The sequence below is a fragment of the Microvirga arabica genome, assembly GCF_016811235.1.
Lineage (GTDB): Bacteria > Pseudomonadota > Alphaproteobacteria > Rhizobiales > Beijerinckiaceae > Microvirga > Microvirga arabica.
This window is the reverse complement of the sequence record NZ_JAFBID010000001.1, coordinates 1-113588: the sequence shown is the minus strand read 5'-3', so window position 1 is coordinate 113588 and position 113588 is coordinate 1. Positions and strand designations below refer to the sequence as shown.

The following is a 113588-nucleotide window of genomic DNA, read 5'->3' as shown; positions in this document are numbered from 1 at the left end:
GGGGCTGATCCTGATCAAGGGTTCTTCCGTGAGATCGGACCAACTCACGCTGGGCTGGGCAGCCAGGGGATGGCCCTCAGGACAGACGAGCGTAAAGGGGTCCTTGGTCAGCATCTCGATGTCGAAATCCCAGCGATGAGCAGCAACCAGGGTGATCCCGAAGGCGATTGTGCCCTCCTGCACCAAATTGCTGATCTCGGTAGCGGAGTTGTCGTAGATCCGCAGAACCACGTCCGGGTGGCGCTCCTGGAACCGCCGCAGGGCCGAGGGCAAGCGGCCGGATGCGATCGTGGGCAGGCAGCCGATGGACAGTGTTTCCTGACGGCTGCGCCCTTCATGACGGAGCTCATCCAGTGAGACCGACAAGCTTTCGATGGTGCCCTTCACCTTGGGCAGCAGGTTGAGGCCGGCTTGGGTGAGCGATACCTCCCGGGTTGTTCGGGACAGGAGCTTCACCCCAAGGTCTTCCTCGAGCTTTCGGATCCTATGACTGAGCGCCGTCTGTGACAAGTTGAGATGCGCCGCCGCCAGCTGGAAGCTGCCGCGCTCCGCGATGGCCAAGAAGGCATGAAGACCCAGAAAGTCGATGCGCATGAAGGCTCCGGGACAGGAAGTCTGCTATTATATATGAAGTATATTCATCAATCCCCAAAAACAAACCATTTGCTTCATTGTGGCCCTGTCGCGTCTCTTGAGATGCACAGATCCACGTGATGAGGGCCGATCCGCCGAATGACGTCAGTGCCGACGATCCCGCCGCCGCATCCTGACCCGCGGCTGCCCTCGTTCAAGCTTCCACCCGGAAGTTGCGACACGCATTGCCACATCTTCGGGCCTAACCACCTCTACCCGTATGTGCCGGAGCGGCCTTACACGCCGCCGGATGCGCCGCTGGAGATGTTCCGCGCCCTGCACGACCGTCTCGGCGTCGAGCGGGCGGTGATCGTTAATGCAACACCCCATGGGCGCGATAACCGGGTCGTCACCGATGCGATCGCGCAGAGCGGCAGTCGGTACAAAGGCATCGCCAATGTTGATGAAACATTCGACGACAGGCAGTTGAGAGATCTGGCGGAGGCTGGGATCGAGGGATGCCGGTTCACCTTCCTGCCGCGTCTCGGCAAGGTGCCGGACATGAGTGCGTTCGACCGGGTCGTCGAGCGCATTGCAGGTCTCGGCTGGCATGTGGATCTCTACCTGCCGGCGAACCTCATCCCCGAATTCCGGCCCCGGCTGATGAACCTCCCGGTTCCCTACGTGATCGATCACATGGGCGTGGTCGATGCGAGCCAAGGCCTCGGTCAGCCGGGCTTTAAAGCCATGCTCGATCTTCTGCGAGACGACGAGAAGTGCTGGGTGAAGGTCTCCTGCCCGGAGCGTATCTCACGCACAGGGCCGCCGTTCCACGATGTGGCGCCCTTCGGGCGCGCGTTGGTCGAGACGGCGCCGGACCGGGTTCTCTGGGGTACCGACTGGCCGCATCCGAACGTGCCGGTGATGCCGGACGATGGCGACTTGGTTGATCTCGTGCCGCTCTATGCGCCGGATCCCGCCATGCGGCAGAAGCTTCTCGTCGACAACCCGACGCGCCTGTTCCGCTTCGGGCAGTGAGAAAAGATCAAGAGCAGGGAGGACACACGAGCATGTTCGCGACGACCACCAGACGATCCATGCTGCTGGGGCTTGCGATGGCCGCGGGATTGACTCTATCCGGGGCGGCAGGGGCGCAGACGGAATATCCGACGCGTCCGGTCAAGATCATCGTGCCTTTCGGCGCCGGCGGCGTGGCCGATGTTACCATCCGGATCGTCGCGGAGAAGCTCAGCGACAAGATGGGGCAGCGCTTCATCGTCGAGAACATGCCGGGCGCCGGCGGCATCACGGCAGCGCGGGCGGCTCTGTCGAGCGCGCCCGACGGGCACACCCTGACGATGCTCACGAACGGGACGGCGGTGAGCGTACCGCTCTTCGCCAACCTGCCCTTCGATCCGCTCACCGATTTCGTGCCGATCTCTACTCTTGGCACATTCGACTTTCTCTTCGTGGTGAATGCGAATTCCGAGTACAAGTCCTTCAAGGCCCTGATCCAGGCAGCCAAGGACAAGCCGGGCGATCTGAACGTCGCGACCATCGCGGTCGGCAGTACCCAGCACCTCACGTCCGTTCTGTTCAAGGGCGAAGCAGGTGCCGATCTGCGGCACGTCCCGTTCCGCAACACGCCGGACGCGCTCGTGTCGCTGATCCGGAACGATACGCATCTCCTGATCGACTCTCAGGCTGCCTTGAAGTCCGCCTTGGAAGGCAATCAGGTGCGGGCGCTTGCCACTTCGGGGCCTCGCCGTTCGCCCGCAATGCCTGACGTGCCGACCGTTCAGGAGGCAGGCATCTCCGGGTTCGATGTGACGTCCTGGAATGCTCTCTTCGCACCGAAGGGAACTCCGGAGCCCGTCATCCAGAAACTGAACGCAGCCCTGAAGGAGATCCTTGCCATGCCCGATATAAAGGCGCGGCTGCTGGATCTAGGGATCGAGGCACGCAGCGAGACGCCGGCGGAACTGACCCAGCGCCTCCGGTCCGATATCGAAAAGTGGCGGGCGGTGATCGAGAAAGCTGGCATTCCGAAGCAGTGAGGAGAAGCCGTTGAACATGGTTCATTCAGCTGTCGTCTGAGGAGCGCGACAATGACCGCTGCAAGCGAACTTCCGACGATCCTTCTTCTGCCGGGGCTTCTGTGCGATGCGAGCGTTTGGAAGGCGCAGATCGAAGCCCTGCGCCCTCACGCGCATGTTCTTGTGGCTGACTTCTCGCAGCACGACTCCCTTGAGGCCATGGCCCGTTCGGCGCTGGCGATGGTGGAATGCCCGATCATCGCCATCGGGCATTCGATGGGTGCGCGAGTGGCTATGGAGATGGCGCATCTGGCGCCCGGACGCATCCGGAAGCTTGCCCTCATCGACACCGGGATCGACTCCCGTAAGGAAGGCGAGGAAGCCAAGCGGCAGGTGCTGGTGGACTTGGCCTATGCCGAGGGCATGGGAGCCCTTGCCGACCGCTGGCTCCCGCCCATGGTCCATATGGATCGGGTGGAGGATGTTGCGCTTCTTGCTCCTCTTAAGGAGATGGTGATGCGAGCGACGCCCGAGCAGCATCAGCGGCAGATCCGGGCGCTCCTCAATCGCCCGAACCTGGTGCCTCGTCTGGCGGACATCACATGCCCAACCTTGGTCATGGTCGGGCGCCAGGATCGATGGAGCCCGCTTGCGCAGCATGAGGAAATGGCTGCTCGAATTCCAAATGCGGAACTCGTGGTGATCGAGGACAGCGGCCATATGACTCTGCTTGAGCAGCCCGAGCAGGTGTCGAACGCCTTGTTGCACTGGCTGGGGTTTGAGAACAAGCTCGCGGGTACGCACGCCGCCGCAGGGATGGGGAGCTAACATCATGGAAGAGAAGCCAGGGCAGGATCGCATTCCCGACACGCCGCTCTTCGATCGCAAGCGTTCGCTCGGCGGCTATCGCATCAACAAGATGGCCATGGGCTTGAGCAGGCCGGAGAACCGCGAGGCTTTCAAGCAGGACGAGAGCACCTATCTCGACCGCTTCGGCCTGACACCGGAAGAGAAGGAGGCCGTCATGACGCGCAACTGGCGCGAGATGGTGCGGCTTGGCGGCAATCTCTTCTTCATCCTCAAGATCTCCGCCGTCGATCCGGTCCGCATCACCGAGATCGGTGCCCATCAGGCGGGCATGGAACACGACGATTTCCTGCGCAACCGTTTAGGGAAGAAAGTATAATGGCACAGCTCATCGGAGGATTGGGAACATCCCATGTTCCCTCGATCGGCGCAGCGATCGACAAAGGCCTGCGCGACACGCCGGACTGGAAGCCGTTCTTCGACGGGTACATTCCTGGGCAGGATTGGGTGAAGGCGCATAAGCCCGATGTGGCGGTCGTGATCTTCAACGATCACGGCAACTCGTTCTTCCTCGATAAGGTGCCGACCTTCGCGGTCGGTTGCGCCGAGGAATACCACCCGGTCGATGAGGGGTGGGGGCCGCGCGCGATCCCACCCTTCAAGGGTGCGGTCGATTTCTCCTGGCACTTCATCGACACCCTGATCGAGAACCGGTTCGACCCGATGATCTGTCAGGAGATCGAGGTGGATCACGGCATCCAGGTTCCGATGGAGCTGTTCTGGGACCGTCCTGCCGAGTGGCCGGTGCGGGTGGTGCCGATCTTCGTCAATGTGATCCAATATCCGATCCCGCTTCCGAGCCGCTGCTACGAGATGGGCCGCGTTCTGCGACAGGCCATCGAGAGCTACCCGACCGACGAGCGCTTCGTTGTTCTCGGCACAGGTGGCCTGTCGCATCAGCTTCAGGGCGCTCGTGCGGGTTTCGTGAACCCGCAGGCGGACCAAGCTTTCCTGAATGACATTGCTACTGATCCCGACAAGCTCGCTGGCATGTCGCGGGAGCAATATGTGGAGATGTTCGGCAGCGAGGGGGCGGAGCTGATGATGTGGCTCGTCATGCGCGGCGCCATGGATCGCGATGTGGTGGTCCGGCACAAGCACTACTTCGTTCCCGCTTCCATGACAGGCGCGGGAATGATCGTCATGGAGAACAAGGCGACGGCCTCTCCAGCCGTGGCGGCGTGATCGCATGCACTGGCTCATGATCTGCCGCCACAAGCCGGGCATGACTGAACTGCGCGAGCAGCACAGGGACGCGCATCGCCAGCACGTCGCTACGGGTGGGGGCGGCCTCGCCCGGGTTCTGATCGGCAGCGCCTTAACTGAGGACGATGCCGAGACGCCGGTGGGAAACTTCGGAATCCTTGAGGCGCCCACCCGGGAGGCCGCTCAGGCTTTTGCTGAAAACGATCCGTTCGCTCGTGCGGGTCTCGTTGAATCTATAGAGATTACGGCTTTGGCCTCACGGTTCCAGGCCCACCGGATCGATCCCATGACACGGTAGGAACGAAAACAGGAAATCGGGCCGTCCAAGAGCCCAGACCACAATAATCACCAGGAGGAAGCGAATGAAACGAAGGACATTTATATGCTCCGTGGGAGCAGCCGCGGTGACGCTGGCCTTGAGTGGGGCAGCGTTGGCGCAGGAGGCGGTGAAGATCGGTCTCATTCTGCCGATGACGGGACCGTTCGCCTCGACCGGCCGGCAGATCGAGGCTGCGGCCAAGCTGTACATGCAGCAGCAGGGCGACACGGTGGCGGGCAGGAAGATCCAGCTGATCGTGAAGGACGACACTGGCGTGGCGGACGTTACCAAGCGCCTGGCCCAGGAGCTGATCGTCAACGACAAGATCAGCGTTATGGCCGGCTTCGGCCTCACCCCGCTGGCGCTTGCTTCAGCGCCGCTGGCCACGCAAGGCAAGGTTCCTGCGGTAGTCATGGCGGCTGCAACCTCGACGATCACGGAGGTCTCGCCTTACATCGTGCGCACCAGTTTCACGGCAGCACAAGCTACCGTTCCTCTTGCTGACTGGGCCGCCAAGAACGGCCTCAAGAAGGTTGTGACACTTGTCTCAGACTATGGACCTGGCATCGACGTGGAAAAGGCTTTCACCGAGGTCTTTACCAAGGCGGGCGGCCAAGTGGAGAACCTGAGGGTGCCGCTGGCGAACCCCGACTTCTCGCCTTTCCTGCAGAAGGTTGCCGACGCCAAGCCCGATGCGCTTCTGGCCTTCGTGCCGTCAGGTGTCGGCGCGCAGTTCATGAAGCAGTTCGTGGAGCGCGGCCTCGATAAGAGCGGTATTCGTCTTCTCGCAGAAGGAAGCGTGACGGATGACGATCTGCTCAACAATATCGGGGATGTCGCTCTCGGTGCGATCACGTCTCACCATTATTCCGCGGCCCACGACAGTCCCGAGAACAAGGCGTTCGTGGAAGCCTTCAAGAAGGCCAACCCGAACATGCGGCCGAACTTCATGGCAGTGGGCGGCTATGACGGCATGCACCTGATCTACGAGGGCCTGAAGAAGACGGGCGGCCAGGGTGGTCAGGCGCTGATCGACGCCATGAAGGGCATGAGCTGGACCAGCCCGCGCGGGCCGGTCTCCATCGATCCGCAGACCCGCGACATCATCCAGAACATCTATGTGCGCAAGGTGGAGCGCCGGGACGGGGAGCTCTACAACGTGGAGTTTGCCACGATTCCGAACGTCAAGGATCCGGTCAAAGCCGCCAAGTCCAACTGATCACACACCATCCAGGAAGCGCCGCAGCGCCATGCGGCGCATCTCTCGTTGTATACATCGCCCTGTATATCTGTCTGTTTGTTGCTCTGCAGCAAAGGAATTTGGCCATAATAGCCCTTTGTATAATTGTTCTGAGCATTGACCTGTATACATTCTGCATCCGTGGAGGAAGACGATGACAGAAGCGCGCCCATTTCCACTGAACGCCTGGTACGCCGCAGCCTGGAGCCACGAGATCAAGCATGAGCTTGCGGCTCGGACGATCTGCAACAAGGACATGGTGCTCTACCGTCGCTCCGACGGCCAAGTAACGGCGCTTGAGGATGCATGCTGGCACCGGCTGCTGCCGCTCTCCATGGGTCATCTCAAGGGTGACGAGGTGGTGTGCGGCTATCATGGGCTCGTTTTCAATGCTGCTGGCCGCTGCACCTACATGCCGGCGCAGAAGACCATCAACCCGTCTGCCTGCGTGCGTGCCTATCCGGTGGCCGAACGCCACCGCCTCGTCTGGGTCTGGCCGGGCGATCCCGCGCTTGCCGACCCGAACAAGATCCCCGACTTCCACTGGAATGACGGCACCGACTGGGTCGGCGAAGGCGGAACCTTCTACAGCCTGAAGTGCGATTACCGCCTCGTGATCGACAACCTCATGGACCTGACGCATGAGACCTATGTCCATGCGGGCAGTATCGGCGACGAAGCGATCACCAGCGCGCCCTTCGACGTCACCCATACGGATCGCACGGCAACCGTGACCCGCTGGATGACCAATATCGAGCCGCCGCCGTTCTGGGCCAAGCAACTCAACAGGCCCGGCGAGCACGTGGACCGGTGGCAGATCATCTACTTCCAGGCGCCTTCAACCGTTGTCGGCGATGTGGGTGTGGCCGTGACCGGAACGGGTGCGCCGCAGGGTGACCGCTCGCAGGGCGTGAACGGCGCGTTCCTCGCTGCTATCACGCCGGAGACGGACAAGAGTTGCCACTATTTCTGGAACTTCGTGCGAACTTTTCGGACCGACGACGATCAGCTCACAAAGGAAATCAACAAGGCCCACGTCAACGAGGGCAAGGGCGTCTACGATCAGGACCACGTGGTGCTCGAAGCACAGCAGGTGGCCATCGACAAGAACCCGCGCCTGCCTTTCTACAACCTCAACATCGATGCGGGCGCGCTCTGGGCTCGCAAGCTGATCGACACGATGCTGGAAGCAGAGGGCGGGCATCCGGTTCACATTCCAAGCGAGGCGGCCGAGTAGGTTCGCCATGAGCAAGCAGGTCGAATGGCGCAAAGGAACTTTGCGCTCGGTGCGGGACCTCACCCCGGACATCCGGCTCTTCGAGATCGAGCCGGAGGGTGAGTTCGTGGCGCCGACCCCGGGAAGCCACATCAATGTAGGCGTGCAGATTGGGGAGCGGGCCGATGTCCGCTCCTACTCGGTCGTCGGTCCCTGCGCCGATGGACTTTACCGGATCGCCGTGAAGCGCTTGCCCGACAGCCGCGGCGGATCGCTCTATATGTGGAGCCTCTCGCCCGGAGCCAAGCTCAGCATCTCGACGCCGGGCAACCACTTCGATCTCAGCCTGGGCCGGCCGGAATATCTCCTGCTTGCCGGCGGCATCGGCATCACGCCGATCTACACCATGGCGCTTGCGCTGGCTCATGCCGGCGCAAACTTCCGTGTGCTCTATGCCTGTCGGAGCCGCCAGGATATGGCGCTGGCGGACGAGATGCGGGAGTACGTTGGCGAGCGGCTGCAGATGTTCCTCGACGAGGGGGGTGCTCGCGTGGATCTCGACACGGAGATCGCCCGGCTTGCACCCGGTGGCGAGCTCTATGTCTGCGGTCCCATCGGGATGCTGGAGGCGGCCAAGCGCGCTTGGCAGAGAAGCGGGCGGCCTGTGGATCAGCTACGCTTCGAGACCTTCGGCAACAGTGGCCGCTTCGCCACTGAAGCTTTCCATGTGAGGATCCCACGGCTTGGTATGGAGCTTGTGGTTCCGCCAAACAAGACCATGCTGGAGACCCTGGAGGCCGCTGGTGTTTCGATGATCTCCGACTGCCGCCGGGGCGAGTGCGGCCTCTGCGCTCTTTACATCATCGAAACGACCGGGACAGTCGATCACCGGGACGTGTTCTTCAGCGATGAAGAGAAAGCCGAGAACAGGAAGCTCTGCACCTGTGTGTCCAGGGTCGCCGGCGGGGATATCACCATCGATACGGCTGACAGGGCCGCATAAACGGCTTAGCTTGAGCGTAACGGGAAGGGGAGCATGATCAAGGCCGGGGAAAATGGCAACGACCGCTCGGTGACGCAGACCGTGAGGGCGCAGCTCGCCTTGCGAGATCTCGTCCTGCGGGGCGAGCTCAATCCCGGCGAGCGGGTTTCCGAACTTCAGATGGTCGAACGCCTCGGCGTCTCCCGGACGCCTGTTCGCTCAGCTCTTATCCGGCTGGAGGAAGAGGGGCTGCTGGAGGCAATCCCGTCCGGCGGCTTCTCCGTCAAGACCTTCTCCGAGAAGGAGGTGTTCGAGGCGATCGAGATCCGCGGCACCCTTGAGGGTCTCGCAGCACGTCTGGCCGCCGAGCGGGGCGTCAGCCGGGCGGAGATCCGGAATGCTGCCAACTGCCTTGAGGCCATCGATGAGCTCATGCGTCGCGATACGACGGATATCGATCTTTCGCGCTATGTAGAATTGAACGCTCACTTTCATGAGATTCTCGTCGGCATGGCTGACAGTCAGGCGCTCGCCCGGCAGCTAGAACGGGCCAGTGCGCTGCCCTTCGCCTCGCCGAGCGCCCTGGTTCCCGTGCAGTCACGCTCACCAGAAATGAACTATATCCTCAGCGTAGCCCAGGATCAGCATCACTGCGTTCTCGCGGCCATCGAACGGCGCGAGGGAGCGCGCGCGGAAGCCATCATGCGCGAGCATGCCCGCATCGCTCATCGCAATCTCGAACGTGCACTGACAAACCAGAGGGACATGGATCTCGTGCCGGGTTCGGTGCTCATCAAGCGGCGCATCCGCGCCTGACATGCAAAGGCGAATACGCCAGAGACAAAGAGGGAGAAGAACATGCGACGTCGGACATTTTTGGGAGCTGCGGGCGCCGCGGCCGTGGCGCTGGCCCTGAGCGGGGCGGCTCTCGCGCAGGAGGCGGTGAAGATCGGTCTCATTCTGCCGATGACGGGACCGTTCGCCTCGACCGGGCGGCAGATCGAGGCGGCCGCCAAGCTGTACATGCAGCAGCAGGGCGACACGGTGGCGGGCAGGAAGATCCAGCTGATCCTGAAGGACGACACTGGCGTGGCGGACGTGACCAAGCGTCTGGCACAGGAGCTGATCGTCAACGACAAGATCGCCGTCATGGCCGGCTTCGGCCTCACCCCGCTCGCCCTTGCACCCGCGCCGCTCGCCACCCAGGCGAAGGTGCCTCAAGTCGTGATGGCCGCTGCCACGGCCACTATTACCGAAGCGTCTCCTTTCATCGTGCGCACCAGCTTCACCCTGCCGCAGGCGACCGTTCCCATGGCGGAGTGGGCGGCCGAGAACGGCATCAAGAAGGTCGTGACCCTTGTGTCGGATTACGGGCCGGGGATTGATGCCGAGAAGGCCTTCACCGGCGCGTTCACGGCCAAGGGCGGTCAGGTTGAGAACCTGCGGGTGCCGCTGGCAAACCCCGACTTCTCACCCTTCCTGCAGAAGGTCGCCGACGCCAAGCCTGATGCGCTCTTCGTGTTCGTGCCGTCCGGCATCGGCGCGCAGTTCATGAAGCAGTTCGTGGAGCGCGGTCTCGACAAGAGCGGCATCAAGCTGATCGGCCCCGGCGATGTCACCGATGACGACATCCTGAACGGCATGGGTGACGTGGCCCTGGGGGCGATCACGACACAGCACTATTCCGCGGCCCATGACAGCCCTGAGAACAAGGCGTTTGTTGAGGCGTTCAAGAAGGCCAACCCGAACATGCGGCCGAACTTCATGGCGGTGGGCGGCTATGACGGCATGCACCTGATCTACGAGGGCCTGAAGAAGACGGGCGGCCAGGGTGGTCAGGCGCTGATCGACGCCATGAAGGGCATGAGCTGGACCAGCCCGCGCGGGCCGGTCTCCATCGATCCGCAGACCCGCGACATCATCCAGAACATCTATGTGCGCAAGGTGGAGCGCCGGGACGGGGAGCTCTACAACGTGGAGTTTGCCACGATTCCGAACGTCAAGGATCCGGTCAAAGCCGCCAAGTTTAACTAAGCACGACATACCACCAGAAGCGCCGCACTCACCGGCGGCGCTTCTCTTGAGTTTTTCTGGAGAACGCGGTGCTGACCATTCTCTTCGATGGCATTGCCTACGGCATGCTGCTGTTCGTGCTGGCCTGCGGCTTGGCCGTCACCCTCGGCCTGATGAACTTCGTCAATCTCGCCCATGGCGCCTTCGCCATGGCGGGCGGGTACATCACAGCCGTGCTGATGAACCGGATGGGCGTTCCCTTCCTGGCAACCCTGCCGCTTGCCTTTATTGGGCCGGCCATCCTGGGACTGGTCCTTGAGAGAACCCTCTACAAGCGGCTCTACACCCGCAGCCACCTCGATCAGGTGCTGTTTTCCATCGGCCTCGTCTTCATGGCGGTCGCCGCCATCGACTACAGCTTCGGCTCCCAGCAGCAGTTGATCCAGCTTCCGACGTGGCTCCAGGGCCGCATCGACATACTGGGCGTTCAGGTCGGCCTCTACCGCAGCTTCATCATCGTGATCTGCGGCGCCCTCGTGGTCGCCCTGCAGCTCATCCTGACCAAGACCCGGTTCGGCAGCCGCTTGCGGGCTGCGGTGGATGATCCGCGCGTCGCCCGAGGTCTGGGCATCAACGTGAGCCTGATCTTCGCCACGACCTTCGCGTTCGGCTCCGGGCTTGCCGGATTGGGCGGTGCGCTCGGGGCTGAGATCCTCGGTCTCGATCCGACCTTCCCACTCAAGTTCATGATCTACTTCCTCATCGTCGTCACAGTCGGCGGCACCACCAGCATCACCGGGCCGTTCCTGGCCTCGCTCCTGCTCGGGATCGCCGATGTGGCCGGCAAGTATTATGTGCCGAGCGTCGGCGCCTTCGTGATCTATACGCTGATGATCGTCGTCCTCGTTCTGCGCCCACAGGGGCTGTTCGAGCGTGCGCGCTGATCCAAGAGGAACGCAACCTATGTCGACGAACATCGCCGATTACGTCAGCGCGACCTTGACCCGAAGAGGGCGATGGGGCGTTGGCGAAATCCTCTTCTGGCTCATTGCCGCCGCGACCCTGTACTTCCTGCCTGAGCGGCATCTGATCCTGAACGAGATCGCCATCATCGGTCTCTTCGCCATCTCCCTCGACCTTATCCTCGGTTATGCCGGCATCGTGTCGCTGGGCCATGCAGCCTTCTTCGGATTGGGAGCCTACACGGCCGGAATTCTAGCAAGAAATGGAATTGCGGATCCGCTTCTCGGCCTGGGAGCCGCTGCCATCACAGCAGCGATTTTAGGGTTCGTGACCAGCTTTCTCGTGTTGCGCGGTTCCGACCTTACCAAGCTGATGGTGACGCTGGGGGTGGCGCTCGTTCTCGGCGAGATCGCCAACCAGGCTTCCTGGCTGACAGGTGGCGCAGACGGTCTCCAGGGAGTCACCATGGGGCCGATCCTCGGCCTGTTCGAGTTCGACATCTTCGGCACCACGGCCTATGCCTACAGCCTCACGGTAACCTTCCTGCTTTTCATTGTCGCGCGCCGGATCGTCGTCTCGCCCTACGGCCTCTCCCTGCGCTCGATCCGTGACAACCCTCTGAAGGCCCGTGCGGTCGGCATCCCGGTCAATCGTCGCCTGATAGCGATCTACACGCTCGCGGCGGCTTATGCCGGTGTCGCCGGTGCCCTGCTGGCGCAGACGACCCAGTTCGTGTCGCTGGATGTCCTCGCCTTCCACCGCTCCGCAGACGTGATGCTGGTGCTGGTGATCGGCGGTGTCGGCTATCTTTACGGCGGTCTCATTGGCGCAATCGTGTTCAAGGTGCTTCAGGACGTGATCTCGGCCTGGACGCCGCAATATTGGCAGTTCTGGATCGGGCTCATCCTGGTCATCATCGTGCTCGCCGGCCGCGAGCGTCTGACGGAGCGCGTGCGCACCCTCTGGAAGGGCGTAGCCGGCCGCACGGCCAAGAGCCCCGACACGCTACCGAAAACGTCTGCCCGGGAGGTGTGACATGACGATTGCTCTCGAAACGAAAGGCCTCGTCAAGCGCTTCGGCGGCCTCCAGGCGACGGACAACGTGTCGTTCCAGCTGCAGCAGGGCGCACGCCATGCCCTGATCGGTCCCAACGGCGCCGGCAAGACGACCTTCATCAACCTGCTCACCGGCGTCATCAAGCCGACAGCCGGTCAGATCTTCCTCGAGGGGCAGGACATCACGGGCCTGCGCCCCGAACTGCGGGTGCAGCGAGGTCTTGCCCGCACCTTCCAGATCAACCAGCTCTTTCCCGCCATGACGCCGCTCGAGACCATCGGCCTTGCGGTCTCCGAGCGCACCGGCGGGGGACGGGACTGGTGGCGCGTGACGGGCAGCAGGCGGGAAATCATCGACGAGATCGTCGAGATTGCGCAGCGCTTCCGCCTGACCGATGTGCTCGACGAGAAAACCTCCAATCTGGCCTATGGCAAGCAGCGGCTGCTGGAGATCGCCGTTGCCTTCGCGTGCCGGCCGCGGGTGCTGCTGCTCGATGAGCCGGCCGCTGGCGTGCCGGAGGCGGAGCGGCACGAACTGCTCGCGACGGTGGCGGCACTGCCGCGCGACGTATCCGTCCTGCTGATCGAGCACGACATGGATCTGGTCTTCAGCTTTGCCGACCGTATCACGGTTATGGTCAACGGTGCGCTGTTCACGGAGGGCACGGTCGAGGAGGTCTCGACCGATCCGCGCGTCCGTGCCGTGTATCTCGGGGAGAGCGTCGATGAGTGATCTTCTCACCCTGCAGAAGGTGTCGGCTGGCTATGGCGAGGCCATCGTCATCGCGAACATCGACCTGCACCTCAAGCCTGGCGAGGCCCTTGCCGTGCTCGGCCGCAACGGCACGGGCAAGACCACGCTTCTCAATACGATCATTGGGGTCACCCGGCATCGCGGCGGCTCGATCGTGCTCGATGGACGGGATCTGACGACGGCTCGCTCCGACAGGCGCGCCCATGCGGGCATCGGCTGGGTTCCCCAGGAGCGCAACATCTTCAAGTCGCTCACCGTGGAGGAGAACCTTACGGCGGTGTCTCGCCCGGGACCCTGGAACGTCAATCGCATCTATGACATGTTCCCGCGCCTCAAGGAGCGCCGGACCAACATGGGCAACCAGCTTTCCGGCGGCGAGCAGCAGATGCTCGCGGTAGCCCGTGCGCTGGTGCTCAATCCCAAGCTCCTGCTGCTGGACGAGCCGACGGAGGGGCTCGCACCCATCATCATCGAGGAACTGCTCGCGGCCTTGACGCGCATTATCCGCGGAGAGGGCATGTCAGCCATTGTGGTGGAGCAGCACGCCCAGAGGATCCTCGGCGTGACCGACAACGCGCTCATCCTCGACCGGGGCACCATCGTTCACGCAAGCTCAAGCCGCGCCCTCATCGAGGACCCGGCGGCCCTCGAACAGCATCTCGGCGTCACGGCGAAGAAGAAGCCAATGCGCGCCGCATCCCATTAGCCTGAAGAACCGGAGTGTCGATCCATGCAACGTACCAAGCCACCTTTCCGCGCCGACATGGTCGGCAGCCTTCTGCGCACGGCAGCGCTCAAGGAGGCCCGTCACAAGCATCATGAGGGACAGCTCTCCGACGAGGCGCTGAAGGAGGTCGAGGATCGTGAGATCCGCGCCCTCATCAAGCGCCAGGAGGAGATCGGCCTGCAAGCCGTGACCGACGGCGAGTTCCGCCGCGCATACTGGCACTTCGACTTCCTGGAGCATCTCGACGGTGTCACCTCGGTGGAGGCCGATTCCGGCATGAACTTCAAGGGCGGCGTCGGCATCGCCAAGGCCCTGCGCGTGACCGGCAAGGTCGGCTTCTCGGGCCGGCACCCGATGATCGACCACTTCCGCTTCGTGAAGGACAACACGGATCGGGTGGCCAAGATGACGATCCCCGGTCCGAGCATGTTGCACTATCGCGGCGGGCGGAAGATGATGAACATGGGCGTCTATCCGAACATGGACGACTTCTATGCCCATGTGGGAGGCGCCTACAACAAGGCGGTGCATGCCTTCTACGATGCGGGCTGCCGCTATCTTCAGCTCGACGACATCTCGTTTGCCTATCTGTGCGACCCAGACCAACGCGAGATGCTGCGCCAGCGCGGGGACGATCCCGAGAAGCAGCCTGAGATCTATGCCGGCATGGTGCGCGAGGCGCTTAAGGACAAGCCAGACGACTTGGCCATCACCATGCACCTGTGCCGCGGCAACTTCCGCTCCACCTTTATCGCCTCCGGCGGCTATGAGCCCGTGGCCGAGGTGCTGTTCAACCGCATGCCGGTCGACGGCTACTTCATGGAATGGGACACGGACCGCGCCGGCGGCTTCGAGCCGCTGCGCTTCCTGCCGAAGGGCAAGTCCGTTGTTCTCGGACTCGTGACCTCCAAGACCGGCGTGCTCGAGCAGAAGGATGACATCAAGCGCCGCATCGACGAGGCCACCAAATATGTCGATCTCGATCAGCTCTGCCTGTCGCCGCAATGCGGCTTCGCCTCCACCGAGGAGGGCAACACGCTGGCCGAGGAGGAGCAGTGGGCCAAGCTGCGCATGATTGTCGAGATCGCCGAGGAAGTCTGGGGCAGCCCCGGCTCCGGCGCCAAGAAAGCGGCCTAATTGCAATCGCGAGCCCGATGCAGCCGCTCCGGGCTCGCGCTCCACAAGGCGAAAGACATGATGATGCAAGACGAAGCCGTGCTCGACCTCGCGCATCTGGGTCATCTGGAGCTGATGACGCCGAAGCCGGACGAGAGCCTGCGCTTCTTCGTCGACGTTCTCGGCATGACCGAAAGTGGCCGGCAGGGCAATTCCGTCTATCTTCGCGGCTGGGATGATTACGAGCGGCACTCGCTCAAGCTGACTGCTTCCAAGAAGCCTGGCATGGGCCATATGGCTTTCCGGGCTAGGAGCCGGCAAGCCCTGGAGCGGCGTGTCGCGGCGCTCCAGGGATCCGGCTACGACATCGGCTGGACCGACGGCGACCTGGGGCACGGACCGGCCTTCCTGTGCCGCGACCCCGACGGCCACATGATCGAGCTGTATTACGAGACTGAATGGTATGTGGCTCCACCGCAATTGAAACCCGCCCTGAAGAACCAGGCACAACGCTTCCCGGCCCGCGGCGTCAGCGTGCGGCGTCTCGACCACCTGAATTGCCTGGCGTCGGACATACGCGCGAACCGCATCTTCTTCGAGCAGTATCTCGGCTGCCGGCTCACCGAGCAGATCGTTCAGAACGACGGTGTTGAGGCCGGCATGTGGATGACGCTCACCAACAAGAGCTACGACTTCGCCTTCACCCGCGACCACACGGGCGCCAAGGGGCGCTTCCACCACCTGACCTATGCCCTCGACAGCCGCGAGGAAGTTCTCCGAGCCGCCGACATCTTCCTCGAAGCAGGCGTGCCGATCGAATCCGGCCCGCACAAGCATGCGGTCCAGCAGACTTTCTTCCTCTACGTCTACGAGCCGGGCGGCAACCGGGTCGAAGTCTGCAATGCCGGCGCCCGCCTCATCATCGCACCGGACTGGAAGCCGATCGTCTGGACCGAGGAGGAGCGCAAAAAGGGACAGGCGTGGGGCATGAAGACGGTGGAGTCGTTCCACACTTATGGAACGCCGCCGGTTGAGGACCTGGACTGAACCCTATCCTGCTTTCCTAGGAAGTCGATATCACGGCGCCTCTATCCCGGGACATGAGCAGGTAGTAGCTGACAGGCGTCGCCTCCGGATTGGAGAAGCTATAGCTCGATGTCACATCGAAACGCAGCGCATCACCGGCCTCCATCCAGAATGTTTCATCGGCGATTTTGACCACAAGCGGTCCGTTGGGCGAGAAGACGAGCTTGCGGGTCGGAACGGGGTAGGGGGAGAGCAGACCTGTCGACTGGTGACCGGGCAGAGTGTGCCGCGCCCTCCGACGTCGGAGCCCGTGAACGCAATCCGATCCACCAGCGGATGTTCTGCAAGAGCGGCGCCTGCCTCATGACCGAAGCCGGTGACCACATTGACCACGCCAGGTGGGAAGCCAGCCTGTTCGAACAGCTCAAGGAAGGCGAGCATCGAAACGGAAGCGTGCTCAGACGGCTTGATCACGACAGTGTTGCCGGCCGCAAGCGCGGGTGCGAGCTTCCACACAGTCAGGAGCAGCGGCGAGTTCCACGGCGTGATCGCTCCGACGACGCCTACCGGCTCGTAGCGGATGTAGTGGAGCATGTCCCCTTTATCGATCGGCGTCACCGCGCCTTCGATCTTGTCCGCAAGCCCGCCATAATACTGAACCAGGGCGGAATGTAGCGCATCTGCCCAAGCATCTCGACCATGAGCTTGCCGTTGTCCCGCACCTCGAGTTCGGCCAGACGCTCGGCATTCTTCTCAATAAGGTCGGCAAGACGGTACAGGAGCATCCCGCGATCGCGGGCGAGCATCCTGGACCATGGGCCAGACGTGAACGCAGCATGGGCGGCCTGGACAGCGCGATCGACATCGCTGGCATTGCCGCGCGGGAGGCGGGCCCATGGTTTGCCGCTGTAGGGATCCTTCGTTTCGAACCAGCTTCCTGACGAGGAGCCGCACCACTCTCCCCCGATCAACATTCGGAAGTCCTGGAGCGGCGATGTTCCGACGATTGAGGATCCCATGACACTCTCCCGTTCAGGCGACGGTGGGATGTTTTCGACATGATGCCGAACTAAGCCCCATCGGCTTGTAATTCATTATTACGTTGCTATTTCTACCATGGTAGAAATCAGCTGAGAAGAGAGAAAATCTCCTATAGTGGATTTTGTAACCTGAAGAGGCTGATAGCCTCGCGTGAGTGATCACAGGTTGTGACCATAGCCCGATGGGGTGATGCTCGGAGAAGCTGGTGCCCTCAACCCCAACTGGGGGAGTGCGGCCGGCCAGCAGGACGCGGCCGTCAGTAAGCCTGCCGTCCGCAGCAAAACTGACAGAGCTGAGCTTGTGCTTACAACGATGCTTCGGGTTGGGAGCTTTCCGAAGCCAGCTAAGCCTCAATACAGGAACATCCCTCGAGGCGTGAGGCCTAGGGCCATGTTATGAGAAGCTTCGAACCATAAACGCCGCAGCCGCCGCATAGCATGAACTCTTGCGGCGGCTGGGCTCCTGGCACTTCCTATCGTCCCCATTTCAGGACGAGAGGATCCAAGCGCCGAGCGATTTCGATTAGGCCTTTGCGCGTTTCCGGGTGCAGGGGCTGCAGCGGATGGCGCACGGCCTCCGAGCCGATCACGCCGCCCTCCTTCATGAGCGCCTTGGCGGCCGAGAGCCCGCATTGCCGGTTCTCGTAGTTGATCAGCGGCAGCCAACGCTCGTACGCTGCTGCCGCCGCCTCGCGGTCACCGGCAAAGTACGGGTCGATGATCTGGCGGATGCCGTCCGGATAGGCGCCGCCCGTCATCGCACCTGTGGCGCCCGCATCGAGGTCGGCCATCAGCGTGATGGCTTCCTCGCCGTCCCAGGGCCCCTCGATGGCGTCGCCCCCGAGCGCAATCAGGTCGCGCAGTTTCCCGGCGGTGCCTGCCACCTCGATCTTGAAGTAGGACACGTTGGCGATCTCCTGCGCCATGCGCGCGAGGAACGGCGCCGACAGGAACGTGCCGGCCATCGGTGCATCCTGGATCATAATCGGGATGCTGATCGCGTCCGAGACCCGGCGGAAGAACTCGTAGATGCCAGGCTCCGACACCCGCAGGGTCGCGCCGAAGAAGGGCGGCATGATCATCACCATGGCGGCCCCGGCTTCTTGCGCGCGCCGGCTGCGTTCGGCGCAGATCTCGGTCGAGAAGTGGCTGGTGGTCACGATCACCGGAACACGGCCTGCGACGTGATCGAGCACCGTCGTCATCACGGCTTCGCGCTCCTCGTCGCGCAGCAGGAATTGCTCGGAGAAGTTCGCCAGGATGCAGAGGCCGTCGGAGCCCGCATCGATCATGAAATCGACGGCGCGCTTCTGACCTTCCAAATCAAGACGGCCGCTGTCGTCGAAGATGGTCGGCGCCACCGGAAACACGCCACGATAGGGGCGGGTGGAACTGCGGCCGGCTGCGAGCATGATCTCTTCCTTCATGATGGTGGTGTCGTCTTCTAATGGTTGTCGCGGGGAACAGGCGAGCCGGTGCGGCCCACCAAGAAGTCGAGGTCGACCCCTTTATCGGCCTGCAGGACATGATCGACATAGAGCTTGGCCCACCCGCGTGTGGCATGCGGCGCCGGCGGCACCCAGGCAGCGCGCCTGCGCTCCATCTCCTGTGCCTCCACGTGAAGATGCAGGCTGCGGGCCTGCACATCAAGGGTGATCAGGTCGCCATTCTGTACCAGCGCCAGCGGTCCGCCGGCGGCCGCTTCCGGCGCCACGTGCAGCACCACGGTGCCATAGGCCGTGCCCGACATGCGGGCATCCGAGATGCGGATCATGTCGCGGATGCCCTGCCTGAGCAGCTTCTGCGGCAGGGGCATGTTGCCGACCTCGGCCATGCCCGGATACCCCTTCGGGCCGCAGTTCTTGAGCACCATGATGCAGGTCTCGTCGATGTCGAGATCCTCGTCGTCGATGCGGTGATGCAGATCCTCGATCGTCTCGAACACGACCGCGCGGCCGGTGTGCTGCATCAGTTCGGGCGAAGCGGCGGACGGCTTGATGACGGCGCCGTTCGGCGCCAGATTGCCCTTGAGGATCGCAATGCCGGCTTCCGGCTTGAACGGCTCCTCGAAGGATGTGATCACCTCCCGGTTCCAGCACGGCGCATCCTTGACGTTGTCCCAGATCGTCTTGCCGTTGATGGTGAGCGCATCCCTGTGCAGCAGGCCGCGCTCGCCCAGCGTGCGCAGAACCACCGGCAGACCGCCTGCATAGTAGAAATCCTCCATCAGGAAACGGCCGGAGGGCATGAGGTCCACAAGGCAATGGATGTCCCGTCCGAGCCGGTCGAAGTCGTCCAGCGTGAGGTCGACGCCGCAGCGGCCGGCGATTGCCAGCAGATGCACCACAGCGTTGGTGGAGCCGCCGATCGCCGCCAGCGTACGGATGGCATTCTCGAAAGCCTCGCGGGTCATGACCTTCGAGAGGATGAGGTCTTCGTGCACCATCTCGACGATGCGCCGGCCTGCCATGCGGGCAAGCTGATTGCGGCGCGCATCGCTTGCCGGGATGGCGGCATTCCCCGGCAGGCCGACGCCGAGCGCCTCGACCATGGAGGCCATGGTGGAGCCGGTGCCCATGGTCATACAGTGGCCGGCCGAGCGGTTCATGCCGCCCTCCGCCTCATGGAACTCATCCAGGGTGACCTCACCGGCGCGCAGTTGCTCGCTCATGGAGATGATGTTGGTGCCGGATCCAATGTATTTACCGCGATAGACTCCGCGCAACTGCGGCCCACCCGAGACGCCGACGGTAGGCAGGTCCGCAGAGGCCGCGCCCATGAGCAGGGCAGGGGTGGTCTTGTCACAGCCCATGAGGAGAACGACGCCATCGAGCGGGTGGGCACGGATCGCCTCCTCTACATCCATGGCAGCGAGGTTGCGGAACAGCATGGCGGTGGGGCGCATGGTCACCTCGCCGAGCGAGGAAACCGGGAACTCGAGCGGGAAGCCGCCGGCATCGAGCACACCATACTTCACATGCTCGGCAATGGTGCGAAAATGGGCGTTGCAGGGGGTGAGCTCCGACCAAGTGTTGCAGATGCCGATGACGGGGCGGCCGTCGAACTGGTCCTGGGGGAAGCCACTGTTCTTGAGAAAGGAGCGGTAATAGAACCCCATCTTGTCCTGGCGCCCGAACCACGCCTGGCTGCGGAGTTCGCGTTTCTTGTCGTCGCTCATCATGCTCGCCTCTGACACTCTATCGCGCCCACCCGAGCGGAGCTGTGACCCCACGACTTTGGTTGAATAGGCGCTCTCTTCAATTCATATAATACTACTAATAGGCAGCTGTTAAGGCTGCTAAAGTCGAAGAGCAACGACAAATTGAGGGAGAGAACGCATGAAGGCTCGTCATCTTCTGACGACAATCGGCATGGCTGCACTGATGCTGTCCGGGGGTGCCGCTTACGCCCAGTCCAAAATGACCATCGGGTTCTCGCAGGTCGGGTCGGAATCCGGCTGGCGGGCTGCCGAGACGAAGGTTTCCAAGATCGAAGCTGACAAGCGCGGTGTTGACCTCAAGATCTCCGATGCGCAGCAGAAGCAGGAAAACCAGATCCGCGCCGTTCGGTCCTTCATCGCGCAGGGCGTTGACGGAATCTTCATCGCGCCGGTCGTGTCGACAGGCTGGGATGCCGTTCTCAAAGAGGCCAAGGATGCCAAGATCCCTGTGGTCCTGCTCGACCGTTCCATCGAGACGAAAGACGATTCGCTCTACCTCACGGCCGTGACATCAGACACCGTGTATGAGGGCAAGGTTGCAGGTGAATGGCTGGCCAAGGAGACGGGCGGCAAATGCAACGTGGTGGAACTGCAGGGCACGGTCGGGTCGAGCCCAGCGATCAACCGCAAGAAGGGATTTGATCAGGTCGTCGCCGCCAATCCCGGCATGAAGATCATCCGCACCCAGTCCGGCGACTTCACCCGCACCAAGGGGAAGGAAGTCATGGAGAGCTTCATCAAGGCCGAAGGCGGTGGCAAGAACATCTGCGCCGTCTATGCACATAACGATGACATGGCGATCGGTGCCATCCAGGCTATCAAGGAAGCGGGCCTGAAGCCCGGCAAGGACATCAAGATCGTCTCCATCGACGCGGTGCCGGATATCTTCAAGGCCATGGCGGACGGTGAGGCCAACGTGACCGTCGAGCTGACACCCAACATGGCAGGTCCGGCTTTCGACGCCCTGATGGCCTTCAAGAAGGACGGCAAGCAGCCGCCGAAGTGGATCCAGACGGAGTCCAAGGTCTATACGCCCGAGACGGCGAAGGCCGAATACGAGAGGCGCAAGGATCTCTACTAAGATCGTAAAAGCCTGAATGGCAGCAGGCGGCTTCCGCCTGCTGCCGGGTTGAACCCGCCGGGCTTCGGCGGTTGCGCATGGGCGGGCGAGGACGTGATGCAGCCAAGCACAGAGCAGCCTCAACTCCTTGAGATAAGAGGCCTCACCAAGGGTTTTCCGGGTGTGCAGGCACTCGACCATGTGGATTTCACCCTCCATGCCGGAGAGATCCATGGCCTGCTTGGAGAGAACGGCGCGGGCAAGTCGACCTTGATCAAGGCGCTGACGGGCGTGTTGCGGCGCGATGCCGGCATCATCCGCCTCGAGGGGCAGGAGGTCACGGCTCGAGACACCGCCGATGCGCTCTCCTTAGGGATCGGCACGGTCTATCAGGAGGTCAACCTCCTGCCGAACCTCTCCGTGGCGGAGAACCTGTTCATCGGTCGTCAGCCGCATCGCTTCGGTCTCGTGCGCACCGGCGAGATGCGCCGCCGCGCCTCCGAGCTGCTCGCAGGCTATGGCCTCGACATCGATGTCGCCAATCCGTTGAGCAGCTACTCCGTCGCCATTCAGCAGATCGTTGCGATTGCACGCGCTGTCGATCTCTCGGCCAAGGTCCTGATCCTGGACGAGCCGACGGCAAGTCTCGATGCCCAGGAAGTCGAGACGCTCTTCGGGATCCTGAAGGGCCTGAAGAGCCGCGGCATCGGGATTGTGTTCGTCACCCATTTTCTCGATCAGGTCTATGCCGTCTGCGACCGCATCACCGTGCTGCGCAACGGGCGCCTTGTGGGCTCCCGCCCTATAGCCGAACTGCCGCGGATCGAACTCGTGTCCATGATGCTGGGGCGTGAACTCGCCGCAGAAGCTCTCCATCGCAACCAGCGTCCTGCCGTGACGGGAGAGCCGCTCGTTGCCTTCCAGAATTACGGCAAGAGGCGCATGATCGAGCCGTTCGATCTGGCTCTGCGCCCCGGCGAGGTGGTGGGGCTAGCCGGTCTCCTCGGCTCCGGGCGAACGGAGACCGCCAAGCTGATCTTCGGCGTCGAACGGGCGGACAGCGGACAAGCCTTCGTCGACGGTCAGCCTGTCCGCCTCGCGACCCCGCGCGATGCGGCACGGCTGTGCTTCGGCTTCACGCCTGAGGATCGCAAGACGGAAGGCATCGTCGCAGAGCTCTCGATCCGCGAGAACATCATTCTGGCACTGCAGGCGCAGCGCGGCTGGCTGCACAAGATCCCGCGCGCCAAGCAGGACGAGATCGCGAGCCGTTTCATCAAGCTCCTCGACATCCGAACCCCGGATGCGGAAAAGCCGATCGGCCTTCTCTCCGGCGGTAACCAGCAGAAGGCGCTGCTGGCCCGCTGGCTTGCCACCGAGCCCCGCTTCCTCATCCTCGACGAGCCGACGCGCGGCATCGATGTGGGCGCCCATGCCGAGATCATCCGCCTGATCGAGCGGTTGTGCGAGGATGGGCTTGCGCTCCTCGTGATCTCCTCGGAACTCGAAGAGATTGCCTCCTACAGCGACCGCGTGGTTGTGCTGCGCGATCGCAGGCATGTGCGCGAGCTCTCAGGCGACGAGGTGAGTGCCGACACCATCATGACAACCATCGCGAGCCATTGAATGAGCGGCATGATCCAGGCCATTGCTCCACGCACCTTCCCCAAGGGGCTGCCTCAGGTTGCAGCGCTCCTGATCGTCCTAATCGTCAACTGGCTCGTCTTCCGCGACTTCTTCGCCCTGCGCCTGCAGGACGGCCGTCTGTTTGGCAGCCTCATCGACGTCCTGAACAGGGGCGCGCCTGTCGCTATTCTGGCGCTGGGCATGACGCTCGTCATCGCCACCCGAGGCATCGATCTCTCCGTCGGGGCCGTCATGGCGATTGCCGGCGCTGTGGCCGCGACTCTGACGGCGCAGGGTTACCCACTTCCTGTCGCACTGATGGCGGCTGCCGGTGTCGGACTGCTCTGCGGGCTGTGGAATGGCATCCTCGTCGCCGTTCTGGAAATCCAGCCCTTCGTGGCGACCCTGATCCTGATGGTGGCCGGGCGCGGCTTTGCGCAGCTCGTCACGGAAGGCCAGATCATCACGTTCGTGAGCGAAGGTTTCGCTTTGATCGGTGGAGGATCCTTCCTGATGCTGCCGATGCCGGTGGTCATCGCCCTCGTGATGCTCCTCATCACTCATCTCGTGGTCCGGTATACGGCGCTCGGGCTCTTCATCGAGTCCATCGGTGCCAATATCCGGTCCAGCGCCTATGCGGGGATCGGCACCAAGGCCGTCACCATTGCAGTCTACATGTGGTGCAGCCTCTGTGCGGCCATTGCTGGCTTGATCGTCACCGCCGATATCCGCGGGGCGGATGCCAACAATGCAGGCTTGTGGCTCGAACTCGACGCTATTCTCGCCGTGGTCATCGGCGGCACGTCCCTGTTCGGTGGGCGCTTCAGCCTTGGTCTTTCGGTCGTCGGTGCACTCATCATTCAGGCCATGAACACCGGCATCCTGCTGAGCGGCTACCCTCCCGAATACAACCTCATCGTGAAGGCCCTCGTCGTGCTTGCGGTGCTCCTGGCCCAGTCTCCCGTTCTGTCGGCCATCCGTTCGATCTGGAGGGTAAAGGCATGATCCGGCGGCACATTCCGGTTCTCATCACACTGGCCGTCTTCATCGTCGGCTACCTGATCTGCCTCGCTCAGTTTCCGAGCTTCGCCTCGACGCGGGTGATCGGCAATCTTCTCACCGACAATGCTTTTCTTGGCATCGTGGCCGTTGGCATGACCTTCGTGATCCTGTCTGGCGGCATCGATCTGTCGGTCGGCTCGGTGATCGCCTTCACGGGCGTATTCCTGGCGGTCACAATCGAGCGATACGGCGTCAATCCATACCTGGCCTTCGTGCTCATCTTGGGTCTGGCTGCCCTGTTTGGAGCCGGCATGGGCTTCCTGATCCACGCCTTCCAGATCCCGGCCTTCATCGTGACTTTGGCGGGCATGTTCCTAGCGCGTGGTCTCTGCTTCGTGCTCACCACGGATTCGATCCCGATCAATGCTCCGGCCTATGGCCAGATTACCGACATTGCCTTCGCTCTCCCGGGCGGGGGCAGGTTGACCTTCATTGCCATCGTCATGCTGGTGACCTTCGCGGCCGGAATTGTTCTCGCCCATTTCACGCGCTTTGGAGCCAACGTCTATGCTCTTGGCGGCAACAGGACATCGGCCGAATTGATGGGCGTTCCCGTGGGAAAGACGACAGTTCGGATCTACATGCTGTCGAGCCTTCTCGCGGCCCTGGCAGGAATTGTCTTTTCCTTCTATACATCCGCAGGCTACTCCCTGGCCGCGACCGGAGTGGAACTCGATACCATCGCGGCAGTGGTCATCGGCGGCACGCTGCTGACGGGGGGCTACGGAACGATCATCGGCACGTTTGTCGGCGTTCTGATCCAGGGGTTGATCCAGACTTATATTACCTTCGAGGGAACCCTGAGTTCCTGGTGGACCAAAATCGCCATTGGTGCTCTTCTGTTCGCATTCATCGTCTTGCAACGGGGATTGTCGGCGGCATCTGTTCGGTCCCGGTCAGCGTGAGAGACAGGACAATGGCGTTGGTGAACGGTATCCAGAGGCCCCCAAGAGCGCGATCGGCCCATGACCTCGTGACCCACGGGATCGGCCAGAACATCATGCAGGGACACTTCCCTGTCGGAAGCATCCTGCCGGGCGATGGAGAGCTCATGGAGCTTTTCGGGGTTTCGCGCACGGCGCTCCGGGAGGCCCTGAAGACCCTGGCGGCTAAGGGGCTGATCGAGTCCAAGACGAAGGTCGGCACCAAGGTTCTTGATCGCAACAACTGGAATATGTTCGATGCCGACATCCTCGAATGGCATCTGGAGATGGGTGTCGACGCCCGCTTCCTGGGATGGCTGTTCGAGATCCGCCAGACGCTTGAGCCGCTCGCCTGCGCGACGGCGGCCTTGCGGCGGACGCCCGAGCAGCTCAAGGCCATGCACAAGGCGCTTCAGGGCATGTATGGCTGCGAGAGCAACCGGCAGGGATTCACGAAGGCCGATCTGGCCTTTCACCAGGCCATCTTGGAGGCTTCCGGCAATCCCTTCCTGCAATCGATCGGCTCCGTCATCGGAGCAGCGCTGGCAACATCATTCACCATCAGTTCCCCGGTCTCCAGCGATGACCGCTTCAAGGAGGTGATGCGCCAGCATCAGGCGGTGTTCGACGCCATCGAGCAACGATATCCGTCCGCCGCAAGCGATGCCATAGCCGCGCTGATCTTGCAGGCGGCGGAGAGGGTCCAGATCAAGCATGCCGAGAGTTCATTGGCCAAGATCCAGATCCACGCTTTCTCAGGGGCTGATTGAGCCGTGAGGAGAGATTCTCGGTGCGTGCGGTGCCGTTAGGGTATGATTTACTCCTGATCGAATGGAGCACACCGATCAGGCAATGAGTAGGCAGGGTTTCGCGAAGCGATGACTGCCCCGACAACAAGATCAGCCAGCCGGTCGGCTCCGCCGCGGCCATAAGCTGACGAAAGTTCTTGAGCGAAGGGTGTCGAATTGCGTCAGGCAGAGTGACCATAGCCTGGAGCATGAACAAAAGGGAGAACGACCTTGAAGACGTTTACGACAACAATGGCCGCTGTGGCGCTTGGAGCCTTCGGCCTCTTTGGCGCCGCACAGGCGCAGGACAAGGGTACCGTTGGCGTGGCCATGCCCACGAAGTCGTCCGCACGCTGGATCGATGACGGTAACAACATGGTCAAAGTGCTGAAGGAGAAGGGCTACAACGTCGACCTGCAATATGCAGACGACGATATTCCAAATCAGCTCTCCCAAGTCGAGAACATGATCACCAAGGGCTCCAAGGTCCTCGTGATCGCAGCCATCGATGGCACGACCCTGTCCGACGCGCTGCAGCAAGCTGCCGATAAGGGGATCAAGGTCATTGCCTATGACCGCCTGATCCGCAACTCCAAAAATGTCGACTACTACGCCACCTTCGACAACTTCCAGGTCGGCGTGCTGCAGGGCGGCTATATCGAAAAGGCACTCGGCCTGAAGGAGGGCAAGGGACCGTTCAACGTCGAGCTGTTCGGCGGTTCGCCGGACGACAACAACGCCTACTTCTTCTATAACGGCGCCATGTCCGTTCTCGACCCTTACATCAAGAGCGGCAAGCTTAAGGTTCAGAGCGGCCAGATGGGCATGGACAAGGTCTCGACCCTGCGCTGGGACGGCGCCGTCGCCCAGGCCCGCATGGATAATCTGCTCAGCGCCTTCTACACCGACAAGCGTGTCGACGCGGTTCTCTCGCCTTATGACGGCCTGAGCATCGGTATCATCTCCTCGCTCAAGGGCGTGGGGTATGGCACGGCCCAGCAGCCGATGCCGGTGATCACCGGACAGGATGCGGAAGTCCCGTCCGTGAAGTCGATCCTGGCGAAGGAGCAGACCCAGACGGTGTTCAAGGATACCCGCGAACTTGCCAAGGTCGCCGCTAATATGGTCGACGCGGTTCTGTCGGGCAAGCAGCCCGAAGTCAACGACACGAAGACCTACGAGAACGGCGTGAAGACGGTCCCGTCCTACCTGTTGAAGCCGGTCAATGTCGATGCATCGAACTGGAAGGAAGTTCTGGTCGGCAGCGGCTACTACAAGGAAACCGAGTTCAAGTAACCGGCTCAATGCGATCGGGCCCCGCGCATGCGCGTGGGGTCCTTGTTCGTTTCAAGTGAGGTTGCCCGTCCGGTGCGGCTTGAGGTCATGTGATGAACGCAATCCTTGAGATGCGAGGGATCAGCAAGACGTTTCCGGGCGTGAAAGCGCTCGACAACGTCAACATCACCGTCAAGGCCGGTGAGATCCATGCGCTGGTGGGCGAGAATGGTGCCGGCAAGTCCACGCTGATGAAGGTTCTGAGCGGCGTCTATCCGCACGGTTCCTATTCCGGCTCCATCATCTACGAAGGAGCGGAGCGGCGCTTCAAGGGCATCGCCGACAGCGAGGCGCTCGGCATCATCATCATTCATCAGGAGCTGGCGCTGGTGCCGCTCCTGTCGATTGCCGAAAACATCTTTCTCGGCAACGAACAGGCGAAATACGGCGTCATCGACTGGTCGCTGGCATTTTCCCGTACCAAGGAACTGCTCAAGGTCGTCGGGCTCAATGAATCCCCCGAAACGCTCGTAACTAATTTGGGCGTCGGCAAGCAGCAGCTCGTGGAGATTGCCAAGGCGCTCTCGAAGAAGGTGAAGCTTCTCATTCTCGATGAGCCGACCGCCAGCCTGAATGAAAAGGATAGCGACGCACTCCTGAACCTGCTGCTCCAGTTCAAGGCTCAGGGCATTTCCTCAATCCTGATCTCGCACAAGCTCAATGAGATCTCGAAAGTTGCAGATGCCATCACGGTTCTCCGGGACGGCGGCACGGTCGAGACGCTGGACTGCCGGATAGAAGCCGTCAGTGAGGATCGCATCATCCGCGGCATGGTGGGCCGGACCATGGAGGACCGCTATCCCAAGCGCGATCCGAAGATCGGCGAGACCATTTTCCAAGTGGAGAACTGGTCCGCCTACCATCCGATCCATACTCACGTGCAGGTGGTCAAGGACGTCAGCCTGAACATCCGCCGCGGCGAGATCGTCGGCATCGCCGGGTTGATGGGAGCAGGGCGGACCGAGTTCGCCATGAGCCTGTTCGGGCGCAGTTATGGCCAGAATATTTCCGGCCGCGTGACGCTCCACGGGCATGAGATCGACGTGAGCACGGTGGAGAAGGCGGTGTCGAACCGGATCGCCTACGCGACCGAGGATCGCAAGACGTATGGCCTGGTTTTGGCCGAGGATATTCGTAAGAACGTGACCCTCGCCAATCTTGAGGGAGTCTCCAAGAGCTTTGTCATCGACGATATGCAGGAGCTGGCGGTTGCCAACGATTACCGCGCCAGGATGCGTATCCGCAGCCCCAGCGTCTTCCAGGAGGCGGTTAATCTGTCGGGCGGCAACCAGCAGAAGGTCGTATTGAGCAAATGGCTGTTCTCCGACCCTGAGATTCTTATCCTCGACGAGCCGACCCGGGGCATTGATGTCGGCGCGAAGTACGAAATCTATACCATCATCAACAGGCTGGCCGATGCCGGCAAGGGTGTTCTCATGATATCCTCTGAGATGCCGGAGTTGCTGGGCATGTGCGACAGGATCTATGTGATGAACGAGGGATCTCTGATCGCCGAGTTCGACATCGCCGAAGCGTCCCAGGAGAAAATCATGCACGCTATCGTCAAGTCCGGGAGGCGCTGAGATGGACACGAGAACCGCTGACGAGCTTCACGTTTCCCAGCCCAAGACCTCGTGGATGGAGTTCATCAAGAGCCATTTCCGCGACTATGGCATGCTGTTGTCGCTCCTGGCCATCATGCTGTTCTTCCAGATGGTGACCAACGGCACCCTGCTGCGGCCCCTCAACCTCACTAACCTCGTGCTGCAGAACAGCTATATCGTCATCATGGCGCTCGGCATGCTGCTCGTCATCGTGGCCGGGCACATCGACCTCTCGGTCGGCTCCATCGTCGGATTCGTTGGCGGTCTGGCCGCCATGATGATGGTCCGGTGGGGCTTCGATCCGGTGACAACCACCATCGCCTGCCTGATCGTCGGCGGCCTGATCGGTGCGGCTCAAGGCTATTGGGTGGCCTATTTCAAGGTGCCGTCCTTCATCGTGACGCTCGCCGGCATGCTCGTCTTCAAGGGCCTGACGCTGGCGCTCCTCGGCGGAATGTCGGTCGGTCCTTTCCCGGTGGTGTTCCAGCGCCTGAGCTCAGGCTTCATTCCTGACGTCTTCGGCGGGCAGGGGTTCAACTACACGGCTCTGTTCCTAGGAATGGCGAGCGTTGCAGCCATCATCTATTTCAGCTTCCGCAGCCGCGCGAACCAACTCAAGCATGCGGTTGAGACCGCACCTTTCGGTCTCTTCCTGTTCAAGAATGGCCTGCTCGCCGTGCTCGTGATCGCGTTCTGCTACCTGATGGCAACCTACCGCGGCCTGCCGAACGTTCTTGTCATCATGGCGGTGCTGATCGCGCTCTATGCCTTCGTGACAAACCGCACCACCATCGGCCGCCGGGTCTATGCCCTGGGCGGCAACGAGAAGGCAGCGAAGCTCTCGGGCATCAAAACCGAGCGCCTGACCTTTCTCACCTTCGTCAACATGGGCGTACTGGCGGGCCTCGCCGGCCTGATATTCGCGGCGCGGCTCAATACGGCCACGCCGAAGGCCGGTCTCGGCTTCGAACTCGACGTGATCGCGGCCGTGTTCATCGGCGGTGCCTCGGCCACCGGGGGTGTCGGCAAGGTGACGGGTGCCGTCATCGGCGCCTTCATCATGGGTGTGATGAACAATGGCATGTCGATCTTAGGGATCGGTATCGACTACCAGCAGGTCATCAAGGGACTTGTGCTGCTGGCAGCTGTCTCCTTGGACGTTTACAACAGGAAGAAATGAATTCGTCGCGGGTGGCGCTGAGCGAGTTGTGCTGTGGCGCAGCCTTCGGGTGCACAGCGGCCCATGCCGCCTGAACCTCAGGTGCCCTCTGTCAGGCCCGTGCAAGCACCAGGCAGTCGAGCACGGCACCGTAATGGCAGGCGGCCGCGACCAGGACGAAGGTGTGCCAGATCGCATTCTGAAAGCGTAGGCTCTCCCAGAGGTGGAAAACCACGCCGCCCGTGTAAAGAACGCCCCCGATGACAAGAAGCCAGAGGGTGGAGCTGGGAAGTGCGCCAAAGACGGACTCATAGGCCATGACGCCGCTCCAGCTCAGGAGCAGGTAGAGCAGGATCGAGAGACGGTCGAACCGTCCGGGGAAGCTGAGTTTGAGGGCGATGCCCACCGCGGATGTGAGCCACACCCCGACCAGCAGCACCAGGGACTCCGCACCCGCCTTCATCTGGGTGATGAACGGCGTGTAGGTGCCCGCGATCAGGAGGTAGATGGCTGAATGGTCGAACCGCCGCAGCATCCATTTGACCGGCGAGACCGGCCAGAGGTTGTAGAGCGCCGAGACGGTGAGCACCGTCAGAAGGCCAGTGCCATAGACCAGGATGGAGGTGAATTCCCATGCTCCGACGGTAGGGGCGGCCAGCACGAGCAAGGCGATGATGGAGACGATTCCTACGATCACTCCAACTGCATGGACGATGCCGTCAGCGATGATCTCACGCCTGTCGTAATTCCATTTCAAGTCCGCTTCCTTCATATCGGGCTGGCTGCATAAAGCTAACGTACGAACGCACAATAAGAGGTGTGAGTGCGACAATATCCTGCGGATATCTGGATTCGCTCTGGTGCCGTTCAAGGTGGGCTATGCCCTTGAGAGGGGACGAGTCCAGTGCAGGATGCTTTTGATCAGCATCGCATGACGAGGAGAATTCTCTCGTGTCACGACCTGTTCATGCGGTTCCCGGGCTGGAGCATAGGGAGAAAAGTTGATCTTTTCTGTATATGGCCGCGCCTGATCTCAAATCAGTCCCAATCCTGTCGCGCCCTCGCCTCTATTGAACTCTGACCTAGTGAGCGTGTTGGGGAAATGCGGGGATTTACGATGCATGAGAACGACTTATTCCCACTAGAGGCTGTCCCGTCCCGAGTGAAGTCTGCCATCCTGCACGAGTTCAAAGGGCGCAGGCCCACTGTTCAGGAGGTCAGCCGGATCTGCGATAGAAGCTGGTTGGCCGTCCCGGGAATTGGCCAGACTGCGTTGGCGAGCATCCGCCAAGCCGCAGGCGACCAGCATCCCTTGAGCGGCGATCCATCTGCCGCCCGGATGTCGGACGCCGAACTGCTAATGCGCCTAAGCCTCCTGCAGGAGGAACTTCAGAGCTTGAACGAGGTTCTCAACGCAACTTTATCGCCGGCGCAAAAGAAAGTATTCCGCTCTGGACGCATACGGAGAGCCCCATCAGCCACTCATCGGCATCAAGGTTCGGCGATTGCTTTCTGATCCGCCGGTCACCTGTGCGCTTCCTTCTCTGCAAACGATGCTCTTATGGAATAATGCAAAGCTTATTTTCTGAAGCTCTGTTTCTTTGGCGACCACCTAATGACTGAGTGGCGGCCGTTGGAGTCCGCGCCTCGGGATGGGTCCAGGCTTGATGTATGGACGGAGAACGGAGTCCGTTACATCGATGTATTCTGGTACCAAGGCCCTGAATTTCCTCAAGGTGCGTTCGTCTTCTACGACAGCCATATGCGTGACTACATCGACGTGGAGGACGCAACTCACTGGATGCCTCCTCCAGTTCCTCCGGACGTTGACAGGTCTTCGTAAATGAAGGGCATGCCGAGGGCTGATCCGGATGCTTCTGAAGTCGGGAACGAGGGCGCGTGATCCTGGCTGATCTTTTCGGTCATTGGATACCCTCAAAGGTATCATCGTTCCAAATTGCCAATGAGAATACATGACGGGGCCACAATGAAGCCTAGTAATAGATCGTTACCGGGCGAGGTAGTCGAAACGAGAGATCCTTTGCCGGTATGACGGTGCGCCTTTCACGTGAGCCATCGCCCCGATGAAGGTTAGAAAACAGAGGGCCGCTTATGTCCCGACAAATGTTTTGGCGATCTGAAGCAGTCCATAAAGGAAGGTCCCTCCCATTCGCCTCAGGCAGAAAGTGGTGGGGGATGATTGGCGCGCTCGGTGCAGTGAGCATTGCGGCGTATCTATTGCCAAGCTTCGCAGACGGACCGCTTGGAAGAGGAGGTCATCTGCCCGAAGTGGCCGATCCTAGCGGTGGAGCTTTGCCTGACACATATTCTCCGCTAGCCGAAAGATGGCAAAACCTGCCTTTGCTTGCATTGCACAGCTCTATGGAAGTTGCTGCAGGTGATGAGGTTCGGATTCTCACCCTCCAGGCGGCTTTTGAGAGGGAACGGAGCAGCGCCGCCGCTGGCCAGTTGCAAATCGCTGCCCTTCAGGAGCAGCTGGCGAACCTTCTGGAAAAGCAGGAGGAGATATTGATCCTCAGGGAGCAGCTCGCTGACGCAGAGGCGCATGAAAGGCGAGAAGCCGGGCCTGCGATTGCGGAGACTGAGAGACCGAAAAGCGCGGAAGATGCATTGTTGAAAGTGGCCGCGCTACAGAAGGAACTGGCAAGCCTCAGCACGCAGGTCCTAAAGGCTAAAACAATGGCAGAAAGCGAGAGGATGAGAGCCGCTTCTGCTCTTGCCCAGTTGGAGTCGGTGCAGCAGCAGCTGGCTGTTGCCACTGCTCTGCACAGCGACAGGCCAGAAGCCGTAAGCCAGCTGCGGCCAGACGACGAGGGAACTGTTGATGAAGCTTCTCTCAATGACTCTGGAGATGATTCAACGGAGCGGGCTTCTAATCTGTCCCTGCCTGCACTGGCGAATACGGTCCCATTGATCGAGAAAAGACAAGCCCAGCATCGAAGAGTTCGACCGGACAAGAGGGAGAACGCGATAGCCGACAAGCCTCGGCAAGCCACCTCGAGTGGCGAAATCAAGCCGCTGGCCAAACCTGGCAATAAGAGTGGGGCGGCTCCAGTTCGTGCACCTGAGCCTGGCGTGTCGAGGCTGGCAAGGCCACGGCACGAGCCCAGAAACCAAAGTGTGCGGTCCGTTGGAAAGCCCGCGCAACGAGTAAGTCAGCCGCGTCACATGCTGGCCCAGGACACTCAAAACCGTGGCGCCATCAGCCTGCCGAATGATCTCCTTCCTGATAGCAGGCTCTGGTGAACTCCCGTCCGCTATCGCGAGAATCTCAACCATCAGGAGGAGCCATGCTCCGGATACCTCTCACTTCAATTGTCATCGCTGTATTGCTGGCGTCTCATCCTGTCGCGGCCAAGAATGGGAATAACGGTGGAGGAAATGGCGGCGGCAATTCCGGTGGTCAAGGCAATGACGGAGGAGGAAAAGACGGCGGCCAAGGGAACGGAAACGGCGGCGGCAAAGGTAACAGTGGCGACAATGCCAACAGCGGCAGTAGCGGAAACAGAGGTGGTAACGCTAACAACAATGACGGTGGTGGAGAGAGAGGCGGACGGAGCGGTCAGAATGGTGAGAGCGGCCGCGGAGGTGGCTATGGAGGGCAGGGGGGAAGCAGCGGCAAGGGCGGAGGAAGTGCCGAAGGGCGCGGCACTCAGGGAAACAGCGCCAGTGGAGGAATTGCCGGAGGAGCCAGCGCCCCAGGTGCTGGGCAGGCTAATCGTGAAGGAGGAAGAGCCAACATCGAAGGTCGCGATGATCGCGAAACCCGTAGTGTAGGCTCGCAGTCGGCGCCAAGTGCGCGGAGTCCAGGGAGTGTGGCAGCGACAACCGCACCACTCGCAGCCCGAGAGAGCATGAATGATTTAAGCCTGCCATCTTCGCTTATCCCCCGTCTTGAGTCTTCGCGGACTGGGAGCGAAGACTTGGTTGATGTGCGCCCGACGCGAGCGGGTGTTTCGGGTCAGATCGTCGAACGATGTCGCGCTTCCATCGCAGCGGCTGCAGCTCAGTATGGCGCAATTCGGGTGGAAGCCGCAGGTGCCGGGCGAGCAAGCCGTTTGGTGCGTGGTGGCCTCGTGGCTCCTCTCCACGTCCGTGTCGTGTATGCCCGCGCGAACGCTCGTCAGGTTCGCCAGTCTCGCGTAGGGTGCCAGCTCAACTCTGCCGGCACGGTCGTTGCTCTCCGCTGAAGCTCACACCTCGGCGTAGGAGTCGTTAGGTCGCCGCGCTCGAACCTCTTGGAGAATGTTCTGCTGCAGCCTCATTCAACGCTAAGAGAAGAACACCGACGTCGTCGTTCAGCAGCCTGATCGCATTGCGAGCATACTCACGGGAGCGCTCTCTGCTCCTGGCAGATCCGTTGTCCCATGAGCGCGCGTGTTGCTCAGCCTCGTAAATCGCCCGGGCTACGAGCTCCACTGTATGGTCGGTTTTGACTTTGCCCATGATGAGCCCTCCTGCTCCCGAAGGTAGGAATGTTCTCGCGCTGTCTCGTCAGATGCTGGCGAGCAAGAGGCTCGCACCGATGAAGGAGCTGACGGAGGTTACGAAGAGGACCGAGGCCCGCCCAAGCGAAGGGCCAGCGTGGGAGCCATCTGCCCGTTCCGAATGGGCGTTCTGTGAATCTTGAGTGGGGGTCATAGGCCTATCCTGCGCTTTGGGTCCAAATTCATGGTTGGCAAACGCTGGCAGCCGTTGGCCTATTCCTTCACAAACTGTGTATGAGTGTTTCCGGAGCGTCGCCTTATCCAGAAGCCAACGCTCGGCTTGAATTCTTTCTGCTCGGCTAAGTCGTGATTGTCGGAACTGATCGAGCCATACGTTCCGGTCAGATGCCGGGAGCGTAGCGTCAGTTCAGATGCCTCCGGGGTGCTGCTAAGAACTCAAAAATATTAGGCAGATCAATGATTTGTCATGAATAATGGTGGTGGAGGCAGTCACGTGCGAGCCTGTCTCCGAGCTACATTTCCTGTTTCAGGTAAAAATACTGGGAAATCCATAGGATTTGGGTGTCTGAGATAAACTGAATGAGCGGATCATTCTGTTATATCAGATGCTTAGACCGTGGATAACTCAAAAAATTAAAGGGAAAGGTTCTGACCGAACAGAGAATTATTATGAGGGGAACAGGTCACCTGACTTTTAATCAGAGGGTCCTGGGTTCGAGTCCCAGCGCGCTCACCAACAATATCGAAGGGTTACCGGCATCTGACCTTTGAATCATTTGTGCGCGCTCCTGTCTCTGCTGCCCCTCATAGAGACCGGACATGTGGTGGATCCGCTATCTTGAATTTGTGCGCATTCAGCTTCTGATCGTCCTTATCGTACTGCTTTTCCCTTACTCTGTGCTGGGGCGGCTGAGCGGTCTCCTCGGCGGGATGACAATCGGCTTGTCCCACCTAGCCATCGGCTACAACTTCTACAAAGTTTATCCGTACATCCCATCTTGGCAGGAAGATGCCATAGAGAGTGCCGAATGCCCCACCGGCTCACGCATGCGCGTCCTCGTGGCGAACGTTCAAAAACCAATGAGCAAGCGCAGGAACTCTTTAGCCGTGTCAGGAGCGCCGATCCCGACCTGCTTCTGGTGCTGGAAACGGACCAATGGTGGGACGAGAGGCTGGCGCAGCTCGGCGATCAGTTTCCCAATCGGGTGCAGCACATCCCGCAAGGACACGCCTTTTCGGCGTGCACCTCCTTTCGAGATACGAACTGTTCGATCCCGAGATGAAGTTCCTGTTCGACAACTTCACGCCCTCGATTGTCACGGGCGTGCGCCTGCCCGATGGGAGTGCCGTCAGCCTCTTCGGCCTGCATCCGCAGCCGCCCCAGTCCTGGCCCCAACTGACGGCCATGCGCGATGCACACCTTATAACGGCGGCCCTCCAGGCTCGCGACGCGCAGGCTCCCGGCATTCTGGCCGGCGACTTCAATGCAGTGCCTTGGGAGCGCGTGACACGCCGGGTGATGCGTCTCGGCAAACTGCTGGACCCGCGGGTAGGACGAGGTCTTTACTCCACCTATCATGCTCATAGCATCTTCCTGTCCTGGCCGCTCGATCAGGTCCTTTACCAGGACAAGTTCGCCCTTCTGGAGTTCAAGCGGCTGCCAGCCTTCGGCTCGGACCTCTACGCCATTCTCGTGACCCTATGCCATCTGCCTGCGGCAGCGAGCCGGCAATCTGCCCCGCACTGGAAGATGGGGATGTTCGGGAGGCCCAAACATCGATTAAAGTTGCCCGCGAGCTCCAGCCCGCAAGCAACCGACGCTGAGGGCAAACTTCTGTCCGTTGCCGGTTATGGCCTGACACCCTTAAGATATTTGCCTTTTATGTAAGCTTTCAGGTATTGCTGTATCGGCAGAGGAGTAGGTGATGACATCGTCGCCCGTCTTGGTGTCGAGCGATGCGTGGCTGACTGCCACCTCGAGCAGGTACTAGCCCCCGCCAGATTCAGTATAGGTCTGGGCTGGCAAGCCCGCCGACGGGCTTGCCAGAACGCCAATACCAGCTTTCCGAGTACAATGAGCGCATATACCGTAGGTGCGGCTCTGCGACGTTGAAGAAGCAGAATCTTGCGAGGAAACCAGCTGCTGCAATGACGTGACCAAGCTTCGGGACATTATCCCTTTCGGTTGTTCCACCGGTAGCGTCGCCTTAAACTCACGCATTATGCCGCCGAAGAGATGGTCTACAGCCGAATTGCTTTTCAAGCATTCGGCAAAATCTCGTGAGAGCGTACGGAAAACTGAAAAATAGATTGGATAATATTGAACTTATAATAAATTCCGATGTTTGTGTTTGCGGAATTGAGACGGTCTGATGCCTGTGATCTGCTGAAACTTGTTCGAGAAAGCAAACGGGTTTTCATAGCCGACCTGGTTTGCGACCAACTCGATTTTTGCATCCGTCGTCGCCAAGAGATGTGCCGCATGCTGGATCCTCAAGACAGCTAATTGCTGGATTGGACTCCGTCCGAGGCTCCGATGGCACAGACGGCGCAGGTGCTCGCCGCTCATGCTGGCTAGGCTGGCGAGTTCACCGAGAGTCCAATCACGCGAGAGATCCTGTTGTACGACGTTCCATAGGGATAGTAGGCGCTTTTCCCGGCGCCACGGCTCCATGAACAGATCCACATAACGCTCGATGAGGTCGATCCAGAGGCCGCAGGTGCCCATATCGCGAGCGCCTTCCACCTCGTGAACAAGACCCATGATCGCGTGCCGGAGCGGCTCCGGATTGAAGCGGGCCATGAGCGGAGCCACCGCGCCGATCAACGAAAAGGGCGATGAGGGTGTGAAGCGCACCCAGCAATACTGCCACCGCCGCGACGGTATCGCGTGAAAGGCATGCAGCACGTGGGCGGGCGCGAAAGTGGTCATTCCCGTTCGATGCGGCCGCCAGCGTCCGTCGAGCAGCATGCGCCCTTCCCCGCCCAGCGATCCGTGCAGGTAGGCGCCGCTCAGCTTGGTTCTAACGATGCGGTAGGGCGGGGCCGCGTCACCGACCCCCACATGCGCGATGTGCCGCTGGCGGAGAAGCGGACAGATGTCATCGCGTACGATCCACTGTTGCGTCTTGGCGCCGACGATGTGTGTTTCGAGTAGCTTCTCGTGCGCTACGACCATGGCTTCAAGGTTTCTCGACTGTCAGACTTCCACCCAAGATAACAAAAATCAACATGGAGGAAACAATGATCGCGACTCTCAAGAGCTTCCTCTCGGCTTCACTGCTTGTGCCGCTGGCAGTAACGGCCGCAACAGCGCAACAAAACGCCATTTCCGACAATGTAGTTAGGATCGGCGTTCTAACCGATATGAGCGGAGTGTATTCCGATTTGGCCGGAAAAGGTGCCGTTGAAGCTGTCAAAATGGCGGCGGAAGACTTTGGCGGCACCATTCTCGGCAAACCCATCGATGTCATCTTTGCCGATCATCAGAACAAACCGGATATTGGCTCGGCGACTGCCCGCCAATGGTTTGATACGGGCGGCGTCGACTTGATCGCCGATCTTTCCAATTCTGCCGTTGCATTGTCGGTTGCTACGCTCGCAAAGGATCAGAAGCGGCATATCATCGTGAACGGCTCGTCGAATATGGGCATCACGAACCAAGTGTGCTCGCCCTATGCAGTGCATTATGCATATGACGCCTATTCGCTTGCTCACGGCACCGGCAAGGCCGTCGTCGAGCAAGGCGGCGACAGCTGGTTCTTTCTCACCGTTGATTTCGCATTCGGCATCGGGCTTGAGCAGCAGGTTTCAGAGGTTGTCCGGGCTTCCGGAGGGCGCGTGATCGGAGCTGCGAGACACCCGCTGAACACCACGGACTTCTCTTCCTTCGTCCTGCAGGCACAGGCCTCCAAAGCGAAGATTGTCGGCATCGCGTCGACCGGCGGGGATGCAATCAACGCGATCAAGGCAGCGGCGGAATTCGGGATCACGAAGGATCAGAGCCTTGCCGCCCTCCTGTTATGGATCAACGACGTTCACGCGCTCGGCCTCGATACGGCCCAGGGGCTTCTGCTCACGAACGCCTGGTACTGGGACATGAACGAGGAAACCAGATCTTTCGCGAAGCGCTATTTCGACCGTGTCGGCAACATGCCCAACATGAGCCAGGCCGCGGACTACTCCTCGACCATGCACTACCTGAAGGCCGTGCAAGCCGCCGGCACGGACGAGCCGGACGCCGTTTCGGCCAAGATGCGGGAAATGCCGATCAACGACTTCTTCGCCAAGAATGGAAAGATCCGGGTTGATGGACGCATGGTTCACGACATGTATCTCTGGAGGGTAAAGACCCCTTCGGAGTCGAAGTATCCCTGGGATTATCTCAAGCTGGTCAATACAATTCCGGCCGAACGGGCTTTCCAGCCTCTCGACCAGAGCAAGTGCTACCTTGTGAACAAATCCTGACGAGACAGGTGCCGCGCTCCGGATCCACTGGAGCGCGGCATCTCGAACCGACTCTCACCTCGAGGCAAGTGAGGGCAGAGTCCAGACACTCATTCTTAGGATAGAATATGGCCCGGTTTGAGCGCAGAACCCTAGTCGAACGTTTCCAGGAGATGGTCCGGCAAGGTGAGCCCATCATCGGTGGCGGAGCCGGAACCGGAATTTCCGCAAAATGTGAAGAGGCTGGAGGGATCGACCTTATCATCGTCTATAATTCCGGGCGATATCGGATGGCCGGTCGTGCGTCCTCAGCCGGACTGCTCGCCTATGGCAATGCAAACCAGATCGTCAAGGAGATGGCTGGCGAGATCCTCCCCGTCGTTCGGCACACACCGGTCATAGCAGGCGTGAACGGAACGGACCCTTTTGCGATCATGCCCGTGCTCCTGAAAGAACTCAAGGAATTGGGCTTCTCAGGTGTTCAGAACTTCCCCACCGTTGGCATCATCGACGGCACCTTTCGGGTCAGTTTGGAGGAGACCGGAATCCAGTTCGCGTCGGAGATCGACATGATTCGCCAGGCTCATGAGCTTGATCTTCTTACGACGCCTTATGTCTTCAGCGCTGATGAGGCCGTCGAGATGACCAAGGCCGGTGCTGATTTGATCGTGCCGCATATGGGCGTCACAGTCGGAGGAACGATCGGAGCGACCACATCGAAGACCCTCGAGCAATCCGTTGCGCTGATCGACGAATGGGCCGAGGCCGCTCGGAAAATTCGCAAGGATGTCATCGTGATCGCACATGGCGGTCCGATCGCGAGCCCTCAGGATGTCGTCTATGTCCTTGAGAACAGTGAACACTGCAATGGCTTCTATGGCGCCAGCAGCATGGAACGACTGCCAACCGAAATCGCCCTCACGGAACACATTCGCACGTTCAAGAACCTTTCCATTGAACCCGGCCAGAAGGAGAAAGCTTCATGCTCCGCGTCTATGTAAGCGCAGTGATGAACGTCACTGTCGAGGAAGCGTGGAGTGTTCTGCGCGATTTCAACGCCTTGCCGGTGTACCATCGGTTCTTCAAGGATAGCTATATTGAGAATGACTGGCCGGCTGACAGGATCGGTTGTGTCCGCAACTTCAAGACCAAGGAGGGAGACGATTATATCCGCGAGCAGTTGTTGAGCCTGTCGGATCGTGACTATCTTTGCTGCTATACGATCATTGAAGCATCGGTTCCCCTGTTGAACTATGTGTCCGAGATGCGCCTTCGCCCTGTGACGGAAAGCCAGCAGACTTTCGGAGAGTGGTGGGCCGAGTTCAACACCCCTGCCGATCAGGAGGCAGACCTCGTGGCGCGGGTGACGGATACGTTCCGCTTCGCCTTCGAGGGGGCAGCGGAAGTCGCTAAAGCGAGGCGGCGCAGTGCCTCATGAGCGCGTCTCCGATCAAAGGAAGCGCCTATGTCGTCGGCACGTTCGACACGAAGGCTGAAGAACTGCGTTACGCAGGCGCCTTGCTGCAGGATGCGGGGGTCCCGACGGTTCTGGTGGATGTCGGAACCAAGTTCATCTCGGCAGATGCGGACGTATCGGCCGAGATGGTGGCCTCCTACCATCCGGACGGAGTTGATGCCGTCTTCAAGGCGGGAGAACGTGGCGCCGCAGTCAATGCTATGAGAGACGCATTTCAGGTCTACTTGCAAGGCTGCCCAAATGTCGGCGGCATCATTGGTCTCGGCGGGTCCGGCGGGACCGCCATCATCACGCCGGCGATGCAAGGTCTTCCGATCGGCACGCCGAAGATCATGGTCTCGACGTTGACATCGGGCGATATCTCACCTTTCATCGGCGTTAGCGATATCATGATGATGTTCCCGGTAACGGACATCGCAGGATTGAACCGCGTATCGCGCGTCGTCCTGGGAAATGCCGCTCATGCGCTTGCCGGAATGATGGTGCGAAACGCTCCTCAGCCCGATGATGACAAGCCGTCGCTTGGCATCAGCATGTTCGGCGTGACCACGCCCTGTGTTCAGCAACTGACTGCTGCCTTGTCGAGCACGTTCGACTGCCAGGTGTTCCACGCGAACGGTCCAGGAGGGAGGGCCCTGGAGGCGCTCGCGGCCTCCGGATTGTTCCGAGGGGTTGTGGACGTGACGACAACCGAGGCTGCCGACTATCTGTTCGGAGGAGTCTGCAGCGCCGGCCCAAATCGCTTTGAGGCCGCCGCTCGTGCAGGCGTGCCGTGGGTTGGCTCCTGCGGCGCATTAGACATGGTGAACTTCTGGGCAGTGGATACCATCCCGGAGCGCTATCGCGGACGTCTCCTCCACTCGCACAATGCCCACGTCACCCTGATGCGGACGTCCGCGGATGAAATGGTAGTCGTCGGCCAGTGGCTAGCGGAGAAGCTGAACCAATCCCAGGCTCCCGTGCGTTTATTGCTCCCGGAGGGTGGATTGTCCATGCTTGATGCGCCAGGGGAACCCTTCTTCGATCCTGCGGCAGATGAAGCGCTGTTTACGAGTCTCGAGAAGGCTTTTCAGGTGTCAGACACACATCAGATCATACGTGTTCCACATCACATCAATGACGCTGCCTTTGTCGAGATTCTCGTCCATCACGTCAATCAGCTAATGAGAACCTAGCCGGAAGGTGTTCTTGACTGTAGCGCATGAATGTCAGTTAATCGTATTTCTTGGGCCGAAACGCTTTGCTCGCTGCTGTGAGCAACAGGAAGAGCGTGGTCGGGTGCCATCTTTCACTCCGAGCACAATCCTCTCATCAGCTAACTGGAGAGTATCTCCACCCTCTTCGATGACGAGCGGCAGATCCTTCTGGGTCTGCTAGTGCAGCTGATGGCTTCCAAGAAGAACCAGAACATGGTGAACGAAGTGATCGGCTCAAAATGTTCGTTCCGTAATCAATTCCTCGGTTGCGCTTCAGAAACTTCGAGTATTATCGTACGGTAGGGATAGTATCCATGCGCTTCGCGGCAATAGGTCTCGATCATCGACATATCTACCACCTCGTCGGCGGGTTAATCGATGCCGGAGCGAAATGTGTTGGCTTCGACCCGACGACCTCGGATCCGAGAGTTCTTGCAGGTTTTCGGGAACGTTTCCCTGAGCTTGCCCCAGCCCATCGGGAGACGTTGCTGGCGGATCCGTCTATCGACATCATCTGCTCGGCAGCTATCCCCAGCGAGCGTGCCGCAATTGCAGTCGCCGCGATGCGGGCGGGTAAGGACGTGATGGTCGACAAGCCAGGGATCACGTCCTTTCAGCAGCTCGAGGAGGTCCGTCGCACAGTCAACGACACCGGACAGATCTTCTCGATCTGTTTTTCCGAGCGTTTCATCGTGCCCTCAACGGAAGTGGCGCTGCGCTTGATCCAGGACGGTATGATCGGCGAGGTGATCCAGACCGTCGGGCTCGGTCCGCACCGCCTCAACAAAGCAATCCGTCCGGCATGGTTCTTCGATGCCAGCCAGTTCGGCGGCATTCTGGTCGATATCGCCTCTCACCAGATCGATCAGTTCCTTACCTTCACAGGCTCCGAGAACGCCGAGATCGTGTCGTCAGGAATCGGCCATTTCGGAACGGAAACGGCCGCCGACTTCCAGGATTTCGGTGAGGTTCTGCTCCAGAGCGAGCGTGCCTCCGGCTACGTGCGGGTCGACTGGTTTACCCCCGACGGCTTGCCGACCTGGGGCGACGGGCGCCTGACCATTCTGGGCACCCGCGGCACGATTGAGCTGCGCAAGTATGTCGACATCGCAGGGCGTTCAGGCACCGACCACCTCTTCCTCGCCGACCGTCATGGAACGCGTCATATCGATTGCAGTGGCGAGCCGCTGACTTATTTCAGGCGCTTCGTCGCCGATGTTCGAGACCGGTCCGAAACGGCCATGCCCCAGGCGCATGTGTTCACAGTCAGCCGGCTTGCGCTCGAAGCTCAGAGTCGTGCCCGCTTGATCAGTCCGGGAGGGGATAGATGAGGCGGATTGGTATTGCTCTCGTAGGTCTCGGCCCTGCATCCCAGCCCCATGCCGCTAGTCTGATGGAGCTGCACGAGCAAGTGGACGTGCGGTGGGCCGTTGGACGAAGCGCCGCGCGGCTTGAGGCCTTCGCAGCGCGATATCATTATCCCGTGACGACGGATCTCGGTGCAGCGATTGCCGATCCCGCTGTCGAGGCCGTCATTATCCTGACTCCACCCAATGCGCATCTCGAAGTGGCAGAGCGGTGCTTCCTGGCGGGCCGGCACGTCCTGCTGGAGAAGCCGCTCGAGGTCTCGCTGGATCGAGCCAAGGATTTGGTGGCCGGCGCTCGACGCGCGCGGCGACGGCTCGGTGTCGTCCTGCAACACCGCTTCCGTCCAGGAGCTATTCGCCTGCGTGAGCTTCTCGATCAAGGAGAACTGGGCACAATCGAGCTTGCCTCTGTGACGGTACCCTGGTGGCGGCCGCAGAGCTACTATGACGAGCCCGGCCGCGGCACGCTCGCCCGCGATGGAGGAGGGGTGCTGCTCACCCAGGCGATACACACGATCGATCTGTTCCGATCCTTGGTCGGCGGCTGCACCGTGGAGGCCGCCCAGGTCACGACAACGGCTCTGCACCGCATGGAAACGGAGGATTATGCCTCGGCCTTGCTGCGGCTTCCGAACGGAGCGCCAGCAAGCCTGATGGCCACGACTGCGATGCCGCATGGCGCACCTGAAACGATCGGCATCGTCGGCACGCTCGGGACAGCTAAACTGGTTGGCGCGGGCTTGGAAGTTATCTGGCTGGACGGACGGGAGGAGCGCGTCGAGGCCGACACCAGGACAGGTGGTGGAGCAAACATCATGGATTTCCCCATCGATGCTCATCGCCTGCTGATTGCCGACTTTCTCGATGCGGTGCGATCAGACCGAGACCCGGCGGTGACCGGCGAGGAGGCTTTGGCCACGCAGCAGCTCATTGAGGAGATATTGACCGTGGGGCGAGGTCGGGCGGACACTGCGCCTCGATAGGCCCTCGGTTGAGCAATTTCAGCAGGTCTCCTCAACGGGGCCTGCACGACAAAGGGCAGGCTGTACCTGCCCGTATGAGGGAGGATGAACGATGTTGATACGAACTCTACTCGCCGCGGCCGTTGCTGTAGGCCTCACGGCGCCCGCGCAAGCGCAGAACTATCCATGGAAGCCCGATCGGCCGATTACGATCATCGTGCCTTGGGCCCCGGGCGGCGCCACCGACCAGGTCACGCGGATCACGGCGAGTGAAATGGAGGAGGCCCTCGGGCAGAAAGTCGTCGTCGTGAACCAGCCGGGAGCCTCCGGCTCCATCGGCACGAAAAACGCCTTCGAGGCGGCGAAAGACGGTTACACCTTGACAGCGGGAGCGGTGCAGGACCTGGGGGTCTATAAAGTCCTCGGCATGTTCGACACCGATCTTTCGCAATGGAACGTGTATCTTACCGTTGCGAATGTTCCGGTCATCAGCGTTAACCCGAATGCACTCTACAAGACGCTTGCGGAATTGGTCTCCGCCATGAAGGCAAAGCCCAACAGCGTCACGATCTCGACCGGCGGTGCCGCGTCAGCCAGTCACAATGCAGCGGAGGCCATCACTAAGGCGGCTGGCGCAACCTACAAGCATGTGGCCTATGATGGTGGGAATCCGGCGGTGGTCGCGGCAGTCGCAGGAGAGGTCGAAGCAACGACCCAGCTTGCTACGGAACAGGCAGAAATGATCCGCGGCAAGCGTCTGCGGCCGCTGGCAGCGTTCTCCGACAAGCCTCTCGAACTCACGGGCTACGGCACAATACCGCCCGTCACCGAGACCCTGTCGAATCTGCGTCCGCCCACAAGCTACTTCGGGATCTTCGTCCCGAAAGGCGTGCCCCAGCCCGTCGTGGAGACCCTCGACCAGATCTGGCGCGAGAAGATCGCGAACTCGGAAAAGCTCAAGACCTACGCCCGTGAGCGGGGCGCGCTCTTTGCTCCGGCCTTTGGTGCGGCAGCTGTGGAGCAGTCTATGCCTGTTGTGCGCGCCAACGCTTGGCTCCTGTTCGACGCAGGCAAAGCCAAGGTCTCGCCGGACACCGTTGGCATCCAGCGCCCCTGATAGCCCGCTCATGATGAACAGGGACCGCATCGCCGGGGTGATCTGGTTCTTTTTCGGGGCAGCTGTGTTCTATGGTTCTTGGACCATGGACCGGCTCGCCTCGCAGAACATCAATCCGCTCACAGTGCCCGGTCTTCTACCGGGCCTCCTCGGAGCGGGCATGATGGTCATGGCCCTTGTTCTCATATCGCGCCGTAGTATTGGCCGGGCAACGTCGGTCATGGGCGTTACCCCGGCCGAGGAGGCCGGCACCAACTGGAAACGGCTGCTTGCAAGCTGGACGCTCTGCGTCGCCTTTGCGGGCATTTTGCTCGGTCGCGGCCTGCCGTTCTGGCTACTCGCCGCAGGCTTCGTGTTCGTCCACGTTCTCGTTCTGGAGGACCGCCACCGGATCGAGGGGCGCTCCTTCTTACGCCGCTCCACTGAGGCGGCACTGATCGCGGCGGCCACCTCTGCCGCCGTGACTTATCTTTTCCAGAACCTCTTTCTCATCCGGCTTCCGTAATCACCATGTTTGACGGGCTCCTCTCCTTCGGCCAGGCAGTCACCGGTTTCCTGACGCCGACGACGCTCGCTCTGGCGTTGGGCGCCACACTTGTCGGCTTGCTCATGGGGGCAATGCCCGGCCTGAGCGCGACGCTCGCGATCACCCTGCTGACAACGCTTACCCTCAAGCTTGATCCCGCGGTAGCGATCCTCATTTTGATCTGCGCGTATAATGGCGCGATATACGGTGGGAGCCGGACGGCGATCCTGCTCAACATTCCAGGCACGGCGGCCAATGCTGCCGCATGCCTGGACGGATACGCCTTGGCCCGCAAAGGTGAGGCGGGGCGGGCCATGGGGATCGCCACGGCCGGTTCCGTGCTGGGCTCTCTTTTCGGTATGCTCTGCCTCGCCCTGTTCACGCCTCTCCTGGGGGAGTTTGCGCTTAGCTTCGGTGCGTACGAGTTTTTTTGGCTCGCACTGCTCGGAGTTGTCATGTCCGGGAATGTCGTTACCGCAGATCCGATCAAGGGCTGGCTTGCGGGCGCGCTCGGCCTGTTTGTCGCCTGTATTGGGCAGGAGGGTCTCTACGCTTATCCGCGTTTCAGCTTTGGCAATACCGATCTCGCCGGCGGCTTTCAGCTGATCCCCGTTCTCGTCGGAGCGTTCGGCTTCTCCGAAATCCTGACCATTATGGCTGAGCGTGGAACGCGGCCCAAGATCATGAGCTTCGACACCGCGCTGCCCCGTATCGTGGACGTGCTGCGGCATTGGAAGACGATCCTGCGATCCGGCACCATCGGCGTATGGGTCGGGATCCTGCCGGGAGTCGGTGAGGATATGGCGGCCTGGACATCCTACGCGACCGCAAAGCGGCTGAGCCGGAAGCCGGAGGAATATGGAAATGGCTCTGTCGAGGGGCTCATGGCAGCCGAAACCGGCGACAACGCGTCCGTTCCCGGCGCACTGATTCCTGCACTGGCACTCGCAATCCCGGGCTCGGCACCAAGTGCCGTGCTCCTCGCCGCCATGATCATTCACGGCATCCAGCCCGGCCCAATGCTGATGGTGAATAATCCCGACTTTATCTACCAGGTCGTGGCGACGGTATTGATCGCGACGATCGGCATTCTCTTCTTCGGCCTGTTCTTCATCCGTCCCCTCCTTCTCGTGCTGCGGGTGCCACGGACGATCCTGATGCCGATCATCTTTGTCCTCTGCACTGTGGGAGCATATTCTCTGTCTTCGCGTCTTTTCGACGTCTGGGTCATGCTCGGCTTCGGCACGCTTGCTTTCCTCATGCGCCGGAATGGCTACCCGATCGCTCCGTTCGTCTTGGGGATTGTGCTGGGCGATATTCTGGACAAGAGCCTTCGGCGTGCTCTCACTCTGAGCGACGGCGATATGACTCCTTTCTTCACACGCCCGATCAGTGCCATCCTAGCCCTTCTTGTGATCTACACGTTCATGTCGAATATTCCCGCTGTGGGTCGTGCGGCGGCTTGGGTCAAAACTAGGCTCGGGAAACCGGGTGCGAGACCAGGAGCTGTCTGAGCTTATGCTTATGTCCCTTTGCAACGAAGTCGTGCGACACCTGCCATTTCCTCAGCAATGCGCGCTTGCGCGTGAGCTCGGATACGATGGGCTCGAGATCGCTCCTTTTACTCTCGGTGATGAGCCGCACCGTCTGACACCGGCCCGTATCGCCGAGTTGCGCTCGATCGCCTCGCGCGAAGGCATCGGAATCACGGGGTTGCATTGGCTCCTGATGAAACCGGATAACTTGTCGATCACGAGCCGCGATGCCCCGGTCCGACAACGCACGGTGGATGTGATGCGGAGTCTGATCGATCTTTGCGCGGAACTAGGCGGGCACTACCTCGTGCACGGCTCGCCTCGCCAGCGCGAGCTGACACCAGAACATGAGCGCGAGCAGCGCGCTTTTGGTGCGGAGTGCTTTACGACGGCTGGAGAACATGCATCGGCCGCCGGTGTGGTCTATTGCATAGAGCCACTCGCACCGGATGAGACCAACTTCGTGACGAGCGTCGCAGAAGCTGCTGACTTGGTCAGACAGATCAATATTCCAGCCCTTCGCACGATGATCGATTGCGCGGCAGCAATGCGCGGGAGAGACGGCGACCCAGCCAGATTGCTATCGACATGGCTCCCAAGTGGTCTGATCGCCCATGTTCACCTGAACGATCCGAACCGGCGAGGCCCGGGTCAGGGCAGCCTCCACTTCAAGCCAATCCTGCAGGCTCTTCGCGAGGAGGGATATAGCGGATTTCTTGGAATTGAGCCGTTTATCTATGAACCGGACGGACCATCATCTGCAGCCCGCGCGATCGGATATTTGCGAGGATGTCTTGAGTGAGGATATTGTGGTGCTCCTCACCATGAACTCTACACTCGTCGGAATGGTCGCAAGCAAAATCCGGATTGGCCACACGGTCGTTGGAACGACGTCAAGTCAGGTTCACGGGTGAATCTCGATTCCCATGATTTCATTCGCGGCAATCAATTTCCCGGGCGGCACCTGAACATTCTCTATGCTGAATGTCAGCTCATGGCACGAAGCTGAGATTTTCGCTCCGGATTGCATCATTGTTTCGCAAGCCTTGTATTTGAGCTTTCGCCGCTTTTCTGAGCAGATTCGGTTGCGGCTTCCGAACTCCCCAGTCATCGCCCGCGCAGGCCGTTATCTTCCGGCAGTCGTGGCATGCTTCTTGCATAGTGGTCCCTCGCTGCACCTGAAGCAGGGCAGGCAAGGGAGAAGGACCTATGTCAATATTCGACATGACGCGTAGAAACCTGATGGCGCTGACTGCAGCGGCGCTGGTTTCGAGCGCCACGGCGCAGGCCGCAAAAGCAGAGGAAACGATCAAGGTAGGGGTTCTCCACTCATTGTCGGGCACGATGGCCATCAGCGAAACGACGCTCAAGGACGTCATGCTCATGCTCGTAGAAGAGCAGAACAAGAAGGGCGGATTGCTCGGCAAGAAGCTTGAAGCGGTTGTCGTCGATCCAGCCTCCAACTGGCCGCTCTTCGCCGAGAAGGCCCGTGAGCTTATCAGCCAGCACAAGGTTTCCGCTGTCTTCGGTGCCTGGACCTCCGTATCGCGCAAGTCGGTGCTGCCGGTTTTCAAGGAGCTCAACAGCATCCTTTTCTATCCGGTCCAGTATGAGGGCGAGGAGAGCGAGCGCAACGTGTTCTACACGGGCGCTGCTCCTAACCAGCAGGCCATTCCGGCTGTCGATTATCTCGCTAAGGAGGAGAAGGTCGAGCGCTGGGTTCTGGCGGGAACCGACTATGTCTATCCGCGCACCACCAACAAGATCTTGGAAGCCTATCTGAAGTCCAAGGGCGTGAAGGCCGAGGACATCATGATCAGTTACATGCCGTTCGGACATTCCGACTGGCAGACTATTGTCGCCGATATCAAGAAATTCGGCTCATCGGGCAAGAAGACGGCCGTCGTCTCTACGATCAACGGCGATGCCAACGTGCCGTTCTACAAGGAACTCGCCAACCAGGGAGTGAAGGCGACCGACATTCCCGTCGTAGCCTTCTCGGTCGGCGAAGAGGAACTCGCAGGCATAGACACGAAACCCCTCGTCGGACATCTCGCGGCCTGGAACTATTTCCAGTCGGTCGATACTCCCGACAACAAGGCCTTTATCGAAAAGTGGAAGACCTTCACCAAGAATGCGAAGCGCGTCTCCAACGATCCGATGGAAGCCCATGTGATTGGCTTCAACATGTGGGTGAAGGCCGTCGAGAAAGCCGGCACGACCGATCCCGACAAGGTGATCGACTCCATTGTCGGCATCAAGGTGCCTAACCTCACCGGCGGCGTCTCGGAGATGCTCCCGAACCACCACATCACCAAGCCGGTGCTGATCGGCGAGATCAAGGAGGACGGTCAGTTCGACACCGTCTGGCAGACCGATGATCTGGTCGCGGGCGATGCCTGGTCGAAGCACCTGGAAGGCTCGAAGGATCTGGTCGCCGACTGGCAGACTCTCAAGTGCGGCAACTACAACACCGTGACGAAGAAGTGCGGTTCCTAGCCGATCAAAGATGAGGGTGGCGATCCTTGCTGCCCTTACTCCCTCTCCGTTCAAAGTCCATTTCATGAATATCTTGCGCACCATCCTGCGGGCCTTCGTTCTGCTGCTTGGCATGGCCTCCGCTGCCTTGACGGGACCTTATGAGGAGGCGCTGCCCAAATTCGCCAATGACAGCTATGCTGATACGGACACCGCAATCGGTGCCGTTGCTAGCAGCGGCAACCCCTTGTCTATCGACGTCGTCGAGGCCCTGCGTGACGGGCGGCTCCTCATCGGAGCCGGACAAGTCTTCATTCGTCGGGTTTCCGGAGAGCTTACGAATGCGGCCACGGGTCAGGTGTGGGGCAATCCGGCTGGCGAGCTGAAGGCGGTCCGGGTCAACAACCGGGTGCGCCGCTCCATCGAGGCTGCGCTCGGCAGCCTGACATTGCTCAGCGCGGATGCAGCGAAGCGCCTGGAAGCGGCTCATGCCGTATTCCGCTCCCGGGATGAGGCAGTCCTGCCGACGCTGGAGAAGGCCATTGCGCAGGAGGGCCAGACCCATGTCAGGAATGCCCTCGAGAACGCCCGTGCCGCCATCCTCCTGAGCAAGCAGGATGCCCTGCCCATGCAGAGGCTCGCCGCCATCGAAACCCTGCGGGCTCGAGGTGATCAGGAGGCGCTCGCCCTTCTGTCGAACCTACCGTCCAACGCGCCGCCCGACGTCGTGGCAGCCGCAGGAAAAGCGGCGGCCGGTATCCGGAGCCGCCTCACGTTCTGGGAAGCCGTTCAGAATGTCTGGTACGGCATCTCCCTCGGGTCTGTCCTGCTGCTGGCGGCCATCGGTCTTGCCATAACGTTCGGCACCATGGGGGTCATCAACATGGCCCATGGCGAGATGGTGATGCTGGGGGCTTACACCACATTCATGGTACAGGAACTCATCCGCTCCCAGGCACCCGGACTGTTCGGAGCCTCGCTCCTCATAGCGCTGCCGCTTGCGTTTCTGGTAGCAGGTTCGGTTGGCGTGCTCATTGAGAGGACGGTTATTCGGTTCCTCTATGGGCGCCCATTGGAAACCCTGCTCGCCACATGGGGAATCTCGCTGATCCTGCAGCAGGGGGTGCGCACGATCTTCGGCCCCACCAATCGTGAGGTCGGGACACCGGCCTGGATGAGCGGAGCGCTCGACATCGGGACGATGAGCCTGACCTACAACCGCATCGCCATCGTGGTTTTTGCCTTTGCGGTCTTCGCGATCCTGCTCCTCGTGCTGCGATACACCCCGCTGGGGCTCTACGTGAGGGCCGTCACGCAGAACCGACGGATGGCGGGCTCCATGGGCATCCGGACCAGCCGCATCGACGCGCTGGCGTTTGGGCTGGGATCGGGTGTGGCCGGTATCGCCGGCGTCGCGCTCTCCCAGATCGACAATGTCAGCCCCAACCTGGGACAGGGCTACATCATCGACAGCTTCATGGTGGTCGTGTTCGGCGGTGTCGGAAACCTGTGGGGCACGTTGGTGGGCGCAATAACCCTTGGCATCGCGAACAAGTTGCTTGAGCCCTATGCAGGCGCGGTTCTCGGCAAGATTGCCCTGCTCATCGCCATCATCGTCTTCATCCAGAGGCGTCCGCGCGGGCTCTTCGCACTCAAAGGCAGGGCGGTCGAAGCATGAGAACCCACTCCCTCTTCGATCGGCAGACCAATCTCGTTCTGTCGCTCCTGGCCGCCGCCGCCATCCTGGTGCCGGCCATGAACGGGCTGGCTCCGCCCGGATCGGCGCTGCACCTGTCGGATCATTTGGTGCCGCTGCTCGGCAAGTATGTCTGCTTTGCCCTGCTGGCGCTGTCAGTCGATCTGATCTGGGGCTTCTGCGGCATTCTCTCCCTCGGGCACGGGGCGTTCTTCGCGCTGGGCGGCTATGCCATGGGCATGTACCTCATGCGCCAGATCGGGCCCCGTGGCGTCTACGGTGACCCAATTCTGCCCGACTTCATGGTGTTCCTGAACTGGAAGGAACTGCCGTGGTTCTGGTACGGCTTCGACTGGTTTCCCTTCGCTGCGCTGATGGTGCTGCTGGTGCCTGGAGCGCTTGCCCTGGTCTTCGGCTGGTTCGCCTTCCGCTCGCGGGTTACGGGCGTGTATTTCTCCATCATCACCCAGGCCATGACCTTTGCGCTGATGCTGGCCTTCTTCCGGAACGACATGGGGTTGGGCGGCAACAACGGGTTGACGGACTTCAAGGAGATCCTCGGTTTCCCGGTTCAGGCGGGCTCGACGCGAATAGCCCTGTATGTGCTGTCGGTCCTGGCGCTTGCAGGCGGCTATCTGCTGTGCCGCTGGGTTGCGGGGTCGACGTTCGGCAAGGTGCTCGTGGCTGTGCGCGATGCGGAGAGCCGCACGCGCTTTCTCGGTTACCGCGTCGAGCACTACAAGCTCGCTGTCTTCGCCCTGTCTGCCATGTTGGCGGGCATCGCGGGGGCACTCTACGTGCCGCAGGTCGGCATCATCAATCCAAGCGAGTTCGCTCCCGCCAATTCTATCGAGGTGGTGATCTGGGTGGCAGTCGGTGGGCGTGGGACCCTCGCTGGACCGATCGTCGGCGCGCTGCTGGTCAACGCGGGCAAGACTTGGTTCACCGCCGCACTGCCGGAATTTTGGCTGTTCGCCTTAGGGAGCCTCTTCGTCTTCGTCACGCTGTTCATGCCTCGCGGAATTCTCGGGGCCGCCCGAGATCTGTGGGAGCGTTCCAGCCAGAAGCTGCGAGCGCGCCGCTCGCCCCAGCCTGTCACGCATGCGGCGGAGTGAGCCATGACCGCGCCGGTTACGCCGACCCTGCTTTATCTTGACAATGTCACCGTCTCGTTCGACGGCTTCCGTGCGCTGAACGCGCTGTCGCTCGCCATCGACCACGCGGAGATGCGCGCCATCATCGGCCCCAACGGGGCCGGCAAGACAACCATGATGGATGTGATCACCGGGAAGACGCAGCCCAACGAGGGCACGGCTCTGTTCGAGGGCACCCACGATCTCACCGCTCTCGACGAGGCGGCCATCGCCGAACTCGGTATCGGTCGCAAGTTCCAGACTCCAACCGTTTTCGAGATGCATACGGTCGAGGACAACCTGCTTCTCGCTCTGAAGAACAAGCGCGGGCCTCTCGCGACCCTGCTCTCGCGCCGCGCTAACCAGGAGAGGGAGAGGATCGACGCTCTCCTGGAACGGGTGCGCCTCACGGCTCAGCGCCATCGCAGAGCGGGCGAGCTGTCCCACGGGCAGAAGCAATGGCTCGAGATCGGGATGCTGCTGGCCCAAGAGCCGAAGCTCCTGCTGATCGACGAGCCGGCCGCCGGCATGACGGATCAGGAAACTGCCGACACCGCCGACCTTCTCCGCGACATCGCCAAGAGCAAGGCCGTGATCGTGGTCGAGCACGACATGACCTTCGTGCGCGATCTCGGCGTGAAAGTCACGTGCTTGCACGAAGGGTCCGTGCTGGCCGAGGGATCGCTCGATGCGGTGAGCGCAAATGAGCGCGTGGTGGAAGTCTATTTGGGTCGATGACAATGCTTGCAGTCGAAAACCTGTCTCTCCATTACGGGGCCGCCCAAGCCCTGCGAGGTGTGTCCGTCGGCGCGGCGGTAGGGGAGGTCACATGCGTGCTCGGCCGCAACGGCGTGGGAAAGACGTCACTGCTCCGCGCCATAGCAGGCCACCGGCCGATCTCCGGCGGCAGCATTCTTTTCGAGGGACAAAACATCGCTCGCCTGAAACCTTTCGAGCGTGCAGCCCGCGGCATCGCTTATGTGCCTCAAGGGCGCGAGATCTTTCCGCTCCTGACTGTGAGGGAGAACCTCGAAACGGGATTTGCCCCCTTGAAGCGCGGCTCACGGCAGATCCCAGAGGAGGTGTTCGAGCTTTTCCCGGTGCTCAAGTCCATGCTGGGGCGGCGGGGCGGCGACCTGTCGGGAGGGCAGCAGCAGCAGCTCGCCATCGGTCGGGCACTGGTGATGCGTCCGCGTCTCCTCGTGCTCGACGAACCCACTGAAGGCATTCAGCCGTCGATCATTAAGGATATCGGTCGCGCCATCTCTTACCTGCGCGGGCGCAAGGACATGGCGATCCTGCTCGTCGAGCAGTATTTCGACTTTGCCCGTGAACTGGCTGACCGCTTCGTAGTGATGGAGCGTGGCGAGATCGTTCAGCATGGCGACCGAGCAGCGCTGGAGGGGAACGATGTTCGTCAGCGCCTTGCCATTTGACGGCGCTCCGGCGCAGCGCCAGCGGGCGGTCGGCCGGGTTTCATTTGCTGCGACCGCACTGAACGGGCGGACAAGGCCGATGCGCATCGAGGAAAGCGGTTCCATGCGCATCCGCCTCCCGAAGGGAGAAGGTGCGGGGCTCGACGCGGTGCTCGTCAACACGGCCGGCGGTATTGCCTGCGGAGACCGTTTCTCCGTTGAGGTCGAGTCGCAGGCGGATGCCTTCGTGACGGTGGCGACGCCTGCCGCGGAGAAGGTCTATCGCTCGGACGGGCCGGTCTCCAATCTGACGGTGAAGCTCACCGCAGGAGCGAGGGGAAGGCTCGATTGGATCCCGCAGGAGACGATCCTGTTCGATGAGGCGAGACTCGATCGGCAGCTTGATGCAAATGTTGCCGAAGATGGGCGTCTGACCCTGCTGGAGGCGGTCGTCTTCGGGCGTGAGGCGAGGGCGGAACGCATTGTCGATGGATTGTTCATCGACCGCTGGCGCATTAGCCGAGGATCGCGGCTCATTTATGCCGACACGCTGCGGCTCGACGGGCCGATTGCCGAGCTGCTGCAGAAGCCCGTCGTTGGCAACGGCGCCCGCGCCCTAGCGACCTTGATTCACGTGGCGCCGGATGCCGAGGATCGCCTGGAGTCGGTGCGCGAACAGCTGCCCTCCAGGCATGGCTGCGATGCGGCGGCGAGCGCCTGGAACGGCCTTCTCGCCGTGCGCTTCTGCGCGGTCTCCATCGAGGCGCTACGGGCCGCCATCTGCCCGTTTCTCCTCGCCTTTCGTGGCGAGCCCCTGCCTCGCGTCTGGCTCAGCTAGGATTTTGGAATGCAACTGACACCTCGCGAAAAAGACAAGCTCCTGATCGCCATGGCGGCCATGGTGGCACGCCGCCGCCTTGAGCGTGGCGTGAAGCTCAATCACCCCGAAGCAATTGCCCTCATCACCGACGCGGTGGTGGAGGGTGCGCGGGACGGGCGATCCGTCGCCGAGCTGATGGAGGCAGGTGCGCATGTCGTCTCCGCCGACCAGGTGATGGAGGGTGTCGCGGAGATGATCCACGACGTTCAGGTCGAGGCGACTTTCCCCGATGGCACCAAGCTCGTCACCGTGCACCATCCCATCCGGGGTGCAGCCTCCACGGATATCCCTGGTGAGGTCATGGCCCAGGACGGCGAGATCGTCCTCAACGAAGGCGCGGAGCGAACCGTGCTGACGGTGGCAAACACGGGCGACCGCCCAATCCAGGTCGGGAGCCACTACCACTTCTTCGAGACCAATCCGGCCCTGTCCTTCGAGCGCGAGAAGGCGCGCGGCATGCGGCTTGATATTGCGCCCGGCACGGCGGTGCGGTTCGAGCCGGGCTCCACGCGGGAGGTCGTTCTGGTGCCCTTGTCCGGAAAGCGAGAGGTCTACGGCTTCCGCCAGGGCGTGATGGGGGCATTGTGATGACGAGTGAAAGAAAGCCTGCCTCACTCCCGCGCGCAGCCTATGCCGACATGTTCGGCCCGACCAAAGGCGACAGGATCAGGCTCGCCGACACCTCGCTTGTCATTGAGGTCGAGAAGGACTTCACGACCTATGGTGAGGAAGTGAAGTTCGGCGGGGGCAAGGTCATTCGGGATGGGATGGGGCAGGGACAGACGACCCGTGCCGAGGGCGCGGTCGACACCGTCATCACTAACGCGGTCATTCTCGATCATTGGGGCATCGTCAAAGGCGACATCGGCATTCGGGGCGGACGGATCACCGGGATCGGCAAGGCTGGCAATCCGGACGTGCAGCCGAATGTCGACATCATCATCGGCCCGGGCACCGAGATCATCGCCGGCGAGGGCAAGATCGTCACGGCGGGCGGCTTCGACTCCCATATCCACTTCATCTGCCCGCAGCAGATCGAGGAGGCGCTGATGTCGGGCATCACCACGATGCTCGGCGGCGGCACGGGGCCGGCCACCGGCACCTTCGCCACCACCTGCACGCCGGGACCGTGGCATATCGCCCGCATGATCGAGGCAGCGGACGCCTTTCCCATGAACCTGGCCTTTACGGGCAAGGGCAATGCCTCGCAGCCCGGTGCACTGGAGGAGATGATCCAAGCCGGCGCCTGCGCCCTCAAGCTCCACGAAGACTGGGGCACCACGCCTGCGGCCATTGATTGCTGCCTGTCTGTGGCCGATGCCTATGATGTGCAGGTGATGATCCATACCGACACGCTCAACGAGTCCGGCTTCGTGGAGGACACGATTGCCGCCTTCAAGGGACGCACGATCCACGCCTTTCACACGGAAGGGGCGGGCGGCGGTCACGCTCCGGACATCATCAAGGTGGCCGGGCTTCCCAACGTGCTGCCGTCGTCCACAAATCCGACGCGGCCGTATACGGTCAACACCATCGACGAGCATCTCGACATGCTCATGGTCTGCCATCATCTCGACCCGTCGATCCCCGAGGATCTGGCCTTTGCCGAGAGCCGCATCCGCAAGGAGACCATCGCGGCCGAGGACATCCTTCACGACATCGGAGCGCTCTCGATGATGTCTTCCGACAGCCAGGCCATGGGCCGCGTGGGCGAGGTCATCATCCGCACCTGGCAGACCGCTCACAAGATGAAGGTGCAGCGCGGGCCGCTGCCCGGCGAAACCGGCGACAACGACAACCTGCGTGTTCGGCGCTATGTGGCGAAGTACACGATCAACCCCGCCATCGCCCACGGCGTGTCGCGGCATATCGGTTCCGTCGAGGCCGGAAAGCTCGCCGATCTCGTGGTCTGGACGCCGGCCTTCTTCGGCGTGAAGCCCGATCTCGTCATCAAGGGCGGGGCCATTGCGGCGGCACTCATGGGTGATCCGAACGCCTCCATCCCGACGCCGCAGCCGGTGCATTACCGTCCGATGTTCGGGGCCTATGGACGGGCACTGGCGGCGACCTCCCTCACATTCGTGTCCAGGGCCGCCGTCGAGAATGGGCTTGCAGGAAGGCTGGGTGTCCAAAAGCAGCTTGTCGCCGTCGAGAACGTTCGCGGCGGCATCGGCAAGAAGGACATGGTGCTGAACGGTGCCACGCCGGTGATCGAGGTCGACCCGGAGACCTATGATGTCCGCGCTGACGGCGAACTTCTGGTCTGCGAGCCGGCCACAATCCTCCCCATGGCACAACGATACTTCCTGTTCTGATCATGATCCGCGCCACATCCATCATCCGTCGCGACGCCGTCGCTTCCGACCACGTCGTCGACATCATCACCCTCGACCACGGCGACCGACACAGACGTCGCATCCTGCTGTATGCCGATGGCGGCACGGCCTTCCTGCTCGACCTCGACAGGGCCGACGTGCTGGAGGACGGAGACGCCATTCGCCTCGACAGCGGCTGGCTCGTTGAGGTGAAGGCAGCGACTGAGAAGCTCATCGAGGTCTCGACCGAAAATCCGCTCGATCTCCTCACCCTGGCTTGGCACATCGGCAACCGGCACGTGCCGGCGGAAATCAGCAGGAAGGCGATCTACATCGCCTACGATCATGTGCTGCTCGAGATGCTGCATGGGCTCGGCGCCAGGACGGAGATCGTCGAGCGTCCGTTCCGTCCGGTGCGGGGCGCTTACCATCAGCACGAGCACGGCGGCCATTCCGGCCATCCCCATGGACACGGCCATGGATGATGCGCTCCTGCTGCAAGTTGTGGAGAAAGACCAGGGCATCCTGCCGCTGTTCGCCTGGCTGTCCCCGTCCTACCCGGTCGGCTCCTATGCCTATTCCCACACGCTGGAATGGGCAGTCGAAACAGGGGACGTGGCGGACGAGGAGGCGCTCGTTGCATGGCTAGGGGATCAGATGACGTTCGGCTTCGGCCGCAACGACGCGATCCTGCTGAGCCACGCCTACCGGGCCCTGGAGGCAGGCCATGAGGCCGCGCTCGTGAACGTCAACGAATTCGCCCTAGCGCTCTCCCCCTCCGCCGAGTTGTACCTGGAGACGAGCCAGCAGGGGCGCAGCTTCCTCGACGCGACCCTCGCCGCCTGGCCTGCTCCGCGCTTGCTCGATTTGGACGGCGAGGTGGCATTCCCTATTGCCATTGGCATGGCGGCTGCGGCGCATCGCATTCCTCTGCCGCTCACCCTGAGCGCCTATCTCTTCGGGCTCGTGCAAACGCTCGTCTCGGCAGCCATTCGCCTCGCGCCCATCGGGCAGACAGCCGGCACACGTGTCTGCGCCGCGTTGACTCAGACCGTGCAGGAGGTCGCACAGGAAGCCATCGGCTTATCGCTGGATGATATCGGCGGCGCAACATTCCGGGCCGACCTCGGCTCCTTCCACCATGAAAACCAATATACGAGGCTTTTCCGCTCATGAAATCTCATACAGGACCTCTTCGCGTCGGCATCGGTGGGCCGGTTGGCTCCGGCAAAACCGCCTTGATGGAGGCGCTCTGCAAGATCTTCCGTGACCGCTACGACATCTGTGCTATCACCAACGACATCTACACCAAGGAGGACGCGCGCCTCCTGACAGTTGCCGACGCACTTCCGGTCGAACGCATCATGGGCGTGGAGACAGGCGGTTGCCCACACACGGCGATCCGGGAGGACGCGTCGATCAACCTCGCGGCCATTGCGACCATGCGCAAACGCTTTCCGAAGCTCGACATCGTTCTGGTGGAGTCCGGCGGCGACAACCTGGCGGCAACCTTCTCGCCCGAACTCGCTGATTTGACGATCTATGTCATCGATGTCGCAGGCGGCGAAAAGATCCCCCGCAAGGGCGGTCCGGGCATCACCCGTTCGGATCTTTTGGTAGTGAACAAGATCGATCTTGCGCCCTATGTCGGCGCTGATCTTGCCATCATGGAGCAGGACACGAAGCGCATGCGCGGCCAGCGCCCCTATGTCTTTAGCAACATCCGTGGCGGTATCGGCGTCGACGCCATCGCGCAATTCATTGAACGAGCCGGCGGCCTCGCCGCGGCCGCCTGACAGGAGCATCCCATGAGATTGAAGCATTCCCTTCTTGTCGTTCCCGTGATGGGGATGGCCGTGCCGGCCCTTGCCCATACGGGGGGCCATGCCGCTTCAGGTCTAGTCGACGGTTTCGCGCATCCCTTTGGGGGGCTTGACCACCTGCTGGCCATGGTAGCCGTCGGTCTCTTCGCGGCCGCGCTCGGTGGGCGGGCTCGCTGGGCCGTTCCGGCGACCTTCGCCTCCATGATGCTCGTCGGCGGCATTATAGGCTTCATGAGCATTGAAATTCCCGCCGTCGAGACGGGCATTGCCTTTTCGGTGATAGTCTTCGGCGCAGTTCTGGCTACCGGGACCCGCTGCGTCATCTCCGTTGCCATGATGCTGGCCGGAATATTTGCCATCTTCCACGGCCACGCCCATGGAGCCGAGATGCCGATGGAAGCCGCAGCAGGCCTTTATTGTCTCGGCTTTGCCTCGGCGACCATCCTTCTGCATGGGGTGGGCCTCGCAGTAGGCACTGCCCTCAGTCACCGGCAGATGATCCACCGCTGGGCAGGTGCGGGCATCAGCATTGCAGGCCTAGTTCTGTCGCTGAGTTGAGGCTGGCGATTAGCGGCGCGGGTATTCATACAAGCTACAGCCAACCGGCACAGATTACGTGAGCAATCCCGACGCAGAGGTGCACCTCTGCGTCGGAAAGTCAGCTACTGGCACACTACAGATTTTGCCCAGAGCTCCGCTCTCGGGTTGAATGCAGTCGTTAGTCAAATCGACCGCACAGGCAACCGCTTGTCGCCCACAACCGGACTTGCTGGTTTTCAGGCGGAGAACAGAGGCAAGTTGGTGCCGGAAGAGCCCTCTTTGGATCTAGAGAATGCCTGCCAGGGAATGGCTTCCGCCGAATTGGTACAAAAATTCCGGCACTTAAAGTTAGAGGCCTTGAAGAAAAAAGCTATCTATTTTCAGAGACTTAGATAATGGCGGAGGGAGCGGGACACTCTGCCAATACTGTCCGAATGCCTTAGAATCCAAGGTTTCTCCGCCTGTGCGGCCCTGGTTGACTACATGATGATGTACAATTCGAGCCGCCGGCGTCAAGTCGTGGGTGAAATTTCGCCGGGACGTTCTGGCCTTTTGTCATTTTGACATTGGCGTCGTGCGGGCCGGAAAGCCCGCCCCCAATGTCCGCGGGTCTGATCCCGAACGATGCAAGGTCCTGAGCGGCAGGCGCCCCTGTTGAGACCGCATCCTCCCCGAGGACAGGTTCGCCCAGAGTGCCTCCGGCAGATGCCCACCTTGGCTCCCGGAGTGTGGGGTGCTGCCACCACGATTGACAGCAGGGCTGGCCGGGGATCACTCTTCGAGGGTGGGGGCACGCCACAAGGACGGCTGCCATGGACACTTTCGACCACATCCTGAACTGGAAGCTGAAACAGGGCTCGCACGCGTTCCCGGGCCAGGACGGCGGCACCTGCATCAACGAAGCGGCTATCGTCGCAGCGGGTTTTCCATACCGTCGCGTCAGGTCTGTGCAGGACATGCCGGACTGCTTCTCGCGCCCGATATGTGCGCTGGCGATGCAACTGAACGATGAAGCCACCGATGAGGAGCGCCAGTCCCTGCTGCCCTTCGTCATCCGCTTGGCCTGCGCCGACATCGCAGAGGTCGAGCGAGAGCGGGATGTCTACATCACAACGCGCCTGAGATTTGGTCTTTCCGGGACCGTATCGGAATCCTAGAGGGCGCGCTGGCGATCGGGCGGCAGGCTGATGGGCCGGCGCCTGAGGAGGTGAGGACACGCATGGCTGCCGTTCAGCGGAACGCAGCAACACCCACCTCGGTGGCCGACCATCCCATGTTCGCCAAGATCAAGAGCTGGTTCGGTGCGGCGAAGACGAAGGAACCGGCGGACTGACTGTCACCGCCTTCGGTCGGCGAGCGAAAGGATCCTGGGTATGGGATGTACCCTGGGACAAGTCATGCTGAACCGGCAGGAGCGCTGATTCACTTGACCGCCGGATGGCAGGAGCGGGGTGACGTCTATGTCCAGTAACGTCATGCAGGCGATAGGCCCCGCTCCTGGTAGCCGGGGCAAATCCGAGGTGCGCGGCTTGCGCTGGCCCGGCAAACAAGCATCAAGATTCATAGGGGCATCTGCAAGAAGTCTCACCGTTGTGGAGTATAGTTTGCAGATCGTCTTGCCAGTATAGAGTGAATTCATCGCCTGGCATCGGCCAGACTGGAGTCAAGCGTGAGTCGTCAGGACGGCGAAAAATAAATATTCGCTCTGCGGCTTGACTCGATTTGCTTGGCTTTTCGATTCGCTTGATCCGGCCGACCGGTGGAAAGCGGGATTAGCATTAATCATTTCTTGCTGACCGACTCCACACGCAACACCGAATCGGCCATCACTCGGATGTTGCGACACAGTGGTGTTCACAACGACCGACAGCTTGAGCCGCCAGACCATCAGCGCTTCCGACAGGTCCTCGCAAGACCGACCTCCGGAAGCTTGCCGCGTTGGTGCTCAGGACCATCGGTGACGGGATCGGTGACGGCGCAAGAGAGCGCCTTCGGTCTCGTCGGGCTGTGATCATCCGCGACGGCGCAACCCTCTTCGAACAGGAGAAGACCGTGAACTAAGGCCAGGCAAAACAAAAGGCCCACGAAGCTGGAAACTTCGAGGGCCTTTGGAGTCACCGAGGGATCGGCGACAGGAATGTTTTGAGCGACTTCCTTATGCCATCCCGACAAGCTGTGTGTCAAGAACATCGGTTTCGGTGAACGCTCCCGTTTTGCCCTCAACATGGAGGGTGCGATGCAGCTTGCATCGTCAGGAGGCCGGCGGCTGAGACATGCCGCTCTGGCCGCGAGAAAGTTCGTGCTGGAATCCGGACGAACCGTGACACGAAAAGAGCTCTCGGCGGCGGCTCGCGATGCCGCGAAGGCACTCCGCCTGAGCGCGCCACAACGGCTGGTCCTGAGCCAGCTTGTCGTCTGCTGGGGCGAGCACGACATCGACCGGCTGCTCGTCTGGCCGTCCAACCAGCGGCTGACAACAGCCACCGGATTATCCGAGCGGTCGATCCGCAATGCCGTCCGCGCCTTGATCGAACTCCAACTGCTGCTCCCGAAGGACTCCCCGAATGGCAAGCGCTACGCCGTCCGGGACAAGCAGGGAAATGTCATTGATGCCTTCGGCTTCGATGTGACGCCGCTTTATGCGCGCCGGGGCGAGTGGGCTGCCACCACCGCCGCGCAACGGCAGATGAAGGAACTCCTGAAACGCTCCTTCGACGAAATCACAATCTGCCGTCGCGCCACGGAAGAGGCGCTGCATGCCCTTGCTCGAGACCACCAATCCGTCGATCGCGCCGATCTCGAGAAGCGTCTCGCTGTGTTGAAGGCCCGCACCCCGAAACGCTCCGGGACCACGCTACCGGCCGGGCTCGCCGATGCCTGGAGCGAGATGAGACAACTCGCTGAGGAAGCGTTTTATCAGGCAAGCTGTGACGGCACGACATTCCGGCACATTGAGGCAGAGAAAGAATCCTCTAGTGAGACTTGTTACAAGGGCGACCAGAACGACGCTGAACCAGCCGCCTACGATACGCCGCCGTCTCATCTGCCGCTGCCGGCCCTGGTCGTCGAAGCCTGCCCCGTCATCGATGGTTATGCCCATCCCATCCGGGATACGGCCGATCTCGTGGCGGCAGGAAGCTTCCTGCGCGCATGCCTGGGAACACACCCCAGCGCCTGGACGGAAGCGGTGGAGGAGCTTGGTGCTATCCGCGCCGCAACGGCCGTAATCTATGTCCTGCAACGCCACGAAGACGATGTCAGAAGCGGCAGAAACAGCATTCGAAATCCCGGAGGATACTTCCGGTCGATGGTGCGCCTGATCAAGAACGCTGAGATCGACCTTCAGGCCGAACTGCTCACCCTGCGCAGGCACAAGCTCGCTCAACAGGATGGAGGCGCCTTGCCGCGGCACGGGCGGTGCGATGCGTACCGTCCCGACCACGGGCCACAGACCGATCATCTCCCTCGCGACCGAGCGGGGACCGGCGCCAGCGGGATCTTCATGCGAAGGGCATTCGCACAGGGCAGCAGGTGCGTTGCAGTTTGAGGGGCGGCCGGGTTCATGTTAGCGGGATGATGGCGAAACCGAAGACTTTGCAGAAGGACAATCCTGATGGAAATCGGACTCTACACCTTCGGTGACGTGGGCGCCGATCCCGTGACGGGACACCGGATCGGCCCGGCCGAGCGCCTGCGCAACCTCGTGGAGGAGATCGTCCTTGCCGATCAAGTGGGCCTCGACGTGTCCGGCCTCGGTGAGCACCACCGGCCCGACTATGCCGTCTCGGCACCAGCCGTCGCGCTGGCCGCGGCGGCGACGCAGACCAAGCACATTCGCCTGACAAGTGCCGTCACGGTGCTGAGCTCCGACGACCCGGTCCGGGTGTTCCAACAGTTCGCTACCCTCGACAATCTCAGCCAGGGCCGGGCCGAGATCATGGCCGGCCGCGGCTCCTTCATCGAGTCGTTTCCGCTCTTCGGCTACGATCTCGACGATTACGACACGCTCTTTGCCGAGAAGCTGCAGCTTCTCATGCAGCTCAACGAGGGCGAGCGCATCACCTGGCCCGGCGGGCGGCATACGCCCCCGATCACGGATCGTGGTGTTTACCCACGTCCCTGTCAGGACAAGCTGCCGATCTGGATCGCCGTGGGCGGCACGCCTCAGTCCGTCGCACGGGCCGGGGTGCTCGCGCTGCCGCTTGCCCTGGCCATCATCGGCGGCGAGCCGGCCCGTTTTGCACCCCTTTTCGACCTGTACCGGCAGGCCGCCCAGCGGGCCGGCCACGATCCCGCAACCCTGAAGACATCCATCAACGTGCACGGCTTCGTCGCCGATACCACCCAGGAGGCTGCCGACACCTTCTATGCCCCGCAGGCGGAGGTGATGAACCGGATTGGGCGGGAGCGCGGCTGGCCGCCGACGAGCCGCCAGCAGTTCGACGCGGCCAGGGGACCGCGCGGTGCGCTGTTCGTCGGAAGCCCTGCCGAGGTCACGGACAAGATCCTGGCCGCGCATGAGATCTTCCGGTTCGACCGCTTCCTGATCCAGATGGCCATCGGCGTGATGGACCACGTCAAGCTGATGCGCGCAATCGAAGTCTTGGGGACGAAGGTTGCGCCGGAAGTTCGCAAGGCCGTCGCCTCAGGGTGACGGGATCCGTGGGCGGCTCTCCTGATCAGGCGGTCATCCGAGCCATGCATCAATGAAGCTTAATCATCTGGGCCCGGAGTTCTCATATCTCGGTCCTCGCGGAGAGGGACATTCAGAGTTGATGCACAAGGTGGTCATTCACAAAGCTGGCGGTTACGAGCAACTGAAGCTCGAGACCCACCCCGTGCCAAACCCGGGCGATCATCAGGTCCTGATCCGCACCGAGGCGGTGGGCGTGAACTACGCTGATATCTGCGTGCGGTGGGGCGTGTACGAGTCTGCGCGCCGGTACGTGGGCTGGCCGATCACACCGGGCTTCGAATATGTCGGTCGGGTGGAGGAGGTTGGCCGCGAGGTCGCTCATGTGAAGCCGGGCGATCCGGTGTTCGGGTTGACCTTCTTCGACGGCTATTCCACCCATGTCTGTGCCCCGGCCGATCTCGTCTGGCCCAAGCCCGAAGCGCTGAACTTCGAAGCCGCCGCGGGTTTCCTCGCGGTCCATCTCACGGCCTATCATGGCCTGCTGCAGAACGTGGTGATCCGGCCCGGCATGAGGGTGCTCGTGCATTCGGCCGCCGGCGGAGTCGGGTCGGCCCTCGTCCAGTTATGCAAGCTGCACGATCTGCACGTGACCGGCGTGGTGGGCGCCAGCCACAAGGTCGAGCATATGCGCCAACTCGGCGCTGACGCCGTCATCGACAAGGCCACTCAATCGCTCTGGGATGAAGCCCGGCGCCTATGCCCTGATGGCTATGACCTGGTCTTCGATGCGAACGGCCCCGAAACCCTGGCGCAGAGCTATGCGCATTTGCGCCCGACCGGGAAGCTGCTGGTCTACGGCTTTCACACCCTGCTGCCCAAGCAGGGCGGGCGCATCAATTATCTCAAGGCCGCTCTCGGCCTGCTGAGGATGCCACGGTTCAATCCCTTGACGATGACAACCGAGAACAAAGGTGTGGTGGCGTTCAATCTGTCGTTTCTGTTTGGCCGCACCGACCTTCTGCGGGCTGCCGTGAACGACCTGACAGCCTGGGTGGAACAAGGCAAAATTGCCGTGCCCAAGGTCCGTTCCTTCGCGCTGGCGGACGTGGCTCAGGCTCATCGCGCTCTGGAGTCAGGCGAGACCACGGGCAAGCTGGTCCTGCGAACAGCGCCAGCCTCATGAGCGGCGCTCTCCCCATCCCACCTGAGCTCCTTGAACAGGCTCTCGCCAGGCTCAAACGGCTCTTGCACAAAACGTCGTCTTGATCCGCAGCGATCTCAGGACTATGGCAGATCGACTGCCTGGCACTCTTGATCCTGAATCATGAGCCGGCCCGGACCCGAAGTCCTCTCAGAGACCACCCTGACGGACCAGGAGCAATACCATCGGTCAGGTCCGTGACAGGATGCGGCAACCACCGGCCGCATCCCGCCAGCCACCGGAAGCCGCGTCAGGACAACCTTAAGGGACGCACCGCCGCATCACCCGCGCGAGACGCTGCGAGAACGCCTTCGCGTCGGCCGGCAACTCCCCGTCCAGGATCCGCGCCTCGTCCAGCAGCAGGTGAGCAGCGTCCTCGCGCAGAGACTGCTGGTCCTCGCCCAGGTTGGCCAGGGCCACGACGAGGTCATGGCGTGGATTGATCTCCAGAACGGGTTTGGCCGCGGACGTCAGCTGACCCGCGCGGGCGAGAAGCCGCTCGAGCTGGCGGTCCATGCCGGTCTCAGGCGCCACGAGGCAGACGGCGCTCTCCGTCAGACGCTCGGAGGCGCGGACATCGGCCACGGCCTCGCCCAGGGTGGCCTTCACGGATTGGATGAAGCCCGTCATCGCCTCCGTGGCCGGTGCGCCCGCATTCTCCTGGGCCTCGAGCAGCGGGATCTGGGCCAGGTCGGCCCCGCCCTGGGTCACCGACTTGAACGGCTTGCCTTCGTAATCGACGCCGGCCGTGACCCAGAAACTGTCGACCGCATCGGGCAGCAGCAGCACCTCGATGCCGCGGGCCCGGAATCCTTCGAGCTGCGGCGAGGTCTCGAGCCGGGCGAGATCCGTCCCCGTCACGTAGTAGATGGCCGTCTGGTTCTCCTTAAGCGAGCCGACATAATCCTTGAGCGAGCGCCACCCGCCACCGGACGCGGTGGTCTTGAACCGGCCCAGTCCCAGCAAGGTCGAGCGCCGCTCGAAATCCTCGTAGAGCCCTTCCTTCAACACCGGGCCGAAGATCTCCCAGACCTTGGTGTAGGCTTGCGGCTCGTTCTGCGCGAGCTTCTCGAGTTCGCTGAGCACGCGGCTGGTCACGCCCTTCTTGATGGCAGCGAGAAGCGGGCTCTCCTGGATCATCTCGCGCGAGACGTTGAGCGGCAGGTCGGCCGAGTCGACCAGTCCGCGCACGAAGCGCAGGTAACGCGGCAGGAGCTCTGCCTCGTCGGTGATGAAGACCCGCTTCACATAGAGCTTCATCCGCCCGTGCCGGTCGGGATCGAACAGGTCGAATGGCGTGGAGCCCGGCACGAAGGCCAGCGCCGTGTATTCGTGGCGGCCTTCGGCCCGGAAATGCACCGTCAGCGCCGGCTCGTCGAACTGGCCGGCCACGCTGCGGTAGAAGTCGGTGTAGTCCTCAGGGGTGATCTCGGAGCGCGGCTTCACCCACAGAGCAGCGCCGTCGGCGACCTCCTGCGGCTCCGCTCCGGGCTTCTCGACAAGGGAGATGGGTACCGGAACATGGCCCGACTGCTCCTTCACGATGCGCTCGAGCCGGTAGCGCTCGGTGTAGGAGGCAGCATCCTCCATCAGGTGGAGGATCACCCGGGTGCCGCGGGCCGGGGCCTCGTCGACGGCTGCGGGAGCCACCGTGTAGGATCCCTTGCCGTCGGACGACCAGATCGTGGCCTCGTCGCTGCCGGCCCGGCGTGAGACGACATCGACCCGGTCGGCCACCATGAAGGCCGAGTAGAAGCCAACGCCGAACTGCCCGATGAGCTGAGCCCCTTCGCCGCCCTGGGCGGCCTGGATCCGGTCCATGAAGGCCCTGGTGCCCGAGCGCGCAATGGTGCCGAGCGCCTCGATCATCTCATCCCGGCTCATGCCGATGCCGTTGTCCTCGACGGTCAGGCGGCGGTTGTCGGCATTGATCAGCAGCGTGATCCGGGCTTTGGGATCATCGCCGAGCAGGGCGGGGTGGGAGATCGCCTCATAGCGCAGCTTCTCGCAGGCATCGGCCGCGTTCGAGATCAGTTCACGCAGGAAGACGTCCTTATCGGAATAGACCGAGTGCACCATCAGGTGCAGCAGCTTGGCGACATCGGCCTCGAACGTGTGGTTCTCTGGGGCGGGAGTGGTGTCAGCAGTCGTCATGGCGTGGGATGAACCTTGTTGCTCCGGCGGGCGATGAGATGGCCGTGAACGGTCAAGATTTCAAGTCTCCGGGTCAACCCGGATGGGCCAGCACCTCTGAGATGGTGGGCGCCGGCTAGCGTGCCGACCGGAACCGCTCGAAGGCGGTGATTCTCTGGCTGAAGGGCTCAACCTCGCGCCGGTAAACCTCGCGCCGCAGAAACGTGAGTTCGGCCTCAAAGGCCTCCTCGTCGACCTCCACCCACCAAGCCTTCGGTCGGCCGTCGGTGCCGTCGTTCCAGCGGTACCCGCGTGCCTTCAGCACATCCTTCATATCGAACGGACTGCCCTCGGCCCAGATGCGCACGAGCGCCTTTCGCGCCGAGGTCAGCAGATGCTCGAAGGGAAACCCAGCCCCGGAGGGGAGGGGGGAGGCCAGCACCTCGAGCAGGGCATGGCAGTCCTCGACGGCCCGGTGCCCCTGGTGGAACCAGCCGCACTGGGTCAGGAGGTACCCGAGCTTCGATCCTTCAAAGCCTAACCCGCTCCAGGCGATCTCGGAATGGGAGCAGGCCCAGGCCTTGAGCTGGAAGTCCTTCGACAGGCGCTCACAGAAGGGGCGATCGAAGCGGGCATTGTGCGCGATGATGAGATCTGCCGCTTCTATGAACCGCTCGACCGCCGCAAGATCAAGCACTTGGCCCGCAACCATTTCGGGCGTGATCCCGGTCAGGCGGGTGATCTCCGGGCCGATGGGCACGCTCGGCTCGCGCAAACCGTTGAACGTGCCGATCACCTCACCGATCCGGCCGTCCTCATCATACAGAAAGGCCACCATGCCGAGTTCGATCACCTCGTCCCGGGTGTGATCCAGGCCTGTGGTTTCGGTGTCGACGATGACGGCGATCTTCTCGTCCTGGCGACGCACACCCGAGACCACGATCGGACGGGGCTGCAAGCGGCGGAGGACACGGTAGTCGCCGGTGGCCTCCAGCATCCGGGCGGCGGTCTCATGATCGGGGGCTTTAAAGGACTCGCTGCGTTGCCTCGCCTTAATGACAATTTCATTGGCGGGGCTGGTCTCGATAGGACCCGGCGGTGCGTCGTAGTCCAAGAAAAGATCAGCCTGCCCTCGCATTCCCGCACCTTCCGCCCCGCCGATGGGCCAGGCGCACGCATGAGCCTGGCGGGGCAGACTAGCGGGATGCAGGTCGCCAGATCGTTAATGCGCGTGTGCCCGGTGGAGGCGCGCTGTTGAGAGCCCAGGGTCCGCCAAGTGCCAATTCGTCTTGTCGGTTATCAGTAACCTGATGCCAATATTCTGGGGGCTCCACAATACGGCCCGAGGTCCGTCAGGGTGACAGTGGCCCAACATATTCTTGGTACAGCCCGCAAGGTGCTCTCATCCGCTCTCGAGGGGAACTGCCGGGCTCTTCCGTGATCCACCTCAACGTATGCTCATTTCAACGTGTGGCGTTGTATCGCAACGGGCGGCGACCTTGAGGGACTGGGTCAGCCGCTTCAGCGTCGGATCATCAACCTCGCTTGTTACGGTCAGTCCCTTGTCCCGCTGGAACGCTTCGATGGCACGCCGCGTGCCTGGTCCAACGACCCTGTCAGCCGTCAAATTTCATAGCCGAGTTTCGGCAATGCTTTTTGAGCCGTGGCCGCAATCGCCTGTTTGGGATCAGGTGCCTTGCTCCCCACCGATCCCGTGGTGGAAACATCCCCATGCGCTTGAGATGCACGGTTGATCGCATCGCTTAGTTCCGGTTGCGCAAGCACGCGTTCGGACTGAGCCTGGCCACGGATATCCATGAGCCACCTGAGTTCTTCGCGGACGGCAGGAAGTTGAGCCTGCAACCGCTTCCACTCGCCGATTGTCGCCAGAGCCCGAGCCTGCTCCGACAGGAGGTCCAATTGGATCTGGCCGAGATTGGCCACTTGTGCACGCAGCCCACGCGCATGACTGCCGGCCGGGAAGGCACTTGTCAGAGTGGGCAGTTGCTCTTCGGGGGCCTCGCCACTATCAAGCAGATCCAGCATACGTCCCGGATGGCCTCGTGGCGGAGTGGTTACGCAGAGGACTGCAAATCCTTGCACCCCGGTTCGATTCCGGGCGAGGCCTCCACCTTCAGGACGAGCACCTGACACTCCGGCGATCATGGCGCGAAGTGAGGTGCGCTGAGATGTCCGCTTCCACCTCGATCTTGTATCGGGCTCCCCGCGTCGGCATATAAGGGACGGTTGAAGCAGAGCTTCTCAAAGAGGGGGATATGGACCCGCGCTATCCGCACCATTCGGGCGTCAAATTGATCCGGATGCCCCGCTGGGCCGCCGTTCTGGTGCTGATTGCCGCCGTCTCGCTGGGCCTCTTGCTGATGGTTCTGGCCGCCGGGCTCGCGCTGATCCTCATCCCTGCGGCCATCATCACCGTCATGATCCTGCGGTGGCGGCTTCGCCGCAGGATGGCGCAAGCGCCCCGAGCAGGGGAGATTATCGACGTCGAGTACCGCATCGTCGAGCGGGAGCGGTAATCGTCTTTTCCTGGACAGAATGGCTCGGGGCGCTGTCCAGGACCGGGAGCAGGGCGCCGTTAACCCGCTCAGCCGAATGTGCCGTCCGGCTCTTGTTTTCAGGGGCATGCAGTCCGATTTCATCGGGCCCAGACGGTGAAATCGATCCGATGACAGTTCATTTTCCCTTCGACAACACCTACACCCGCCTGCCGGAGCGCTTCTTCGCGCGCTTAACGCCGACCTCAGTTACGGCTCCGAGGCTCATCCGGCTGAACCGGGATCTCGCACTGCAACTCTGCCTTGATCCGGATCGCCTCTCCGGTCCCGAAGGGGTTACGCTTCTGTCCGGCAACCGCGTTCCGGATGCGGCAGAGCCCATTGCCATGGCCTATGCCGGGCACCAGTTCGGGCAGTTCGTGCCGCAACTCGGCGACGGCCGGGCCATCCTCCTCGGCGAAGTGGTTGATCAAAACGGTATCCGCCGCGACATTCAGCTCAAGGGTTCAGGGCCGACGCCGTTCTCGCGCCGTGGCGATGGACGGGCAGCGCTGGGGCCTGTCCTGCGTGAGTATCTCGTCAGCGAGGCGATGGCCGCGCTGGGGCTGCCGACAACGCGTGCGCTTGCCGCGGTGTTGACCGGGGAGACCGTTGTCCGGGAGACGCCACTTCCCGGCGCCGTTCTCACCCGGGTGGCGTCAAGCCATGTTCGGGTCGGCACGTTCCAGTTCTTCGCAGCGCGGCAGGATGTGGAGGGGCTGCGGCTTCTCGCGGACTACGTTATTGGCCGGCACTACCCACAGGCCGCCGAGAGCGACAGACCGTATCACGCGCTCCTGGATCAGGTGATCGCCGCCCAGGCAGACCTCATTGCCCGCTGGCTGCACATCGGCTTCATCCACGGGGTGATGAACACCGACAACATGTCCATCGCCGGGGAGACGATTGACTATGGCCCGTGCGCCTTCATGGATGCCTACGATCCGGCGACAGTCTTCAGCTCGATCGATCGGCAGGGCCGCTATGCCTATGGCAACCAGCCGCGCATCGGCCTCTGGAACCTGACGCGGCTTGCCGAGGCGCTTCTGCCGCTCCTGTCCGAGGACCAGGAGAAGGCCGTGAGTGAAGCGAGCGAGGCGCTCGAGGCGTTCTCGAGTAAGTTCGAGGTGGCCTATCACGCGGGGCTCAGACGCAAGCTCGGGCTGCTGACGGAGCGTGAAGACGATCCAACGCTTGCTGGGGATCTTCTGAAGGCCATGGCCGAGAACCAGGCCGACTTCACCCTGACCTTCCGGCGCTTAAGCGATGCCGCTGCCGGATCCGAAGCGGACGAGGCCGTCCGAAACCTCTTCATCAATCCGCTTGCTTACGATGCCTGGGCTGCCCGCTGGCGCGAGCGGCTGACCCAGGAGCCGCAGGACGCTGCAACCCGCCGGGCTGCCATGCGCGCCGTCAATCCAGCCTTTATCCCGCGCAATCATCGCGTGGAGGCCGTGATCCAAGCTGCGGTGGAGCGGGACGACTTTGGTCCCTTCGAGGAGCTTCTGATGGTTCTCTCGCAGCCCTATGAGGATCAGCCGGCGTTTGCGCACTACGCCGAACCGCCGGAGCCGCACCAGCGCGTCTATCGGACCTTCTGCGGGACCTGAGGCGGCAAAGGGCCTGCGCCGCGGGGAGCAGCCTTTGCCAGGTCGCCGATCCGGACCACGGATGCCACCGCAACCGGTGCTTCGTCCGCGAGACGCATCAGGCCGTCCTGGGACCGAAGCGCCTTGGATGCATCGCGAGACGGCGAGGGGAGATCAGGCCGACGCCACCAAGGGGAGCCCAGCGCATCCATCGGGTTTGAGACCCCCAGTGCCATTGGGCATGTGGGGTCAGGCCGAAGCGTCGGCCCTGCTCACCGACATCGACGCCGATCGGCACATCAAGGACGTCCTGACCCTCCCAGTCATGGCTATGGTACCGGATCTCCCGTCCGCAGTAAGGGCAACGTGACGCGAGGACCTTCCTGAACCGCCATGGACTGTCGGCAAGGTCGGGCAGAACCGCTCGCGCCCTGGCATAAGCGTCGCCATAACCGTGCATCGTCTGGACCGCCTCGAGGTCGAGCGGCATCCTCCGTAGCGTTTCTGCCCTGTAGGCAAGGAGGACAGTCTTTCGGCAGGTGCGATGCCAGCACTGGTCTTTGCGGAGAACCAGCATGAGGATCCCGTGCCGGCCGTTCCCAGACCAATGCAGTTGGCCGCTGAGCGCGCCGGAGACAAACTCAGGTATGCTCAGAGACAAGCCATCGATCTGCACCTGCGCCTCCGGCTGGCCGTGCTGATCGTTCCCGACCGTGGTTTTGAAGGCTGGCAAATGTGAGTCGGGCTCGCGCCAGTAGTGATGCATGGCCGCGGGCTCGTGAGCAACCAGCCAGAGGGCGCGAATGCCGGAAGCGGCATAGCGCTCCTGCCGTTGGCGGTAAGCTTCCTCGCCTTGGAGCTGAACCTGGGCCTCGACGGCGACGGTCCAGGCTTTCCCTGGCCGCCGGCACAGGACATCTGCCCGCCAGTCGCGGCCATCGGGCGTGGTTCCGGATTGCTCCGGGAGAGCCTCCCAGCCTGCGGCCCGGGCTCCAAGCAAGCTTTGAGCCTTGATGGAGAGATGGAGGTCGCTCTCCTTGGCCCCTGCAGACGTTTGCCCGGGAGGATGAGCGAAGAATCGTGTTCCGAGGCGTGAGACCTTGGGAATAGCCCGTCCTTTCCCATGAGGCATCCACACGTCGCGGTTACGCGTGGATCTCAGGTTCTCCCATTCGTGGTCGGACAGCAGAGGTGCAACGAGCGGCTCCCCCGAGTGGGTATAGGCGAGCAGTGGCATGACGCGGCTTGTATCACCTCAGGGAAATCGCAGGGCGTCGGCAGCAGGCTGGTACCGGCCTCGGGCGTCCGCTCGACCTTCTGCCGGACAAGTCTTGAAGGCTGGATCCGTTCAAGTGGTGGCCAGCCACTCCTGCAGCTTCGTCCAGCGCTTCTTCATCTGACCACCTCTGACTGCCATTGCCACCGCCTTCTTTTGCCCCACCAGCACGACCAGCCGCTTGCCTCGCGTCACACCCGTGTAGAGCAGGTTGCGGGCCAGCATCGTGAAGTGCTGCGTCACCACCGGGATGATCACGGCGGGATACTCCGAGCCCTGTGATTTATGAATGGTCGTCGCATAGGCAGGGACGAGCGTGTCAAGTTCACCGAAAGGGTACGAGACCTCCCGCCCATCAAAGGAGGCGATCAGCGCTCCATCCTCATCGTCGATCCGCACCACTGTGCCGAGATCCCCGTTGAAGACCTCTCGATCATAGTCGTTCTGGGTCTCCATCACCCGGTCACCCGGCGAGAAGCGCCACCCGAACCGTTCCACCTTGGCGGGAGGATCGGGGTTGAGCACCTCCTGAAGCTGGATGTTGAGGTTGCGGGCGCCGAGCACACCCCGGTTCATCGGGCAGAGCACCTGAATGTCCTTCATCGGATCGAGCCCGAACCGGCGCGGCATGCGCTCCTTGATCATCTGGATGATCTTCGGCACGCCCTCCTCGGGATCGGCGATCTCGACGAAGTAAAAGTCGCTCTCTTCGCCGGCCTTGGGCGGCTCAGGCATCCGGCCCTTGTTGATCCGGTGCGCGTTCACCACGATCCGGCTTTCCGCCGCCTGCCGGAACACCTCGGTCAACCGAGCGACCGGAATGCGCTCCGAGGCGATGATGTCGGCCAGCACCTGCCCGGATCCAACCGAGGGCAGCTGGTCCACGTCACCCACCAGCAGCAGGCCCGCTGGGGCAGGAATGGCCTTGGTCAGCGCATTCATCAGCGGTACATCCACCATCGAGGTCTCGTCCACCACCAGGAGATCGCAGTCGAGCGGGTTTTCCTCGTTCTTCGAGAAACCGCCGTGCTTCGGGTCGATCTCCAGCAGGCGGTGGATGGTCTTGGCCTCCAACCCGGTCTGCTCGGTCATGCGCTTGGCCGCGCGCCCCGTGGGCGCGGCCAGCGCTACTCTGACGCCCTTGGCCACCAGCAGGCGCAGGATGGTGTCGAGCAGGGTCGTCTTGCCGACACCAGGGCCGCCGGTCACCACCGCCACCTTGGAGCCGAGCACCAGCTTGAGCGCCTCGCGCTGCGAGGCCGCCAGGGTCTTGCCCGTGCGGCCCTCCACCCAGGGAATGGCCTTGTCGAGGTCGATCTCCGGCCAAGGCGCCGGGCCGGAGGCCCGTTCCAGCAGCCGGGCAGCGATGGCCTGCTCGGACAGATAGAGGCCCTTGAGAAACAGGCAGGTCTCGTCCCTGATCGTGTCCGAGACGATCTCCCCTTTGGCCAGTTCCTCGACGATGGCCGTGCGGATCAGTTCTCCGTCCACTTCAAGCAACTGTTCGGCGAGTCGGGTGAGCGCCTCCACGGGCAGGGCGCAATGACCCTCGTCGGTGGCTGTCTGCAGCGCGAACGAAATGCCCGCCCGGATGCGCTGCGGCGCCGTCTTCTCCATGCCGAGCTTGGCCGCAATGGCATCCGCCGTCCGAAAGCCGATGCCGCGGACGTCCTTCGCCAGTCGATATGGGTCCTCGGTCATGACCTGAACGGACTCATAGCCGTAGGTCTTGAAGATGCGCACTGCCCGAGCAGTACCTACCCCGTGCGCGTGCAGGAAGATCATGATCTCCCGCACGGCCTTCTGCTCGGCCCAGCCCGCCACGATGCGTGAGGCACGCATGGGGCCGATGCCGGGTACCTCGGTCAGGCGCTCGGGGGCGGCCTCGATGACCTCGAAGGTGTTTTCGCCGAAAGCCGCCACGATGCGCTTGGCCATGGCGGGTCCGATGCCGCGCATCTGGCCTGAGGCCAGGTACTTCTCGATGCCCTCAGCGCCGGTCGGCGGCGTGGTCTTGAGAACCTCAGCCTTGAACTGAAGACCATGAGTGCGGTCGCTGATCCACAGGCCACTGGCCGTGATCCACTCGCCGGCCGACACCGCCGGGGTATGGCCCACGACGGTGATGAGATCACGCTTACCCCGGGCATGGACTTTCAGGACCGCAAAGCCGTTTTCGGGATTGTGAAAGGTGATGCGCTCGATTGAGCCTGCGAGGGTCTCGAGTGCCGGCCTCTGATCCACTTGTGAGGGTCGAATCATCTGGTTCATGGTGCCTGCCGGGAATCGTACCCGGCCTCTCCGACTGTATCGCTGGATGGCACCACTGACGAGGATGCTCTCCTTTCCGAATGGAGAATGTTCTCTGTTTGTTTCGGGGCTTTTTTGCGGCGATTCGGCTTCATGCCAGCGTCATCGCTGGGAAATCCCGAAACTGCCTGCAATGTTGGACGGACAAGGGCGGAAGCCGGGCGCAGGGAGGGTTCTGCCCGGTATCCACAGACAAAAAATAAGATGGTTAACGGGGGCCTAACGCCGCTGTACCCAAGGTCTGGATGCGGATCAGGAGGCCAAAATGGAGAACGGAACGGACGGCGGGCGAGCGTTAGCAACGAGCGATGCCGAACTCCTGCGCCGGATCGGACAAGATCTCCGCTCGATCTACGCCGAGGTCATCAGGCAGCCGCTCCCTCCGCGCATTCAGGCAACTCTGGCTCTGATTGATCGCGAGCAGAGGCTGACGGAACAGCCGCGTCGCGCACTGCCGTACTGAAATCCGCCTGGACCTTCATGGCAGCGGACCAAACCATGAGGTCAAGCCTGCGGCAGCAACCGAGCTTGTGGTTCGGGGGCACTCATCAGGCAGAGGGCTGTCCGAGCAGGCGCATGTTGGATCTGACCGCTTCAGGATCCGGACGCGCGGGCGCGCGCTGAACCAGCTCAAGCCGCCTTCACGTTGATCGCCGCTTCGGCAAGTTGGGTCAGAAGCTCGTCGGTCTTCTTTTCCTCTTGAAGCGTCTGCTCGAGCAGTTTGACCGCCTTCTTCATGCCGAGCTGTCCGGCCCAGGTCCTGAGTGTGCCGTAGCGCGAGATCTCGTAATGCTCGACCGACTGTTGAGCGGCGATGAGAGCAGCGTCGAGAGCCTCAGAGTCTTTGAAGTCCTGCATGAGCTCCTTGCTTTCCTCAACGAGCCCCTGAATGGCCTCACACGTTTTGCCCCGCGCGGGCTTCTCCAGCATTTCGAACACCTGCTCCAGGCGTTCGATCTGAACCTCCGTCTCGTCACGATGCTTTTCGAGAGCCTGGCGGAGCTGATCCGATTCCGCGGCTTTCGCCATTTTCGGCAGGGCTCTCAGAATCTGCTTCTCGGCGTGATACACATCTTTCAGGGTATCCAGGAAAAGATCATCGAGGGTTTTCTGCTTCGCCGGCATGGGGATCTCCTTACAGGTAATTCCCACCAACTGATCTCCTTGCCGCCTGTTCCCGAGCCTTGTCCCGCATCATGGAGGTCGCCGCAAAGCCCCGACAATCGGCCCCATGGGCAGGAGCGAGTCCATGCGTTCCAGTGCAGGCGCGTAGAGGCTGGAAACGCTGCCGTCCAGGAACAAGGCATTGGCGCAGCCCAGGTGATCGCGGAACAATCGGGCGAACGCGCTGAACGTGACAGGATCGTCTGATATCGCGAACACGACCGTGTGCTGGTCTTTCACTCCGATGCCGTTGCGGATCTTCAAGGACGTGCTCTGCTCCGAAAACCTGGGATGAATGCGCCCATTGATGACGAGCATCGGGCCCGATTGTGTCGCGTGATCCGGCCTGATCTTCCGCTTGAGACAAGTATCCGTCTCCAACACGCCGGCTCGATTGCCTTTGACATAGAAGACTCCGTTGGGCTTGAGGTGGAAGTTCCCGGGGCCGCTCCTGGTGTTGGCCGCCTTCAGCTCCTTGCCGTTCTCGACGTAAAGTCCCACCGGCGAACGATCCTCGTGGTACATGCCCGCATTCATCGCGAGGGCGAGGCGTGAACCCTCCGGCGTGTCTTTCAAGCGGCTGAACGAGCCGAGCACATCCCCGTCCGGCCCGCGCCAGAACAGCCTCACGTCGTACCGGCGCAGATCCACTGTACAGACCACGAAGGCGCTGTCCGCAAACCGCACCGGCCGGCACGGATCAGGATCGGGTTGCGCTGCTGACCGTTCGGCAAACAGCCCAAGGGACACGAGAATCCCGGACAGCAGGATAAGGGCCCGGCACGACACCCGGCTCAGGCTGAAGCTGATCGCTTTCATTCGTTTCTGAGACTCTTTTCCTGCCGCTTGCGGGCCAATCAATCCTGGTTCCGGGACAACATGGATCAATGCACTTCAGGCGCAAGACTCAGTGCGTGAGGTACCGTTCCCGCAGGTGAGCGCGGAAGACCTCCGCCGTCAGCGGCTGCCCGGTTGCGGCAGCCACAAGCTGGTCGGTGGCCATCAGGCTGCCTTTCGCATGGACCTTGGCGCGCAGCCAGTTCCGAAGCGGCGCGAAATCACCCTTCGCCAGGCCTGGGAGGATGTCCGCATCCGTCTGGCAGGCAGCCCTGAAGAGTTGAGCCGCCGTCATGGCCCCGAGCGTGTAGGTCGGGAAGTATCCCCACGCGCCACCAGGCCAGTGGATATCCTGCAGGCAGCCCAGGCTGTCATCGGGCACCGTGAGGCCGAGAAGCTTTTTGATCTCCTCGTTGAAAGCGGACGGCAGGTCCTCGATCGGGAGGTTGCCGGCGATCAGCGCCTTCTCGAGTTTGTAGCGGACCAGGATGTGGGCCGGATAGGTGATCTCGTCGGCATCCACGCGGATAAAGCCCGGCTCCACCCTGGTCAGGATCCGATGGAGGTTCTCCGGGCTCCAGGCTGGGCCCTCTCCCTGGAACGTCTCCCGCACGAGGGGAGCAAGATACGTGACGAACTCCCGGCTCCGGCAGGCCTGCATCTCGATAAGCAGCGACTGGCTCTCGTGCAGGCTCATGCCACGCGCAAGCCCGACCGGCTGACGGCGCCACGTTTCCGGGCGGCCCTGCTCATAGAGAGCGTGACCGGTTTCATGAAGCACCCCCATGAGCGCGCTCATGAAGTTTGCCTCGCTGTAGCGGGTGGTGATCCGGACGTCGCCCGTGGATCCTCCGCAAAAGGGGTGCAGGCTCACGTCGAGCCGGCCCTGGTTGAAATCAAACCCCACGGCCTTCATCAACTGCTCGCCGATGCGTCGTTGATCATCGACAGGGAAGGGGCCGTTGAGCGGCTGGATGGCAGGAAGTTCCTTTTGGCGCTCCTGCGCCTCCTGGATCAGGCCCGGCAGCTCGGCGCCAAGTTCTGTAAAGAGTGGATCTATTGTTTCCTGGCGCAGACCGGGATCGTAGCTGTCGAGCAGTGCATCATAGGGGGATAGTCCCAACGCCTCGCCCTTGGCCTGGCCGATCTGCCGCTGGAAGGAGAGCACCTGCGCCAAGTGCGGGAGAAGGAGGGCGAAATCCCCGTTTTGTCTCGCCTCTCGCCAGACCAATTCCGCCTTCGACACGGCTTTCGAGCTGGCCTCGACGAGATCCGCTGGAACGGCGGAACCATGGAGATAGATCCGGCGCATCTCACGCAGGTTAGCGCGTTGCCAATCATCGAGCTGCCCGCTGTCTTGATCCGCCTGGGCCAGCAGCTCGCCCGTGTCAGGTGCGGTGAGCAGTTCATGGGCAAGACCCTTGAGCGTCGCGAGCTGGTCCGAACGACCGTCGGCAGCTCCCTCCGGCATCATGGTCTCCGTGTCCCATTGCAGAATACCGATCGCGTCTTCGATCGAGCTGATGCGTGCGAAACGTTCTTCCAGCAAGTGGTAGATCTGCATTTTGGTGTAAACTCCGTCCTTGGCGCTGACCCCGCCAGCTTTGCAGAAGCTAAGTGGTCCTGCAGTCAGCCAGGGATAGCACAAGGGCTGTTACAGACTTGTAGGACTTGTGGTTCTGGAATGCCCTTAGTCCGGCTGCTTGTGGATCGGGTCGACCCAGTAAACCTCCTCCGGCTTTTCGACAGGATCGACGTCGGTGATGTTCACGACGACGGCCTCGTTATCGCTGCGCACGAGAACGCATTCGAGGGGCTCATCCGGACTGGCGTTGATCTCCTGATGAGGCACGAAGGGCGGCACATAGATGAAGTCGCCAGGTCCAGCCTCCGCAACGAACTCCAACCGCTCACCCCATCGCATACGAGCCTTGCCCCGTACAACATAGATGACGCTCTCCAACTCACCGTGGTGGTGCACTCCAGTCTTGGCGTTCGGCTGGATCGAAACGGTGCCCGCCCAGATCTTCTGTGCTCCAACCCGCGCATGGTTGATCGCAGCCTGCCGAAACATGCCCGGAGTCTGAGCGGTATTTGGATCGAGGCGGTCACCCTTGATCACTTGAACGCCGTGGTGCTTCCAATGCTCGTGCTGATCATCGGCGTTGTCTTGGTCATCGTCTGTCATGGTGCCCTCCGAGACGATTGGCTTCCATCCAGGTTCTGGGACAGCCCCACAGTTGCAGCAGTTAGATGGCTCGACGAGTGAACCCTGGACCCCATCTTAATGGGATGGCCGCTCGAGTGTTCCCCTCCAGCCGCTCGCTGCGTGAGCGGGTTGGTGCCTTGCGTCACCTTCCGTCTCTGTTCCGTCTGGTTTGGCAGGCCAGCCCTGCTCTTACAGCGGCAAGTCTCGGGCTGCGGCTGATCCGCTCAGTCCTGCCCATTATGCTGCTTTATATCGGCAAGCTCATTATTGATGAGGTGGTGGCCCAGACACAGCTCGCCTCACCAGGGTGGAGCCTTAGCGACTGGATCAGGAGCGGCCGACTTCATTTTCTTGGTGAGCTGCTCGTTTTGGAGCTGGCCCTCGCTATCGTCGCTGATCTCTTAGGGCGGGCTAGCTCCCTCGTCGACAGCCTCTTATCCGAGCGCTACAGCAACTTCGCCAGTGTGCGTCTGATGGAGCATGCGACGACTCTGGATCTTGAGCAGTTCGAGAGCAGTGATCAGCAGGATCGACTGGAACGGGCTCGCCGTCAGGTCACCGGGCGAACCACTCTCTTGACCCAGATCTTCGGGCAGGCACAGGATGGGCTCACCGTCCTTTCACTCGCTGCCGGCCTGCTCGCCTATGCGCCGTGGCTCATCGTCCTGATCATCCTTGCTCTCCTGCCAGCCTTTGTCGGCGAGGTGCATTTCAACGCGCAGGGCTATCGCCTCAACTACTTCCGGACCCCGGAGCGGCGTCAGCTCGATTACATCCGTTATCTCGGCTCGAGCGTCGAGACCGCGAAGGAGATTAAGCTTTTTGGCCTCAACTCCTTTCTGGTCGAGCGCTTCAGAGGCTTTGCTGATCGGATGTATGCGGACAACCGGCGGCTAGCGATCCGCCGGGCCGCATGGGGCACGCTCTTCGCCGCGCTTGCGTCATGCGCCTATTACCTGGCCTATGCTCTGATCGTGTGGCGAACCGTCCGGGGCGAGTTCAGCATCGGTGACTTGACGTTTCTGTCCGGCTCCTTCCTGCGGCTGCGGGGGCTGCTCGAGGGATTGCTTCTGGGGTTTTCACAGATCGCCGGGCAGGCGCTGTACCTGGAGGATCTGTTCTCATTCTTCGATGTCCGTCCAAGCATCGGGTCACCGGCAAATCCACGACCCTTTCCACAGCCGCTGCGGTCGGGGATCGTGTTTGAGAACGTAGGCTTCCGGTATCCAGATTCAGATCGCTGGGCCGTCCGTCACCTGAGCTTGACGCTGACAGCCGGTGAGGTCGTAGCTTTGGTTGGGGAGAACGGAGCCGGCAAAACCACGATCGTGAAGCTCCTTGCCCGGCTCTACGATCCGACAGAGGGACGGATCCTTCTCGATGGCTATGACCTGCGTGAATATGATCTGGCCGACCTGAGGCGCCACATTGGCGTGATCTTTCAGGATTTCGTGCGGTTTCACTTCACGGCCGGCGAGAACATCGGAGCAGGTTGCATCGAGGCTACCGATGATCGCAGCCGGATTCAGCAGGCGGCAGAGCGCAGTCTCGCCGATCAAATCATCCAACGCCTACCCCAAGGATATGACCAGCCGCTTGGCAAGCGGTTCCACCGGGGGGCGGATCTCTCCGGAGGTGAATGGCAGAAGATCGCCATCGCGCGCGCCTACATGCGGGATGCGGAGGTGCTCATCCTGGATGAGCCGACCGCCGCTCTCGACGCCCGCTCGGAGTACGAGGTTTTCCAGCGATTCCGGGATCTGAGTTTGGGCAAGACCGCCATTCTGATCTCGCACCGGTTCTCGACCGTGCGGATGGCCGACCGCATCCTTGTCCTCGAGAATGGGCAGGTCGTGGAGGCTGGCTCACACGAACAGCTCGTTGCATCAGGCGGTCGCTACGCCGAACTGTTCGAATTGCAGGCGTCGGGCTATCGATGAGGGCACCCTGAAATTATGAGATCTGGCTTGTTCGGGGTCATGGAAGGCAGATTGTCTACAAGCCTGCGATCTGGGCTATCCACCCAGCAGAGCCTGTCCAGTTGATAGATTCAGCTTCATTCCGGTGAGGGGCCCCGTTGAACATGCGACTTGGAATTCTCCTGAAGCCCTGCTCGATCAATCTGTGCTTTCCGCCTTTTGCTGCGATGGGTTACAGTGGCTGTGCCATCTCGACCCGACAGGAGCCCGCATGAAGAAGGCGCGCAAGCTCTATGAAAGTCCAAGCGGTGACCGCTGGTATCTGATCCGAGATCCTTCAGGGGCTTTGTTCGTCCGCCACGAAGCCAATGTCGCTTCCGGAGGGCAGGTGGAACATGAAGATATCGCGGCTTTCCTGGGGCGGGGCGCAGGGCCGGAACAGCAGGAACTGCTGCGTCTGATCGGCACCCTCGTCGAGGAGCACCCCGCAAACGTGTAACCCGGTTTACGAAAGCGGCGGCCCGACGAGTTCTATCCCGAATTGACGGCAGGCACGCGCAAGGGCCTCAGCTTGCTCAGGCGTCGGTGGACCGGATGGATCAGGCAGCCCCTGCCGTTCAGCAGGACGGCCAAAGGCGCGGATGAAGGTTTCGAATTCGCCTCGGGTGATGGTGAGCATGCGGGCCTCAGCCGACTCCACCCTGTAAGTGTGAGGAATGCCTTTGGGAGTGAGCAGCGTTTCTCCAGTGCTGGCGCGGTGCTCCTGATCTCCGACCCGGTAGCGCACCTCACCTTCAAGCACGTGGAAGATTTCATCCTCGTCATGATGGATATGCAGCGGCGGAGAGTCCCCCTGTGAGGCTCGGTGCTCAAGCACCGAGATGCCGTCCGAACCATCCCGTGACGAGATGCGGATCGTGACGTAGGTATTGAGGAACCAGAGGCTTCGATGATCTGTGGCAGCGCCGTTCATGCCTGTGCTCTCCCGCAACATATTGGAGAGCCGAGCGTACCGGTACTTTGATGATGAACAAGAGGAATTCCGGAGATCAGCCGGTGCGCTGCTTCCGGTACGAGTTCTTGACGGCGATCTTGCCATTGCGGAAGGTGACGACATCGCAGCCTTGAACCTCCACATGAGCACCGTCAGGCCCGGTGGCCGTGAACACCCACTCGGAGACGCCCCGATCTCCAGCAATGAAGTGCTTAGGATTATTCCACCGGGCATCCGGAAAGGTTGCAAAGACCTCCTCAATTCCACGGCGGACTGCAGCCTGACCTGTAAAGATCGTCCCCTTCACGTCAGGACCACGGCTGGCCTCGAACACGCAGTCCTCCGGCATCATCGACAGGATCGCATCCAGGTCATGCCGGTTCCAGGCTGCCGCAAATTCCTCAAGGACGGAAATGGAAACAGCGTCTGCCATCAGGTCTCCCCTCCTGGCTCGTGAGATGCACCGGGTCAGTAGACGATGCTGCGGTCGCACTCCATCACCAGCCGCACCAGCATAGGCGGGCCAGCCTTCTCGTGAGGGACACCTTGAAGGTCCGCATCGCTGACGCCCCGCGCGGCACAGGATCCAGCCGAGAGATACAGCCGGCCACCTCCGGCGATCACCTTGTCGAAATGCTCCCGAAGGGCACCCGTACCAAGCCCCACGAGGCCGGTGCGCGTGGGTTCGCGGATGAGTTGAACCGCATCGCCTGCCAGGAACACGTGAACCTGATGCCCTGCCTCGACGGCTGCTGCCGCGACGAAGAAGGCCAGTGCAGCCTTAGTGGGGTTTTCAGGCCCGCAGGTGACATGGACAAGAAGGCTGGACATGAACACCTCCGCCGAGCCTAGAACGGGAGAGCAGGACTATGCTCCTCGTCAGGCCGTACGCCAACGTGACGGTTCTACTATTTGGGATGAGATGAGCCGGGAGCCGTAAACCCGCCTTGGTCGCTCGAAGATCTTGACGAGAGTAGCTGCTCAACCCACGCTGGGACGACCTCGCTGGCTGGCCCATACCGTCCCTCATCGAACTGGCGGGCGTTATCTGAGGGCTCCAGATTGATCTCGCAGGTGCGGATGCCATGTCCCCGCGCCTCCGATACGAAGCCTGCTGCCGGGTAGACGGAACCCGAAGTGCCGATTGCAACAAACAGGTCTGCCCCGAGCAGAGCGTCATAGATCGCATCCATCTCCAGCGGCATCTCGCCAAACCAGACTACGTGAGGTCTCAACCCTCCGGAACGGCGGCAGGACGGGCAGGGGACCGCGATGCTCAAGTCTTCGTGCCATGGCATTGTCCCGCCACAGGCTGTGCAACGGGCTTTGAGCAGTTCGCCGTGCATATGGACGACCCCTTGCGAGCCCGCCCGCTCGTGAAGGTCGTCGATGTTCTGCGTGCAAAGAAACAGGCTGCCGCCGCGCTCGGCCAGACCGGCCTCTAAGCGGGCAAGCGCCCGGTGAGCGGCGTTGGGCTCTGCCGACAGGAGGTTCTGGCGGCGCATGTTGTAGAAGGCATGCACCTCGTCCGGATTGTGAGCGAATGCCTCTGGTGTGGCGAGCTTCATTGGGTCAAAGCGGGACCACAGCCCATCCTTATCCCGGAAGGTGCCCAAGCCGCTTTCGGCTGACGCGCCGGCTCCGGTCAGTGCGAAGATCTTCATAATTTCTCCTAGGAATACAAGCACGAGCTACCTTGGTGTCCTGAGCCCTGCCACCTGTTGCAACAAGACCGGCTGTGGCCACGACCCCCTCCCTGGGAGCCACCGCAAGGAGTATCCCGTCGAACTCACAGCCTGGGTCATGGGTCAGGAGATCGGCCGCCCCCAGAGGCTCGACCAGCTTGGAGGCAGGTTCTGTCCGATCTTCAAACGTATGCAATATGCCGCGCATAGCCTCTCGGGTGAATCGTCCATAACCGATGAGGGTTGGCATGTATTCGTCCCTGCTCACTGCGTTCGGATGAGCCGCAAGAGTTTATCGCCTCATGGTTTGGACCTCGGGCAGCCTCAGATACCCACTCAGGATAAGATGCTCAGCCCAGCCTGATGTGGTTCGCTGCTTTCCAAACTGAGAAGGACAAGCCCATGGCCGGTAAGTCTCGCATGCGACCCTCGTTCAAAAAGAACACCCGCCGCTACAGGGAGGTGATTGCCCCAGCCAAGACGCTCGAAGGGCAGAAGAAACTCACTAAAAAGCGTCGCTATGCCAACCGCCACGGTTAGCCGAACACAATCCCCTTTAGGTTCTTCAGAGCTTTATCGCATCGTTCGATGTGGTCGCTGGCCCGCCGCTGCATCTCCACGGTGTTGCGGCAGGGCTCATCGACCTCTTGCTTGCAGAACGGGCAGATCATTGGCTCGATCTCCTGGCTGACGGGGCATGTCAGGCCAACAGAGATGCGGGATCGAGGTTCCCGTGTGTCGCAGCCCAAGCCCTACAGCAAGAATCACGCCAGATGCTCTTCTGGCCTAAAGCCTCAGCATCAGTGTCATTAAAAAGCCAAGGTATCTGCCCTTGATCCCTTTATGAGCAAAGCTCCCAAGCGCCCAAGCCAACGTGATAACCCCAAACCACCGGATGTCGAGGCTGGTGTGCAGCGGCTCAAGTCCACCACCCGTAAGCCGCGCGCTGCGCCGAAGAAGGCGAACACGGCTCTGGATTCCCTGAGCGCTGAGATGCCCAATGGGGGACTGGAGGGACCCGAAGGGAACACTGGCTCCAGACTTCCGCCTGCGCAGAGCGACACCCTCGCCTCAAGCGGCAACTTGGCAACGGAAGACAATCGGAACACGCCAGATCAGCAAGATCTACACAGCAGGATCAGAGATGAGGTCGAGCAGCCGGTGCAGACGGTTGGTCTCGGCCCAACAGAGCCTCATCACGGCCTTGCAAGTGGTCAGCCCCGGCCCAGCGAGGGGCTTGAGATGCAAGTCGCCCAAAAGCAGGAACCAACCCAGCATCTTCTTATGGCTCGTGACCTCAAGTCGGAAAGTCGACAGGATAGGAAAAGATCTGTCCACATTGGCCTCGAAGGCCAGGTTCAACAAGCGATCAGAGTGTGGAGCCCACGCCTCCAGGCTGCGTCAGCACAGGTGAGAGGTGCCTCGGGACGTGTGAAGGTCTGGGCACAGGAGAAGTCGGAGCGCAGGGGGCATGAGACCGACAAGGCTAGAAGATCAGCAAACCCGGTCTACATTCTTGGCGCAATCACCCTTGGCATTCCAGCTTTGCTGCTGATCCCGCTGGTGGGGATGAACCCGGGAGTTCAGGAAGGGACCTTCACGACTGTTGCGACCTTCCTCGTCGTCTCCGCCTTTGTCACGGCTGCGGTGTTCGAGATCAAAAGGCTCGCCGACCAATCCTCTGATGAGGAGCATCACTGACTAAGGGGAGTTGTCGTCTTTCGCCAAAGCTCCCCTCAAGACCCAGGACCGTTAGAGGAAGTGGTGCAGTGAGCAGGCGGTGCACCAACCGGCACCGCCCGACGGAGAGTAGCCCTAGCACTCTGTTTTCTGCTTTGTGGTGGTGCCGGTCGCGTCAGTCGTCTGTTTCGTCGTTGTCGAGCAGCCGGTGCTGCCGGTTGTGCCGACATCCCGGTTCTCAATCACGACGTTCTTCTGGTCCGGTCCTGAAGCGGCATCACCGGTTGCGCCGCCGACACCAGCCCCGACTGCTGCGCCAACTGGACCTCCAACAACGGCACCAACTGCACCGCCTGCGGCAGCACCGGCTGCGGCCCCTCCTGGATCGGCTGAGGCCAGGGTCGGAATCAGGAGGGCTGCTGCAAGAGCAGCGTATTCGATATGTGCGCGCATGACTGTTTCTCCAACGAACCAATCGCGAACTGCGATCTGCTGCCACGTTAACGGCGTCCTCACGAAGGCGTTTCAGCTTGGCGGTTTGCAGCCCAGTGGTTTTGAAACATCAGCGTGATCCTCAGCATTTGCTGAATGATGGGATAAAGTCTTCTATTGAATTCGGTAGGGGTGCCTTGCCAAAGGTGAGCAAGGAGCATAGGTGGAGCCAAGGTTACGGGTATTTACTGTGCTGCACGGGCCGTTCCTGCTGATCCCGCTAGGACTAGATCTAGTTCTATTCACCTTCTGAAACCTGTTCCTGTGCAGCCGAGGACATGAGCACTATGAGCGAGAGCACAACCTCTCCGAACTTTATCGAACTCTCTGCTGACATTGTTTCGGCTTATGTCAGCAACAACTCCGTTCCGGCCTCTGAGCTTCCGGCCCTCCTTAGTTCTGTTTACTCGGCTCTGACGAAGACAGGGCAGGCCCAAAGCCACGAGCCGCAGGTTGAGTTGACGCCCGCTGTTCCGGTCAAGAAATCTGTGACTGCGGATGCGATTGTCTGTCTGGAGGATGGCAAGAAGTTCAAGTCGCTCAAGCGCCATCTGCGGACCACCTACGACATGACCCCCGAGCAGTACCGGGCGAAGTGGGGTCTGCCCGCTGACTACCCGATGGTAGCGCCGAACTATGCCAAGGCACGCTCCGAGCTTGCTAAGACCATGGGGCTCGGCCAGCAGCGCAGAAAGACTGCTGCTCTGGTGGATGCCGCTGCCAATGATGCTGCTCCTGCCAAACCCAAGAGGGCTGCTGCGAAGGCTGCTGCGACATCGGACGAAGTGGCTGCGTCTACCAAGGGCAAACGTACAAAGAAGGCTGCTTAGCTCACCTCGCTGCACTGTACGGCGGCCATAGCCGTTTAGATGCTCTTTCAATCAAACCCGGTGCTTCCAGCACCGGGTTTTTTTATGCCGCTCCGCCAACTTCTGTACCGCTATCCCGGAAGTGCGTCGGCTATGCCGCACTTCAGGCTGAAGCGGGTTAAGACCTCATTTACCATGAGAGCACATCTTGTTGGCTCCGCCATCGGAGCCTATCATGGTCAATGTTGAGCAGATTCTCCGCAGCCGCCTCGGGCGTGGTGCCAAAACGAAGCGTATGCTGCTAGCGCTGGCCCTGATGGGTCTTACCCTCGTGGGCCTCTCGGGGTTCTCGGAGGCTGCGTCTGCCCAGAGCTTGATATCCATGCGTGGAACTGATCGTATCCAAGTGGTAGGACGTGCAGGACCAACGCAGGCTTGGGTCAGCTTCTGTCAGCGCCAACCTCGTGAATGCCATATCGATCTCTCGCAGCCCACGCGCATCGCCCTAACCCCTGGCATCTGGGCGGCTCTCACGCAAGTGAACGAGCGCGTCAACTCATTGATCCTTGCCGTCACAGACCAGGATCATTGGGGTGTTCTCGACCGGTGGGACTATCCGGATGACGGGCTCGGTGACTGCGAGGACATTCAGCTTCTAAAGCGCAAGCTGCTGGTTCAGGCCGGTCTGCCGCATCGAGCCTTGCGGATGACAGCCGTCATCGACGACCAGGGGCAGGGGCATGCGGTACTCATGGTCCTCACCGACCAGGGCGATTTCATTCTCGACAACAAGAGAAATGCCATCCTGCCTTGGCGACAGACTGGCTATACCTTCATCAAGCGGGAGGGCACCCACGGCAAAGCCTGGGTCGCTCTCGGTGATCAAGCCGCCCCAACTGTTACAGCCAATCGTTAGATCGGATTGGAGGGCGCAAAGTACTGACTGACGATGCGGGTGTGCAGAGAGAACGCTGTTTCAACTGGCTCGTGGATGACGAGCACCTCCGCGTCATGGACGAATGATCCCTCATGCTCCATGGCAGGCTCTGGCAACAGAGGAGTTTCTGCTGTCGATCCGGGGTAGTTTCCACCGCTACAATCCAAGGTGTGGCAGGGCCGACCACAATGCCTGTGTCATCCAGCACCTCCCGCGCTCAGCTTCCTGCCAAGTCTGGCTGGGCATCTGGTAGGCACCAGGGAGGTCGAGCTTGCCGCAACTCTCGCCAAGAAGCGCGAACCATCAGCAAACCTCCCTGGGAAGGCGGGAGGACAACCACCACTGTGGACGTGTTGGCAAATCGGACCCTCTCTACGTCGTTCTTTCTCACCTGGTGCTTTGTAAAATCGTGGGGCTCGGTCAAAGCAGACACAGGGCAGTGACGGAGGAGATGAGGGACCACGAAATTTCGGGGCTATGGTTTGAAACACGCCTCTGCTACTGCTGAAAGCTGCAGCTGTGGGGAAATTGCCTTACAATTTCCAGAAGAGTTCGTCGGGATTGGGCTGCTCCAAAGGGGGTTCGATGTTCACACTCGATGATCTCAACAGTGCGCTGACCATCGTGCGCTCGGTCATGCCGCCGACTCCACAATATGCTTGGCCTCTTCTCGCTCAGCGCTTCGGATGTACGGTCGTTGTGAAGCACGAGAACCACACACCTATTGGCGCTTTCAAGGTGCGGGGCGGCCTTGTTTATCTTGATCGTCTCAGGCGAGAGCGCCAGCCCGTCCGCGGCATCATCAGCGCTACACGAGGCAATCACGGCCAGAGCCTAGCGCTCGCAGCAAGCCATTTCGACTTGCCTGTCACCATTGTCGTTCCGCAAGGTAACTCGGTTGAGAAGAATGCCGCGATGCGCGCCTTCGGGGCTGAGCTCATCGAGCATGGGCGAGACTTTGATGATGCCAAGCAGCATGCATCGGAACTCGCCAAAGAGCGAGGTTATGAGTTCATCCCATCGTTTCACGCCGATCTCGTAACAGGTGTGGCGACCTATGCCCACGAACTATTTGGTGCCTTTTCCGATCTTGACGTGGTGTATGCCCCGATTGGCCTAGGATCCGGCATCTGCGGGCTTATCCGCACCCGTGACCTCCTCGGCCTCAAGACAGAAATAGTTGGCGTCGTTCCGCAGGAGGCAAATGCTTATCGGTTGTCGTTCGATGCTGGCCGGGTCGTGCCAGTCAACCAGGTTGCCACTTTCGCGGATGGCGCGGCAGTGAGAGTTCCTGATGAGACGGCCTTTGCCCTGATCAAAGCCGGTGCTGCCCGCATCGTTGAAGTCGCTGAGGATGATATCGCTCAGGCCGTCCGGATCTATCACGAGGACACTCACAACCTTGCAGAAGGAGCCGGTGCACTAGCGCTTGCCGCTCTTGCCAAGGAGCAGGCCCAGATTAAGGGACGCAAAGCTGGTGTTATCCTCAGCGGTGGCAACATCGACAGGAGCTGGGCCGCGGATATCCTCGCTGGCAAGACCCCGAGGCAGAGCTAGGTCCGTAGCTTTTGTCGCTCGGCTGCCGAGGGGCTAACCACCCACGCTAGATTAGGATCTAGACAGGTGAAAGGACGTGTATGACACGCGTCTCGATCATATCGGCTGTCCTGGCGGCATAGGCTTTCATATGCGCAGACGCAGCATGGGCGTTGAGCGCTTCCGTGCTCGCCCATTTCTCGACAACGACGAAAGTGTCTGATCCGAGCTCGGCCTGAAAGGGGCCAAAGGTCGGAACGTCGATCACGGGAACGTACTCAATGCAGCCCTCCTCCGCGTGCACAGCCGGCATGTTGGCTCTGAACTCTTGAAGCACGGCATCGCGCATGCCGGGTTTGGCGGTAATAAAGGCGAGGACGTGTAGCATAAGGGGCCTCTGAATTGAGTGGTGTCGCGTCGTCAGCAAGCATGTTGGTACATACGACTGGCTATAGCTGCATGCAAAAATCTGCGAGTGGAACCCGCTTCAGGCGAAGGTGTCTAACCAACGACAGCTTCAGCCTCGATCTCAACCACGTACTCCCCGACCAAGCGTGAGATCTCGAGCAATGTATTTGCAGGTCTCACGGCTCCGAAGTATCGACCATGCACCCGGGAAACAGGCTCCCAGTCGTCTGCATTGCTGAGATAGACACGGGTTCGGACTGTGTCCGCGAGCGTTCCCCCCAGAGAGGCGATGCTCGCTGCGATCTTATCCAGGATGTAGACCGCCTGCCCTTCGGGATCGCCTGGACAGATGACTTCACCTGTGCCGTGGGTGGCCGTGGTTCCGCTAACAAGGATGCGATTGCCAATCCGTACGGCACGGCTGTACCCACAGATGGGCTCCCAGACGCTGCCGGAGTCAATGCGTAGGCGGTCCGGGCGCCCATCGATCGGGACTGCCTCGAACACGGGCGGAAAGCTCTCGAGGTGATCGCTGAGATCCCCGGACGCCGTAAGGAAAGGCGGGCGACGGTACTCGTCGCCGCAATCACCCGGGATGCGCCGAGTAGACACCAAAGCCTCGTCGATGCGCTGTTTGTCATCATCGTCCAACGAGAACGAAAACAGGGCTGCATTGTCTGCCCGATGCTCGCGCTCTCCTAGCCGGGCCCCAACGATGACAGCCGCGACGGCCGGCTGTTCAAGCACCCAGCGCGTGGCCACATTGGCAACGGACACATCGTGCTTGCGAGCAATCTCGTGCACGGCCGCCAGAATCGTCTGAAGAGCTGACCACCCTCCGATCGTGTCGATGAAGCGCTTGTATTTTGACTTGCTCCAATCCTCAATCGATGTTGGCTCGGGCGCACCCACCCACCGGTCCGTCAGGAAGCCGCCCCCGAGTGTGCCATAGGCTAGCAGGCGCACGCCGGCGGCGAGACAGAAAGTGCTCATGTCCTCCGCAGCGCGGCGGTCGAGAAGGGAGAAGGAAACCTGGTTCGATATGATCGGGAAGCCGTGCTTCACCAGCAGGCGCAGGTGGTCGGTATTGAAATTCGTCACGCCGAGATGGCGAATGCGCCCGTCCTGCTGCAGCGCGACAAGCTCCTTCATGGCATCAATGTAGCCTGGGTGTTCGAACATCCACCAATGGAATTGCAAAAGGTCAATGGACTCGACACCAAGGCGCTCGAGGCGCTGGGCGATACCAGCTCGCACGACGTCCGCGGTCATCGGCCCAGGCGTGGGGCACCACTTGGTGAAAGCCGCCGGACGCTGCTTCTCGGCTCCAGTTTGCATGCTCAAAAAGCGACCGGTGATCAGCTCCGCACTGCCGTAATGGTCGGCCATATCGAAGCTGTCAAAGCCGTCGCGGGCATAATCGGCCATGGCGGCGGCTGCCGCGTCGCGATCCAAGAGGCAGCCGTCCCGCTCCATGTCGGCCACCTGCCATAGGCCTGTGACCACACGGCTGATCTCGAGACCGGGTGCGAGCAGTATCCGATCGGGGGGAATGGACATGGTAATCTCCGGCAAAAGGCGAAGGCTCCGCGCTGGGCACGGAGCCTGTGTCACCGACAGAGCAGGTTCTAGCGCGATGGGATCTTAGCCTTGATGGCATTGACCTCATCGACGCCCATCTGGCCCACCGTGGTAATCTCACCGTTCCGAATTCGCCATAGGCGGAACGGGCCGGTGATATCGCCATATTGGTCGAAGCTCACAGGGCCAATAACACCCTCGTAGCGCACCGGTTTGCCGTCCTTGATAAGTTGGAGCGCCTTCTTGAAGCCCTCAGGACCGGCATAGATCACTTCGCCGTCACTCCCGGTGACTTTACGAATGGCGTCCCGAATCGCTGCCGCCTCAAACTTGCCGGCCTGAGCCACCGCAAGGCCAAGGATTGCTGCCGCGTCATATGCCCTGTCAGCGGCTGGGGCATTGGCATCAAAGCCGCCGGACATTGCCGGATAGGCTTTCACGAAATGCTCGGTCGAGGGCGTCTTGGTCGTGCCGGACGAGGTTCCAAACGCATCGTTCAGGTAACGCGGCCCGACGTCGCGGATGAAGTCCGCGCTGTTCATGCCGTCGTTCAGGAGAAACTTTGCGGCGCCGCCCTGCGAGATCCAGGTGCGTGCGATCGCTGTGCCGTCGCCCGGATAGGAGACGAGGTATAGGGCAGGTGGATCTCCCTCAAGACCGCGAGTGACCTCCGGTGCATAGGAGGCCTGACCCTGGTTATACGGCGTTATGGAGGTAATTTGGCCCCCGAGCGCTTCGTAGGCACGCTTGAACTCCGCCACCATGTTCACGCCGAAGTCGTTATTGACGTGAATGACCGCAAGTTTCTTCAGGCCTTGATCCATCGCGTATTTCGCCGCTGCCGTGCCTTGGAGCGCGTCCGAGGTGATGGTGCGGAAGAAAATACCGTTGGTCTTTCCCTCTTGTGCAGTACGGGTGAGCGTCGGCGACGAGGAGGCGGGCGAGATCTGAACCACGTTCGCTGGCGCTGTCACCGAGGTCAGAATGGGAAGCGATACGGAGGAGATGATGCCGCCGATGATCGCCGGCACGCGCTTGAGGTCAACGAGTTGCCGGGCTTGGTCGACTGCAACGGAGCCTTGACTCTGCGAGTCCCTAAGGTCTGCGGCGAGCTGGCAGCCGGCGGCACCGCCCGCCTCGTTGATTTCCTTAAAGGCAAGCTCGATGGATTTGGCCGCAGCTTGGCCGAAGCGCCCAGCCGGACCGGTCAGCTCCACGACAACGCCAACCGTGTGCGTGCAGGGCTGCTGTGCAGATACCGGCAGTGGCGCGAGAGCAATCGCTAGGGCGGCGGCTGAAACAATGGATGTAAAGCGCACGGTGAACACTCTCCCTTGGTCAAATCCGCCGGGGTGAGCGCTGACGTCACTTGCCCCTCCTGGCCACAAGGCAGTGTTTCGTCTCGGCGGCCTTTTGGCAAGTGTGTCGAGCTGGAATGGTCCTCAAGAGCCCAGATCGATCCAAGTCTCGTGCAGGGCAAGCCAACGCACACGCCGCCCGCCCTCAATCGAGACTTCAAACAGGGCGGTCGATTGGCGTCGGGTGGCAACGTCGCCCACTGTTTGCTCCTCGACATAGCCGAGCAGGACGAGCGGCGGTCGCAAGAGCAAGATCTCGGGCTCGGCAATGGCAATGTGGAACGAGCCCTGGCTTGCCCTAGCCCCGTGGGTTCCCCGCAGCCACCCGATCACATCTGATCGCTGAAGCCTTTGTCCACTCGGAGACACCATGGTGAACTCCTCGCCGAGAGAGCTCTCCACGCGGGAAAATACCGCGTTTGTGTTCTCGGCCTCTCCGCTGAGCCATGCTTCGAAGAAGGCATGCAGATCGGCCACCTCTTGCAATACGGCCTGGGCAAGGGGGTGGTCGAGGCCCATGAGGGTCACGCTTCGTTGAGGTTGTAATGCATGATGCGACCGTGCCGACCCTCCCGATCGCGCTCTAGCGTGTAGGTGTCTCCTTCCGGGCCAGTCCTGCGTGCCAGAACGCTGTCGATGGCGGCCCGGTCTTCCTCATCGAGGGCAAGCCGAAACACATCGAGATTGTCGGGCAGGTGCTCGGCATAGCGGGCGCCGATGATGGCGCCTGCCACTGCCGGCTGGTCCAAGACCCACCGGGTGGCCACCGCCGTGAGGCTGACCCCGTGCTTGCGCCCGATCTCCCGCAAGGTGCCGAGCAGGTTCTGGAATAAGGACCAGCCGCCGAAATCGTCGATGATGAGCTTGTACTTGACCAGCGAGCGGTTGGCGAAGGGCTCCTGCGGCTCCGGGGCGCCGAGCCACCGCTCCGAAAGAAAGCCGCCTGCTACCGTCCCATAGCACAGAAGCTTCATGTCGCGCTCCTGGCACAGCGCAACAAGGCCGTTCTCGGGCCTCTGATCGAGAAGCGAGTACTGGACCTGCATTGACACAAGCGGCACCCCGGAATCGAGCAAGGCTCGCGTATGGGGTGTATCGAAGTTGGTGCCGCCAATCTGGTGGATCTTCCCCTCATCCTGGAGTTCCTTGAGGATGAGCGCGGTCTCGACGACCCCTGGAACGGCGTAGTTCCACCAGTGGAACTGCACCAGATCCAGGCGCTCAATCCTGAGCCGCCGGAGCGAGCGGTCGATGATCTCCCGCACATAGGGACGGTCGACGCGGGAGAGGGCGTCCCAGTCCGGCACGAACTTCGTGTGCACCTTAAAGTTCTTCAGTGCTTCGGAGCCGCGCTCGGCGAGCATGCGATCGCGAAAACGCCCGATCATCTCTTCGACGCCGGTGTAGATGTCGGCACAGTCGAAGGTCGTGACCCCCGCATCCACGAACGCAGCCATGTCGGCGATCGCCCGCTCGGCCTCAATGGCCCCATGCCCGCCGGCGAGCTGCCAGCCGCCGCGCAGCATGCGAGAGATCCGGTAGCCCGGGGCGAGCTCAATGGTTTCGACGGTCATGTCAGGCCTTCATTGGGCAAAGGGACCGCCGTCACCTCCGCGTGGCGGAACACGCGTTTCGCCATCCGGCTGATCCGAAGCCTGCTCGGACAATTGGGGTCCGGGCAGGCGACCTCGGCGTCGGTGGACATCCAGTCGTTCGGATGAGTGACGCGTTGCTTCGCAGGGAGGAGCGGCAAGAGCGCAGCGAGCGAATAGATCGAGAATCCCTGGCCCGGAGGGAGGTGAAGCATCTCCCCTTTGAGCTCAAAGTAGTCACCGGGCTTGGCGCCACAATACAGCGTGGCGCCCTCTGGGGCGACGACCTCTACCCTCAGATCGTAGAGCTCGAAGGAATCATCTGCCACGGGACAACGTCCATTGCCTGTTGCACGTGTCCATTCTCATGACGCAAAATCGCCGCCGTCGCAACATGGTCCAATCGGGGACTCCGTTCCACTCATGCTGACAGCCCAGTCGATCACCAAGACCTTCGGCGGCAATCGTGCCGTCGATGAGGTGTCCTTCACGATCAAGGAGGGTACGATCACGGGTCTCATAGGGCCAAATGGGGCAGGCAAGACAACCCTCTTCAATTGTCTAGCAGGCCTGTTCCCGCCAACTTCCGGATCTCTCAGTCTCGAGGGAGAGCGGATCGACGGGCTTTCCCCGGATCGGATCTTCGCTAGAGGACTCGCCCGGACGTTTCAGATCCCCAGGCCATTTCCAGAGATGACGGTTCTGGAGAACGTTATGGTGGCGCCATTGCACCAGCGGGGCGAGCGGTTCTGGGCCAATTGGCTCACGCCGGGCCGGGTGGCCGCCGAGGAACGGACGCTAGCGGCCGCAGCCCGGCACTGGATCGACTTTGTGGGCCTGTCCCATCTCGCTGATCAACCGGCCCGCGTCCTGTCCGGTGGGCAGCGCAAACTCTTGGAGCTCGCCCGGGTTCTTGTGGCCAAGCCGCGCTTGATCCTGCTCGATGAACCGGGAGCTGGGGTCAACCCTGTGCTGTTGGACGCGATCGTCGATCGGATCGTGAGTCTCAACCGACAGGGCGTCACATTCCTGGTCATCGAGCACAACATGGATCTGGTGATGAACCTGTGCAGTCCCATCATGGTGATGGCGCAGGGGCGCCTTTTGATGGCCGGAACAGCCCAAGAGGTCCGTGACGATCCGAGGGTGGTCGAGGCCTATCTCGGCGGAGCCCCGGCGTGACGGCTCTCCGGGTCGAGGCGCTGGAGGCCGGCTACGAGCCGGGGCTTCCGATCGTGCGGGGCGCGTCACTGTCGGTCGAATCCAACGAGATTGTTGCTGTCCTCGGACCGAACGGAGCCGGAAAGTCGACGCTGATCAAGGCAATCGCCGGGCTCGTACCGATCTCTGCAGGAAGGGTTCTCCTGCACGATCGCGAGATCACCGGACGCGCGGCTCATCGATTGCCGCACGAGGGCCTTGGATTCGTGCCACAGACCGAAAATGTGTTCGTGAACCTGTCAATCGACGACAATCTCGATCTCGCTGCCTCAATCCTGAAGGTGCCGAAGAAGCGGCGGCTCGGCGAACTCTATGCCCTGTTCCCCGACCTTGCGCGTCAGCGACGTCTCCTGGCCGGTCGTCTCTCAGGCGGCCAGCGCCAGATGCTCGCTGTTGCTCGAGCGCTGGTCGGGGAGCCGAAGGTCTTGATGCTGGATGAGCCCTCGGCCGGCCTTTCGCCAAAGCTCGTCGGCATCGTCTTCGAAAAGCTCGTCGAGGTTCGCGCTACCGGTGTCACAATCGTGCTGGTTGAGCAGAACGTCAAGGCGGCCCTTGCCATAGCCGATCGTGCCGCAGTCTTGGTCGAAGGAAGCACCCGGGTTGTTGGCACCGCGCGCGAGCTCGCGAACGATCCGCAGGTCGCTGCGCTTTATCTCGGACACCATCGAGGAGACACCTAGTGTTGCAGCTCATCGCCGACGGCTTCGTCATCGGCTCGGTCATTGCGCTTGGAGCCATCGGCGTGACGCTGGTCTATTCGATCCTGCGCTTTGCGAACTTCGCGCATGGCGAGCTCCTGACCTGGGGCGCCTATCTCGCATGGACAGCGCTCCTCGGCTTTGCTGCCGTCTGGGGACCTATGGAGCCGCTGGGCCCGTTCTCGTTTGGCTGGACACTCCTTGCATCGCTTGGCGTTGCAGCGATCGCTACTGCGGCGTTGGCGCTTTTGGTCGATCTGCTCCTGTTTCGTCAGCTGCGGCGACACGGGAGCGCGATCACGCTAATCATGGCGAGCTTCGGAGCCGCCCTTGTGCTGCGAAACCTGCTTCAGTTCATTTTTGGGGCAGTTCCAGAGTACTACAGTCGTGAGATTCAGGTTGCTATCCGGCTCGTCCCACGGGACGTGTTGGGCGGATTACGGATCACCCCGGATCAACTTTTTGTCCTTGGTCTGACGGCCGTTTCGGTCGTCGGGCTCCATCTCTTTCTCACGCGCACAACCCTCGGTAAGGCGATGCGGGCAACCTCCATCAACCCGCAACTCGCTCGGGTGACAGGCATCGACGTCGATCGAGTGATCCGCGCCACCTGGATCATCGGAGCCGTTCTTGCAGCTGTGGCGGGGGTGTTCTCAGGCCTCACAGTTCAACTGCGGCCACAACTCGGCCTCGACCTTCTGCTTCCGCTCTTCGCCGCGGCAATCCTTGGTGGAATTGGCAGCGTTTACGGGGCGGTCGCAGGAGGTCTCATCGTCGGACTTGCGGAGAGCCTGTCGGTACCCATCGTAGGGGCTGAATATCGGGCGGCGACCGCCTTCATAGTCCTCATCGCCATTCTGCTCATTCGCCCCACTGGCCTCTTTGGTGAGAGGCCGTGATGCCCGATCTGCTCGGCCTACTCTCGTACGGCACCTTCTTTCTCGTCTTTGTCACGATTTACGGCCTGGTGGTGCTCGGCCTTAATCTGCAGTGGGGCTTTACAGGCCTGTTCAACGTAGGCGTTGCGGGATTCGTTGCGATTGGGGCCTACACGTCGGCTCTCCTCACGGCGCCGGACTACCCAGATCAGATCGGCGGCTTGGCTCTGCCCATCCCCCTCGGCTGGCTCGGGGCGATGGTGACGTCTGGGCTTGCAGCCTTTATCGTCGGGGTGGCGGCACTGCGGCTGCGGCACGACTATTTGGCCATCACCACATTCGGTATCGCTGTGACCCTGCAGTTGGTTGCGTTGAATGCTCAGAGCTTAACGGGTGGTCCGTTCGGGCTGCAGTTCATCCCAAAGCCATTCGCTGATGTCATCGCCGATAACCTTGCCTGGAATCTGGCTTACCTGGCGATGGCCGCAACGCTGCTTGGTCTCAGCTATGTTGCCCTGGAGCGTCTCGTGCGTAGCCCCTGGGGTCGCGTTTTGCGGGCGATCCGCGAGGACGAGACGGCGGCCGAGTCCCTAGGAAAGCGGGCCTTCCGGTTTCGGCTCCAGGCCTTCGTGATCGGGTGCATGCTCATGGGGCTTGGCGGAGCGCTCTACGCGCACTTTGTTGGCTATATCGCTCCGGAGGATTTTCTGCCGATCCTCACGTTTCAGCTTTGGACGATGCTCATCGTGGGCGGATCGGGCAACAATCGGGGGGCCGTCCTTGGGGCCGTCGTCGTGTGGGCCTTATGGACCCTCTCCGGGAATGTGCTTCGGGAACTCGTCCCGGCCGAGCATCAGGCCAGGGCAGCGACCCTGCAAGTTGTTCTCATTGGGCTGCTTCTGATGCTCATTCTTATGGTGAGACCACGTGGCCTCCTCGGCGAGGAGGCCGTCGTTTCACGTCACATGAAGGACTCAGCTGGCGAAGTGCAGGAGGAATAAGGCTGTCGAGGCGGGCTCGCACGAACAGCTTGTTGCATCAGGCGGGCACTACGCTGAACTGTTTGAATTGCAGGCGTCCGGTTACCGATAAAGGCACGATGAAACCATCTAGTCCGGCTGGCTCCTCCCATTGCCCGGCGCAGGCACCGCACGGAACCCGATCGAAAACCCGTAGCTGCACCTCTGGTTGTTGGCCATCGCGCTGATGCTGGAACTCCCGCCGTGGACGTTCGTCGGGGAGCGGGCAACGATGTGGCATTATGCGGATCAGTCCAAGGATGCTTTGATCCGCGCCAATCCCTCCTTCGTCAGCGGGTCAATTCTGAGAAGATTGTGCCCTCCGGACGAAACCCGTTTCGAGAAGATGAGGCGCACATAGCCTGTTCCCTGGAGCGGGAGGAAATAGAGGCCGTCGGACTCGCCTGCCAGAAAGCAGCGCAGCCCAACGTAGAAGCTTTCCTCATACCCTTTGATGGCCCGACGAATGGCCGGGTGGATCACGAGGGTCGTCTGCCTGCTCTCACAGACCTCTTCAACGGTTTCGAAACTCAACACGGCTGAACCTCGCTGCAAAGGCAGCGGTCGACCGCTGCCTGGAGCCAACGCCGTGCAGTAGGACGTTGTTCGTTCAAAGCTCAGCTTTTCCACTAAGGGATGAGCTTGCCTGACCAGGAGCACTCGGGTATTAACTGCCGTTAGCACTCCCACGCGTCGAGTGCTAAACGTGCTGCTCGGCGCAGACGAGTGCCTCTAATTCGAAGAACTAGGAGGCTTGCCTATGAAGTTCCGTCCGCTGCACGACCGCGTCGTCGTCCGCCGCATCGAAGCCGAAGAGAAGACGGCTGGCGGCATCATCATTCCGGACACTGCCAAGGAAAAGCCGCAAGAGGGCGAGATCGTCGCCGTCGGCCCCGGCGCCCGTGACGAGAGCGGCAAGGTCGTCGCCCTCGACGTGAAGGCCGGCCACCGCGTGCTGTTCGGCAAGTGGTCCGGCACCGAGGTGCGCATCGATGGTCAGGACCTCCTGATCATGAAGGAATCCGACATCATGGGCGTGGTCGAGCAGTTCGCCGCGGCTCAGAAGGCGGCTTAAAGCAGCTCAGCCCAACTCGATAAGAAATCACAGGAGGTTAGCTCATGGCTGCCAAAGACGTAAAATTCTCCTCTGACGCTCGTGATCGCATGCTGCGTGGTGTCGACATTCTGGCCAATGCCGTGAAGGTCACGCTTGGCCCTAAGGGCCGCAACGTGGTGCTTGAGAAGTCCTTCGGGGCGCCGCGCATCACCAAGGACGGTGTCACCGTCGCCAAGGAAATCGAGCTCGCCGACAAGTTCGAGAACATGGGCGCCCAGATGGTGCGCGAAGTGGCCTCGAAGGCCAGCGATGTGGCGGGTGACGGCACCACCACCGCGACGGTTCTGGCGCAGGCCATCGTCCGCGAGGGCGCTAAGGCGGTTGCTGCCGGCATGAACCCCATGGACCTCAAGCGCGGCATTGACCTCGCCGTGGCAGAGGCCGTGAAGGACATTCAGTCCCGTGCTAAGAAGGTGGCTTCGTCGGAGGAGATCGCCCAGGTCGGCACGATCTCGGCTAATGGCGATGCTTCCATTGGTGAGATGATTGCTCAGGCCATGCAGAAGGTCGGCAACGAGGGCGTGATCACGGTCGAGGAAGCCAAGACCGCCGAGACCGAGCTCGATGTGGTCGAGGGCATGCAGTTCGACCGCGGCTATCTCTCGCCGTACTTCATCACCAACGCCGAGAAGATGATTGCGGAGCTTGAGGATCCCTACATCCTCATCCACGAGAAGAAGCTCTCCTCCTTGCAGTCGCTCCTCCCGATCCTTGAGGCTGTGGTGCAGACCAGCAAGCCTCTGCTGATTGTGGCGGAAGACATTGAGGGCGAGGCGCTCGCCACCCTGGTGGTCAACAAGCTGCGCGGTGGCCTGAAGATCGCCGCCGTGAAGGCCCCGGGCTTCGGCGACCGCCGCAAGGCTATGCTCGAGGACATCGCGATCCTGACCGCCGGTCAGACGATTTCTGAGGACCTCGGCATCAAGCTCGAGAATGTCACCCTCGACATGCTCGGCCGCGCCAAGCGCGTTCGCATCGAGAAGGAGAACACCACGATCATCGATGGTGCTGGTTCTACGCAGGACATCGAGGCACGTGTGCAGCAGATCAAGGCACAGATCGAGGAGACCACCTCGGACTACGACCGTGAGAAGCTCCAGGAGCGTCTCGCCAAGCTCGCAGGCGGCGTCGCGGTGATCCGTGTCGGCGGCTCGACTGAGATCGAGGTGAAGGAGAAGAAGGACCGCGTCGACGACGCGATGCATGCCACCCGCGCTGCGGTGGAAGAGGGTATCGTCTCCGGCGGCGGCACGGCTCTGCTGCGCGCTAAAGCTGCGGTTGCCAAGCTCACCAGCGACAACCCTGATGTGAAGTCCGGCATCAACATCGTGCTGCGCGCTCTTGAGGCTCCGATCCGCCAGATCGCCGAGAATGCTGGCGTCGAAGGATCGACGGTGGTCGGTAAGATCAACGACAACACCTCGTCGGACACCTTCGGCTTCAACGCTCAGACGGAAGAGTTCGTGGATCTGCTCCAGGCCGGTATCGTTGATCCGGCGAAGGTGGTCCGCACGGCTCTGCAGAATGCAGCCTCTGTTGCTGGTCTGCTGGTCACGACCGAAGCCATGGTGGCCGAGACGCCAAAGAATGACGCTGCTCCAGCGATGCCAGGTGGCGGAATGGGCGGCGGCATGGGTGGCATGGGCGGCTTCTAAGGCCTGCCTCCAGCACAATATGAGAAGAGCCCCGGAGTGATCCGGGGCTTTTTCGTTCGTGCTTTGAAGTCCCAGTAGGCGATCACACAGGTGAGGTTTGGGCGGCCAGCTGCGCCGCACTACGCCAGCTGTGAGACCTGGTCGTCGGCCGTTCTCTATCCTTTGCAACAGCCGCGTCAATTCTGGCAGGGAGAAGGCGCTCGGTAGGAGAGCCGGCCGAACATTTCTTCGTCCAGCCATGCCCAAGGCAATAACCGCATCAGTACTTATTCAGCATGACTACATTGGATCCAGCCGTATTGGTGCCCTTGACCGGCTTAATTTTTCTGAGGAGGGTAGGGGAGACGTTCCATCTCTGCCCAGTATCGGTGATCACCGTCACGGTCTTCTTGTTGTAGCGCGTCAGCATGCCCTCGAGTGGGCCCTGGCCGGGAGGCTGGAAGGTGACCCGGTCGCCAATCTTGAAATCCAGCATCTCCACATGAGCGCGCATCTGGTCGAGAAAGCGCAGGCGCTCGACGATGCGGTGGTTGAGATCAATCAGCTCGGCCTTGGACAACTGGTCAATGTCGATCGTCATAGAGGTGCCATAGCTTAGAGCCGGACTGGGGCCATAGAGCGAATGTCTGGCCGGTGCTTCTGCGTGTCAAGCGCCCCGATCCAGTCTTCAAGCGCGCTTGTGCAGCGAGACTGTGTTGCATAATCGGAGGAGCAGGCGCTCGAAAGAGCCCCAGATGAATCGAAGGGGCAAGAGATGTCGTGGGCGCAATAGGCAAGGTCGAGCCTCTGGGCGAGCAGACCGGCTGGGAGCTATGCTGGCACCACGCAGCACTAGGAAGCACGGGGCCGGGCGGCCCGATCACCTTCCTCGCCAGGGTGTGCCTGCCAGCGACGCACTAGGCCAGAGAACAGCCAGAGCATCGCCGCCACTGCGACCGCGGCCATCGCCCACCAGAGCACGGTCGAGAGTGCCCCGGCGTCGATCACCGGCCAGGGATGTTGCGCGAGTTCGGCACCGCGTTCCGTCATCCAGTGCCAGGCCGTGTGCGCCACCAGTGCCGACAGGATAATCGTGCCGATCCTTTCGGGCACCACATACTTGAACAAGAGACCAAGCGCCGGCACCGCGACTGCCAGCACGACCAGCTGGCCGACCTCCACACCGACATTGAACGCCAAGAGTGAGGTGATCAGGTGCGAGCCGGCAAACTGCAGGCGCTCGCTTAGGAGGAATGAGAAGGCGAAACCATGCACGAGGCCAAATGCGAAGGCGACGAACCAGCGCCGCTCGGTGCTGGGGCCGACGATGTTCTCCAGCGCCATATAGAGGATCGAGATCGCAACCAGCGTCTCGATCAGCGGCGTGAACCACAAGGCGTTCGGCGCCAAGCCATAGGCGGAAGCGATCAGCGTGATCGAATGAGCGATCGTAAAGGCGGTCACCACAACGGCGAGCGGGCGGAAGCGCCGGAATGGGATGACCAAGGCGAGCAGGAAGAGAAGATGGTCGATGCCTTCCAGGATGTGGCGGAAGCCGTCCTCGGCAAAAAGCAGGAACGCCTGCAGCCAGCTCGGATCGAGGTGCACAAGGCCGACATCAGCGTGAACGTCGAACACACGCTCCGGGCTGTCAGGCGCCAGGAAGCGCATCATGATGTTGACCTGGAGCCCGAGACGGGTCAGTCCCGGCCGGATGGCGAAATCCGATCGGTCCGACTCGATCGCGTATTCATAGGCGACGTCCAGCAGACCCTGCTTCCAATAGATCTCCGTGTCAGGCGGCAACGGACCGCTCCGGATGTGGGCCAGCGCCTGGTCGTAGCTCGCAAAGGAGCGGTCGGAGGCCAGCGACACCCGCGCGCCGACAAGCTGGGGCTTCCCCAGCAATGCGCCGTTCTCGTAGACCTCGACGAAATCACGGATCCAGATCTGGGCGGCGTGCTGCAGCGGCGCGTCGATCCGCGAGAGGTCGAGGAACCCGTTGGGCTTTAGCGGTACATCGACGTCGCGCAGCGACTCCATCGGCGCCCGCACCAGGAAGGTCAGGGTCTTGCCCTCCGGCTTCAGGAAGGCCAGGACCGTGACCTCGTTGGGCACTTCATGGGCTGACGTGCGCATGGGCCAGCCAATCAGCAGGGCGGCTGCGATGATGAATGCAAAGACGATCCGAAGGGGCGCCATGATTCTCAAGGGTTCTCGACAGCAGAGCCCAGCTTGGCTACATTTCAACATATTGACAAGAGCGGCGCCAAGCTGCCCGGCAAGGGGGCCGGGAGGAAACAGAATGAGACAGCTCTTCTGGAGTCGCAGGGCGTTAGTCGGTGTAAGTTTCCTGGCGGTGATGGCGGCGCTCGGCACGGGCCAGCTCCTGCTGCAGAAGGCGATTGCGCAGGGCAAGGAGGCCCCGCGCTTCGAGGTCGATCCGTTCTGGCCAAAGCCGATGCCCAACAACTGGGTGCTCGGCCAGACGATCGGCGTGGCGGTCGACTCACGCGACCATATTTGGATCGTCCACCGCGGCTCGGACCCGGCCGCTCTGGACAATACGGAGCTGGCCGTTCCGATCACTGGCAACCGCGCCGGTCAGCGTGTCGGCGAATGCTGCAATCCCTCGCCACCGGTCATGGAGTTCGACCAGGCAGGCAATCTCGTGAGCGCCTGGGGCGGCCCCTCTCCGACGAGAGAGTATGAGTGGCCATCGTCTAATCACGGCATCGCAGTCGATGCGGAAGGCTTCGTCTATATCGGCGGCAATGGCGCCGGCGATGCGCATGTCCTGAAGTTCACCCGCGACGGCAAGTTCGTCGCCCAGTGGGGCCGGGCGGGTGCTCGACAGGCGAAGCCCGCGGCTGCGGCCTCGGATCCACTGGCCGGGTATGCCGGCGTGGCGCCAGGGGGCGGTGTTCCCGCCGCGGGCGCGGCGACTCCTACGGCGGGCACTGCTGGTTCTTCTGCTGGGGCAATTCCTGCCGCGGCAGCCGCGCCGACCTACCAGGCCAACAGTCATGACCAGGAGAGTTTCGGCCGGGTCGCGAAGATCGACCTCGTTGAGAGCGCCAACGAGGCCTACCTCTCGGATGGCTATCTCAACCACCGTGTGGCCGTGGTCGACATGGATACGGGCAAGATCAAGCGCTATTGGGGTGCCTACGGCAAGCCGCCGACTGACGAGGTGCTGCCGCCCTACAATCCAGCAGCTCCGGTAGCCCAGCAGTTCGCCAATCCCGTGCACTGCTCCAATGTCTCGAACGATGGTCTCGTTTACGTCTGCGACCGCGCGAATGATCGTATCCAGATCTTCCGCACCGATGGGACCTTTGTCAAAGAGGTGTTCGTCGCGACGCAAACCCTGGCCGATGGCTCAGTGTGGGACATTGATTTCTCCCATGATCCCGAGCAGCGTTTCCTCTACGTCGCTGATGGCGTGAACGAGCATGTGCGCGTGTTCAATCGCCAGACCATGGAGGAACTCTACAATTTCGGGTATGGCGGCCGTCAGCCCGGCATGTTCCTCGGCGTGCATTCCATCGCTGTAGACTCCAAGGGGAACATTTACACCACGGAAACCTATACGGGTAAGCGCCTGCAGAAATTCGTTAACAAGGGTGTCGGCCCGGTCTCAACGGTGAACGCGGCTATGCCCTGGCCAACGCCGTAGCTCGGTTCGAACAAGCCTCGGCGCCGGCTTCCCGATCGGGGCCGGCGCCGTCTCTATTCGTCTTTGCCGAAAGCCGCAGTTCGCGATCTTGAGCCTCGACGTGGGTCCTTGGCCCTTGACTCTGTCGGCCTCCTCACGGACGCAGACGCTCGCTTCGGTTTATCATTGTTGTTGCCCGCGCGGGCGGCAGGGCGGCGGCCTTTTGGAGTGCCAGCCCGGTTCTTTTCTGGAGGATGCTGCGCCTTTGACGAGTACTCATCGAGAAAAGTTCGACAAGTGGCGAAGTCAGCTAGCACGTCTGGCGGACACTCTATCCCTTTCTGTTCAGCAAGTGACCGTGCATAGCGCGCCATCGCATCAGTTGGAGGACGCGGGCCGTTCTGCTGCGCTGCCCTTGCAGGTCCAGACGATCGTTGGGGGGCATGCTGATCCAGGAACGTCCGGCAGATAGCACTATTGGTCTTGAGCCCTCGGGGCAGTTTCAAGCCTCGCTGCGCAGCAATCGATGTCGCAAAGGCAATCATCGCCTTTGTTGGTGGTTTCGCGTCTGCCGTGGAGGGTGTCGGAACGCAAGTTGGATCAAGAGCGACAGTGTCCGATCGGCCAATCGTCGTGATCAGCTCACTCACACGGCTTCGGGTTCGCTCCTGATAGGCTGCGGCTTTACCGATCGCCTCAGTTCGCGAGGATGCACGCCCAATCTCGGCCAGATCCGCCTCGAACATCGCCCTGCCAACTGGGTCACCATAGGCGGGAAAAACACGCCGAACGGCTGAAATAAATGTGAGACCAACGTCCGTCACCTGGATCGGCGGGTCCTTACCCTTCAGCAACTCAACATACTGGCTCTTCTGGAGCTTGGGCAGGATCGTGTCGCGGGTCGCGGCGGTCCCGAGACCCTTGGGCTCGTTCGGATTCGCCGGGTTCTCGAGAGCCGCTTTAAGTGTCGGGTCTTCCACCTGATCGACGAGGCGCCCCATGACGACCGGCAACTCGCCTCGGGTGATCCGACGTGGTGGTTCGGTTTTGGCTGTCTCGATCCGGGCATCGGCTGCTTTTCCAGGCTCATGATCCCGTATGGGTGGGAGGCGCCCTGTGGTGGGCTCCTCGTCCGGCTTTACCTTGCCGGGGACAGTCTCGTTGTCCTCGTCGGCCTCAGCTCCATAGACGGCGCGCCAGCCTGGCGACTTGATCACGCTGCCACTGATTGAAAATCGCTTTGGGCCAAGTGGCGTCGGGACCTGCGCAGTGATTGTGGTGCGCGCATCGATGCCATCCGGCAGGTGGGCCGCCAGAAAGCTCTTGGCGACCAGTTCCCAGAGGCGGAGATGGTCTGCGCTGATGCTCACCGCCTGGGGCACCTTGCGCAGCGGCACGATCGCGTGGTGCTCGCCTGGGTCCTTGACGTAGTGGCCCTTGCTGCTTTTGCGAAACACCAGATCGCCCGTGGCTGGCACGAGGCTCGCAAGATCGGTCAGGGCTCCGACTATGCTGCCGATCACTGCGGTAGCGTCGCCTATCTGGCTCTCGGGCAGGTGCTCGGACTCAGTGCGGGGGTAAGTGAGATATCCCTGATCGTAGAGGTCCTGCGCGAGTTTGGCCGTATGTTGCGGATCCCAGCCGAACCGCTTGGCGCAGCGTCGGGCGAGGGTATCTTTAGAGAACAGGCGAGGGGGCGATCGACGCACATCCCTCTGCTCGACACCAAGCGGTCCTGACCAGCTTGCGGCGGCCTGCTGGATCGTCTCGGCAACCTGCTTGTCGAGGATCTTGTCCTTCGGTGCATACCAGAGGGTTATTTCGGCGCCAGTCTCCGTTGTGACGACCAGAGCAATCTTAAAATAGTCCTGCGGGACGAAATTGCGGATGCGCTTTTCCAGGTCGGCCAGGATCGCAAGCGTTGGCGTCTGCACACCGCCAAAGCGCCACGGCTCACGGAAGGCCGGTGGCCGCAATCGCAAGGAGATGGCGCGGGTCCCGTTGAGGCCCAGATGGTAATCCTCGTACTGGCGGCACAGGGCTTCAAGATAGGCGGCATAATCCCGCTCACCCGAGTCCGGCTCCTTGGCCATGGCAGCAAAGGCGCGTCGGATCGAGACCTCGTCGAGGGCGCCGAGCTTGAGACGGTCCACCCGTCCCCGATAGCCGAGGTGCTCGAGCACCTCCCAGGCGATCATTGAGCCTTCTCGGCCAGGATCGGTGGCGATGATGACCCGCTCCACGCCTTGGAGAGCCTGCTTGATCGCCTCGACCTTCGGCTTGTGCGACTGGCCGGAGCGGTTAGTGCCGTAGGTGACAGGAATGCGCTCGAGCACGATCGGGAGGGTGTCGAAGCGCCAGGGCTTCCACTCGTCCCGTACGTTGCCGGGCTCCTCGGCCGCCAAGAGGTGGCCCTCGGCCGAGACGCAGACCGTGCTCGGCGATTTGAAGAAGCGCTGCAGCTGACGCATGGCCGAGGGCTTCTCGAAGAAGAACAGTGTGCGCGATGCCGGGTGAGTGGCCATGGCCCGAGCGTATCCACTCCGATGGTGGCGTAGCCGCAACTGATGCAGCCTAGGCCAAGAGAACGGATCGAGAACAATAACCCACGGATTAGACGGGGTCAACGACGGAGCCTATCGCGACCAGACGGATACGCGGTCTTCTGTCCGGCCGCTGGGTGATCCTGCATACCGCCCTGCAGAGGGAGGTGCCACGGCAGGTTGATGGCAGCAACGGCCCGCCTGAGTCCAATGTGGTCAACTGAACGAGGGTTCGGCCGCCCAGGTCGGGAGCCGTCGAGATCCAGAATCACGACGGAAAGGGTTCATCGTATTCGGATTTAGGGCTGGCGCCCGAGGTTAGCCGTTAGGACCGGTATCAGAATGTGCGAACAAGCGGCTCCAAGCAGCCCGGCGCCGCCGGGCCGCGGTCCAGGCATAGCGGGGATCGCCCTCCAGCAGGTGGAGATGATCGACAAGGCGGTTACGCTCCAGCCAGGCTAACGCAGCCTCCAGCTCCGGCAGGGTCATCCGGGCTCGTCCCTTGTTGCCGAACACCCGCTTCAGCACCGCATTGTAGCGATGGTACAGCCCCTCTCCGCTATGCGGCACCCGCCGATTGGCCTCGTCCTCCACCGCCTGGGCCGCCACGGTCTCGCCGATGCGGGCCCGCAGGCGCCGCTCTGCCGCAGACGGGGACTCGCTCAGGGACGCCGGGGCAACCTGCCGCTCCGGGCGGAACTCGTCGAAGGCAGGGCCCGGTCTCAGGGTCGCATAGCGCAGTCCCAACGCATTGCTCTCCAGAGGCGTGATCCCGCGTCCCTCGCCCTCGTCCCGGTGCATGGCGAGGTACTCGGCCAGCCAGGAGGGTGTGCCAGTCTCGGCCTTGCGCCGACGCTGGTGTGCCAGCATGCCCTGTTCGGTTTCGATGCCGCGGCGGAAACGGGCAAACAGCGGATCGTCCGGGTGGAACACAAGGGCGCTCTGACTCTCGTAGGGACCGGCGTGGGGATCCACCCGTGTGGCCCGAGCAATCATCTGCTCGAGCCAGGGGCGGCTGCGGATGTGGGTCAAGGCGGCTACAACCGCCACCTCCGGCGCATCGAGCCCCTCGTAGGCCATGGCCACCGTGACCAGGATCGCGGGTTCCGCCATGAGCCGGAAGGCGGCCAGGGCCTCGGGGGCGCTCCGCTCATCGGAGGTCGCCAGCCGCACTTCGCGCTCGGCCTGCTGAGGCGGCATCCAGCACCGCAGCATCTCGCAGTAGCGGCGGGCGCTGCGCTGATCAGGAGCCACCACGAGCAGCTTGCCCAAGCCCGGGGCGGTCTCTCCGACAGCGAGCCCGCGTTCGGCCCGGCGGTGGGCCCGAAGATTGCGCGTGGCTCGGAAAGCCTCCTGCAGCAACTCGCGGGCAAAGCCAGTGCGCAGGGCGGTGAACAGGGCCGGGCGGGTGGTCACGGTCGGGTACCGCCCCGATAGGCGGTGCGGGCCGAGCCGGACACCTTCGGTCGCCGTTCGTCCCGCCTGCAGCCAACTCGCTTCACCATCCAGCGCGCCGAAGGTAACGGGAAGCACCGCGCGCTCCGCCACCGCCTGAGCCCGGGAATAGCCGATGATCGCCCAACCGGGAGCTTCCAGATCGACCTCCTGCGTGCCAGCTTCCGGTCCAGTGCGGTAGGGCAGCCGGAGGATCCGGCGGCCATCCGCCCGTTCCAGAGTCCCGGAGAGGAGCAGGCGCACGGTGGCAGATTCAAGCAGCGGCTGCAGCGCCCGGCTCCAAGCCGAGGCATCCTCGCTCGAGGCGGGGGCTTGACCGGATGATAGCGGGGCGGCCGGCTCATCCTCGCCGAGGGTGGGCAGATGATGCACCTCATCCACCACCAGCAGGGTGCGGTGGCGGCGGACCTCGGCTAGGTGCAGGTCCGGGGCTGCCGCGATGGCGTGGTAGGTGGTGACGTAGCCGGCTAGGCCGCGGCTGGGGTCGGGTTCGTTGTCGGCTGCACGAACCGAGAGGGCGTGGCCGAGCGTGGTGCGCCAGACCGGATCAGCAAAGGCCTCTTCGGCCTGGAGGCGAAGGCTATCGCGAGGCACAACCCAGCAGATCCGCTCGACCCGGCCGACCCCGATCAGGCGCGCTGCGGCGATGACCGGGAGGAGGGACTTGCCGCCGCCAGGGGTCACCGCCGCGAGGATGTCGGTGACCCCTGACGCTTCGCCATGGGCCATGGCGGCCACAAGGTTGGCCAGAGCGGCTTGGTGGGCTCGCAAGGGGGGCCTGTGAGACGTGACCATCAGGAGCGGTCCAGGGGCAAATCACCGGCCTCCAGCATGAGGCGATTCCGGCGCTGTGTGAATCCCTGCGCCTGCCTCGCGCGCGGGGGCAGTCGGGGGTGATCCACCGGTTGGGATGAGTGTTCAGGCCAACACGCTGCAATCTTCGCATGAGCCGTGCGGCAGGTTTTGGCATTTTGTCAATTTGTCATTGGCGACGGCTGCTGCGCACCCTGTGACCGACGCACGGCAGGACCGCCTCACACACAGGAACTCCGGAGCCCGGGAAAGCTGCGGGCGCAATGGATAGCGAACAGGTTTGGTCGTCGCTCTTTGTGGTCGGGCGTCTTGGATATTGGACGAAAATGGCTCTCAGCTGAGACACGATCAATCTTGCGGGGTATCGCGCTCGACTTCGAACCATTCTTGCGTGTGCGGTGCTTGAGCAGGTCGCGTACTTGACCTTAAGAGCCGCTCGCCCCGTCGTCAGGCGTAACGAGAATGTCTGGATACGAACTCGCCAGATCGTCGATCTCCGGAAAGAGATCCTCTGCGGGGTCAGGCGAGCGTTGACCCAGATGACGATCCGGGCAAGCTCGTCCCGGCCGTTCGCGGAATTGCGGCGTTGCACCAATTCGAGAAAGGTCTCGAGTTCGGTGATCTCGGCCAGGATCGCGGTGTAGCGGCTGACGAAATCATGTCGCCGCTTCTCCCGTTCTTCACGAGCCTGCGCAAGAGCGCGGAGCTTTTCGCTCAAGCGCCATTCCCGCTCGAAGCGTTCAAGTGCCTCCCGGCGCACCCGGATTCCGGCCAGATAGGCAACAACGCCATTGGCGATGTTCCCGGTGATGTTTTCAAGCCTCCGGGTTTTGCCGTTCCGCCAGATCGGCGCGCTGCTCGGACATGCTGATCGGCAAGCCTTATCATCAGGCATCCGGTAAGCCGTGTGACGGGAGTCGGCTCGGCGCGTCCATATCCGGTTCACCAAATATCCGCGACGGGATTAAGGGTCCCCTCCGTTCGCCCGAACTCCGCGCCGTCCAGCCCCCGCAATGTCGGGACATGCGGGTCGATCTCCGTTATTCCAATGAGGGAAAAGGATACCTGGTCCTTGCCCAAAGTAACCTGCAACGATCTGCCTCCAGCATGCATAGCGAGACGTCGACTCTCAAGAGCATGGGCAAGACTATCAAGGATACGGATGCTCCGCTCGATGTTCGCGATGCCGGTCACAACTCCACATTCGCCGCTACCAATGGCGCACGGCACCATGTGCGTCGGGCGTGGCCCCGCGGAGTGTTCGGGCCGTCGCGATGATTGTGGGGTGAACATCATTAAGCGGCTCGACTGGTCGTACCACTGTTTCCTTTAATGACTTGGGACGGGTCGGACGCCGGCCCGGCTCCGGGGCGGCCGCCCGAGGCGGCATCGCGGGGTGCAGGACCTGCGAGAGTGAGAGGTAAATCCACTCGTCTTGCGGAGTGTCAGTCCGATAAAGGCGGGTCCGCTTGACGTCCTTGCCATTGGCTTTCTGCGCCCAGTAACTACGTGGTGGAGCTGGAACGCGATAGCGGTCGTAGATTTTCCTGAGCGAAGCTTCGGACAGCCCGAAATTCTCGGCAACTCGCTCCGTCGGCATCGACTACACGAGATCGTACATTTCGCGGCGGGTGAGATCTGGCTGTGACATGCCACCAGCATTGCGGAAAAGCAGGGCTTAATCTGGGCCGAGGGGCTCTTTGAGTCCTGGCTCCGGCCCGGGCACGGTACCCACGCCCATGCGCTGGGGTGGATGGTCCTGGTCACAGAAAGCAGGTCGAGATCATCAGCCTTTGGATCCAGTTCCGAAGGTCCAATACTTGTCCGAGAATTTAGGGGGCGCCCCAGAAAATCGGTCGACTGGAGCCCGGAATGGAAGCGGACAAGATTGTTCGTTCCTTGCTGAAGCCTGTGCTCTTCTTGGGGCGAAGGAGGCCAACATGGCTCAAATGACCCCCGATTACATCCGCTCTCTCGACACGGCAAAGGGCCTCGTGGCCGCCCTGCCTGAGAGCACGGCAAACCCCACGACACACCGCACGTACCTCAAGCTCTTCCGGGAGATGTGGCACGAGCCGGTGCTCGATCCCCTGCGCCCGGCCGATGCCTATGACACCTATGCCAAACGCCGGTGCGCTCTCCTCTCCGGAGGCCGGTTCGCCATCGACCGGCTGTCCGAGAAGCTCGAGCAGGCTCTCACCACAGCCGACCCGGAGACCGGTCTGATTGCCCGGTCCCTCGATCGTCTGGTCGCCCGCGTCACGGCCGCCCTGATCCGGGATGGAAGGCTCGGGGACAGCGGGGATGGAGTACCGTCGGGCGCGGATCGATGGCGGGCCGTCTCGGAGGACCGGGCCAGGCGCGGCGCCGAGAGCAAGCGGTACCTGTTGGCCGATCTGCCGGACAACTGGCGCGAGCGGATCTGGGCTCGGTTGCCTGCCGACAGCCCTCATCGGTGGGCGCTCGCCGTGAGCGACATCACCGGGTGCCGACTGGCGGATCTCGTGCCCGGCAACCGGTGCGGGCACGAGTACGCGGGCGCTACTGTCTGCTTTGAGGACGAAGAACTCGTGATCTATATCTGCCCTGCGAAGACCACCGAATGGGTTCAGACGCGGTACGTTGTCGATGTCGAAGGCTGCGGAGCCGTGGCCCACGAACTCGTGGCACGGTGCAGGGCCAATGACGGTCAGATGACCATCTCAATCCGGTCGCCCGATGCCGTGCGCAAGGCTATCGAGAGGCTCGGGCGAGTTGTCTTTCCGGAACTCGAGGAGGCGATCACGCCTAACGTCTATCGTTCCCAGTCCCTCGCCGATGCCAAGGCCCAGTGGGGCGCGGGCGAGATGGTGGCGATTATGGCCGGCCATGCAAGCGATGGCACCCAGTCCCGTTATGGCCGGCGTGAGCATTCCACGGGCCGGCGGGCCCTCAAGGCTGTGAGCGCCACCCGCGAGATCAAGGTGGGGCGTGTCGCGCACGCCCAAGCGCTTGGCGAGTTGAGGAAGGGACGCTCCGCCAAGCCCCATCGGTGACCAAGTCCCGGGATGCAGGATCAGCAGATCCCTCAGGAGGCGATAACCTGTTCAGGTGGCATTCCGGACGCATCCTTGTTACAGGTGCAACGGTCTGCGCGGGAAAGTTTGCCGGTCGGCCCAAGTGATCAAAGGCACGTTTCGACAGACACGCGGATTACGGTTCTCGAATGACGGACACGATTTCAGTCTACGACCTGCAAAGCGCAGATCTGGCGGCCAGGTACGAAAGCGTGCTGGCCGAAACCGTGCACGCGTCGATCGCGGATTATATCCCGCGTGGTTCAGGTCTCCTCTCGCTGGATGTCGGAGCCGGATCAGGCCGGGATGCCGCATGGCTTGCATCCCTCGGACATGAGGTTGTGGCGGTCGAACCGGCGGCTGGCATGCGGGCCGAGGCGCAGCGGCGTCATCCTGATCCTCGCATCCGCTGGCTCGACGACCGTCTTCCGGACTTGAATGTCGTCCATGGGCTCGGCATTGCTTATGACCTGATCCTGCTGAGCGCGGTATGGATGCATATACCGCCGCCGGCACGGGCCCGTGCGTTCCGGAAGCTCGCTACCCTGCTCAAGCCCGGTGGGGTGATGCTGATGAGCTTGCGCGAGGGACCGCCAGAGCCGGGACGCGCAATGTGGCCCGCTCCGGCCGGGGAGGTCGAGGCATTCGCACGCAGTCACGGTCTTGCGGTTCTCCGGTCAGTGACAAGCGATGATCGGCTCGGCCGACCCGATGTCCGCTGGACTGCCATGTGCCTGCGCCTTCCCGACGACGGTGCGGGTGCCTTGCCGTTGCTGCGGGGCGTCATTCTCAACGATGAAAAATCATCCACCTACAAACTCGGGCTCCTGCGGGCCGTCGCCCGTATCGCCGACGCGGCTCCGGCGCTTGCCGTGCCGCGGCCTGACGAGGATGCCGTTGATGTGCCCCTCGGCCTCGTCGCGCTGAATTGGATTCGCATGTATCTTCCGCTTGTCGCGGCAGGCCTGCCCCAGATGCCAGGCAACACAGGGCCGGACGGGCTCGGGTTCGCGAAAGCCGGTTTTCGAGACCTCCTCGCCGGAAATGTCGCCGCCCAGGATCTCAGGATCGGGACCCGCTTCACTGGTGATCGTGCGACTGCCATTGCTCGGGCACTCGTCGAGGCGAGGCGCACAATTGTCGACATGCCGGCGACCTTTACCCGCTTTCCCAATTCGGACATGCCGGTGTTCGCTGCAGCTGCGACTGCTCCGCCGCGGCTTCGCGGCGACCTGACGCTTGACGGTGAAGTCCTCAGGGCCTTCGGCACCCTGACGGTTCCCGGCCATGTCTGGCGTACGCTGCAGAG

107 protein-coding genes, 1 tRNA gene and 1 pseudogene (1 of these 109 running past the window's edge) are annotated in these 113588 nt (G+C 61.7%); 75 read left to right on the top strand and 34 right to left on the bottom strand.

The features are described from left to right. Positions 1-594 carry the 5' portion of a LysR family transcriptional regulator gene (locus JQC81_RS00540; protein ID WP_203269763.1) on the bottom strand. Its footprint begins 369 nt before the window's first position, so only the first 594 of its 963 coding nucleotides appear in the window; its start codon is at positions 592-594; its stop codon lies beyond the left edge, outside the window. A gap of 138 nt (positions 595-732) precedes the next feature. Here JQC81_RS00540 and JQC81_RS00535 point away from each other — a divergent pair, with 138 nt between their 5' ends. The 17 genes from JQC81_RS00535 to JQC81_RS00455 all read left to right on the top strand — a co-directional run bounded on the left by JQC81_RS00535 (position 733) and on the right by JQC81_RS00455 (position 16115). Further along, on the top strand, positions 733-1611 hold the full coding sequence (locus tag JQC81_RS00535; RefSeq protein WP_203269762.1) for an amidohydrolase family protein: 879 nt from the start codon (positions 733-735) through the stop codon (positions 1609-1611). A gap of 32 nt (positions 1612-1643) precedes the next feature. Then, positions 1644-2630, top strand: a complete 987-nt coding sequence (locus JQC81_RS00530; protein ID WP_203269761.1) for a Bug family tripartite tricarboxylate transporter substrate binding protein — start codon at positions 1644-1646, stop codon at positions 2628-2630. A 51-nt stretch (positions 2631-2681) separates the two neighbouring features. Further along, a complete protein-coding gene (locus tag JQC81_RS00525) occupies positions 2682-3437 on the top strand; it encodes an alpha/beta fold hydrolase (protein WP_203269760.1) in 756 nt (251 codons plus the stop codon). 4 nt (positions 3438-3441) lie between these two features. Next, positions 3442-3795: an extradiol ring-cleavage dioxygenase gene (locus tag JQC81_RS00520; protein WP_203269759.1), complete on the top strand. Its 354-nt coding sequence runs from the start codon at positions 3442-3444 to the stop codon at positions 3793-3795. Beyond that, positions 3795-4661 carry a class III extradiol dioxygenase family protein gene (locus JQC81_RS00515; protein WP_203269758.1) on the top strand — a complete coding sequence of 289 codons (867 nt, stop codon included), beginning with the start codon at positions 3795-3797 and terminating at the stop codon, positions 4659-4661. The genes JQC81_RS00520 and JQC81_RS00515 overlap by 1 nt, the downstream gene beginning before the upstream one ends. Positions 4662-4665: 4 nt before the next feature. Next, positions 4666-4980: a YciI family protein gene (locus JQC81_RS00510; protein ID WP_203269757.1), complete on the top strand. Its 315-nt coding sequence runs from the start codon at positions 4666-4668 to the stop codon at positions 4978-4980. A gap of 64 nt (positions 4981-5044) precedes the next feature. Continuing rightward, positions 5045-6220 carry an ABC transporter substrate-binding protein gene (locus tag JQC81_RS00505; protein ID WP_203269756.1) on the top strand — a complete coding sequence of 392 codons (1176 nt, stop codon included), beginning with the start codon at positions 5045-5047 and terminating at the stop codon, positions 6218-6220. Between the two features lie 175 nt (positions 6221-6395). Beyond that, positions 6396-7478, top strand: coding sequence for an aromatic ring-hydroxylating dioxygenase subunit alpha (locus JQC81_RS00500; RefSeq protein ID WP_203269755.1), 1083 nt, complete (start codon positions 6396-6398; stop codon positions 7476-7478). A 7-nt stretch (positions 7479-7485) separates the two neighbouring features. Then, positions 7486-8460 carry a PDR/VanB family oxidoreductase gene (locus tag JQC81_RS00495; RefSeq protein WP_203269754.1) on the top strand — a complete coding sequence of 325 codons (975 nt, stop codon included), beginning with the start codon at positions 7486-7488 and terminating at the stop codon, positions 8458-8460. Between the two features lie 33 nt (positions 8461-8493). After that, complete coding sequence (locus JQC81_RS00490) at positions 8494-9255, top strand: GntR family transcriptional regulator (RefSeq protein ID WP_203269753.1); 762 nt, start codon at positions 8494-8496, stop codon at positions 9253-9255. 42 nt (positions 9256-9297) lie between these two features. Next, positions 9298-10473 (top strand): ABC transporter substrate-binding protein, encoded by a 1176-nt coding sequence (locus tag JQC81_RS00485; RefSeq protein WP_203269752.1) that lies wholly within the window; start codon positions 9298-9300, stop codon positions 10471-10473. 68 nt (positions 10474-10541) lie between these two features. Further along, on the top strand, positions 10542-11396 hold the full coding sequence (locus JQC81_RS00480) for a branched-chain amino acid ABC transporter permease (protein ID WP_203269751.1): 855 nt from the start codon (positions 10542-10544) through the stop codon (positions 11394-11396). Between the two features lie 19 nt (positions 11397-11415). Then, on the top strand, positions 11416-12450 hold the full coding sequence (locus JQC81_RS00475; RefSeq protein ID WP_203269750.1) for a branched-chain amino acid ABC transporter permease: 1035 nt from the start codon (positions 11416-11418) through the stop codon (positions 12448-12450). Between the two features lies 1 nt (position 12451). Next, a complete protein-coding gene (locus tag JQC81_RS00470) occupies positions 12452-13204 on the top strand; it encodes an ABC transporter ATP-binding protein (RefSeq protein WP_203269749.1) in 753 nt (250 codons plus the stop codon). Continuing rightward, a complete protein-coding gene (locus tag JQC81_RS00465) occupies positions 13197-13931 on the top strand; it encodes an ABC transporter ATP-binding protein (RefSeq protein WP_203269748.1) in 735 nt (244 codons plus the stop codon). The genes JQC81_RS00470 and JQC81_RS00465 overlap by 8 nt, the downstream gene beginning before the upstream one ends. Before the next feature lie 24 nt (positions 13932-13955). Further along, positions 13956-15089 (top strand): 5-methyltetrahydropteroyltriglutamate--homocysteine S-methyltransferase, encoded by a 1134-nt coding sequence (locus JQC81_RS00460; RefSeq protein WP_203269747.1) that lies wholly within the window; start codon positions 13956-13958, stop codon positions 15087-15089. A gap of 63 nt (positions 15090-15152) precedes the next feature. Next, positions 15153-16115: a catechol 2,3-dioxygenase gene (locus tag JQC81_RS00455; protein ID WP_203269874.1), complete on the top strand. Its 963-nt coding sequence runs from the start codon at positions 15153-15155 to the stop codon at positions 16113-16115. Between the two features lie 111 nt (positions 16116-16226). Here JQC81_RS00455 and JQC81_RS00450 read toward each other — a convergent pair. The 3 genes and pseudogenes from JQC81_RS00450 to JQC81_RS00440 form a co-directional block, all read right to left on the bottom strand. Next, positions 16227-17068 (bottom strand): annotated as a pseudogene (locus JQC81_RS00450) (aldehyde dehydrogenase family protein). 539 nt (positions 17069-17607) lie between these two features. After that, positions 17608-18561, bottom strand: a complete 954-nt coding sequence (locus JQC81_RS00445; protein WP_246520100.1) for a dihydrodipicolinate synthase family protein — start codon at positions 18559-18561, stop codon at positions 17608-17610. Between the two features lie 17 nt (positions 18562-18578). Beyond that, on the bottom strand, positions 18579-20312 hold the full coding sequence (locus JQC81_RS00440) for an IlvD/Edd family dehydratase (RefSeq protein ID WP_203269872.1): 1734 nt from the start codon (positions 20310-20312) through the stop codon (positions 18579-18581). Positions 20313-20472: 160 nt separating this feature from the next. Here JQC81_RS00440 and ytfQ point away from each other — a divergent pair, with 160 nt between their 5' ends. The 8 genes from ytfQ (at position 20473) to mmsB (ending at position 29932) form a co-directional block, all read left to right on the top strand. Continuing rightward, positions 20473-21435, top strand: a complete 963-nt coding sequence (gene ytfQ / locus JQC81_RS00435) for a galactofuranose ABC transporter, galactofuranose-binding protein YtfQ (protein WP_203269746.1) — start codon at positions 20473-20475, stop codon at positions 21433-21435. A 96-nt stretch (positions 21436-21531) separates the two neighbouring features. Next, positions 21532-23040: a galactofuranose ABC transporter, ATP-binding protein YtfR gene (ytfR, locus tag JQC81_RS00430; RefSeq protein WP_203269745.1), complete on the top strand. Its 1509-nt coding sequence runs from the start codon at positions 21532-21534 to the stop codon at positions 23038-23040. Further along, entirely contained in the window at positions 23041-24045 is a 1005-nt protein-coding gene (gene ytfT / locus JQC81_RS00425; protein ID WP_210347031.1) for a galactofuranose ABC transporter, ATP-binding protein YtfT, read from the top strand. It abuts the gene before it with no gap. Then, positions 24042-25007: a galactofuranose ABC transporter, permease protein YjfF gene (gene yjfF, locus JQC81_RS00420; RefSeq protein ID WP_210347030.1), complete on the top strand. Its 966-nt coding sequence runs from the start codon at positions 24042-24044 to the stop codon at positions 25005-25007. The genes ytfT and yjfF overlap by 4 nt, the downstream gene beginning before the upstream one ends. Before the next feature lie 11 nt (positions 25008-25018). Beyond that, a complete protein-coding gene (locus JQC81_RS00415; protein ID WP_203269744.1) occupies positions 25019-25795 on the top strand; it encodes a FadR/GntR family transcriptional regulator in 777 nt (258 codons plus the stop codon). 270 nt (positions 25796-26065) lie between these two features. Beyond that, positions 26066-27109, top strand: a complete 1044-nt coding sequence (chvE, locus tag JQC81_RS00410; protein WP_376772355.1) for a multiple monosaccharide ABC transporter substrate-binding protein — start codon at positions 26066-26068, stop codon at positions 27107-27109. A gap of 92 nt (positions 27110-27201) precedes the next feature. Further along, positions 27202-28731 carry a multiple monosaccharide ABC transporter ATP-binding protein gene (gene mmsA, locus JQC81_RS00405; RefSeq protein WP_210347029.1) on the top strand — a complete coding sequence of 510 codons (1530 nt, stop codon included), beginning with the start codon at positions 27202-27204 and terminating at the stop codon, positions 28729-28731. A 55-nt stretch (positions 28732-28786) separates the two neighbouring features. After that, positions 28787-29932: a multiple monosaccharide ABC transporter permease gene (mmsB, locus tag JQC81_RS00400; protein WP_203269869.1), complete on the top strand. Its 1146-nt coding sequence runs from the start codon at positions 28787-28789 to the stop codon at positions 29930-29932. 91 nt (positions 29933-30023) lie between these two features. Here mmsB and trhA read toward each other — a convergent pair whose 3' ends face one another. Continuing rightward, positions 30024-30668 carry a PAQR family membrane homeostasis protein TrhA gene (gene trhA / locus JQC81_RS00395; protein ID WP_376772352.1) on the bottom strand — a complete coding sequence of 215 codons (645 nt, stop codon included), beginning with the start codon at positions 30666-30668 and terminating at the stop codon, positions 30024-30026. A 1439-nt stretch (positions 30669-32107) separates the two neighbouring features. Between trhA and JQC81_RS00390 the strand changes: the two genes are divergently transcribed. Both JQC81_RS00390 and JQC81_RS00385 read left to right on the top strand, forming a co-directional pair. Next, positions 32108-33178: a hypothetical protein gene (locus JQC81_RS00390; RefSeq protein ID WP_203269740.1), complete on the top strand. Its 1071-nt coding sequence runs from the start codon at positions 32108-32110 to the stop codon at positions 33176-33178. Between the two features lie 135 nt (positions 33179-33313). Next, positions 33314-33709, top strand: coding sequence for a hypothetical protein (locus JQC81_RS00385; protein ID WP_203269739.1), 396 nt, complete (start codon positions 33314-33316; stop codon positions 33707-33709). 438 nt (positions 33710-34147) lie between these two features. Here JQC81_RS00385 and JQC81_RS00380 read toward each other — a convergent pair whose 3' ends face one another. After that, complete coding sequence (locus JQC81_RS00380) at positions 34148-34378, bottom strand: hypothetical protein (RefSeq protein WP_210347028.1); 231 nt, start codon at positions 34376-34378, stop codon at positions 34148-34150. Between the two features lie 1030 nt (positions 34379-35408). On the opposite strand from JQC81_RS00380, the gene JQC81_RS00375 reads away from it, so the two are divergent. Together JQC81_RS00375 and JQC81_RS00370 are read left to right on the top strand one after the other, a co-directional pair. Then, on the top strand, positions 35409-35663 hold the full coding sequence (locus tag JQC81_RS00375) for a hypothetical protein (RefSeq protein ID WP_203269738.1): 255 nt from the start codon (positions 35409-35411) through the stop codon (positions 35661-35663). After that, positions 35621-36268, top strand: a complete 648-nt coding sequence (locus JQC81_RS00370) for an endonuclease/exonuclease/phosphatase family protein (RefSeq protein WP_203269737.1) — start codon at positions 35621-35623, stop codon at positions 36266-36268. Before JQC81_RS00375 ends, JQC81_RS00370 begins: the two co-directional genes overlap by 43 nt. 438 nt (positions 36269-36706) lie before the next feature. On the opposite strand, the gene JQC81_RS00365 is transcribed toward JQC81_RS00370, so the two are convergent. After that, positions 36707-37558 carry a helix-turn-helix transcriptional regulator gene (locus tag JQC81_RS00365; protein ID WP_203269736.1) on the bottom strand — a complete coding sequence of 284 codons (852 nt, stop codon included), beginning with the start codon at positions 37556-37558 and terminating at the stop codon, positions 36707-36709. A 65-nt stretch (positions 37559-37623) separates the two neighbouring features. On the opposite strand from JQC81_RS00365, the gene JQC81_RS00360 reads away from it, so the two are divergent. The 26 genes from JQC81_RS00360 (at position 37624) to JQC81_RS00235 (ending at position 65105) form a co-directional block, all read left to right on the top strand. Then, the gene (locus JQC81_RS00360) at positions 37624-38847 is read left to right on the top strand and encodes an ABC transporter substrate-binding protein (RefSeq protein ID WP_203269735.1); all 1224 of its coding nucleotides are present in this window, start codon (positions 37624-37626) and stop codon (positions 38845-38847) included. Positions 38848-38954: 107 nt separating this feature from the next. Then, a complete protein-coding gene (locus JQC81_RS00355) occupies positions 38955-39827 on the top strand; it encodes a phosphoenolpyruvate hydrolase family protein (protein ID WP_203269734.1) in 873 nt (290 codons plus the stop codon). Next, positions 39809-40264 (top strand): SRPBCC family protein, encoded by a 456-nt coding sequence (locus tag JQC81_RS00350; RefSeq protein WP_203269733.1) that lies wholly within the window; start codon positions 39809-39811, stop codon positions 40262-40264. The genes JQC81_RS00355 and JQC81_RS00350 overlap by 19 nt, the downstream gene beginning before the upstream one ends. Further along, positions 40261-41478: a Tm-1-like ATP-binding domain-containing protein gene (locus JQC81_RS00345; protein WP_203269732.1), complete on the top strand. Its 1218-nt coding sequence runs from the start codon at positions 40261-40263 to the stop codon at positions 41476-41478. Before JQC81_RS00350 ends, JQC81_RS00345 begins: the two co-directional genes overlap by 4 nt. Before the next feature lie 335 nt (positions 41479-41813). Then, positions 41814-42830 (top strand): Gfo/Idh/MocA family protein, encoded by a 1017-nt coding sequence (locus JQC81_RS00340; RefSeq protein ID WP_203269731.1) that lies wholly within the window; start codon positions 41814-41816, stop codon positions 42828-42830. Further along, positions 42827-43849 carry a Gfo/Idh/MocA family protein gene (locus JQC81_RS00335; protein WP_203269730.1) on the top strand — a complete coding sequence of 341 codons (1023 nt, stop codon included), beginning with the start codon at positions 42827-42829 and terminating at the stop codon, positions 43847-43849. The genes JQC81_RS00340 and JQC81_RS00335 overlap by 4 nt, the downstream gene beginning before the upstream one ends. Before the next feature lie 91 nt (positions 43850-43940). Continuing rightward, positions 43941-44945 (top strand): Bug family tripartite tricarboxylate transporter substrate binding protein, encoded by a 1005-nt coding sequence (locus JQC81_RS00330; protein WP_203269729.1) that lies wholly within the window; start codon positions 43941-43943, stop codon positions 44943-44945. 10 nt (positions 44946-44955) lie between these two features. Next, positions 44956-45450 carry a tripartite tricarboxylate transporter TctB family protein gene (locus tag JQC81_RS00325; protein ID WP_203269728.1) on the top strand — a complete coding sequence of 165 codons (495 nt, stop codon included), beginning with the start codon at positions 44956-44958 and terminating at the stop codon, positions 45448-45450. Positions 45451-45455: 5 nt separating this feature from the next. Further along, the gene (locus tag JQC81_RS00320; protein ID WP_203269727.1) at positions 45456-46985 is read left to right on the top strand and encodes a tripartite tricarboxylate transporter permease; all 1530 of its coding nucleotides are present in this window, start codon (positions 45456-45458) and stop codon (positions 46983-46985) included. A gap of 4 nt (positions 46986-46989) precedes the next feature. Continuing rightward, positions 46990-47808 carry a sugar phosphate isomerase/epimerase family protein gene (locus tag JQC81_RS00315; RefSeq protein ID WP_203269726.1) on the top strand — a complete coding sequence of 273 codons (819 nt, stop codon included), beginning with the start codon at positions 46990-46992 and terminating at the stop codon, positions 47806-47808. Positions 47809-48230: 422 nt separating this feature from the next. Further along, positions 48231-49505 (top strand): urea ABC transporter substrate-binding protein, encoded by a 1275-nt coding sequence (urtA, locus tag JQC81_RS00310; RefSeq protein WP_376772351.1) that lies wholly within the window; start codon positions 48231-48233, stop codon positions 49503-49505. A gap of 64 nt (positions 49506-49569) precedes the next feature. Beyond that, entirely contained in the window at positions 49570-51162 is a 1593-nt protein-coding gene (gene urtB / locus JQC81_RS00305; protein WP_203269724.1) for an urea ABC transporter permease subunit UrtB, read from the top strand. Next, positions 51159-52295, top strand: coding sequence for an urea ABC transporter permease subunit UrtC (gene urtC / locus JQC81_RS00300; RefSeq protein WP_203269723.1), 1137 nt, complete (start codon positions 51159-51161; stop codon positions 52293-52295). Before urtB ends, urtC begins: the two co-directional genes overlap by 4 nt. A 3-nt stretch (positions 52296-52298) precedes the next feature. Continuing rightward, on the top strand, positions 52299-53051 hold the full coding sequence (gene urtD / locus JQC81_RS00295; RefSeq protein ID WP_203269722.1) for an urea ABC transporter ATP-binding protein UrtD: 753 nt from the start codon (positions 52299-52301) through the stop codon (positions 53049-53051). A 2-nt stretch (positions 53052-53053) separates the two neighbouring features. Further along, the gene (gene urtE / locus JQC81_RS00290) at positions 53054-53749 is read left to right on the top strand and encodes an urea ABC transporter ATP-binding subunit UrtE (protein WP_203269867.1); all 696 of its coding nucleotides are present in this window, start codon (positions 53054-53056) and stop codon (positions 53747-53749) included. Further along, positions 53724-54566, top strand: a complete 843-nt coding sequence (locus tag JQC81_RS00285; protein ID WP_203269721.1) for an urease accessory protein UreD — start codon at positions 53724-53726, stop codon at positions 54564-54566. Before urtE ends, JQC81_RS00285 begins: the two co-directional genes overlap by 26 nt. 9 nt (positions 54567-54575) lie before the next feature. Further along, complete coding sequence (locus JQC81_RS00280) at positions 54576-55196, top strand: urease subunit gamma (RefSeq protein WP_203269720.1); 621 nt, start codon at positions 54576-54578, stop codon at positions 55194-55196. After that, the gene (ureC, locus tag JQC81_RS00275; RefSeq protein WP_203269719.1) at positions 55196-56923 is read left to right on the top strand and encodes an urease subunit alpha; all 1728 of its coding nucleotides are present in this window, start codon (positions 55196-55198) and stop codon (positions 56921-56923) included. Before JQC81_RS00280 ends, ureC begins: the two co-directional genes overlap by 1 nt. 2 nt (positions 56924-56925) lie before the next feature. Beyond that, the gene (locus JQC81_RS00270; RefSeq protein ID WP_203269718.1) at positions 56926-57408 is read left to right on the top strand and encodes an urease accessory protein UreE; all 483 of its coding nucleotides are present in this window, start codon (positions 56926-56928) and stop codon (positions 57406-57408) included. Beyond that, positions 57401-58099, top strand: a complete 699-nt coding sequence (locus JQC81_RS00265; RefSeq protein ID WP_203269717.1) for an urease accessory protein UreF — start codon at positions 57401-57403, stop codon at positions 58097-58099. The genes JQC81_RS00270 and JQC81_RS00265 overlap by 8 nt, the downstream gene beginning before the upstream one ends. Next, positions 58096-58719: an urease accessory protein UreG gene (gene ureG / locus JQC81_RS00260; protein ID WP_203269716.1), complete on the top strand. Its 624-nt coding sequence runs from the start codon at positions 58096-58098 to the stop codon at positions 58717-58719. Before JQC81_RS00265 ends, ureG begins: the two co-directional genes overlap by 4 nt. 12 nt (positions 58720-58731) lie before the next feature. Then, positions 58732-59304 (top strand): HupE/UreJ family protein, encoded by a 573-nt coding sequence (locus tag JQC81_RS00255; RefSeq protein WP_246520096.1) that lies wholly within the window; start codon positions 58732-58734, stop codon positions 59302-59304. A 794-nt stretch (positions 59305-60098) separates the two neighbouring features. Then, the gene (locus tag JQC81_RS00250; RefSeq protein WP_376772350.1) at positions 60099-60443 is read left to right on the top strand and encodes a hypothetical protein; all 345 of its coding nucleotides are present in this window, start codon (positions 60099-60101) and stop codon (positions 60441-60443) included. 1079 nt (positions 60444-61522) lie between these two features. Beyond that, on the top strand, positions 61523-62833 hold the full coding sequence (repC, locus tag JQC81_RS00245; protein WP_203269715.1) for a plasmid replication protein RepC: 1311 nt from the start codon (positions 61523-61525) through the stop codon (positions 62831-62833). A gap of 66 nt (positions 62834-62899) precedes the next feature. Continuing rightward, positions 62900-63940, top strand: a complete 1041-nt coding sequence (locus JQC81_RS00240) for an LLM class flavin-dependent oxidoreductase (protein WP_203269714.1) — start codon at positions 62900-62902, stop codon at positions 63938-63940. Between the two features lie 121 nt (positions 63941-64061). Then, positions 64062-65105 carry a synaptic vesicle VAT-1 family membrane protein gene (locus JQC81_RS00235; RefSeq protein WP_203269713.1) on the top strand — a complete coding sequence of 348 codons (1044 nt, stop codon included), beginning with the start codon at positions 64062-64064 and terminating at the stop codon, positions 65103-65105. 279 nt (positions 65106-65384) lie between these two features. On the opposite strand, the gene htpG is transcribed toward JQC81_RS00235, so the two are convergent. The 4 genes from htpG to JQC81_RS00215 all read right to left on the bottom strand — a co-directional run bounded on the left by htpG (position 65385) and on the right by JQC81_RS00215 (position 69302). Beyond that, on the bottom strand, positions 65385-67277 hold the full coding sequence (htpG, locus tag JQC81_RS00230; RefSeq protein WP_203269712.1) for a molecular chaperone HtpG: 1893 nt from the start codon (positions 67275-67277) through the stop codon (positions 65385-65387). A gap of 115 nt (positions 67278-67392) precedes the next feature. Continuing rightward, positions 67393-68394 (bottom strand): 3'-5' exonuclease, encoded by a 1002-nt coding sequence (locus JQC81_RS00225; RefSeq protein ID WP_203269711.1) that lies wholly within the window; start codon positions 68392-68394, stop codon positions 67393-67395. Between the two features lie 309 nt (positions 68395-68703). Further along, positions 68704-68883 carry a peptidoglycan-binding domain-containing protein gene (locus tag JQC81_RS34230; RefSeq protein WP_203269710.1) on the bottom strand — a complete coding sequence of 60 codons (180 nt, stop codon included), beginning with the start codon at positions 68881-68883 and terminating at the stop codon, positions 68704-68706. Continuing rightward, positions 68880-69302, bottom strand: a complete 423-nt coding sequence (locus tag JQC81_RS00215; protein WP_203269709.1) for a hypothetical protein — start codon at positions 69300-69302, stop codon at positions 68880-68882. The genes JQC81_RS34230 and JQC81_RS00215 overlap by 4 nt, the downstream gene beginning before the upstream one ends. Before the next feature lie 11 nt (positions 69303-69313). On the opposite strand from JQC81_RS00215, the gene JQC81_RS00210 reads away from it, so the two are divergent. The 3 genes from JQC81_RS00210 (at position 69314) to JQC81_RS00200 (ending at position 71421) form a co-directional block, all read left to right on the top strand. Next, a tRNA-Cys gene (locus JQC81_RS00210) sits at positions 69314-69387 on the top strand. A 145-nt stretch (positions 69388-69532) separates the two neighbouring features. Further along, the gene (locus JQC81_RS00205) at positions 69533-69793 is read left to right on the top strand and encodes a hypothetical protein (RefSeq protein ID WP_203269708.1); all 261 of its coding nucleotides are present in this window, start codon (positions 69533-69535) and stop codon (positions 69791-69793) included. 149 nt (positions 69794-69942) lie between these two features. After that, a complete protein-coding gene (locus tag JQC81_RS00200; protein ID WP_203269707.1) occupies positions 69943-71421 on the top strand; it encodes a protein adenylyltransferase SelO in 1479 nt (492 codons plus the stop codon). A 97-nt stretch (positions 71422-71518) separates the two neighbouring features. On the opposite strand, the gene JQC81_RS00195 is transcribed toward JQC81_RS00200, so the two are convergent. Further along, on the bottom strand, positions 71519-72637 hold the full coding sequence (locus JQC81_RS00195; RefSeq protein WP_203269706.1) for a hypothetical protein: 1119 nt from the start codon (positions 72635-72637) through the stop codon (positions 71519-71521). Positions 72638-72748: 111 nt separating this feature from the next. Further along, a complete protein-coding gene (gene recD2 / locus JQC81_RS00190; protein WP_203269705.1) occupies positions 72749-74947 on the bottom strand; it encodes an SF1B family DNA helicase RecD2 in 2199 nt (732 codons plus the stop codon). Between the two features lie 304 nt (positions 74948-75251). Between recD2 and JQC81_RS00185 the strand changes: the two genes are divergently transcribed. Next, the gene (locus tag JQC81_RS00185; protein ID WP_152713388.1) at positions 75252-75449 is read left to right on the top strand and encodes a hypothetical protein; all 198 of its coding nucleotides are present in this window, start codon (positions 75252-75254) and stop codon (positions 75447-75449) included. A 167-nt stretch (positions 75450-75616) separates the two neighbouring features. Here JQC81_RS00185 and JQC81_RS00180 read toward each other — a convergent pair whose 3' ends face one another. From JQC81_RS00180 to JQC81_RS00165, 4 genes are all read right to left on the bottom strand, one after another. Further along, on the bottom strand, positions 75617-76111 hold the full coding sequence (locus tag JQC81_RS00180; protein ID WP_203269704.1) for a YciE/YciF ferroxidase family protein: 495 nt from the start codon (positions 76109-76111) through the stop codon (positions 75617-75619). Positions 76112-76180: 69 nt separating this feature from the next. Then, complete coding sequence (locus tag JQC81_RS00175) at positions 76181-76969, bottom strand: phosphodiester glycosidase family protein (protein WP_203269703.1); 789 nt, start codon at positions 76967-76969, stop codon at positions 76181-76183. An 88-nt stretch (positions 76970-77057) separates the two neighbouring features. After that, positions 77058-78551, bottom strand: a complete 1494-nt coding sequence (locus JQC81_RS00170; RefSeq protein ID WP_203269702.1) for a carboxypeptidase M32 — start codon at positions 78549-78551, stop codon at positions 77058-77060. A gap of 126 nt (positions 78552-78677) precedes the next feature. After that, positions 78678-79175 (bottom strand): cupin domain-containing protein, encoded by a 498-nt coding sequence (locus JQC81_RS00165; protein WP_203269701.1) that lies wholly within the window; start codon positions 79173-79175, stop codon positions 78678-78680. A gap of 104 nt (positions 79176-79279) precedes the next feature. Between JQC81_RS00165 and JQC81_RS00160 the strand changes: the two genes are divergently transcribed. Together JQC81_RS00160 and JQC81_RS00155 are read left to right on the top strand one after the other, a co-directional pair. After that, a complete protein-coding gene (locus JQC81_RS00160; protein ID WP_203269700.1) occupies positions 79280-81136 on the top strand; it encodes an ABC transporter ATP-binding protein in 1857 nt (618 codons plus the stop codon). A gap of 250 nt (positions 81137-81386) precedes the next feature. Next, positions 81387-81614, top strand: coding sequence for a hypothetical protein (locus tag JQC81_RS00155; protein WP_203269699.1), 228 nt, complete (start codon positions 81387-81389; stop codon positions 81612-81614). A gap of 6 nt (positions 81615-81620) precedes the next feature. On the opposite strand, the gene JQC81_RS00150 is transcribed toward JQC81_RS00155, so the two are convergent. From JQC81_RS00150 to JQC81_RS33730, 5 genes are all read right to left on the bottom strand, one after another. Further along, positions 81621-82088: a cupin domain-containing protein gene (locus JQC81_RS00150; RefSeq protein ID WP_203269698.1), complete on the bottom strand. Its 468-nt coding sequence runs from the start codon at positions 82086-82088 to the stop codon at positions 81621-81623. A 76-nt stretch (positions 82089-82164) separates the two neighbouring features. Beyond that, positions 82165-82542 carry a nuclear transport factor 2 family protein gene (locus JQC81_RS00145; protein WP_203269697.1) on the bottom strand — a complete coding sequence of 126 codons (378 nt, stop codon included), beginning with the start codon at positions 82540-82542 and terminating at the stop codon, positions 82165-82167. 35 nt (positions 82543-82577) lie between these two features. Then, positions 82578-82940: a DsrE family protein gene (locus JQC81_RS00140; protein ID WP_203269696.1), complete on the bottom strand. Its 363-nt coding sequence runs from the start codon at positions 82938-82940 to the stop codon at positions 82578-82580. 77 nt (positions 82941-83017) lie between these two features. Next, entirely contained in the window at positions 83018-83773 is a 756-nt protein-coding gene (locus JQC81_RS00135; RefSeq protein WP_203269695.1) for an NAD-dependent deacylase, read from the bottom strand. 557 nt (positions 83774-84330) lie between these two features. After that, positions 84331-84465: a hypothetical protein gene (locus JQC81_RS33730; RefSeq protein WP_280114251.1), complete on the bottom strand. Its 135-nt coding sequence runs from the start codon at positions 84463-84465 to the stop codon at positions 84331-84333. A 412-nt stretch (positions 84466-84877) separates the two neighbouring features. Between JQC81_RS33730 and JQC81_RS00130 the strand changes: the two genes are divergently transcribed. Beyond that, positions 84878-85495, top strand: a complete 618-nt coding sequence (locus tag JQC81_RS00130) for a hypothetical protein (RefSeq protein ID WP_203269694.1) — start codon at positions 84878-84880, stop codon at positions 85493-85495. Positions 85496-85609: 114 nt separating this feature from the next. Here JQC81_RS00130 and JQC81_RS00125 read toward each other — a convergent pair whose 3' ends face one another. Beyond that, complete coding sequence (locus JQC81_RS00125; RefSeq protein ID WP_203269693.1) at positions 85610-85927, bottom strand: glycine zipper domain-containing protein; 318 nt, start codon at positions 85925-85927, stop codon at positions 85610-85612. A 326-nt stretch (positions 85928-86253) separates the two neighbouring features. On the opposite strand from JQC81_RS00125, the gene JQC81_RS00120 reads away from it, so the two are divergent. The 3 genes from JQC81_RS00120 to JQC81_RS00110 all read left to right on the top strand — a co-directional run bounded on the left by JQC81_RS00120 (position 86254) and on the right by JQC81_RS00110 (position 89269). Then, on the top strand, positions 86254-86796 hold the full coding sequence (locus JQC81_RS00120) for a Ros/MucR family transcriptional regulator (RefSeq protein WP_203269692.1): 543 nt from the start codon (positions 86254-86256) through the stop codon (positions 86794-86796). 214 nt (positions 86797-87010) lie between these two features. Continuing rightward, positions 87011-87691, top strand: a complete 681-nt coding sequence (locus tag JQC81_RS00115; protein ID WP_203269691.1) for a transglutaminase-like cysteine peptidase — start codon at positions 87011-87013, stop codon at positions 87689-87691. A gap of 606 nt (positions 87692-88297) precedes the next feature. Next, positions 88298-89269, top strand: a complete 972-nt coding sequence (locus tag JQC81_RS00110) for a threonine dehydratase (RefSeq protein WP_203269690.1) — start codon at positions 88298-88300, stop codon at positions 89267-89269. Between the two features lie 58 nt (positions 89270-89327). Here the strand turns inward: JQC81_RS00110 and JQC81_RS00105 are convergent, their stop codons facing one another. The 6 genes from JQC81_RS00105 to JQC81_RS00080 form a co-directional block, all read right to left on the bottom strand. After that, positions 89328-89636, bottom strand: a complete 309-nt coding sequence (locus tag JQC81_RS00105; protein ID WP_203269689.1) for a putative quinol monooxygenase — start codon at positions 89634-89636, stop codon at positions 89328-89330. 113 nt (positions 89637-89749) lie between these two features. Next, a complete protein-coding gene (locus tag JQC81_RS00100) occupies positions 89750-91216 on the bottom strand; it encodes an aldo/keto reductase (protein ID WP_203269688.1) in 1467 nt (488 codons plus the stop codon). A gap of 68 nt (positions 91217-91284) precedes the next feature. Next, positions 91285-92556, bottom strand: a complete 1272-nt coding sequence (locus JQC81_RS00095; RefSeq protein ID WP_203269687.1) for an ABC transporter substrate-binding protein — start codon at positions 92554-92556, stop codon at positions 91285-91287. Positions 92557-92679: 123 nt separating this feature from the next. Further along, entirely contained in the window at positions 92680-93114 is a 435-nt protein-coding gene (locus JQC81_RS00090) for a hypothetical protein (RefSeq protein ID WP_203269686.1), read from the bottom strand. 5 nt (positions 93115-93119) lie between these two features. After that, on the bottom strand, positions 93120-94169 hold the full coding sequence (locus JQC81_RS00085) for an aldo/keto reductase (RefSeq protein WP_203269685.1): 1050 nt from the start codon (positions 94167-94169) through the stop codon (positions 93120-93122). Next, positions 94166-94516 carry a TIGR04076 family protein gene (locus tag JQC81_RS00080; RefSeq protein WP_203269684.1) on the bottom strand — a complete coding sequence of 117 codons (351 nt, stop codon included), beginning with the start codon at positions 94514-94516 and terminating at the stop codon, positions 94166-94168. The genes JQC81_RS00085 and JQC81_RS00080 overlap by 4 nt, the downstream gene beginning before the upstream one ends. Before the next feature lie 94 nt (positions 94517-94610). On the opposite strand from JQC81_RS00080, the gene JQC81_RS00075 reads away from it, so the two are divergent. Genes JQC81_RS00075 through JQC81_RS00060 form a run of 4 tightly spaced genes read left to right on the top strand, consistent with a single transcriptional unit; the run spans position 94611 to position 97985 of the window. Then, positions 94611-95369 (top strand): ABC transporter ATP-binding protein, encoded by a 759-nt coding sequence (locus JQC81_RS00075; protein WP_203269683.1) that lies wholly within the window; start codon positions 94611-94613, stop codon positions 95367-95369. After that, positions 95366-96088, top strand: coding sequence for an ABC transporter ATP-binding protein (locus JQC81_RS00070; protein WP_203269682.1), 723 nt, complete (start codon positions 95366-95368; stop codon positions 96086-96088). The genes JQC81_RS00075 and JQC81_RS00070 overlap by 4 nt, the downstream gene beginning before the upstream one ends. Beyond that, complete coding sequence (locus JQC81_RS00065) at positions 96088-97005, top strand: branched-chain amino acid ABC transporter permease (RefSeq protein WP_203269681.1); 918 nt, start codon at positions 96088-96090, stop codon at positions 97003-97005. Before JQC81_RS00070 ends, JQC81_RS00065 begins: the two co-directional genes overlap by 1 nt. Next, positions 97005-97985, top strand: coding sequence for a branched-chain amino acid ABC transporter permease (locus JQC81_RS00060; protein WP_203269680.1), 981 nt, complete (start codon positions 97005-97007; stop codon positions 97983-97985). Before JQC81_RS00065 ends, JQC81_RS00060 begins: the two co-directional genes overlap by 1 nt. Positions 97986-98252: 267 nt before the next feature. Here JQC81_RS00060 and JQC81_RS00055 read toward each other — a convergent pair whose 3' ends face one another. Then, entirely contained in the window at positions 98253-98540 is a 288-nt protein-coding gene (locus JQC81_RS00055) for a hypothetical protein (protein ID WP_203269679.1), read from the bottom strand. Between the two features lie 223 nt (positions 98541-98763). Here JQC81_RS00055 and groES point away from each other — a divergent pair, with 223 nt between their 5' ends. Both groES and groL read left to right on the top strand, forming a co-directional pair. Continuing rightward, entirely contained in the window at positions 98764-99078 is a 315-nt protein-coding gene (gene groES, locus JQC81_RS00050) for a co-chaperone GroES (protein WP_203269678.1), read from the top strand. 44 nt (positions 99079-99122) lie between these two features. Beyond that, the gene (groL, locus tag JQC81_RS00045) at positions 99123-100775 is read left to right on the top strand and encodes a chaperonin GroEL (protein WP_203269677.1); all 1653 of its coding nucleotides are present in this window, start codon (positions 99123-99125) and stop codon (positions 100773-100775) included. A gap of 259 nt (positions 100776-101034) precedes the next feature. Here the strand turns inward: groL and JQC81_RS00040 are convergent, their stop codons facing one another. Continuing rightward, positions 101035-101355, bottom strand: coding sequence for a hypothetical protein (locus tag JQC81_RS00040; protein WP_203269676.1), 321 nt, complete (start codon positions 101353-101355; stop codon positions 101035-101037). Between the two features lie 251 nt (positions 101356-101606). Beyond that, a complete protein-coding gene (locus tag JQC81_RS00035; protein WP_203269675.1) occupies positions 101607-102956 on the bottom strand; it encodes a HupE/UreJ family protein in 1350 nt (449 codons plus the stop codon). 103 nt (positions 102957-103059) lie between these two features. Here JQC81_RS00035 and JQC81_RS00030 point away from each other — a divergent pair, with 103 nt between their 5' ends. Next, entirely contained in the window at positions 103060-104433 is a 1374-nt protein-coding gene (locus JQC81_RS00030) for an NHL repeat-containing protein (protein WP_203269674.1), read from the top strand. 53 nt (positions 104434-104486) lie between these two features. Here the strand turns inward: JQC81_RS00030 and JQC81_RS00025 are convergent, their stop codons facing one another. Together JQC81_RS00025 and JQC81_RS00020 are read right to left on the bottom strand one after the other, a co-directional pair. Next, positions 104487-106937: a type IA DNA topoisomerase gene (locus JQC81_RS00025; protein ID WP_203269673.1), complete on the bottom strand. Its 2451-nt coding sequence runs from the start codon at positions 106935-106937 to the stop codon at positions 104487-104489. 336 nt (positions 106938-107273) lie between these two features. After that, the gene (locus tag JQC81_RS00020) at positions 107274-109205 is read right to left on the bottom strand and encodes a DEAD/DEAH box helicase (RefSeq protein ID WP_203269672.1); all 1932 of its coding nucleotides are present in this window, start codon (positions 109203-109205) and stop codon (positions 107274-107276) included. Positions 109206-109809: 604 nt separating this feature from the next. Here JQC81_RS00020 and JQC81_RS00015 point away from each other — a divergent pair. From JQC81_RS00015 to JQC81_RS00005, 3 genes are all read left to right on the top strand, one after another. Beyond that, positions 109810-110094, top strand: coding sequence for a hypothetical protein (locus JQC81_RS00015; RefSeq protein WP_203269671.1), 285 nt, complete (start codon positions 109810-109812; stop codon positions 110092-110094). Positions 110095-111163: 1069 nt separating this feature from the next. Further along, positions 111164-112258, top strand: coding sequence for a hypothetical protein (locus JQC81_RS00010; protein WP_203269670.1), 1095 nt, complete (start codon positions 111164-111166; stop codon positions 112256-112258). Between the two features lie 170 nt (positions 112259-112428). Then, positions 112429-113588: class I SAM-dependent methyltransferase (locus JQC81_RS00005; protein WP_203269669.1), on the top strand; the 1160-nt coding region annotated here is incomplete at its 3' end.

Excerpts from the sequence above, each read along its gene's own strand:
- JQC81_RS00320 (WP_203269727.1), top strand. The coding sequence starts at position 45,456 with ATGTTTGACGGGCTCCTCTCCTTCGGCCAGGCAGTCACCGGTTTCCTG.
- JQC81_RS00030 (WP_203269674.1), top strand. The coding sequence starts at position 103,060 with ATGAGACAGCTCTTCTGGAGTCGCAGGGCGTTAGTCGGTGTAAGTTTC.
- JQC81_RS00340 (WP_203269731.1), top strand. The coding sequence starts at position 41,814 with ATGCGCTTCGCGGCAATAGGTCTCGATCATCGACATATCTACCACCTC.
- JQC81_RS00180 (WP_203269704.1), bottom strand. The coding sequence starts at position 76,111 with ATGCCGGCGAAGCAGAAAACCCTCGATGATCTTTTCCTGGATACCCTG.
- JQC81_RS00205 (WP_203269708.1), top strand. The coding sequence starts at position 69,533 with ATGGACCCGCGCTATCCGCACCATTCGGGCGTCAAATTGATCCGGATG.
- JQC81_RS00060 (WP_203269680.1), top strand. The coding sequence starts at position 97,005 with ATGCCCGATCTGCTCGGCCTACTCTCGTACGGCACCTTCTTTCTCGTC.
- JQC81_RS00530 (WP_203269761.1), top strand. The coding sequence starts at position 1,644 with ATGTTCGCGACGACCACCAGACGATCCATGCTGCTGGGGCTTGCGATG.
- mmsB (WP_203269869.1), top strand. The coding sequence starts at position 28,787 with ATGGAGTTCATCAAGAGCCATTTCCGCGACTATGGCATGCTGTTGTCG.
- JQC81_RS00255 (WP_246520096.1), top strand. The coding sequence starts at position 58,732 with ATGAGATTGAAGCATTCCCTTCTTGTCGTTCCCGTGATGGGGATGGCC.
- JQC81_RS00215 (WP_203269709.1), bottom strand. The coding sequence starts at position 69,302 with ATGCTGGATCTGCTTGATAGTGGCGAGGCCCCCGAAGAGCAACTGCCC.
- JQC81_RS00460 (WP_203269747.1), top strand. The coding sequence starts at position 13,956 with ATGCAACGTACCAAGCCACCTTTCCGCGCCGACATGGTCGGCAGCCTT.
- repC (WP_203269715.1), top strand. The coding sequence starts at position 61,523 with ATGCAGCTTGCATCGTCAGGAGGCCGGCGGCTGAGACATGCCGCTCTG.
- JQC81_RS00355 (WP_203269734.1), top strand. The coding sequence starts at position 38,955 with ATGGCCCGGTTTGAGCGCAGAACCCTAGTCGAACGTTTCCAGGAGATG.
- JQC81_RS00360 (WP_203269735.1), top strand. The coding sequence starts at position 37,624 with ATGATCGCGACTCTCAAGAGCTTCCTCTCGGCTTCACTGCTTGTGCCG.
- JQC81_RS00490 (WP_203269753.1), top strand. The coding sequence starts at position 8,494 with ATGATCAAGGCCGGGGAAAATGGCAACGACCGCTCGGTGACGCAGACC.
- JQC81_RS00090 (WP_203269686.1), bottom strand. The coding sequence starts at position 93,114 with ATGGGCCTCGACCACCCCCTTGCCCAGGCCGTATTGCAAGAGGTGGCC.
- ytfT (WP_210347031.1), top strand. The coding sequence starts at position 23,041 with ATGAGCGGCATGATCCAGGCCATTGCTCCACGCACCTTCCCCAAGGGG.
- chvE (WP_376772355.1), top strand. The coding sequence starts at position 26,066 with ATGGCCGCTGTGGCGCTTGGAGCCTTCGGCCTCTTTGGCGCCGCACAG.
- JQC81_RS00040 (WP_203269676.1), bottom strand. The coding sequence starts at position 101,355 with ATGACGATCGACATTGACCAGTTGTCCAAGGCCGAGCTGATTGATCTC.
- JQC81_RS00330 (WP_203269729.1), top strand. The coding sequence starts at position 43,941 with ATGTTGATACGAACTCTACTCGCCGCGGCCGTTGCTGTAGGCCTCACG.
- JQC81_RS00500 (WP_203269755.1), top strand. The coding sequence starts at position 6,396 with ATGACAGAAGCGCGCCCATTTCCACTGAACGCCTGGTACGCCGCAGCC.
- JQC81_RS00285 (WP_203269721.1), top strand. The coding sequence starts at position 53,724 with ATGTTCGTCAGCGCCTTGCCATTTGACGGCGCTCCGGCGCAGCGCCAG.
- JQC81_RS00265 (WP_203269717.1), top strand. The coding sequence starts at position 57,401 with ATGGATGATGCGCTCCTGCTGCAAGTTGTGGAGAAAGACCAGGGCATC.
- JQC81_RS00515 (WP_203269758.1), top strand. The coding sequence starts at position 3,795 with ATGGCACAGCTCATCGGAGGATTGGGAACATCCCATGTTCCCTCGATC.
- groES (WP_203269678.1), top strand. The coding sequence starts at position 98,764 with ATGAAGTTCCGTCCGCTGCACGACCGCGTCGTCGTCCGCCGCATCGAA.
- JQC81_RS00335 (WP_203269730.1), top strand. The coding sequence starts at position 42,827 with ATGAGGCGGATTGGTATTGCTCTCGTAGGTCTCGGCCCTGCATCCCAG.
- JQC81_RS00385 (WP_203269739.1), top strand. The coding sequence starts at position 33,314 with ATGGCGGCGGCAATTCCGGTGGTCAAGGCAATGACGGAGGAGGAAAAG.
- JQC81_RS00495 (WP_203269754.1), top strand. The coding sequence starts at position 7,486 with ATGAGCAAGCAGGTCGAATGGCGCAAAGGAACTTTGCGCTCGGTGCGG.
- JQC81_RS00035 (WP_203269675.1), bottom strand. The coding sequence starts at position 102,956 with ATGGCGCCCCTTCGGATCGTCTTTGCATTCATCATCGCAGCCGCCCTG.
- JQC81_RS00250 (WP_376772350.1), top strand. The coding sequence starts at position 60,099 with ATGGACACTTTCGACCACATCCTGAACTGGAAGCTGAAACAGGGCTCG.
- JQC81_RS00380 (WP_210347028.1), bottom strand. The coding sequence starts at position 34,378 with ATGGGCAAAGTCAAAACCGACCATACAGTGGAGCTCGTAGCCCGGGCG.
- JQC81_RS00465 (WP_203269748.1), top strand. The coding sequence starts at position 13,197 with ATGAGTGATCTTCTCACCCTGCAGAAGGTGTCGGCTGGCTATGGCGAG.
- JQC81_RS00535 (WP_203269762.1), top strand. The coding sequence starts at position 733 with ATGACGTCAGTGCCGACGATCCCGCCGCCGCATCCTGACCCGCGGCTG.
- JQC81_RS00125 (WP_203269693.1), bottom strand. The coding sequence starts at position 85,927 with ATGCGCGCACATATCGAATACGCTGCTCTTGCAGCAGCCCTCCTGATT.
- groL (WP_203269677.1), top strand. The coding sequence starts at position 99,123 with ATGGCTGCCAAAGACGTAAAATTCTCCTCTGACGCTCGTGATCGCATG.
- urtE (WP_203269867.1), top strand. The coding sequence starts at position 53,054 with ATGCTTGCAGTCGAAAACCTGTCTCTCCATTACGGGGCCGCCCAAGCC.
- JQC81_RS00170 (WP_203269702.1), bottom strand. The coding sequence starts at position 78,551 with ATGCAGATCTACCACTTGCTGGAAGAACGTTTCGCACGCATCAGCTCG.
- ytfQ (WP_203269746.1), top strand. The coding sequence starts at position 20,473 with ATGAAGGCTCGTCATCTTCTGACGACAATCGGCATGGCTGCACTGATG.
- JQC81_RS00375 (WP_203269738.1), top strand. The coding sequence starts at position 35,409 with ATGCCCCACCGGCTCACGCATGCGCGTCCTCGTGGCGAACGTTCAAAA.
- urtA (WP_376772351.1), top strand. The coding sequence starts at position 48,231 with ATGACGCGTAGAAACCTGATGGCGCTGACTGCAGCGGCGCTGGTTTCG.
- JQC81_RS00525 (WP_203269760.1), top strand. The coding sequence starts at position 2,682 with ATGACCGCTGCAAGCGAACTTCCGACGATCCTTCTTCTGCCGGGGCTT.
- JQC81_RS00025 (WP_203269673.1), bottom strand. The coding sequence starts at position 106,937 with ATGGCCACTCACCCGGCATCGCGCACACTGTTCTTCTTCGAGAAGCCC.
- JQC81_RS00020 (WP_203269672.1), bottom strand. The coding sequence starts at position 109,205 with ATGGTCACGTCTCACAGGCCCCCCTTGCGAGCCCACCAAGCCGCTCTG.
- JQC81_RS00455 (WP_203269874.1), top strand. The coding sequence starts at position 15,153 with ATGCAAGACGAAGCCGTGCTCGACCTCGCGCATCTGGGTCATCTGGAG.
- JQC81_RS00350 (WP_203269733.1), top strand. The coding sequence starts at position 39,809 with ATGCTCCGCGTCTATGTAAGCGCAGTGATGAACGTCACTGTCGAGGAA.
- JQC81_RS00510 (WP_203269757.1), top strand. The coding sequence starts at position 4,666 with ATGCACTGGCTCATGATCTGCCGCCACAAGCCGGGCATGACTGAACTG.
- JQC81_RS00470 (WP_203269749.1), top strand. The coding sequence starts at position 12,452 with ATGACGATTGCTCTCGAAACGAAAGGCCTCGTCAAGCGCTTCGGCGGC.
- JQC81_RS00270 (WP_203269718.1), top strand. The coding sequence starts at position 56,926 with ATGATCCGCGCCACATCCATCATCCGTCGCGACGCCGTCGCTTCCGAC.
- JQC81_RS00085 (WP_203269685.1), bottom strand. The coding sequence starts at position 94,169 with ATGACCGTCGAAACCATTGAGCTCGCCCCGGGCTACCGGATCTCTCGC.
- JQC81_RS00280 (WP_203269720.1), top strand. The coding sequence starts at position 54,576 with ATGCAACTGACACCTCGCGAAAAAGACAAGCTCCTGATCGCCATGGCG.
- JQC81_RS00110 (WP_203269690.1), top strand. The coding sequence starts at position 88,298 with ATGTTCACACTCGATGATCTCAACAGTGCGCTGACCATCGTGCGCTCG.
- JQC81_RS00155 (WP_203269699.1), top strand. The coding sequence starts at position 81,387 with ATGAAGAAGGCGCGCAAGCTCTATGAAAGTCCAAGCGGTGACCGCTGG.
- JQC81_RS00160 (WP_203269700.1), top strand. The coding sequence starts at position 79,280 with ATGGCCGCTCGAGTGTTCCCCTCCAGCCGCTCGCTGCGTGAGCGGGTT.
- JQC81_RS00315 (WP_203269726.1), top strand. The coding sequence starts at position 46,990 with ATGCTTATGTCCCTTTGCAACGAAGTCGTGCGACACCTGCCATTTCCT.
- JQC81_RS00120 (WP_203269692.1), top strand. The coding sequence starts at position 86,254 with ATGAGCGAGAGCACAACCTCTCCGAACTTTATCGAACTCTCTGCTGAC.
- JQC81_RS00200 (WP_203269707.1), top strand. The coding sequence starts at position 69,943 with ATGACAGTTCATTTTCCCTTCGACAACACCTACACCCGCCTGCCGGAG.
- JQC81_RS00475 (WP_203269750.1), top strand. The coding sequence starts at position 11,416 with ATGTCGACGAACATCGCCGATTACGTCAGCGCGACCTTGACCCGAAGA.
- JQC81_RS00520 (WP_203269759.1), top strand. The coding sequence starts at position 3,442 with ATGGAAGAGAAGCCAGGGCAGGATCGCATTCCCGACACGCCGCTCTTC.
- JQC81_RS00115 (WP_203269691.1), top strand. The coding sequence starts at position 87,011 with ATGGTCAATGTTGAGCAGATTCTCCGCAGCCGCCTCGGGCGTGGTGCC.
- ytfR (WP_203269745.1), top strand. The coding sequence starts at position 21,532 with ATGCAGCCAAGCACAGAGCAGCCTCAACTCCTTGAGATAAGAGGCCTC.
- JQC81_RS00140 (WP_203269696.1), bottom strand. The coding sequence starts at position 82,940 with ATGTCCAGCCTTCTTGTCCATGTCACCTGCGGGCCTGAAAACCCCACT.
- JQC81_RS00165 (WP_203269701.1), bottom strand. The coding sequence starts at position 79,175 with ATGACAGACGATGACCAAGACAACGCCGATGATCAGCACGAGCATTGG.
- ureC (WP_203269719.1), top strand. The coding sequence starts at position 55,196 with ATGACGAGTGAAAGAAAGCCTGCCTCACTCCCGCGCGCAGCCTATGCC.
- JQC81_RS00010 (WP_203269670.1), top strand. The coding sequence starts at position 111,164 with ATGGCTCAAATGACCCCCGATTACATCCGCTCTCTCGACACGGCAAAG.
- urtC (WP_203269723.1), top strand. The coding sequence starts at position 51,159 with ATGAGAACCCACTCCCTCTTCGATCGGCAGACCAATCTCGTTCTGTCG.
- JQC81_RS00145 (WP_203269697.1), bottom strand. The coding sequence starts at position 82,542 with ATGGCAGACGCTGTTTCCATTTCCGTCCTTGAGGAATTTGCGGCAGCC.
- JQC81_RS00240 (WP_203269714.1), top strand. The coding sequence starts at position 62,900 with ATGGAAATCGGACTCTACACCTTCGGTGACGTGGGCGCCGATCCCGTG.
- JQC81_RS00325 (WP_203269728.1), top strand. The coding sequence starts at position 44,956 with ATGATGAACAGGGACCGCATCGCCGGGGTGATCTGGTTCTTTTTCGGG.
- JQC81_RS00365 (WP_203269736.1), bottom strand. The coding sequence starts at position 37,558 with ATGGTCGTAGCGCACGAGAAGCTACTCGAAACACACATCGTCGGCGCC.
- JQC81_RS00485 (WP_203269752.1), top strand. The coding sequence starts at position 9,298 with ATGCGACGTCGGACATTTTTGGGAGCTGCGGGCGCCGCGGCCGTGGCG.
- JQC81_RS33730 (WP_280114251.1), bottom strand. The coding sequence starts at position 84,465 with ATGATCTGCCCGTTCTGCAAGCAAGAGGTCGATGAGCCCTGCCGCAAC.
- urtD (WP_203269722.1), top strand. The coding sequence starts at position 52,299 with ATGACCGCGCCGGTTACGCCGACCCTGCTTTATCTTGACAATGTCACC.
- JQC81_RS00415 (WP_203269744.1), top strand. The coding sequence starts at position 25,019 with ATGGCGTTGGTGAACGGTATCCAGAGGCCCCCAAGAGCGCGATCGGCC.
- urtB (WP_203269724.1), top strand. The coding sequence starts at position 49,570 with ATGAATATCTTGCGCACCATCCTGCGGGCCTTCGTTCTGCTGCTTGGC.
- JQC81_RS00445 (WP_246520100.1), bottom strand. The coding sequence starts at position 18,561 with ATGAAGGAAGAGATCATGCTCGCAGCCGGCCGCAGTTCCACCCGCCCC.
- yjfF (WP_210347030.1), top strand. The coding sequence starts at position 24,042 with ATGATCCGGCGGCACATTCCGGTTCTCATCACACTGGCCGTCTTCATC.
- JQC81_RS00345 (WP_203269732.1), top strand. The coding sequence starts at position 40,261 with ATGAGCGCGTCTCCGATCAAAGGAAGCGCCTATGTCGTCGGCACGTTC.
- JQC81_RS00195 (WP_203269706.1), bottom strand. The coding sequence starts at position 72,637 with ATGCCACTGCTCGCCTATACCCACTCGGGGGAGCCGCTCGTTGCACCT.
- JQC81_RS00225 (WP_203269711.1), bottom strand. The coding sequence starts at position 68,394 with ATGCGAGGGCAGGCTGATCTTTTCTTGGACTACGACGCACCGCCGGGT.
- JQC81_RS00135 (WP_203269695.1), bottom strand. The coding sequence starts at position 83,773 with ATGAAGATCTTCGCACTGACCGGAGCCGGCGCGTCAGCCGAAAGCGGC.
- htpG (WP_203269712.1), bottom strand. The coding sequence starts at position 67,277 with ATGACGACTGCTGACACCACTCCCGCCCCAGAGAACCACACGTTCGAG.
- recD2 (WP_203269705.1), bottom strand. The coding sequence starts at position 74,947 with ATGAACCAGATGATTCGACCCTCACAAGTGGATCAGAGGCCGGCACTC.
- JQC81_RS00440 (WP_203269872.1), bottom strand. The coding sequence starts at position 20,312 with ATGAGCGACGACAAGAAACGCGAACTCCGCAGCCAGGCGTGGTTCGGG.
- JQC81_RS00105 (WP_203269689.1), bottom strand. The coding sequence starts at position 89,636 with ATGCTACACGTCCTCGCCTTTATTACCGCCAAACCCGGCATGCGCGAT.
- ureG (WP_203269716.1), top strand. The coding sequence starts at position 58,096 with ATGAAATCTCATACAGGACCTCTTCGCGTCGGCATCGGTGGGCCGGTT.
- JQC81_RS00175 (WP_203269703.1), bottom strand. The coding sequence starts at position 76,969 with ATGAAAGCGATCAGCTTCAGCCTGAGCCGGGTGTCGTGCCGGGCCCTT.
- JQC81_RS00185 (WP_152713388.1), top strand. The coding sequence starts at position 75,252 with ATGGAGAACGGAACGGACGGCGGGCGAGCGTTAGCAACGAGCGATGCC.
- JQC81_RS00390 (WP_203269740.1), top strand. The coding sequence starts at position 32,108 with ATGATTGGCGCGCTCGGTGCAGTGAGCATTGCGGCGTATCTATTGCCA.
- mmsA (WP_210347029.1), top strand. The coding sequence starts at position 27,202 with ATGAACGCAATCCTTGAGATGCGAGGGATCAGCAAGACGTTTCCGGGC.
- JQC81_RS00235 (WP_203269713.1), top strand. The coding sequence starts at position 64,062 with ATGCACAAGGTGGTCATTCACAAAGCTGGCGGTTACGAGCAACTGAAG.
- JQC81_RS00075 (WP_203269683.1), top strand. The coding sequence starts at position 94,611 with ATGCTGACAGCCCAGTCGATCACCAAGACCTTCGGCGGCAATCGTGCC.
- JQC81_RS00505 (WP_203269756.1), top strand. The coding sequence starts at position 5,045 with ATGAAACGAAGGACATTTATATGCTCCGTGGGAGCAGCCGCGGTGACG.
- JQC81_RS00100 (WP_203269688.1), bottom strand. The coding sequence starts at position 91,216 with ATGTCCATTCCCCCCGATCGGATACTGCTCGCACCCGGTCTCGAGATC.
- JQC81_RS00150 (WP_203269698.1), bottom strand. The coding sequence starts at position 82,088 with ATGAACGGCGCTGCCACAGATCATCGAAGCCTCTGGTTCCTCAATACC.